Here is a 113,728-nt window from a genome sequence, read left to right as displayed (position 1 = left end):
TCCACACCTGGCTGACCCGCCACGGAGTGTCTTCACTCGATATCCGCATCAGCGAACTCGGCCACCGCGCACCAGTAGCCGGCGCGGTCCGGCTCGCACTCGCGGCCGCCAAAACCGGACTGCCCAGCCCTACCGAGACCGTCTCCGCACTGCACGGCCCTGCTCAGAAAGGACACACACCGTGAGCACCACAACTCTAGCGAAACCAAATTTCCTCACCCACGTCAAGGAGATGAACTGGAGCAACTACGTCGTCTACATCGGATTCGCGCTCGTGTTCCTGTTCTTTGCAGTGACACAGACGGCGTACTTCCTCAACGCGACTAACCTGCTCAACATCGTGATCCAGGCAGCACCGATCACGATCATGGCGATCGGCATGGTCTTCGTGCTGAGTACAGGCGAAATCGACCTCTCCATCGGCTCGACCGTAGCACTGTCTGCGTTGACAACCGGCGTCGTCCTTCAAGGAACCGGGCAGTTTTGGATCGGCGCTCTGGCCGGGCTGGGGGTCGGCATCATTGTCGGGCTCGTCAACGGCTTCTTCATCACGATGGTCCGTCTTCCCTCATTCCTGGTGACTCTGGCCACGATGGGCCTGATCGCCGGCCTCGCCCGACAGCTAACAGACCTCCAATCGGTACCTGTGACAGACCGCGCCTTCGTCTGGCTCTTCGGCGGCGGTGATCTTCTCGGGTTGCCGATCATGCTGTGGTGGACGGTCTTGGCGGTCCTCGTCGGCTGGCACCTGCTACGGCAGCGCCGGTATGGCGCCCACGTTCTGGCCGTGGGCAACAGCGCGTCGGCAGCCCGGGTGAGCGGCATCAAGGTCAACCGCATCCGGCTGATGGTCTTCGTCGGTAGCGCCATGGCCGCGGCCCTCGCCGGTCTCCTGTACGCCGGCCGCCTGCACGGCGCCCGCTACACCCTGGGTGAAACCGACCTGATGACAGTCATCGCGGCTGCCATCGTCGGCGGCACCAGCCTGTTTGGCGGCAAGGGGACGGTCATCGGTGCCCTGATCGGCAGCCTCCTCATGAGCATGATCAACAACGGACTCATTCTCGCCGGCCTCAACGTCTCCCAGCAGATGATCGTCCGCGGCCTGATCATCCTCGTTGCGGTCTCCTTCTCCCTCCGCGGCAAGAAAAGCTAGAGAAAGGATCCCCATGTTCCTCGACCTGCTTCGACGACGAAACCCCCGTTTCCTCTCGGCAATTTCCCAGCTGCACACAACCGGCGACCTGCCCGTCAACTGCTACGCAATTGACCTCGACGCCGTCGAACGCAATGCTGTCGCATTCGCCGCGGAAGCGGCGCGTCTCGGACTGACGCCGTTCGCCATGACCAAGCAGATAGGCCGCAACCCCGACGTCTCCAAGACACTCGTGCGCTCAGGCATCACCCACGCCGTCGGCGTCGACCTGCAGTGCGCCGTGGCAGCGGCTTCGGGAGGCCTCCGCGTGGGGCACCTTGGCCATCTCGTCCAGATACCCAGGCACGAGGCCAACCTGGCCGCGTCGCTGGAACCTCTGTACTGGACGGTCTTCAGCGAGACCAAGGCCCGGGAGGCAGGTGCCGCCGCACTAAGGCGCGGACGCGTCCAGGATGTCCTCCTCCGCGTTTTCGCCCCCGATGACCGCTTCTACACCGGGCACGAGGGCGGCTTTGCCTTGGACGGAATCGTGCAGGCGGCCGACACCGTCGACGCTCTCCCCGGCGTGCGCTTCGCCGGCATCACCACGTTCCCCGCCACCCTCTTCAATCCGGCAACAGGGACGGCAGAGGCAACCCCGAACCGACGCACCCTCGCCCGTGCAGCGGCGCTCCTCGAAGCCAGCGGACGGACCGGATTCGCCGTGAACGCGCCCGGAACCACGTCAATTTCGGTGCTGGAGGGGCTTGCCCGCGACGGAGCCACCCAAGTGGAGCCAGGCCACGGGCTAACGGGAACCACCCCCCTGCATGCCGTGGCCGATCTGGCCGAAGAGCCTGCCATCGCGTACGTCACCGAAGTCTCCCACCTGTGGAATGACAAGGCCCACGTCTTCGGCGGAGGGTTCTACGTCGACCCGGTCCTTGGTGAAGGCACCACGCGCGCGATCGTCGTTCCCGGCGCCTCGGACGTCTCCGCCGCGCCGGCGCTTCCGGTCGAAATGCCTGCGCCACATGCGATCGACTACTACGCCACCATCCCCTTGGACCACGCAAGTCCCGTCGCAGAAGGCGACACGGTGATCTTCGGGTTCCGTCCGCAGGTGTTTGTCACCCGGGCACTGACCGCGGCCATCTCCGGCATCTCCACAGGCACCCCCCGGGTCGAGGGCATCTGGGCAGCGGACGGCTCCGCACCGCTCGCCCTGGCCCAATCCTGACACCGAAGACAGATAGGACACATCATGACACTCTCACCTTCGGCAGCCGAGGCTGCCACCCCTGAATCCGCTTCCGCTCCACCCCTCCGGCTGAAGGGCATCCACAAAAACTTCGGGGGCGTGGTAGCCATCAAGCACTTTGACCTGGAAGTAAGGGCCGGCGAGATCGTGGCCCTGGTGGGCGACAATGGCGCGGGCAAATCCACCCTGGTCAAGATCATTTCCGGCCTGTACCAGCCCAGCGACGGTGAAATCTGGCTGAACGGCGAGCAGGTCAGCTTCCGCGACGCCTCCGACGCGCGGACCAAAGGCGTCGAGGTCGTCTACCAGGACCTCGCGCTCGTAGAGGACCAGCCCGTCTACATGAACATGTTCCTCGGCCGGGAATTGACCAAGGGGCCGTTGGGCATCCTGGACAGGAAGGCCATGGCCACGCAGACCCAGGAACTCGTGGACACCCTGGACGTGCGGATCCCCTCCGCCAAGGCCACCCTGAGCGATCTGTCCGGCGGGCAGCGCCAGGGCGTCGCGATCTGCCGCGCCACGCACTGGGCCAGCAGCCTCGTGCTCATGGACGAGCCCACCGCGGCGCTTGGCGTTGCCGAGACGGCGAAGGTCGAGGAAGTCATCCTCAAGCTCCGCTCCAGGGGAGCCGCCGTGCTCATCGTCAGCCACAACATGGACCAGGTGTTCCGCATCGCCGACCGCGTCTCGGTACTCCGCCGCGGGACCCAGGTCGGCACCAAGAGGCTGGCCGAAACATCCCACAACGAGGTCGTGGCCATGATTACTGGACTGAGCTCATGACCGCCGAAGGGCACCCCTTGCCGGGGGACCACATGCGGGCCGAGATCGCCGAACAGCCGGCACGCTGGCAGGATCTCATCACGCAACAACAGCCCCGCCTCCTGGAAGCTGCGGAACTGTTCCGCACCATCAACCCGGAGCTGCTGGTCTTCGCCGCCCGCGGGTCCAGCGATCATGCCGCCATGTACGGCCAGTATCTGGCCCACAACCTCCTCGGCATACCCGCCTCGCTATCGACGCCGAGCACGGTCACGGCGTTCGGCACGGAACTGCGGTATCCGAGGTCGATCATGCTGGCCGTGTCGCAGTCCGGCGAGTCACCGGACCTCCTCGACACGGTTGGCGCCGCAAAGCGGGCCGGAGTCCCCGTTATTGCCCTGACCAACAACGAATCGAGCACGCTTGCAGCTTTGGGTGATGTGCATGTCAACCTCACGGCAGGACCTGAACTTTCAGTGGCAGCCACCAAAACCTACACGGCCGAACTGCTCGCCCTGTATGTCGTACTGACACTCGCCGCAGGCGGTTCCTGGAGCGAGATCAAAACACGGGCGAACGCAGCCATCGAAGCCGCGAACCGGGTAATCGACCGGGCCGCGTCGTGGGGGAAACGGCTTGCAGAGACCCTCCAGGACGCTGACAGGGTCCTGGTGGTCGGCCGTGGCTACTCAATGTCGACGGCAAAGGAAGGAGCGCTCAAGCTGATGGAGACCAACTCCATGGCAGCCTCGGGCTGGAGCGCCGCCGACGCGACCCACGGGCCTCTCGGACAAGTGGAGCCGGGCACGCCCGTCATTGCTCTCACAGCCAGCCCCGGAGGGCGCGAATCCGTTCACGCCTTTGCCCAGGCGGCCCGCGCCCTTGGCGGCCGAACCATCATCATCGGGCCACACGGAAGTGATGATGAGGACGACCTTCAAATTCCGGCTGCCGGTGCCTCCGGCCTCGATCCCGCGCTCCTGCCCCTGATGGAAATCATCCCCCTGCAGCAACTGGCGCTGTGCCTGGCCCTGCGCCGGGGACTGGACCCAGACCGCCCCCCGGGACTCAAGAAGGTGACAAAAACTATTTGACGACTCCCGGGGAACGGCCGCCGCGCCGCCGTCAGTAGACGTAGCGGTGGAGATGGCCACTTACAGCGCGGCGGCCACACCGGCCGTGGTTACCAACCACATACGCCCGTCCGGATTCTTGAACGTCAAGGGACCGGCCGGAGCTTGAACTCCCCCAAACGACCTCCATGAGCTCGCTGCCGGACGACCAGGACCTGTACCTGGTGCATAGTGTCCTTCGCTGATGGGTTGGTCGTGGCGGAGGGGTGGTTCTTTGTTTCATGCGTTTTTCCTCTTCGGGGCGAGATGTGGGCGAAGGGGACGATGCAGGAGCCGCCCCTAGGATCAGAGTCCTTCGCGCAGACTTTTCTCGCCGTTATTGACGTGAAGTAAATTCAAATTAAGGAGAACGTATGGCGCCGCATGTCCGCATGCCACTTCCGATCCCTGTGCTAGCGGTGCTGACTTGGTTCGATGACGAATGTCAGCTTCTAGTTCATTGTCAGGGAGACATCCCGTGTTCCGGGTCCTTCATCGTGGGGCTTGAGGTGAAAGGCGATGGCGGGGGGATCCGACACTGCTGCATCGAGTATTCAGACGCTTCGCCGGCCGGAATCTTCACTTTCGACCTTACAGAGAACCTTCAGTTTGCCCATGACGTTGCCACCGTGAACTCGAACGGATCCGTTCTCGAAGGACGGTTTCCGGCCTGGGCGGTCGGCACTCCGGGTGCCGAATGGTCTTTTTCGGCGTTTTGCATCCAAAACGGAGTGACCACCGCCCGCGGCATCGAAGTCGAGCAGTCTCGGGGCCGGGCAGGGCCGGAAGCAGTGAGTGACCTCCACCCACCTGCTACCCAGTCGAGTCGCCGGGCGACCACTGATATTCTGTCAGACCGTTTCCACTTCGAGCCCAGCTGACGGCAGAGCTTCGAGTATCTCAGGCTCTATGCCCAGCAGTTCTGTGGCAGCTGTCCGGGCGGATTCCTCGCCACGAGCGAGCTTGGTTTGGCCTTGGGAAATTAGGTGCGCGGCGGCCTTCGGTGGGTAATTTCAGACCGTTTCCACTTCCACGCCAGCTGAGCGTAGGGACTCGAGCATCTGTGGCTCTATGCCATCATCCGTTAAGACAAGGTCGATGTCGGCCAACCCGGCGTGTTTCCAATTGCTGACCCGTCCAAATTTACTGTGGTCTGCCAAGAGGATCCGGCGGCGGGCGCTGGCACACATCAGCCGCTTCACTGCGGCTTCGGCGGCGTCGGGCGTGGTGAGTCCTCGGTCGAGTGAAACGGCGCTGGCTCCCAGGAAGGCGACGTCCACGTTGATGTCGGACAGGGCGCGGGCGGCCCAGTCATCCACTTCCGCTGAAGTAACCGGGCGGACCCGGCCCCCGAGCGTGTATACCGTGAGGAGAGGCGAGTCCATCAGCGTCATGGCGATCGAGAGCGTGTTGGTGTAAACCCTCATCGACCTGTCCCGGGGAAACAAGTCAGCGAACCGTGCGGTAGTTGACCCTGCATCGATGAGCACCGACCCGTCGGCAGGGAGGTGACGGAGTGCTGCGGCGGCTATTCGGGTCTTTTCCTCTGTGAAGGCAGTCCTGGAGGCAACGGGGGGCTCGTAGGTGAGCCGTCCGACGGGTATCGCTCCGCCGTGGACCCGCTTAATGAGCCCTAGCTGCTCAAGGGCCACCAGATCCTTGCGGACGGTTTCGTTCGTGACTCCCAGCTCCAGGGCAATAGCTGTGGCATCGGCACGCCCTTCCGTCCGAAGCGTCGTCAGGATGAGTTCCCGCCTTTGGTCGGGAAAAGGGACACGGGTCTCGAGACGTGTGGTGGCCGGGTCTGCGGCTGGTGTCATGCGGCCTCCTTCAAGTGTGGCATCAGTGATGTACCCAACCGTGTCACGAAGAGTGCCCTAATGAGAAGCCAGGTTAAGACAACCTTAACTGGTTCACCGTCGGGCCTCTGATGGACGTGACACTTTAGCGACCGCAAAGGGTGCCGGGGCCATGTTTCGGCAGGAACGCCGCGCCATGATCCCCGCCCGCGCGGCCTTCCCTTGGGTATCCAGTTGGCCCCCGTTCAGTCGTCACCCGCCGTTAGATGGCGAAAATGGTCCAGTTTGCGATGTGCGTCGCCCCGGGCAGGAGGTGAACGACGTCTTTGCCGGAGTTGAATGCATCGGGCGGGCAGCTCATCGGTTCGACGGCAAGTCCGAGCCGGTGGCGCTCAGCGACCATGTGGTCGGCGGTGTGAACCTGGACCCAGTCGCAAGACCGGTCCCAGCGGATTCCGACACCGGATCCGCCGGGATCCGTGAGACGAACCGTTGCATTCCCCTGCGGATCCCGGACGAGGTCGGTGAATGGATGATCGATTTCGATGTCACCCAATGTCCGTGCCTCGCGGAAGTCAAAAGGCCCGTCAGCAGCCGGGCGCCTGCCCAGGGGCAGAAGCCGGTCGGGGGTGACCTCCAGGAATGTATCGGCCGGGAGCTCAAGGCTCCAGGAATTGAATGCTGATTTCCCGGCCACCAGGTAGGGGTGCGGACAGACCCCGTAAGGTGCGGTGTGATCGCCCGTATTGGTAGCTGACACTTTTGTGTGGAAGCCGCCATTATCCAGCCGATAGGTGACGTCCAGCAACACCGAAAACGGGTAGCCTGCGCTTGGCCTGATTTGGTGCCGCAACCGGACGCCGGATGGCTCCGATGAAACCAGAGTCCACGGCCGTTCACAGACCAGGCCATGTAGGGCGGCGTCACGTTCTGGTTCGTTTACGGGCACCCGAAGCTCCCGGCCTTTATATATATAGCGTCCATCCGCGATGCGGTTTGGCCAGGGGGCCACCAACGCGCCACGGAAGTCGGGAACCGGCTCGTCTGCCATGAACCCCACAATGAGGTCGCGGGCACGGAAGCGGAGCTGTCTGACGGTAGCTCCTTGTTCGGTTACGACGGCGGTGTAGTTGGCCGCCGATATTTCGTACTGCGCCCCGGTGGCGCCGATGCTCACATTTTGGGCTGTCTTCACGGGATCTTCCTGGCTGGTCTTCTCCACTGCAATTCCTAAGCCTTGTCGGTATATTGGCTTTCTAGCCCCACGATTGTTCGGACATATGCCGGAAGGCAACCTCAAGTATCCGCATGTGCCGCGGGCGGGAGAGAGCAAAGAGCACAACCTCGGCGACATCGGCAGGAGTCATCATGTCTTCCAGTTCCGGCATGCCCGGCCGGCGCAGGCCGCGTCCCATCCCGAAATTGCTAGCGACACCTCCGGGACAGATATTCGTGCAGCGGATGCTGCTGCCCCTAAGCTCATGATCCAGCGATCGCGTGAATCCGACTTGGGCGAACTTGGTGGCAACGTACGCGGCTTCATCGGGCAGCCCCCGGCGGCCAGCTTCGGACGCCACAGTGATGATGTCCCCTGCGCCTCTTTCCTTCAGATAGGGAAGAGTGGCTTCCACGGTGTGGAAGAGGCCCGTCACATTCACCTCGGTCATCTCCTGAATGTCACTGTCGGGGGTGTCGATGAAAGGTCCCCAGGAGCCAACCCCGGCGTTGGCGACGACGATGTCGATACCTCCAAAATGCTCGGCCGCACGCGCGGCGGCGCCCTTCATCGCCTCCCTATCCCTGACATCGGCCGCAACCGTCAAACTGTTGGGAAGCCGGGAACCCGAGCCGGATCTGGACACGATACATACGGCCGCTCCTGATTGGGACAGGGCGTCCGCGACGGCGGCACCGATGCCGCCGCTGCCTCCCGTAATGAAAGCGGTTTTGCCCAACAGCGGCCGGTTGACTGTCTCGTTCATGATTGTCCTGTCCTAGGTGAAGAAATAGCTTTCAACGCTTCACGTACGACCCGGGCGGTCCGGGTCCGCGCTGGTGCCAGGTACTTGCGGGGATCCACCAGGTCCTGGGCGCGGAGAGCCTCCCGGACGGCCTCCGTAAAGGCGATGTTCAGCATGGTCCCGATGTTGATCTTGGTCATGCCGGCCTCAATGGCAAACGCTAGTTCTGTGCTCGGAACGCCCGAAGATCCGTGCAATACGAGGGGCACGTCGACGACGGCGCGGATCCGTCTGATCAGGTCATGGTCAAGAAGCGCTGTCTGGGCGGTCATCGCATGTGAGCTCCCCACGGCAACAGCAAGAGAGTCGACGCCGGTGGACTCGATGAAGGCCGCCGCTTCCGCCGGATCGGTTCGGACGCCAGGGGCGTGCGCACCGTCTTTCCCCCCCACCTCGCCAAGCTCGGCTTCAAGATGCCAGCCCTGGGTTCGGGCAAAGGAAACCGCTCTCCGGGTAGCGGCAATGTTTTCCGCGATGGCGAGCTTCGATGCATCAAACATGGCGGAGGAGACCCCCGTCCCCATTGCTTGCTCCAGAAACTGAAACTCTTCGATATGGTCCAGGTGCAAGGAAACGCGGGCATCCGACGCTTCCGCCATGGCGGCTAGACCGGCCAGCAGCGGCCTGACCTGGCCCCGGTGGAACTTGACGCAGTTTTCGCTCACCTGCAGCACGGCAGGAAGCCCGAGTTCTTCGGCGGCTTCAACGATCGCCTCGCCATGTTCAAGATTGATGACGTTGAAGGCAGCCAGCCCGACCCCGCCGGCCATCGCCTCCCGCAACAACTCTCCGGTGTGGACCACAGGCATGCAATTCTCCTCAGTTAATTCCCCGAAACCCGGGACGAAAGCTTTGTAGGCGGCTGCGATCACAGGACTTTCAGATGTGACCTTGACAACACTCCAAGCAAACACAATAATATCCAATAGAACGCAATAAGCAATGGGAGCCAAGGAGGTGACAAAGCGATGGTGCTAACAGTCGGTCTGGATGTCGGAACTACATCAAGCAAGGCAGTAGTTGTCTGTGAAAACGGGAAGGTCCTGGCTCAGGGCCGTGCCCGAACGCCGTGGGACACCTCGCCGTCCGGCGTGCAGGTCGCCGCTTGCGATTTGTTGGAATCAGCAAAGGCGGCTCTGTCACTAGCCCTGAAGGATGCGCCCTCCGGCCGGATTGTCGCGCTCGGCATTACCAGCATGGGCGAGTCGGGTGTCCTCGTTGATGCCCAAAGCCGACCACTCACTCCCATAATCGCGTGGCATGACACCCGGGACGGCCAGGAGCTGGCGGACCTGAGGAACCATGTCACGGAGGACGATTTCGCAAGGCGGACGGGTCTGCCCTTGCGGGCCCAATGGTCCCTGACGAAACACCGGTGGTTGCTGGACCATGTCCCCGCCGCCGGCCGCGCCGTGCGCCGGTTGAATATCGCCGAATGGATAGCTTTTTCGCTTGGCGGCGAAGCGGTCACAGAACAATCTTTGGCATCCCGCACGGGCTGGCTTGACTTGGCGACCCGAGACTGGTGGAGCGACGCCCTGGAGTGGTCGGGCCTCAACGTATCCCTCCTGCCGGAGCTGGTCACGGCCGGCACCAATATTGGCACCGTTGCGGCCGAGGCGGGCTTGAGCCGTCTAACAGGAGCCGCGCTCACGGTCGCAGGTCATGACCATCAGGCCGCGGTCGTCGGCGCAGGTGCCGGCGGAACAAGAGACGTACTGGACTCCTGCGGCACCGCAGAAGCCCTCGTTCGAACGATTGATCCCGGTCTGGAGCCGGGCGCTGTCCTGAAACTGACCCGGGCGGGCATCACCGTTGGCTGGTCGGCTATTGCGAACAAGTGGACGATGTTGGGCGGCACGCAAGCCGGCGTGATCCTGCAGACCACCCTGTCCATGCTCGGGCAGTCCACCCGTGACATCCGCCGTCTGGACGGGGAAGCAGCAGGCGCCCACACTGGCGCCCTTCGACTCAGAGGCAAAGATCCCGCGGCGCTAACTCTCGAAGGGATATCGGGCCACGTGACCCCGGCCCGGGTATGGATGGCCGCCGTGGACGCGGTCACAGCCCAGGCGGACGAAGTCCACTCCGCGATGAACGCCGTGGTCGGTCAGCATGCCTCCATGGTGGTGACTGGTGGATGGTCCCGCAGTACGGCACTCCTCGAGGCCAAGGAGCGCGCCTTCGGTAAGGTGCGGCTCTCCTCGGTCCAGGAGACCGGAGCGCGCGGAGCGGCCCTGTTTGGCGGAATGGCTGCGGGCCTCTTTGGAGACATTCATGACTTTCCGGTGCCGGCCCAAGCTCCCGTTGCGGCTTTCCCGCAGCAGGGCTCCCCCGCCGAGCCGGACAACGCCTCAAGAGACAGGGTGCCCTCATGACCGAAATCGAAGACATTTCCCGTCAAGACCAGCGGCTGCTCTATCCGGAACAACGCCGCGAATTCATCCTAACCATGCTCCGTACAGAGGGACGGGTCGACGCAACAGGAATCGCCGAGGACCTCGCTGTAACCAATGAAACGGTCCGAAAAGATCTGGTGTTCCTGGAACAGTCTGGCCTGTTGCGGCGCGTACATGGGGGTGCGGTGCCCGTCGGTCGCCTGACCTATGAACCCGCGGTTGCCAGACGCACTGGCTTTGCCGAAGAAAAGACCCGGATCGCCAAGGCGGCCCTGGAACACCTTCCCCCGGGCGGGTCAGTGCTGATCGACGCAGGTTCGACCACTGCGCGTCTGGCGGATCTATTCCCCCGCGACCGGGAGATGACGGTTTATACGAATACGCTCACCATCGCGGCCTCCCTACTTGACCGGCCTCTGCTGACCGTCTACACCTTTGGTGGCCGGATAAGACCACTGACGGCGGCCCAAGTGGACCACTGGGCCGCCAGATCACTCGATGAGATCAACGTTGACGTGGCTTTCCTAGGAGCAAACGCAGTGTCCGTGGATCGCGGGTTGACCACTCCGGACCCTGCAGAGGCAGCCGTCAAGAGGATCATGCTTTCCAGCGCGCGCAAGCGAATCCTGCTGACTGACCACAGCAAGTTTGGCTGCGTAAGTAACTGCAAGCACGCTGATCTGGCCGATATCGACCTCATGATTACCGACAAAGGCGCGGACAGCCGTGAACTGAAGGCCCTGAGAGCGGCGGGAGTCGAGGTGCAGCTGGCATGATTGTGACCGTTTCACCGAACCCCAGTTTGGACCGGACCATGCGCGTTGAAGCGCTGCCCCGTGGAGAGGTTGTACGCAGCCTGCGGGCCTACAGCGAGCCGAGCGGCAAAGGCGTGAATGTGGCGGTTGCATTGCACGCCCACGAGATCGACGTCCTGGCGGTTCTACCCGCAGGCGGCTTCGCCGGGACGCAGATCACTTCGATGCTGGCCGCCATGGGTGTACCCTTCCTTGCCGTACCGATCGCGGACGAGATCCGCAGCAACGTCAGCCTCGTGGAGCCCGACGCGACCGTGACGAAGATCAATGAGCTCGGCCCCACGCTCGACCGGGCGGAAGCGGCATCTCTGGTCAGCGCGGCACTGAACGGCGTCGGCGAAGGCGACTGGATGGTCGCCTGCGGGACACTGCCCGTCGGCGAAGTCGAGTCCATATACACAGACCTGGTAGTCGGCACACAGGTGCGGAACGCACGCGTCGCTGTCGATACCTCGGGCGAGGCCCTGCGGAAAGTGCTGCAGTACGGGCCGGACCTCATCAAACCCAACGCCAGCGAGCTCGCTGAGCTCACCGGCAGGGCGCTGGAGAATCTCGGTGACGTCGTCGACGCCGCTGCAGAACTCCGGCAACGAGGTGCACGGGCAGTCCTGGCCAGCTTGGGATCCGACGGAGCAATCCTCCTCGACGATTCCGGCTGCTACTACGGTCGTGCTCGGGTTGATAGCGTCGTCAGCGCCGTCGGCGCCGGCGACGCGTTGCTTGCCGGCTTCCTGGCCGGCGGCGGAAGCGGAAGCCAAGCCCTGCGGCAGGGCATGGCGTGGGCGGCTGCCGCCGTTCAGCACGAGGGCACTCTTTATCAGGGCCAGGGCGTCTCGATAAATGTGGAAATCAGCGACGATCCCGACCGTACCCGAGCCCTCAAGGAACCTTGCACTGACTGGTATCAGCCGGAAGAATGCCCCCGCTAGTCCCTGCCGGCCAACAATCTCTACGCCACGGCGGTGGTCTTACGTCGGTCATCGGGCTTGCACCCCACCAATTTGTGGCTACACCCTACCCATTTTAGGAGCATCATGCTTACAAAACGCGCTACGCGCTTCGCTCTCATCTCCTCCCTGGCCGCCGCAACAATGATTGTCGCGACGGGATGCAGCGGGTCGGCCCCAGCCGCCACCCCGTCCTCCAACGAAAAAGGCCTGATCGGCATCTCGATGCGCTTCATCGCCGGAAACTCCTGGCTAAGTACCATGTCCGACGGCGCCGTGAAGTCAGGCAAAGCCAAGGGCTACACCATGGAGGCGGTCGATGCGCAAGGAAGCGCGCAGACCCAGATCCAGCAGATGCGCACCTTCATCAACAAGGGAGCCAAGGCGATCATCATCGAACCCGTTGGTGACCGAAACGTAGCCAGCGGCATTGAAGCTGCAAAGACTGCCGGCATCCCCGTCGTTGTCGTCAACGACAGGGTCTCAGAAGAGCTCGCCAAGCAGGTCGCCTGCAACGTTCACGACGACGGCGAGGCTACCGCAGCGCTCGTGGGCGAGAAGGCAGCCGCCGCAGCCGTGGCGAAGAAGGGCGAAAACTCCACCATCAACCTGTACATCCAGGCGTTGTTCCCTCAGGAACTCGTAACGGAGAGCCGGGAGAAGGGCTTCATGGCCGGCTGGGAGAAGTACATGGCCCAGCACCCGGGTGTGAAGACCAAGCGGATCCCTAACAACTACGGCGAAGCGCTGCCGGACAAGACGCTGGCCGCCATGCGGAACGTCCTCGCCGGCAACCCGGATATCGACGTCGTGTTCAACCAGACGGACGTCGTCATGCCCGCCGTTACCGAAGCGCTCAAGGGCTCCGGGCTGATGGACCAGCAAGGCAACACCAAGGTCGTCATCGCCGGATTTGACGGCGGAATGGACGTGATCAAGAGCATGTCCACTAACCCGTCTTCACCTGTCGTGGCCGACGGCTTGAACCAGCCGGCTCTGCAGGCGGGTTACGCCGTGGATGAGGCGATCGCCGCCGTGGCCGGCAAACCGACCGGCAAGTGCAGCGGCTCACCTGCCACGCGTGTGCTCCCCGCTCTCGCTGTCACACCACAGGACGCGTCCAAGTACGTCACCGACAGCCTCGCCTTCGCCGGCGAAGAATAAGCAGGAGAAATCATGACTGCGCCCGCTGAGATTGCCTCACGGTCACTGATCGCAGTGGCCGGGGTTTCCAAGGCCTACCCCGGCACCCAGGCCCTGAGTAATATCGATCTGCACATCATGCCTGGAGAAATCCACGGAATTGCCGGGCAGAACGGTGCCGGGAAGTCCACGCTGGTAAGGATTCTATCCGGAGTGGAAAAGCCTGACTCCGGAACAGTCCTCCTTGACGGGCTCCCGGTCAGTTTCGACAATCCACATGCGGCCCAGCGGGCGCGGATCATGACGGTGCATCAGGAGTTGAGCCTGATGCCACACCTGTCCGTAGCCGAGAACATCTACGTCGGCGAGCTGCCCCGGACAGTGCTTGGAACTGTCGACTGGCGGGCGGTCCGGTCGCAGGCACGCGAACAGTTGCTCCGCCTCGGGTTCGATCTCGACGTCCGGGCCCCCGTCGGTTCCCTGCCGATCGCGCACCGGCAGGCAGTGGAAATCGCCAAGGCTGTCAGCGGCGACGCCCGGGTGCTGATTCTGGACGAACCGACCGCTACATTGCCCCGGCACGACGTCCGCCAGCTGTTTGACCTCCTCAACCAGCTGAAGAAACTTGGCATCGCCATCATCTACATCTCGCATCATTTCGACGAAATGTATGAGATCTGCGACAAAATCTCCGTGTTTCGTGATGGCAGGCGGGTGGCGGTCCATGAGGCCGACGCGAGCCGCCATGACCTGATCCTGCAAGCAATGCTGGGCGGAGTAAGCACGGAGCAGTCGGCGAAACTGCAACTGGGTTCCAGCGAGACGCCCCGGCTGGGGGTGGGCCGAACCACCGGAGAGGTAGCCCTGGCCGTCCGGGGGCTCCGGGATGGCCATGACCTCCATGGCATCGACTTGACGCTCCATCGCGGGGAGGTGCTGGGCGTCGCCGGCCTGTCCGGGAACGGTCAAAGCCAGCTGGCGGCGGCCCTGTTCGGGGCCGAGAAATCGACCCAGCAGAGTTTCGAGATCAACGGCCGGAAGCGGCACACAGCGGATCCCGCAGAATCGATCAGGCTCGGCCTCGGGCTGTTGCCGGAGGAACGCAAGACCCAAGGCCTGGCGCTGACGATGTCCGTGACCGAGAACATCACCATGGCCTCACTTGCGAAGTTTTCGCCCGGGTTCTTCCTAAACCGGGGCAGCGAACACAGGGCCGCCCTCCGCATGCGGGACGCGCTGGCCATAAAAGTGGCGTCCGTAGGGCAACCCGTCGGCAACCTCAGCGGCGGCAATCAGCAAAAGGTTGCCCTCGCCAAGTGGCTGGTCAGCGGCGTCAAGACGCTGATCATCGTGGAACCCACAAGAGGCGTGGACGTGGGTGCAAAGCTCGAAATCTATGAGCTTATCCGTCAGTTCGTGGAAGACGGCGGCAGCGTCATCGTGATCACCTCAGAAATCGATGAAGCGCTCATGTGCGACCGCGTGCTGATCCTCAGCCGTGGCCGGATCTCCGGGTCCGTGGACCGTGCCGAGATCGACGAACACGGCGAAGCCGCCGTCCTCAATCGATTCAACTGATCACCCAAGAACCAGTTCTAACAATGGAGTTGTAACTCGTGGCCCTCAATACCAGTCCAGTCACCCCGCCTCAGCCCCAGACCTCCGGTCTGTCCGCCGCCGTCAATGCCCTCCGGACATTCACCAACTCGCTTGGCTCCAAGGGATATCTCTTCGTGGTCGGAGCCCTTGTGCTGGCGGTGGGGAGCGTTCTCTCTCCCTATTTCATGACGTCCCGGAACCTGATAGCCGTGCTCATTACGGCATCGGTTGTCTCCGTGCTTGCCGTCGGCCAGTATCTGGTCATCGTCACCGGCGGCATTGATCTTTCCGTCGGGGCCGTAGCCGCACTATCCTCCGTCACTGTGGGGCTTGCCCTGCAGGCAGGCGTCTCTTGGCCATTGGCGCTGCTGCTGGCGCTGCTGGTCGCTGGCTTCGTGGGCGTCTTCAACGGTCTGATGATCATTTATGGAGGAATTACCCCGTTCATCGTGACACTCGCGATGATGAGCATTGCCCGTGGAGTGGCGTACATCCTGCAGACCGGGCGCCAGGTGGCCATCGATGATCAGGGTTTCCTGTCCGCCTTTACCGCAGATTTAGGGCCGCTGCCTGCCCCTGTCGTCATCGCCATGATCGTCATGATCGTCTTGGCCGTGACCATGTCACAGACGCGCTACGGACGTCGCCTTTTCGCGATCGGCGGGAACCCCGACGCTGCACGGCTTTCGGGTCTTCCGATCAAGCGGGACATCGTGGGTGCCTACTTCTGTTCGTCTCTGCTGGCAGGGCTCGGCGGCGTCATGATCGCCGCCCAGTTGACGGAAGGCAGCGCAATTATCGGCGAAGGATACGAGCTCAACGCTATCGCGGCCGTAGTGGTAGGCGGCGCGTCACTGTTCGGTGGTACGGGAGACCCCATCAGCGCGGTGCTCGGCGGCCTGATCATCGCCGTGATCCTCAACATCATGGATCTGCTTGGAATCCAGGCCCAGCCGCAGCTGATCGTCAAAGGTGCAGTCATCCTCCTCGCAGTGCTGTTCACCAGCGGGGTGGGAAACAAGCTCCCTGGTGCGATACGAAAGCTCGTGTTCCAGAAGCGCTACACCGGGAAGGGTTCCGACCTCCCGTCCGAAGGAAAGGAAAAGGAGAAGATCGATGCCGCCAAGTAGCGATACAACCGTGACCCAGTGGCAGTTCCTCACGCAGGCAGAGGCCGAGACAATCGAGGCCGTCTGCGAACGTATCTTCCCGAACGACGACGGCAGGGCGGGTGCCCGCGATGCGCGCGTGATTGTCTTCATCGATCGGGCCGCTGCGGACGAGGACGAAGCCTTGCGCCTGTGCTACCGAGAAGGCGTCCAAGCACTCAATGCCTTCAGTAACGACGTGTACGGGTCCCCGTTCGCCAAATTGTCCGGCGACGCCGCGGACAGCCTCCTGGAGCGGATTGAGAATGCTGAGTCCTCTACCCACCCGGATGTGCCCCACCCGCTGGCAACCTTCTTCGCGCTTGTCTGGGAACACACCATCCAAGGCATGTTCTGTGACCCGAAGTACGGCGGAAACCACGACACACTCGGCTGGCAGCTGGTCGGCTTCCCCGGAGCGCAATGGGGCTACAACGCCGAACAGATGAAGCCCGGGTTCGACTCAACCATCATCCCCATCAAATCCCTGGAAGATCTACGCAACGAATTGAGGGGCGCGAATGCCTGAAAAAGCAGAGGCCATCGTCGTCGGCCTGGGCGCATCGGGCGGCATCATCGCCGAACAGCTGACCAAGGCCGGCATGCGTGTCCTTGCCCTGGACAAGGGCCCGATGCACAGCAACGAGGAGTTCACCTTCAAGCATGACGAGGTCAAGTACTACTCCCGGGGCTCCCTCGTTCCCCAGCTGTCCACCGATCCGGTGACGTGGCGGCCGAATGAAGCGACCGAGGCCCAACTTCTGCCGTGGGCAGCCGGCGTCCGCGGCAACAGCGAACCGCTGCACCTGCCGCCGTCGATCGGCCCCGGCGGCGGAACGCTTCATTGGGGCGGTGCCTCCTGGCGCCACCGCGACTCCGACTTCCATATGAAGTCACTCATCGAGGAACGCTTCGGGCCCGAGGCGCTGGACGGCGACTCCACCATGGTGGACTGGCCGGTGAGCTACGGCGATCTGGAGCCCTACTACGACAAGGTCGAATGGGAACTCGGCGTCTCCGGCCAGGCCGGGAACGTCAAGGGTATACACAATCCGGCAGGCAGCCCATTCGAATCCGACCGCCAGCGCGAGTACCCAATGCCGCCCTTGCGCCGGGCACCGGCCGACGACCGTTTCAAGGCCGCCTGTGAAAGACTCGGCTATCGCCCATTCCAGCAGCCCGCGGCCGTGGCCTCCACGGACTACAAATCACTGAAGGGCTGCGAATACTGCGGCTTCTGCCATGGGTTCCTGTGTCACGTCAACGCCAAGCAGTCCAGCCGCATCACCTCGGTGGAGATGGCGCTCCAGACGGGCAACCTCGAAATCCGCTCCTCCTCCCGCGTCTTCCGGTTGAACCGCGACGCGACAGGACGCAGCATCACCGGCGTCTCCTACTTCGACGCTGATGGCGTGGTGCACGACGTTGAATCGGACCTGGTGGTTGTCGCCTGCTACGCCCTCGAAAACAGCCGGCTACTGCTCGCTTCCGGCATCAACGCCAACGGACAGGTGGGACAGAACTTTATGACCCACAGCTTCGGCTGGTGCACGCTGGTGTTGCCGGAGTTCAGCAACCCGTTCATGGCGCCCCTGGTGGCCGCCAGTGTGGTGGATGATCTCAACTGCGACGGCGTGCCGGACAACGACGAAGGTGTTCTCTGGGGATCCGTCCTCACGAGCATCCCCGGCGACCTGCAGCCCATCGAGGCCGCACACAACCTGCCACCGGGCATGCGCCGCTGGGGCGGGGAATTCAAGGACTGGTTTTCCGAGAATTACCGCAAACTCATGGGCATCCACAACCAAATCCCGAGTTTCCCGACGAAACGGTACTACTGCGACCTTGACCCGGTGGTAAAAGACAAGTTCGGCCAGCCCGCGCTTCGAATCACCCACGACTGGTCCCAGCACGACGTTGCGGCGCTGAACTACTTCGAAAAAATAAAGCGCAACATCGCCGACGAAATGGGCGCCACCCAGTTCTGGTCCGAAGCCAACCCGCCAGCTTACCACCTTTCCACCCATGAAGTGGGCACCCACCGCATGGGCGAAAATCCCGCGGATTCCGTCGTGGACATCTACGGCGAGTCCCATGAATGCAAGGGTCTTTACGTGGTCGGAGGCGGACAGTTTCCCACGCTGTCCGGCTACAACCCCACCCAGACCCTGCAGGCCCTCGCGTACCTGAGTGCCGACCGAATTCTGGAGAAGGTCTAGCACCTCCGGGTGATGCTTCTCCAGAGCAGCAAGAGCATCTGTAAACCGAACAGTCGGCCTGAATCCGGGCCGACGGTAGTGAAGAAAAAGAAAGAGAAGAAACCAATGGTTGACCCGTATTCCATCGTGGCCCTGTCCAACGTCGTCCACACGATCAAGAAGCGCGAAGACGCGATCGAAAACACGAAGCGCATCTGCGATTTCATGGACCCGGCCGTCATGGTCGCCGCCACCGACGGCGCACCCGTAAAGCTGGTAGTCCTGCCCGAGATGGCGATCCAGGGCATGTTGCCGGACTTCAAAGCCGGCAACAAGGAAGCCCACGAAGCATTCGCCATGACGATCCCCGGACCCGAAACTGACATCCTGGGCCAGAAAGCCCGCCAGCTGAACACCTACATCGCCGGTGAGCTGTACTTGGTCAAGGACGAGGACTTCCCGGGCCACCTGTTCAACGTGGCGTTCATCATCGATCCCAACGGTGAAGTCATTTACAAGCGCTACAAGTCCACATCCGACGCCTACGAAGGGGGCGCGCTGGGCACCACCAACCCGCACGACATCTGGGACGAGTTCGTCGAAAAGCGCGGCAACGGCAGCGTGCTGGACGCGTTCTTCCCGGTGGCCAGGACCGAGATCGGCAATATCGGCTACATCATCTGCCACGAAGGCGCCTACCCCGAGACCTCTCGTGGCCTGGCCATGAACGGTGCCGAGATCATCATTCGGGGCACGCTGATCGAACCGCAGGTGGGCGCCGGCATGTGGGACCTGCAGAACCGCGCGCACGCCATGTTCAACCAGGTCGTCGTCGTCGCTCCGAACCTCGGCCCGCAGCGCAACGACGACGGCAGCCTGTTCGACCTGTTCGGCGGCCAGTCAATGATCGTGGACCACAAGGGCAACGTGCTGGTAAAGCAGGCTGGCGTCAGCGGCGGCGACTCGTTCGTGAGCTCTGTCATCGACCTCGAGGCCCTGCGCCGCTCACGCAGCGCCAACGGCGTCACCAACTGGTTCAAGGACCTGCGCACCGAAATGTACGCCGGCATCTACGAGCAGCCGATCTACGAAAAAAACCAGTACCTGACGTCACCACCCACTGAAGGCTGGCTGGCCCGCGAGGAGAAGCGCCGCGCAGGCAACATCGACAAGCTCATCGAACGCGGCCTGCTGGTTCCGCCGTCGGGCACCTCCCGCTAAGAGAGCATCCACCTGATCGAGTGACCAGGTAATGCGGGCGCCCGGGCCGCCGGGCCCGGGCGCCCGCACACCCTTTAACCATCGTCGTCCTCCGAATTATCCGGAGCACCTGAAAGCGAGCCGCATGTACGCCGCCATCCTCCGCACCCCCGGTCCCATCGAAAGCAACCCGCTGGACTACGTCGAAGTCCCCGAACCGACACCTGGCCCCGGCGAAGTATCGATCGACATACTGGCTTGCGGGGTATGCCGTTCCAATCTCCATATGATCGAAGGTGACTGGCTGCCGGGCACGCCCGCCAGCGTGCCCGTCATCCCGGGTCATGAGGTGGTGGGCAGGGTCAAGGAGCTCGGCCCCGGCGTCACCAACCTGGCCGTGGGCGACCGGATCGGTGTGCAGCCCATTTGGTCCACGTGCGGTCTGTGCATTCATTGCCTGACAGGGAACGAGCAGCGCTGCCGTGCACGCCAGATCACCGGTGAAACGCGGGACGGCGGCTATGCCGAAGTCATGCTGGCGAACGCGGCCTACGCTTACAAGATCCCCGACGGGCTCTCCGACGCCGAAGCGGCCCCGTTGCTGTGCCCTGGCATAACCGCACACGGTTCAGTAAAAAAAGCGCAACTGTCCCCGGGCCAGAAAGTGGGCATCTTCGGCGTCGGCGGCGTCGGTCACATGGTCCTACAAATGGCGGCCCTCACCGGGGCCGACGTTTACGCCGTCTCCAGGAGCGCCGCACACCGTGGCCTGGCTGAAGAGCTGGGTGCGACAGTGTCGTATGTCCCGGCCGGGCATGAAGGCGGCCCGGTGCTGCCGGACGCCTCGCTGGACGCTGCCATTGTCTTCGCTCCATCGGATCATGCCGTTGCCGATGCCATCCGCGTGGTCAGGCCAGGCGGACGCGTGGTTCTCGGGGTGGCACAGTCGGTGGGGCCCCTGGACATTGGGGACGAAAAGACAGTGGTCGGCTCCGTCCTAGGCAGCCGCTGGGAGATGTCCGAGGTGCTGGGCCTGGCCTCCGACGGAAAACTACGCTCCGTGCACGAGGACTTTCCTCTCAGTGAAGCCAACCTCGCGCTGTCGCGGTTGAAGTCCGGAGACCTTCTGGCGCGGGCCGTTCTGATTCCGGGCGCATGAACACCGACGCCAAAGTGCAACCGCACCGGTTTCTCGTCGTCGGACGCGGCTGGCGCGCCGACTTCTACTTCCGCATCGCCCGGCAACTGCCGGAGCTGTTCACCTGCGTGGGCGCGGTCACGCGGACCGCCGAGGGCGGAGCGGAGATCGAGCTGCAGTGGCGGTTGCCGACTTTCCGCACCATCGATGAGGCTGTCGAGCTTTTGCGGCCGGACGTTGCAGTGACCTGTGTTCCGCGGGAAGCCAATCTGGACGTGCTGCGGACCCTGGTCGCGCTGGGCATCCCCGTCCTGACCGAGACCCCGCCCGCGGTTGACGTTTTCTCGATGACTGAGTTGTGGAACGACGTCGGCCACACAGGACTCGTTCAGGTAGCTGAACAGCACCCGTACCTGCCTACATTTGCCGGTGTCCGATGCCTCATCGAAGACGGAGCCTTCGGCGAGGTTAGCTCCGCGTCCGTCTCCTGGACCCATGACTATCATGCCGTTGCCATCCTCCGGGCACTCATGGACACGGGCAGCGATCCCGTACGTGTCCTTGCAACCGCCCAGGATGTTCCCATCATGGCCGGGCCGGACCGAACCGGATGGCCCGAAAACCAGAATCTTGGGACCGAACGCCAGACCCTCGCCATTCTCCGTTTCGGCAGCAAGACGGGCTTCTACGATTTCACCGATACACAGTGGTTCAATCCACTGCGTAGGCGGCAGATCCAGGTTCGCGGCAGCCACGCCGAACTGGTGGGCGACCAGCTCACGTGGCTGGCGGACGACGGCGCACCTGTCAGCGCCCCGATCGTGCGCCGTCAACTCGGCATCGACGGCAACCTGGAAGGGGCCGAGCTGGACACCCTGAGCGTCGGAGGCCGGGTCATATACCGCAACCCGTTCCCGGGCGCGCGGCTCTCGGACGAAGAGATCGCCATTGCAGTTTGCCTGCTGAACACGCTTCCAGAAAATCGTTCCGAGGGATACTCCCTTGCTGACGGCTGCCAGGACCACTATCTCTCCCTTCTGATACATGAAGCTGCTGGATCCGAAGGGGGCACCAACTCCAGGCTTCAACCTTGGTCAAACGCCCAGCACTGCGCGCAGGCTCTGTCCTGACCGTAAAACTACGACTCTTGATACAACCCATGGTCGTACACAACAGATAAGCAAAGGAAAAAGCATGGAAAACCGAGCTCTTGGCCGTACCGGGCTGTCAGTCTCACCCGTTTGCGTGGGAACGAGCGCCCTGGGCAGCCATCCCACTCAGTACGGTTACGAAGTCAGCACTGACACCGCCGTTGCGACCATCCGCAAAGTCATGGAAGGTCCATTCAATTTCGTCGACACGTCCAACGAATACGGCCACGGGGGCGACAGCGAACGCCGGATCGGCCAGGCCCTCGCGGAAGCGGGCGGCGTGCCGGAGGGCTTCGTCGTGGCCACCAAGGTAGACCCGATCGTCGGGACCAGGGACTTCTCGGGAGACCGTGTCCGCCGGTCCGTGGAGGAAAGCCTTCAACGGCTCGGCCTGGACCGTCTTCAGCTCGTCTACTTCCACGATCCCGAAAAGATCACCTTCGAAGAAGGCACCGCGGCCGGCGGTCCCCTCGAGGCCCTCATTGAACTGAGAGACCAGGGCGTGATCGAACACCTCGGCGTCGCCGGCGGCCCCATCGACCTTGAGCTGAAGTATCTGGCAACAGACGCCTTCGACGTCGTCATCAGCCACAACAGATACACCCTTGTGGATCAAACAGCCGAACCGCTCATTCAGGACGCAGCCTCCCGGGGCGTGGCGTTCGTCAACGCCGCACCGTTTGGTGGCGGAATGCTCGTCAAAGGCCCCGACACCGTTCCCAACTACTGCTACGGACCGGCCAGCCAGGCCATCATCGAGCGCGTGCGAAAGATGCAGAAACTATGTGAGATGTACTCGGTGCCGCTGGCCGCCGCCGCCCTTCAGTTCTCCACCCGCGATCACCGCGTAGCATCCACCATCGTCGGCATGTCCGAACCCGGCCGCGTCGACCAAACAGCACGTCTGGCCGAATGGGACATTCCGGCTGAACTCTGGTCCCAGCTCCTTCCCCTGGCCGCTGCCGGTACGGGAGAACTGGGCTAGCCACAGGTCGTGAGTTCGACGTTTCCGCCCACTTTGACCGGTTTCTTGCCGAAGCCATCGCTGCCGACCGGGAGGCAGGACCAGGACTCGGGCCCGATGCACTGTACGGCCTGTACACCATCTGGTGCCTGATCACCCACTCCCCAAGGGCCCCTCCCTTGGTGGAATTTAAGGCGCTGAAGGACGTGCATGGCATCAGTCCCACGAGCAATGCCCTGGCCATGACCGGTCCTGCCGCGACCGATTACATCCTGGCCAGCGTGCCGAACGTCATCTGAGTTTCGTGGGTGCAGGAGCTTTGTTGGGAGCCAAGGGAAGGGCTTCTTGGATGAGTTGGCGGGCGGCAGCGTGTGCCAGGCGCGGGTAGCCGGTATGCAAAGGGGGCATGCCGAGCGCCTGCGCCCCTTCCAGGAGAAGTGCCAGCTTTCTGGCCAGCCCGTCGGGATCGGCGGCGCCGCCCTGGCGGGACATGCGAAGGGGCGCGCCGCGACGAGCTCAGCCAGGTTTTTCGGCCCCGTGAAAGAACCACGGGCCTGCATGGTCCGGAGCTCGCGGCGGTCTATTAGTGCCCGATGCTGACGGTTAGATCAATGGGATGCCGTCATTGGCGGCGAAACGAGTCCGAAGCCACGGCGCAGGGACGAGGCTCTCCGCTCGCGGCGCGGAGGTGCTACAACCCACCGCCGATAGCCGTGATTCCGTAAAGCTAATGCCAGCTCGTTTCGCCGGACCAGCCGCCCCAAGCACACTGGGCCGGCACCAGGGCGCGTATGTTCCTGCAAAGGACCGCCCGACTGATACGAATGCCACCAACCACAGCGCACCGGACGAGGGGTATGACCCGCTCATCCAGACCTTGGAGAAGCGCGACCCGCCGGACGAATGGGACCCCAATCAGGCCAAATAGTCGAGAGGCTCTCGCCGGGTTACTCCACTTGAACAACCGAGTAGCCGTAGCAGAACAGGGCTGCGGCAGCTTTGTCTTTGGTTGTGCCCTCGGCCTGCATTTTCGTCAGTCTATCCGCGAGCTGTTCGGTGGCCTGTCGGAACGCATACGCGTCGTTATAGGCCATTCCGACCGTGGCATCGACCAGGGAGCTCTGGAACTGCTCCGAGTTCTTAATCTCTCCTGCTGCCCAGGCGCAGGCGATGTCGACCCCCGCGGAGACGGCCTTGTTCTTCTTTGCGGCCTTGGCTATTTCCGCCATCCGGTCTGCACTCGCTTGAGGGATCGACCAGCCGCTGTAGTTGTCGGCTTGCCCTGCCACGGCGGTGACCTCCTCAGCAGAGGTGTGATACCGGCTGGCAAGTTTGGACGCATCAGAGGCGGCGACTTTGATTTCTCCGGCGTCGTGGCCCACTGCGCTGGAAACCTTGGACGTTGCGCTTTTCGCGAGCTGAACGGCAGCTTCCCGTTCTCCTCCGGTGCAGGCTGTCAGGCCCAAGGCGACGACCGCCACGGCCGTGAGCACAGTGAACCTTGCTCCTGGTTGTTTTCTCATCAGAGGTCCTCTCGTCGCGCAGGACCCCCCAGACCCCTCGTAATAGTGCAGTGTGGCACCCAAGCTGTTGGGTTTCAAGGGCCTCGTGGGCTGGAAGGGAAGCGCCGCCGGAGCTAAGCCCTGCGCATATGTACAGCGGGCAGATACTTCTGATACCGAAAGGCTTCAAACGTGGCTTCCTGCACCGAGCGCACTAGGGTCAAACTGAAGTATTCGAAGTGGACTCCCTCGAGAACGGCGTTGCGGTTACCGTCGCCAGGTCGCCATCACCGAGGTCAGCCACAACAATCAGTAAAACCGCCTGACGGCGAGAAGGAGACCATCTATAGCATCGGCGTCAACCACATGCCGCCGGGTCGTGGCCGACAGGACTCTCATCAGCAGGTGAAGCGGATCCATATGCAGGTCCCTCCCCGACCATTTTAGAACGTCGATAACGGATATTCCGTCAGGCTACGGCGACTCCGGATATACGCAATGCCGGCCCGGCGGCGAAACTCATTCCAGCTTTGCGAGCCGGAGGTACTGGTAGACGGTCTCCCGGCTGATCCCGTAGTCACGGGCAAGGAGGGCTTTTGGAACACCGGTGACGGCGCGCTGAACGAGTTCGGCGGCCCGTTCTGGCGTGAGGGTCTTTTTCCGTCCTTTGTATGCGCCACGTTGCTTGGCAAGGGCGATGCCTTCCCGCTGGCGTTCCCTGATGAGGGAGCGTTCGAATTCGGCGAAGGCGCCCATGACGGAGAGCATGAGATTGGCCATAGGGGAGTCCTCGCCGGTGAAGACCAGGCTCTCTTTGATGAACTCCACTCGAACTCCTTTTCGGGTTAGGCCTTGGACAAGGGCACGCAGGTCATCGAGGTTGCGGGCGAGCCGGTCCATGCTGTGCACCACCACGGTGTCCCCGTCACGGGCGAACCGCAGCAACTCCGTAAGCTCTGGCCTCGCGGTATCCCTGCCGGAGGCCTTGTCCGTGAAGACCCGGTCCAGAACGTGGCCGTCAAGCTGGCGTTTCTCGTTCTGGTCCAGCGTGCTTACGCGCACGTACCCGATCCGCTGGCCAGCCATCGGCACCTCCAACCATCGTCCTGTCAGGTTGAGTTCTAGGCTCCTTCCAGAAGAAAGTCAAGACCAGGTGTGGACATCAACAGTTTTGGGTGCAGCTAAGAATGCCCCAAAGACCTGCCTGCGCCAGATCGCGTGGCAGCTGTAGGTACAGAGGCATATCCAGGGAATTATGGTCCATCATTTTCGTCTCAGGCGGCAAACCCCTAGGGTTCGATGCCAGTGCCCGCGTTGATCAGGTAGATCCTGGAGACATGCCGGTCCTGACAGCCCGCATCCAGACGATTTCTGAGGCTTCCCGCTCTTCCAGGGTTCGGCACGATCGGGATGGGCAATTAGTTCTCCCGGAAGACCAGAGAGGTCCTAAGCTTGTACGACTGGATTGGCGCCCGGCTCTGAGGATGGACATATGAGAAGCAGTTTTTCCTCCTTTCCTTCCCCTTCATCTCGAAAGGGAAGGAGGGCCCCGGGCTGGCACAACCGGCGGCGTCTACTTTCCCAGACCGTTCGCCAAACACCTTTGGGGCGGGGGGCCCATCGAGGCCGCCTCGGAGGCGGCCTTCACATCCCCCTGCTTGCTTTTGGTGCTTCCATTTTGACCTTTATGGTGGTAACACCGAGCTCCCGCTTTCAGTCAGAGAACACGGCGGGAGCGGACCTGGGATTTTGGTTAGTGACATTGGCTACGGCAGCCGTAGTGGCGCTAGTTATTCAAGCGAGCAAGGGTCCAAATGCGTGGTGGACCACTATGGCCGTGCTTATAGGGATAGTGAACACGCTTGTCGTTCCTTGGGTTCTTTGCATTACTCTGGAAATCCCCGCTGTGGTCGGCATGCCTCCGCTGATGTTTTCCTTCTGGATATCACTGGCAGCTATGGGGGTTCTGCTCGCCGTCAAGGTCCATCGCATGGATCCAGGATCTGTCACAAGGGTGGCTATCGGGGGTAGCGTTGGCCTCGCCGGTTTCGCGCTCGTGATAACCCAATTCGGGACCTCTGCGTTTGGCTACGAAGCAGTCGTGCCGCTTTCCCCAAACCCAGGGGCAGCCGGCTTGGATGTAAGGGACATATCAGCCGGAGATACCAAGCTCACCTTGAGGTATGACAGCGGACTGGTACAGCAGGCGTACTTTGACAAAGGGCTCCTACGAGTAACGAGGCCAGCCTACTTCCGTTATGTGGACTACACATTCACTAATGGACCCCGCCGGGCCCGAAGACTCCGGGCGGAGAGAGATGCGGATAGGTGCAACTTACACTGAGGCCATGCAGTTCTTGGCGACAATGGGTTTCGTTAAGCAAGTTGAAGCGGGAATTTCGGCACGAAGATGAAAACGACAAATTCGGATATACAAAGCTTGCTTAACCGTGCCGCAATAGTCCGCACGCAAAGTGCTTTTCGTTAGGGGAGCCCTTTTAGCCCCTAGCCTTACGTAACGACGCTTATCGGCGCTCCAAAATACGTGGGGGAGCGGCTTCAAGAGAGGCTGTTTCCTGCCCGCATTTGGTGGCGTTTTCTCCCAACGGGACTGTCTGAACGGTGCGTGGGTCCGGACGGTTTCATTAGTAAATGACCGGTTCGGTCCGCGGGGTGCCGGATGCGTACCTTCGCTGTGGCTCCGGCCAGTGCCGTCCGAGCACCACTTGATATTGGCACCCTTGTAATGAGCTGGCGATTCTCCCCGGCCTCTGCACATTGCCCCGATTCGCATTGCAACAGTCAGGTAAGGAGGGCATCGCTTTTGACGACGTTGATCATTGGGGACAGTAGTTCTAGAAGGTTGAGCGCCTGGACATGCGCAGCGTCGCTCTGACCAGCACACCCGTCCTCGACCACCGTCACATATCGACCTGCGTCCGCGGCACCCAGGGCGGTGGCAAGGATGCAGCAGTCAGTTGCCACACCGGTGAGGATGATCTCTTCCCCGACCGGAATCAGTTCGGCCAGCTCTTGCCCCCATTTGGAGAACGTTGGAAGGTCGATGGAGCCTCGGGTCTCAATGTCTGGAAGCTCGGTGTGCCAGATGGGATCGGCGGGATCCAGGCGCATGCTTTGCCAGCGGTCGTAGTACGACGACCACGCGCCATTCTCCGCAGGGTCGGGGATAAAGCGTGTGCTGATGGGTTCCAGTCCGGATGCCGCCAGACGTGCGATGGTTCGGGCCGCTTCGTCGTAGCGAGGGATGTGCCACTCCCCTTCTTGGCGGAAGGCACGTTGCATGTCAATCACGACCAGATGACGCTTTGCCCGCCCGGCGGGACCACGTTCGGGCTGCCCGTCATGATTTCTGGCCTTCCCGGCCGGTGTAGGGGTCGGCAATGCCGATGTATTGGGTGGTGGTGTATTCGGCGATGCCCTCCGTGCCGCCTTCGCGGCCGAGCCCTGATTGTTTGACGCCGCCGAAGGGTGCTGCGGCGTTGGAGATGACGCCGGCGTTGAAGCCGACCATGCCGAACTCGATCTGTTCGGCCACGCGTAGAAGCCGGTTGAAGTCGCGGCTGTAGAGGTAGGAGGCAAGCCCGTATTCGCTGGCGTTGGCGAGCCGGATGGCGTCCTCTTCGGTGGCGAAGGTGGTCACCGGGGCGACGGGGCCGAAGATTTCCTGGCGGAGGATCTCGGCGTCGTTCGGGACATTAGCCAGGACGGTGGGCGGGTAGAAGTAGCCGGGACTGTCCACGGGTGTGCCGCCGGTGACGGCGGTGGCGCCGGCGGCGACGGCGGCCCTCACGAGTGCGTGGACGTCGTCGCGGGCCCTGGCGTCGATGAGCGGGCCGACTTGGGTGTCCGGTTCGGTGCCGCGGCCGGTGGTCAGGGCGCCCATGGCTGCGGCGAACTTGGCGGTGAATTCCTGTGCCACGGATTCCTGGACGAGGAAGCGGTTGGCGGCGGTGCAGGCCTCGCCCATGTTGCGCATTTTGGCGGCCATGGCGCCTTCGACGGCTTTGTCCAGGTCGGCGTCTTCGAACACGATGAACGGGGCGTTGCCGCCCAGTTCCATGGAGGTGCGGAGCACGTTCTGTGCGGCGTCGGCGATGAGTCGTTTGCCTACCGGGGTGGAGCCGGTGAAGGAGACCTTGCGTAGGCGCGGGTCCGCGAGCAGCGGACCGGAGATCCCGGCGGCACTGGAGGAGGACACCACGTTCAGCACGCCGGGGGGCAGGCCGGCGTCGAGCATGGTCCGGGCGAACAGCTGGGAGGTCAGCGGCGTGAGTTTGGCGGGCTTGAGGACCATGGTGCAGCCTGCGGCGATCGCGGGGGCGACCTTGCGGGTGGCCATGGCGAGCGGGAAGTTCCAGGGGGTGATGAGCAGGCAGGGTCCTACCGGTTTGTGCTGGACGAGGATCTTGTTTTTGCCCTCGGGGGTAGTGAGGTAGCGGCCGTAGTCGCGGACCGTCTCTTCGGAGAACCAGCGAAGGAACTCGGCGCCGTAGATGACCTCGCCGCGGGCTTCGGCCAGGGGCTTGCCCATTTCCAGGGTCATCAGCAGCGCGAAGTCCTCGGCGCGATCGGTGACCAGGTCGAAGGCGCGGCGCAGGATCTCGGCCCGTTCCCGTGGTGCGGTGTGCGCCCAGGAGGCCTGGGCGGCGTCGGCCGCGTCGAGCGCCGCGACGGCGTCCTGGCTGGTGGCCGAGGCGAGGGTGGCTATGGCCTCGCCGGTGGAGGGGTCGTGCACGTCGAACGTGCCGCCGTCGGACGCGTCCCGCCACTGTCCATTAATGAGGAGGCCGGTGGGCACGGAGGCGAGGAGCCTCGCTTCAGGCCCGGTGATTACGGTCTCGGTGGTCGTGGTGTTTCCTTCAGCCACTTAGGGCTCCTTCCAAAGTCCTTGTGAGTTGGTCATTGTGCAGCAGCCAACGTCCGGGGCAGCGGCCAAATCGCGGCGCCGTTCTCGTGCGATCCTGGCGAAACGAGCCAACGATAGTGCTGTTGTGCCCAGTTCCGGGTTGCTGTGACGTCGTGGTGCAGTTGCTCGGTGAGGGCGTTGATGGTCGAGAAGGTTTGTTGATCCCGCAGCTTGGCAGTCAGGGTGACGGTCAGCTGCCGCCCGTAGAGGTCGTCGTTGAAGTCAAGGAGGTGGGCTTCGAGCAATTTGTTCCCGGTCTGGGCATAAAACGTCTGCCGTCGTCCGATGGAAACTGCCGCGAGCCAGGGCTTTCCGGAGTCGGTCCGGATCACCGCAGCCCATACCCCGTCCTCGGCCTGGTTATCGAAGAGCTGGATGTTGGCGGTGGGGAATCCGAGTGTCCTGCCTCGTTCGTCCCCGTGTTCAACGATGCCTTGAATGACTGTCATGATCCTGTTCCGTGCTGGTCCGGTGGTACCGGGGCGGCCTCGAGGACCTGATCCAGCCACGTCACACGGTTGCTGAATCGCCTTATCTTCGAAGGCGCCGTCCAGCGGAAAGTGTCGTGTTCGTCATTGATGGTCAGCCTGCGGCGCCGGGTGACGGCTGTGAAGGTGTGCACCAACCACGGGTTGCCCTGCTTGTCTGGCAACAGAAGCGGCGTCCCCTGCCGGAAATCAGTCAGGTCGTTCTCGGTAAGCCCTGTTTCCTCGCGAAGTTCTGTGAGGGCTTGCCCTTCAGGCGTGGTGCCAGGTTCGAGATATCCGGTGATGCAATGCCAGAGTCCGCGGTCATGTCCGACGGACTGGCTTCGTTTGAACAGGGCGATCCGTCCTCGCCACTGAATGATCACGGCCACCACGGTGCGGGGCTGCATTCTGCGAGTGCATGTGCCACTCCGCCTACCCGTAGGAGCGGTGCGATACTCATGTCGATCCTTGTCCGGCTCGGTTGTTGGGCGGATGCGGTTCTACCGTGTGGCGGTGGCGTCCATGGCTGTTGTGGATGGGACAGGTGGCTCCCCGCCTGTCGGTCGGGGAGCCACCTGGTCTTAGAGGGTTTGCCCGGCGATGCTGCGGTCGAGCATTTTGTGTCCCGAGAGGCGCTGGCGCCGGTGGGTGGCGAAGTAGACGCCGGTCGCGACGGCGGCTCCGACGTAGTAGGAGAGGTCGCCGATTTGGGGGAACGCGGCCGCGATGGGGCCGGTGTAGATCGAGGACATCCAGAATGGGGAGGAGATGACGACGCCTGCAGCCCAGGCCACGAAGCCCCATTCGAATTTCCTGCTCTTGTCGAAGAGTTCGCGGAGGCCTCGTTCGGTGCGGCGACCTCCGAAGAGGTAGTCGCACACGAGGACAGCCACGTATGGGGCGATGCAGTACGCCGTCAGATTGAGGAACGCGGTGAAACCTGCGTTGAACCCTTCCTGGCCCAACAAGGCTACGACGTATGAGGCGACGCAGATGACCACGACGGCGGTGTGGCGTTTGACGGGCACGCCCATGGTCTGGATGGATATGGCGCCGCCGTAGACGTTCAGGAAGTTTTGGGTGAAGGATGACAACGCGACGACGCCGAGTCCGATGGCGGCCCAGGGTCCCAGGACTTCTTTGAGGGCGCCGATGCTGTCGGAGGCACTGGTAGTGGATCCGAGGACGGTTCCCAGGATTCCCATCCAGACCAGGGTGATGAAGTTGCCGAGCATGGTCGCCCAGCTGGCACCGCGCCTGTTGCCCGGTGTGTTGGGGAGGTAGCGGGAGTAGTCGGAGGCGAATGGCATCCAGGCGACGATGAAGGAGAAGAACCATCCGAAGAAGACAATCCATCCGCCGATCCCGTTGAAGCCGGGGGCGGTTGTGTCGGCGACGTTGATGACTCGTCCGTTGGCGGCGGCCACGATGGTGATGAAGGCGAAGCCGATCACCAGGACGAAGGAGAGGATGCGCTGGAGGAAGTGGATCAGGTTGTATCCGATGACGGCCACTCCGAGCTGGATGCCCATGAGAATAAGGGACGAGAGCCAGAACGGAATGCCGGTCAGCAGTGAGATGGCCTGTCCGCCGAGGATGACGGTGACGGCGGCCCATCCGATGCCGGCGAAGACATTCACGTATGCCACCGGGAACAGGTTACCGATGAATCCGAGAGGTCCCCGGCCCTGCATCTGCTGTGGGACGCCGAGCCGGACGCCCATGGCGGACAGGTATCCCATTCCTGCCGAGGAGGTTATGCCGGCGAGGACGATCGCTAGGACGGCGGCCCAGAAGGGCAGCCCGAAATAGGCGGCACTGAAGCCGAGGACGACGATGGGGAAGTTCATGCCGGCCGCGAACCAGAGGAAAAACTGCGATCGGGGCTTGCCGTGGCGTTCCACGTCAGGGATGTGTTCGATGCCGTAGGGCTCGATTTTGGTGAGGCTGTCGCGGTACCCGCGGTCTTCGGCGACACTGTTTTCGGCAGCGCGCATGGTGTCTGGGCTCATGATTGTCCTAAAGTTGGATGCGCACTGCGGTGCGCTGCTTACGAGCAGATTGGGTCGGCGCGGCTGGTTTCCTGTCCGAGGGCGGTCAGCCGCGCCGGAACTTACAGTTCGGCGAGCTGTGCGCCGTCATAGAAATGCCCGGCCTTGTAGACCATGGGTGCCGTGTTGTCGATCTCGGCATGCCGTACCCGGCAGATAAAGACGGTGTGGGTCTTTGCTTGGAAGCGTTCCTGAATTTCGGCTTCGAGGGATGCGGCCGAGCCGTCCAGGAGCGGGCTTCCGTTCGGGCCCTCGTGCCAGTCGAGTTCCGCAAACTTGTCCGGGGCCTTGGAAGCGAACACACGGACTGTGTCCTTCTGCCCTGTTCCCAGGATGTTGATGCCGAGGTGGCTCGAGGAGAAGAGCGCAGGGTAGGTGCTTGAGGTCTTCTGGACGCAGACGAGCACTAGTGGCGGCTCGATGGAGACTGAGCAGTAGGAGTTTGCTGCCAGTCCTTTGGGGGTTTCGCCTTCCTTGGTGGTGACCACGGTGACGCCCGTGATGAATTGGCGGTTGAACGCCTTCATCAGGTCTGCGTCAAGTTCGGGAAAGTCGCCGCCGTCTCCAACCTCCGGCGCGGCGATCCCGCGCAAGGGGCGAATCCCAAGACCAGCGAGCAGTTCGCTCCCGTCCCACGTGACCGTTTCCTTCGTGATCTTCCCGTCTTGGAGGATCAGGATGTTCGAGCCCCTGGTCTGAACGGTAAGTCCTGTTGCCGGGACGCCGAGGTATTCCTGGGTGTGGGTGCCAGTGGAGGTCCAGAAGACGGCCACTGTTTCCGAGCCTTCGACGATGTCATCGATGGTCGTGCGCAGGTCCGGGAAGGCTTCCCGTACTGCGGCGATCTCTTCTTTGAGACCAGTGATGTCGACGGTTGCGCCTGTCGCCTTACTGGTGCGCTTGTAGCCAGCTGCCACGAGGCCGTCGAGGGCATTGAGGTCACCCTTGTCCCAAGCAGCGAGCCAGGCTGATGTGATCAGCGGTTCAAGTGTCTGTTGCATACCAATGACGGTAAGGCAGATCACACGATCGAGTCAACAAAAATCTACAAAAACCCGCAATGGCGCGGAATTTGTGAACTTAGGCAAAAGGACGCACCTCTCCCTTGACTCCCTTCTTGCATGCAACATAAGCTGTGATGCATGCAAGAAGAAACGATGCTGAGTGTTGAGGCGGCTGAGCGGGAGAACCTCTTGGACAAGATCCGGATGCTGGTCCTGGGGGGTGACTTCCCGCCGGGTGCCGTTGTTCCGGAGGCTTTCCTTGCCCAGGAGTTCGACGTCAGCCGCACCCCTGTCCGGGAAGCCCTCAAGCAGCTTCAGCATGAGGGACTGGTGGAGATACGTCCCAAGGTGGGCACGTTCGTCCGCGAGCCCACCCGCAGGGAGATCATCGAGCTGTTCCAGATCAAGGAGTCCCTCGAAGGACTCGCAGCGTCGCTGCTCGCGCGCCGCGGTGGGACAACGGAATTGTCCGCGCTCCGCTTGAACCTCGAGGACTCCGAGGCCGCAGTCCTCACGAACGACACAGAGGCCTACGCCCGACTGGTACACGAGTTTCACTGGACCATCGTCCGGGGCTCGGACAACCTCAAGCTTGTCGAGCACTATGGACGGCTGATGAACCAGCTCGCATACCAGCGGCTGGTCCTGCGCACCGTTGAACACCCGGGCCGGCTCGCAGCCTCCACCCGGGAACACCGCGCAGTACTGGAAATGATCGAACACAAAGACCCCTTCGGCGCAGAAGCCGCCATGAGGAACCACGTCCATGCCTCGTCCCGAGAGGCCCTCACCGAACCGGTGCAGTCGCTCCGGAACTGAACCAACCACGAAAGGAAGCCATGCGCTTCTCCACATTCCCGGCCCTCGGCGCCCCCGTGGACCTCGCAGCCGAGGACTACGGTTCCCCTAAGCAGTCCGCCCTAGGCGGGACCAAATGTTGAACGACCAGGGCCTGGGCATCCGCAAGATCGTCTATTACAGCGAGGAGATCCTGCTCGAAAACGGCCTCTCCCCCGCCGTCCCGGCAGTGCGCGCAACTGCCGCGGCAGTCGTAGCCAACCCCTGGTTGGGTGGAAAGGCCACCAATGACCTGAACGAGGAAGTCATCCGGCTCGCCCCGGTGCTGGCACGCAAACTCACCCACGTGCTAACTAAGGAACTCGGGGGCGTGGACGCAATCGAAGCCTTCGGCAAGGCAGCGATTGTGGGCACCGACGGCGAGATTGAACACGGCGCCGCCCTCATCCACACGCCGTTCTTCGGCAACCTTGTTCGGGAATATTTCGACGGCGAATCGATCATCTGCTTCGCCGACGACCGGGCCGACGCCGGCGCCTCACTCGTCGTACCCCTTTGGCACAAGAACGCCGCCGCCACACGCACGCACTACCAAACCATCACCACCCGGATCAGCGACGCACCCCGGCCCGGAGAGATCGTCGTCGTCCTCGGCGCATCAACCGGACCCCGCCCGCACGCGCGTATCGGGGACCGGCTCACCGACCCCATCGTTAAAGCAGAAAACCTAGGAGAACTAGTTTCATGAGCATTCGAAAAATCGTCACCCTGACCGAAGACGTCCTCATCGAAGGTGGCCGGGAGGTCGCGCCGACTGCGCGGGTCGCCGTCGTCGCCGCCATCGTCAAGAACCCCTGGGCCGGGCAGGGCTTCGTTGAAGACCTCTCCGCCGGGATCGACGCCAACGCCTCCGACATCGGCGCCCTGCTCGCACCCCGCGTACTCGAAGCCCTCGGCGCCCCCGCCGAAGCCTACGGCAAAGCCGCCATCGTGGGCCTCAACGGTGAAATCGAGCACGGTTCAGGCCTCATCCACACCCTTGCCTTCGGAAACCACTTCCGTGACGCTGCCAACGCCACCACGCTACTGCCTGCCGTGGAAAAGCGCGGACCTGCCGGCGTCGTGTTCGACATTCCGCTCAAACACATCACCGATGCGACCATCCGCTCCCACCACCAGAGCATCGAGGTCCGGATCAACGACGCACCCCATGCTGACGAAATCGTGATCGCCCTCGCCGCGGCTGCCCAGGGACGCCCGCAGCAGCGCCTCGCGGCGTTCGCCACAGAAACGAAGTAGGTGACCTCCGTCGTGAGCCGCGTCCGCGTAGCCCTGATCCACGGCGTCGGCCTCGACGGTTCGATGTGGGGACCCCTGCGAGAATTCCTCGAACCGGAATACGATGTTCAGGTTCTCGAACTACTGGGCCACGGACACCGCGGAAAAGCTGCCCCCGAAGGCGTGACACTGGCAGAGCTCGCGGCGGACGTCGCGGAGCGCCTCGAACCGGGCACCCATGTCGTGGGGTTTTCACTGGGCGCCCTCGTCGCGCAGCATCTGGCCCGGTTCCGGCCCGATCTGGTTGCCTCCCTGGTATCCGTCGGATCGGTATGCGCCCGTACGGCCGAGGAACACGCCGCAGTGATGACGCGGCTGGCCTCAGCGGAATCAGACTTTCCGGCAACGGTGGAAGCATCAATCCGGCGGTGGTACCCGGAAGGGTCCCCCGTCCCGGCCGAAATCATCGAGGCGACGAGGGAAGTCCTGCTTCGCAATGACCCCGAGTCCTTCCTGGCCTGCTACCGCGTCTTCGCAACGGCAGACGCGGAAATCGCACCCGAACTCCCCCGGATCACCGTTCCGTCCCACGCCGTGACCGGTGAGCTGGACCCGGGGTCGACGCCGGAGATGAGCGCCCGGCTCGCAGCGGCCATCCCGGGCTGCACATATTCCGTCATCAGCGGGGCTCGTCACATGATGCCAGTGGAACGGCCCCAAGAGCTCGCCAACACCCTGACCGCTTTGTTCAAGGAGCATTCACATGTCCACTGATCGCCGCTACGAACACTTCATCAACGGCGTCTGGGTTCCGCCGTCATCCGGGGAATACTTCGACAGCACCAACCCGGCCACCCTCGATGTGCTGTACCAGGCCGCGCGCGGTAACGACGCCGACGTCGACCGGGCCGTGGCAGCCGCAGCGGCAGCCTTCGAAAATCCCGCATGGAGGGACCTCAGCCAGACGAAGCGTGGGCATCTTCTCCGCCGCCTGGGTGACTTGGTGGGCGAGCACGCGGACGAACTCGCCCGCATGGAATCCGAAGACAACGGCAAGCTCCTGAGGGAAATGCGCGCTCAGCTCGCCGCGATGCCCGAGTATTACTACTATTACGCCGGCCTGGCTGACAAGATCCAGGGCGATACCATCCCTGGCTCCAGCAGAGCGGTATTGAACTACACCCTTCGCGAGCCCCTCGGGGTCGTGGGTGCCATCACGCCATGGAACTCGCCGCTGACGCTGACGACCAGCAAGCTCGCCCCCGCCCTCGCGACGGGCAACACCATCGTGATCAAACCGTCCGAATACACCTCCGCCACCGTTCTGCGCCTGGCCGCGTTGGCCGACGAAGCCGGATTCCCGCCCGGTGTCATCAATGTCGTCACCGGCTTCGGCGCGGAAGCCGGTGCCGCGCTGGTCGAAGACCGCCGGCTGGCGAAAATCTCGTTCACCGGCAGCACAGCCACAGGTGCCCGCATCGCTTCCTCAACCGCGTCCCGCTTTATCGGCTCGACGCTTGAGCTGGGCGGCAAATCCCCCAACATCGTCTTCGCCGACGCGGACATAGCCAATGCGTCCATGGGAGTGGTGGCCGGCATCTTCGCCGCGGCCGGCCAGACGTGCATCGCCGGCAGCCGCGTCTTCGCGCACAAGTCCGTCTACGACGAACTGCTCGAACGGGTCGCCAACCGCGCCCGGAGCATCGTCATCGGCGACCCGCTCCTGGACGCCACCGAACTCGGGCCGCTGGCCTTCCAGGACCAGCGTGACAAGGTCGCCAGCTATGTCGATCTCGGCGTCTCCGAAGGTGCCACGGTCCTGACCGGCGGCGGCCGGCCCAACACCGGCCTCAATGGCTACTTCTTCGAACCCACGGTTCTGACCGATGTGGACAATTCCATGCGTGTGGTCAGGGAAGAGATTTTCGGCCCCGTCGCGGCGATCATGTCGTTTGAAACAGAGGAAGAGGTCCTGGCTCTGGCGAACGACACCAGCTACGGGCTGGCCGCCGGAATCTGGACCACCAACCTTTCCAGGGCGCACCGGATGGCGAGCCGCCTGGAGGCCGGCACCATCTGGGTCAACACCTACCGCGCCATGTCGCCCCAATCACCCCGGGAAGGCTTCAAGACCAGCGGCGTCGGCGTCGAACACGGCATCGAGAGCATCCGCGAATACACCAGGGTCAAGAGCGTCTGGATCAACACCGACGAATCGCCGCTCGCCGACCCCTTCATCATGAGGAGCTGAACACCTTGCCACTTATCGAAGTCTCGATCGCCCGGGGTCGGACCCCCGACCAGCTCCGCTCGCTCATCGACGAGCTGCATCGTGCCGCCGAACGCTCGGTGGGCGCGGCACCGGAAAACACCACCGTCATTGTCCGCGAAATCGAGCATGAACACTGGTCCCGCGGTAACCAAACCATCGCCGAACGCAACGCCGCATCCCAGGAAGCGGCACCCGCCCGGGCAGTACCGGCGAACATCGCCGCAGATCCAAGGAGTAACTAATGCGCTTTTCCCTCTTCGCCCACATGGAGCGCTGGGACGAGACCGTCTCGCACCGTGAATGCTTCGAAAACTTAACGGAACTTACCCTCATCGCGGAAGCCGGAGGGTTCAGCACCGTCTGGATTGGTGAACACCACTCGATGGAGTACACCATCTCTCCCAGCCCCATGCCCCAGCTTGCATACCTGGCAGCGCGCACTTCCCGCATCCGACTCGGCGCCGGAACGATCATTGCGCCCTTCTGGAACCCGCTCCGCGTCGCCGGCGAGACCGCGCTCCTGGATGTCATCAGCAACGGCCGAATGGAAGTGGGACTGGCACGCGGCGCCTACCAGTTCGAGTTCGACCGCCTCATGGGCGGCATGTCTGCAGTCGATGGCGGCAAGCACCTGCGCGAGCTCGTCCCGGCCGTGCGCGCGCTCTGGGAAGGTGACTACGCCCACGACGGCGAGGTCTGGCAGTTCCCGACCTCCACCAGCGTCCCCAAGCCTCTGCAGAAGCCGACCCCGCCCATGTGGATCGCCGCCCGCGACATCTCCTCGCACGAATTCGCCGTCGCCAACGGCTGCAACGTGATGGTGACACCGCTTATGAAGGGCGACGAGGAAGTAGAAGACCTTGCCCGCAAGTTCGACACCGCTGTGGAGAACAGCCCCGGCGTCCCCCGCCCGGACCTCATGGTGCTTCGCCACACGCATGTCCACGCCGCTGACGAGCCCGAGGGATGGCGGCGTCCGGCCGAGGGTATCCAGAAGTTCTACCGGACATTTGATGCCTGGTTCGGAAACAAGACCACTCCCAAGAACGGTTTCCTCGAGCCCAGCCCGGCAGAGAAGTTCGCCGACCGTCCGGAGTTCACGCCCGAGTCCCTCCACCAGACCGCGATGATCGGAACGCCTGAGGAGGTTATCGAGCGGCTTCGCCACTACGAGGCACTCGGCGTAAACGAGTTCAGCATCTGGGCTGACAACAGCCTGACCCATGAGGAGAAGAAACGCTCGCTCGAACTCTTCATCAAGCACGTCGTACCGGCCTTCCAGGAGCAGACGGCTACCGCGGCACGCTGATGCCAACCAATGGCTAAGCCACGACGATGGCTCCCCGGCACTGCAGGCCGGCGTCGGTTCCAGGTGACTGGACCCGGCTCCAGCCTGCAGTGCGCAGCTAGTTAAGAGTCCACATTTCCACGAGCTGAGGCGCCTCCGCGCCATCCCCTTCATCATCCGGAGCTAGGAATATGCTCCTCGCCGACAGCGCCCGTATGCCTCGGACCCGGCAAGAGCGGACCTCCTGCTTGCCCCGAAAACTATGCGAGCGGGAGATGCTCCAAGAGGGTACTCCGGCGACTCTATCTTGCCGAAATAGCCAGGAAGCGGATGGGCAGATCCAGGAGTTCCAGCGGGCCGTGAGGGCCTTCGCCGTCGAGAAGCAGGGAGTCCCCGGCCTCCATGGTGTATTCGTAGGCCCCGTGGCCGTAAATCATCCTGCCGGAGAGCATATAGATGAATTCCGTTCCGGGATGCTGGAACAGCGGGAACACATCCGAGGCATCAGTCAGCGTGACGAGGGTTGGCTCGAGGGCGTCAGTGCGGCCTTTGAGGGTACCGAGCACACGGTATTCATGCCCGTGCTGAGTGCCGCTGCGTACGGTCAGGCTTCCCTGGCCGTTCTTGGTGAACGTCGCGTCCCGGTCGGTGTCCGCGCCGCGGAACAGGGCCGTGACCGGTATTTTCAGCCCGTCAGCGAGCCGCTGCAATGTGGTGAGCGAACACGAGGTGCTGGCGGACTCAATTTTGGAAATCATCGCCTTCGACAGCCCGGTCCGCGCTGCAAGTTCGGCCGCCGACAGCCCCTGGGCGGTCCGGTAGCGGCGCAGCTGCCCGGCTATGACACGTTCGAGCTTGCCTGCCACTCCGTCTTCTGCAGCCTCTACTGACATGCCCGTCTCCCCGTCAGTCTGGTTGGTCACCCAGCCATCATAGGCAGGGCGATGGCTCTATCCGATTATGCGGGCCTCGCCCAGCAGGCCGGCGAGAACGTCGGCCAGGGCCCGGGCCCCAGTTTCGGCGTCTGCGTCGTCGACGAGTTCCTCCGGGGAATGCGAGATCCCTGTCGGGTTCCTGACGAACAGCATGGCAGTGGGGATGTGACCGGCAAGCACTCCGGCATCGTGGCCGGCCCCGGTGGCCAGGACCGGGGCAGCCGGGAGCAGGGTCCGGAGCTGGTCACGCAGGCCGGCGTCAAAGTGGACGGTGGGGCTGAGGGATTCGACGCCGAAGGACACCGTGCAGTCTTCCTCGGCGGCGATGACCTGAGCGTTGAGGTGGACGGATTCGACGAGGGCTGCGGTGACTTCATCCCGGGGGTGCCGGACATCGATCCACATCTCAACCCGGGAGGCGATGACGTTGGTCCCTCCGGGGACGGGCTGCAGCCGGCCCACTGTCGCGCGGGCATCCTTGTAGTTCCTGGCTATATCCCGGATGCCGATCATGATCTTGGCTGCGGCGATCATCGGATCCTTGCGGTCCATCATCAGCGTCGTTCCGGCGTGGTTGCCCTGGCCCTTCACTGACAGCTTCCACCGGCCGTGGCCCAGGATGGAGGAGCCGATGGCCACCGGCTGGCGCAGGTCGATGAGGCCCCTGCCCTGTTCTACGTGGAGTTCAACGAACAGGCCCAGCTGCTGGAGGGTTTTGTGGTCGGCGCCGATGAACCGGGGGTCCTGTCCGTTGGCCGCGGCCACGTCGGCATAGGTGTTTCCGTCCGCGTCCCTGAGATTGCGTGCCTTGTTCGGATCCAGGGCGCCGGTGAGCAGGCGCGACCCCAGGCAGGCGACACCGAATCGGGAGCCCTCCTCTTCCGGAAAGATGGCGATGACCAGCGGCCTGCGGGGCCGGAAGCCCCTGTTCTTGAGAATGTCGACGGCGACCAGCGCGGAGGCCACGCCCAGTGGGCCGTCGTATTCACCGCCGCCGGGAACGGAGTCGAGGTGGCTGCCCGTAACGACGGCATCCTTCCGTGTACCGGTGGCAGTGTCCCACCACGCCCAGATGATCCCGTTGTGGTCGGTGGCGACGTCCAGTCCGCGCCGGCCGGCCTGCTCGATGAACCAGCTCCGCAGCTCGGTTTCGGCATTCGAGAAAACCGGCCGGGAATATCCGCCGCGGCGAGCGTCTGTCCCGACGCCGGAGATGTCCCGCATAAGGCCCGTTACGGTGCCGGTCGCCGGTTTGGTGGCGGAAGAAGTCACGGGCTGTTCCGTTTCTGTAGGTGTGCTTTGGAGTGCCCCGGCCTGCTGGTGCTGGCCGGTTGTTGATACTGGCCGATCAGCGGGTGCTGATGCGGGTGGTTGCCTGACGGAACCGGGCCGGGACATCGCCGCTGCCGGTGGCCAAGCCGGCCGCCCACCGCCCGATCAGCGGCGCGAACTTCGCACCGTGCCCCGAGCACGGGGATAGGATGGTGATCCCGTCCGCCCTGTCGATGAGGAAGTCCTCATTCGGGGTGTTGGTGAACAGGCACGTGGTCTCGGCGTACGGCTCGGGGTCAACGCCGGGCAGATATTTTCGCACGTAGTCCACTACGCGGCGGCGGTTGTCGGGGTCCACGAGGCCGGTTTGGGCGGCGGCCGACGGGATGAACTTTCCGCCGTTGTACTCAGCGACTTTCTGCCCGGCGAAGCCGGCATCCCGTCCCCCGGGCAGGCCGTAGGTTTGGATGGCCGCGCTTTTGTGGATGAAGGTGGGCCATGCCGGAGCGCTGCCGGGATCGCGGTAGTGGAAGTGGTAGGCCTGCTCCTGCCGGACGGTGATCTCGGGCAGGCCGGCAAGGAACCCGGCGGGGAGATCCAGCTGTCCCAGCAGTGACGGCAGCCAGCCGCCTGCGCTGACGATCACGTTTCCGGCGTCGATGGCCTCCCCCGCTGCCGAGTGGACGCGGTAGCCGGCACCCCGCCGCTCCAGGCTCGCGACGTTCCAACCGGTCAGCAGCCTGGCGCCGTGCTTCAGTGCTTGGTCGATCATCGCGTTCACGGAACGTTCGGCGTCGATCACCCCTGCTCCCGGGTGCCAGAGCACGGGCGTGTCGAAGGCAATCTGCGGCCACCGTGATCGTGCGTCGGCAGCGCTGAGGAGTTCATGCTCCACGCCAGTGTCTGCCAGGATCCCGGCCAGGTGTTCCGGCTGCCGTTCGGGCCCGTAGTCCACGGCCCCGGCAGGGGTGATCAGGTCCAGTGCGCCGGCCCGGCCGAGTTCATCCCAAAGGGTTTTGGCTTCGATGACTGCCCGGGTGTAGAACTCGTCCGGGTAGGCATAACGGAAGATCCGGGCGGACCCGTGGGAGCTGCCGTCATGGGCCGCCGGAACTGAGCGCTCCAGGATGGTCACGTCATGGCCTTGGGAGGAGAGTTGCCAGGCGGTGGCGGCGCCGGCCAGTCCGGCGCCGACCACAACATATTCGGCGGATTCCGGCATTACGTGGCTCCGGGGATCCAGGACGTGCCAGCCAGGGGAACCCGCGCCATGGCGGATGCTTCGATGGTCAGGGCCACGAGGTCTTCGGGTTCAAGGTTGTGCAGGTGCGATTTTCCGCATGCCCGGGCGATGGTCTGGGCCTCCATGGTCAGGACGCGGACGTAGTTGGCCAGGCGCCGTCCGCCGGCGATAGGGTCCAGCCGGGAGGAGAGTTCCGGGTCCTGGGTGGTGATGCCGGCGGGGTCGCGGCCGTCCTGGAAGTCGTCGTAGTAGCCTGCGGCAGAGCCGAGGGCGGCGTATTCGGCGGCGTAGCGGGGATCGTTGTCGCCCAGTGCGATCAGCGCGGCGGTACCGATGGCCACGGCGTCCGCACCCAGGGCCATGGCTTTGGCGACGTCGGCGCCGGTGCGGATGCCGCCGGAGACGATGAGCTGGACCTTGCGGTGCAGGCCCAGCTCCTGCAGGGCCTGAACGGCCTGCGGGATCGCAGCCAGAGTGGGGATCCCCACGTTCTCGATGAAGACCTGTTGGGTCGCGGCGGTGCCGCCCTGCATTCCGTCGACGACGACGACGTCGGCTCCGGCCTTCACGGCCAGGGCGGTGTCGTAGTACGGGCGGGCGGCGCCGATCTTGACGTAGATGGGGGTCTTCCAGTCGGTGATCTCACGCAGTTCGCCAATCTTGATTTCCAGGTCGTCCGGGCCGGTCCAGTCCGGGTGGCGGCTGGCGGAGCGCTGATCGATGCCGACGGGCAGGGTGCGCATGCCGGCGACGCGCTCGGTGATCTTCTGTCCCAGCAGCATGCCGCCGCCGCCGGGCTTGGCACCCTGGCCGAGCACGATCTCGATGGCGTCCGCCTTGCGCAGGTCATCCGGATTCATCCCGTAGCGGGAGGGCAGGTACTGGTAGACAAGGTGCTTGGACTGGCCGCGCTCCTCAGGCGTCATGCCGCCGTCGCCCGTAGTGGTGGAGGTGCCCACCTCGGACGCGCCACGCCCCAGCGCTTCCTTGGCGTTGGCGGACAGCGCGCCGAAGCTCATCCCAGCGATGGTCACCGGGGTCTGCAGGTGCAGCGGACGGGAAGCATGCCGGTCACCGAGGACGACGTCGGTGTCGCACTTTTCGCGGTAGCCCTCCAGCGGGTAGCGGGACATCGAGGCGCCCAGGAACAGCAGGTCATCGAAGTGCGGGACCTTCCGTTTGGCGCCCCAGCCGCGGATGTCATATACGCCGGTCGCGGCAGCGCGCTGGATGTCCGCGATGGTGGCCCGGTCGAAGGTAGCGGACTCGCGCAGGCCCAGCTCAGCAATGTTTCGGGGACGCTCCTGGGCGGGGAGAACCGTATCCTGGGGCAGTGAGGTGATGGTCATGAGGGGTTGTCCTTTAGTACGACGTCGAGTTGTGGACGCTGAAGTGGTAGAGGCTCCGTGCCGAGCCGTAGCGTGTGAAGTCCGCCGGATTATCGGCGCGTCCGGCGGCAGTGAGCAGGCCGGCGACTTCCTCGAGGTGTTCGGATTCCATCGGCTTTTCGATGCAGTCAGCACCCAGAGACGCCACGGTCCCCTTGACGTAGATCCGGGCTTCGTAGATGGAGTCGCCCAGCGCGTCACCGGCGTCGCCGCAGACCACGAGCCGGCCGGCCTGGGCCATGAACGCAGACATGTGCCCGATATTGCCGCCCACCACGATGTCCACGCCCTTCATGGAGATCCCGCACCGGGCCCCGGCATTGCCGTCGATGACCACGAGTCCGCCGTGCCCGGTGGCCGCAGCCGATTGGGAGGCGTCGCCGTGCACGTGCACCTTGCCGGACATGATGTTCTCTGCGAGTCCGACGCCGGCATTGCCGGTGACGGTCACCTCGCCCTTTTGGTGCATTCCGGCCGCGTAGTATCCGGCGTGGCCGTTGATGGTGACGCTGACGTCGGCGTTGATGCCCACCGCGAGGCTGTGCTTGCCTTCCGGGTTGGTGACGGTCCAGGCCTGCCCGTCGGCGGCGTCATGAAGGGCATGGTTCAGTTCCCGGACCGTGCCGCCGGCCAGGTCAACGCTGAAGGAATCAAGGGTGGTTTCCAAGTTTTCGGGGGCTGTCAGAGTGACCATGTGTAGACCTTTCCGGGTTCCGGTTCCAAGATGCGGGCGTTTTCGATGCCGGGCAGGGCAGCCAGGGCCCGGTATTCGGAGGCCATGGCGACGTAGTCGGCGGTTTCGGCGATGATGGCCGGCTTGCAGGCGATCGGGTCCCGGACCACGGCCATGCTGTCGGCGGTGGTGACCACCAGGGTGTAGAAGCCGTCAAAGACCTTGCCCAGGTTGGTCAGCGCGGTTTCCAGATCATCGCCCTGCTGCAGGCGGGAGGCGATGTAACGGGCCCCCACCTCGGTGTCGTTGTCGGAGTCGAACACCACACCGTCGCGCACGAGGCCCCGCCGGATGGTGGCGTGGTTGGAGAAGGAGCCGTTATGCACCAGGCACAGGTCGTCCGCGACGGAAAAGGGGTGGGAGCCTCCGGCGGTGACGGCGGACTCGGTGGCCATGCGGGTGTGGGACAAGCCCTGGCTTCCGGCCAGGGCTTCCAGCCCGTGCTCCGCCGCGATGTCCATCGGGTGGCCCACGCTCTTCATCACGGCTACGTGCTCGCCGCGGCCGATGATCGTGGAGCCCCGGAGGGTTTCGCTGACGGCCTTCACCAGCAGACCGGTGTCGACGGCGGCGCTCACCAGGGTGGTGTCCCCCACAACCCTGACGGCGGTGGATGCGGAGACGGGCAGCAGGGTTTCCAACGCTGCGGTGATGTCACCGACCGGCATGCCCTGGTCCTTGCCCAAGAGGCTCAGGGTGGCGGTGCCCTTGGACACCAGTCCCGGGGTGTCGTAGACGGCGAGTCCGGCGGAGTCCGGTCCGCGGTCCACGATCTGGCACATCATGGAGGACAGGAGGCTGCCCATCTGGGGGTGCAGCCGGGGATTGCGCAGCTGCAGCGCGGCGATTCCGCACATATTGTGTGTCCTTTTCTAGTGGTTGTCAGATCGAGGTCAGGTAGGTTCTGATTTCCCAGTCGCTGACCTGGTTGTGCCAGCTCAGGAACTCTTCTTCCTTGGCGTCCGCGTAGTACTTTCCGATCTCGGCGTCGCCGCTGAGGCTGGCGAGGATGACCGGGTCACGACGAAGGGCCTCGACGGCGTGCAGGAGCGTCGCGGGAAGGGAGTGGGCATCCGGGCGGGCTTCACCCGGGCCCGATGGCGCACCCGGGTCGGTTCCTTTCGCGACTCCGTCCAAGCCGGCTTCGATCGCCGTGGCGATGGCGAGGTACGGGTTGGCGGAACCGTCCCCGGAGCGGAGTTCGATGCGTTTTTCGTCCGGGACGCGGATCATGTGTGTGCGGTCGTTGCCCCCGAACGAAGCCTTCCTTGGAGACCACGTGGCACCGGAGGAGCTGGTGGTCGCCCCTGAGCGCTTGTACGAATTGACCGTCGGTGCCAGGAAGGCCTGGAGTGCCGGGGCGTGCTCCAGCACTCCGCCGATAAAGGAGTAGGCGAGCTCCGACAGCCCCAGTCCGCGTTCGCCGTCGTCCCCCGGAAACAGCGCTTCCGCGCCGGACCACAGGGACAGATGGAAATGCAGGCCCGTGCCGGTCCTGTCCGTAAACGGTTTAGGCATGAACGTGGCGGTCATCCCGCGTTGTTCCGCGAGGATGTTCAGGATGTAGCGCAGGGTGACCACGCGGTCCGCCGTGGTGAGGGCGTCGGCGTAGTTGAAGTTCTGTTCGAACTGTCCGGCCGCGTCCTCGTGGTCGTTGGCGTAATTGCCCCAGCCCAGGCCATTCATCGCTTCGGAAATGGACGTCAGGTGCTCATACATGCGGGTGACGCCGCGGGCGTCGTAGCAGGGGCGGGGCGAGTCATCACGGGAATCGGCCGTGCTCAGGGAGCCATCAGGGTCCTTGTTGACCAGGAAGTACTCAACTTCCGCGCCGATCTTGGCCTGCATTCCTTTTCCTGCCAGACGGCCGAGCGTGTTCTTCAGGATCACCCTGGGGGCGAAGGGCCACGGCTTGCCGTCCACGTGCGGGTCGCAGTGGATGATCGCCAGGCCCTCCTTGATGAACGGCACAGGGGTAAATGAGGTGAGGTCGGGAACTGCGATGAGGTCCGAATCCTGGGGCTTCTGCCCGATGAGCCCTGCGGCGTAGCCGGCGAAACCCATGGCGCCGGCTTCGAGCTCATCCGCGGCTTCGACGGGAACGAGCTTGGCGCAGGGCTTGCCGGTCATGTCCACGAACGTGGCCAGGAGGAACCGCACGTCGTGGGCCTTGGCGATGTCCGCGAGGGAAATCTGTCCGGCTTCGGCCGGCACCGATTGCTCGGTGAGTACTTCAGGGGTTGCGACACTGGTCATCGGAACTGTCCTGTTCAAATTGGTGTTACCTGCGGTGAAACCTTGTTGAACCACAGTAGTCAAAGCGATGTTACGGCCGTACTCCCCGAGTGTTAAATCCGTGTGTCGCGGTATGGCGGCGAACGCAACCGGAATTTTACGTGCGCGAAACCCGCAATCGTTCACTGTCATGAATCATGGTTTCATCCCGCGGTTGCGTTGAGTTCCTCCGCTTCCGCCGGATATTGACTTCCACCCCTTTTGATTGGAGTTCCATGAATTCTGGAGACGTCGCCTGGATCCTGGCCGCAGGCGCACTGCTGTGCATCATGATTCCCGGCCTTGCCCTGTTCTACGGCGGCATGGTCGGGTCCCGCAGAATCCTGAACATGATGATGATGTGCTTCGGCGGAATGAGCATCGTCGCCGTCCTGTGGGCCGTGTTCGGCTACTCCATGGTCTTCGGCAATTCCATCGGCGGTGCCGGACTGCTTGGTGATGTCACCGAGTACTTCGGGATGGAGAAACTGCTGGCCGAGGACCCTAACGCACCCATCCCCGCGGCGCTGTTCGCGGCCTTCCAGCTGTTCTTTGCCGGTATCACCACGGCCATCATCGCCGGGGCTGCGGCGGGCCGAATGAAGTTCGGCGCGTGGGTGACGTTCGCCGCGCTTTGGGCAACCCTGGTCTACTTTCCCGTCGCCCACTGGGTATTCGCGTTCAGCTCGACGGACGGCTCGGTGACCGGCGGCTGGATCGTCAACAGCCTCAAAGCCATCGACTTCGCCGGCGGAACCGCCGTCCACATGAACGCCGGCATCGCGGCCCTCGCCCTCGCCCTGGTCCTCGGACGCAGCGCCGGCTGGCCCAAGAGCGAACACACCAAGCCCCACAGCCGGCCGCTGGTACTGGTCGGTGCCGGGCTCCTGTGGGCCGGCTGGTTCGGCTTCAACGCCGGCTCCGCGCTCACCGCCGGGCAGGCCGCCTCCGTAGTGTTCCTCAACACCGCCGTCGCCGCGTGCGCCGGCCTTCTATCGTGGGCCTTGGTGGAACGCATCAGGCTTGGCAGCGCCAGCAGCATGGGCGCCGCCTCCGGCCTCATCTCTGCCCTCGTTGCCATCACCCCGGCCTGCGGCGCCGTCAGCCCACTCGGCGCCCTCGCCATCGGACTCATCGCCGGCGCCGTCTGCTCCCTGGCAATCGAACTGAAATTCCGGCTCGGCTTCGACGATTCACTCGACGTCGTCGGCGTCCACCTGGTGGGCGGCATCCTCGGAACGCTCCTGATCGGCTTTTTCGCCACGGAGGCCGCGCCCAACAAGGTCAACGGGCTCTTCTACGGCGGTGGATTTGGACTGCTCGGCGTCCAGGCACTGGCAACCCTGGCCGTGCTTGCCTATTCCTTCGTCGTGACATGGGTCATCGCAAAGGTCCTCAACGTCACAATGGGCCTGCGCGTGCATGAGGCCGATGAACTTCGCGGCATAGACATCGCCGCACACTCGGAGGCCGCATACCTCAGCGACGAGGAACCCGTAGAACTCGGCTCCCCGAGCCGTGCCTAAGGCGGCAGAAGACAGTCCGCTGCTTCTGATGCCTCCAGGCCCCACCGGCCGCCTGCCGCGCATCCCGTGGAGGAACGCGGCAGGCATCACCCGGGAAGTTGCCGTAGATACGGCTCCGGCAGGGTCGCCATGCTTCCGATGGAGGCTCAATGTGGGCGGCATTGACCACGACGGCGCTGGTTCTGCGTGTCTAGTCCACCCGCCCCACGAAGTGCTCGTAGGGTCAAAACATGCCGAGAGGACGAGCGGAGAACGGGCCGGGAGCTCATCCCCTCTTGGTGGGCCAAACCTCGATCGATGACGTTCTGAAGGAGCAGTACGACCTGACTCCCCAACTGCCTCTGCATTGGGGCGCTTTTCAGACCACTCCACCAGGCCAACGCCGCGATCCCGCCGACTCGGAACCCGTGGCTCCAAGGGTCCGGTGAGAACCGCCAAGAACGAATCAACATCAGCACTCGTCCGAAAGACTGCGGGGACAAACGGGATTGCGGGCAGCCTCCAACCTGAGCAAGCCCAAAGCGAGGCGGCATACAGCGCGCCGGCCAGCTGCTTCGATTAGGGCGCTGTCGTCTCCCTATGGGCCAGCCACCGATAGGCGTCGTTACGTCACCTTGCGCCAGCAATCCGCCAAACACTGATTCCCGCGGCCTGAGGGTGCCATTTGCAACTACCCGGTCCTGACATATGGTGATACGCACCACACGATTTCCGTGTGGGACTAAAGGAGACTCTCATGCTGCTTTGGATAGCGATCATTATCGCAGTTCTCTGGCTTCTCGGCCTGCTCGGCAACATCGGCGGCGGGTTAATTCACATACTTTTGGTCATCGCCGTGGTCGTCTTGATCATCCACTTCATCCGCGGCAGGTCACGCGTTTAGATACGAAACTCTGGTCCGCCGCTGCGGGACGGCGAGATGTGAGCTGTTGCCGCATTCTCGGGCAAGGCTCTGAAGTTGACCACATTCTTCAATCGTCTCTGCGATCCGGTCGCCTCCGCCGTCTGTCCGCCAGATTGTCTGGGAGCTGGTGCGCAGCGTGAAGCAGCGCCCGAGCTTTAGGGAAGCCCCCAAGTAGAACCGCAGCTAGACGGATCGAGCATCCACGAAACCGCGCTGACGAATCCTCAGCTTCGGTGGAGAAATTGTGATTGGGGAATCGGCTTCGAATGCGCCAACCACGTCGACAAGGCAGCTGAGTCCTCTTCGGCTGTTTCGCCAATAGCCACCGCCTCGTGGGCGACGGCAGGACCTGAGCGAGGTTGGGAATGGCTCTAGTCGTTCTCCCATACCAGTCCGAGGAAGTGGAAGGCAGTGGTGAGTTCGTGGCTGTCGTGTTGCAGCTCTTCGGCCAGCGATTCCTGGATTCTCGGCGTGGTGGGAGAATCGCCAGGGCGCTCGAAGATCGCCCAGAGCTGGAGATCATCACCGTGGCGGGACGCGAAGGTGACGCCATCGAAGTCTGTCATCTCGTAGAGCCAAGAGGCGACAGCCTGGGTAAGGCGACGCGGGCGGGCGTCTTTCAGGGCAGCGGCGTCAAAGTCAGCCAGACCCAGACTGAGAGCCAGGCCAATGAAGTGCGGGTACAGGGCCGCGACGCTGCCTGAGGCGGTCACGGCACAGTACCGCCCGGACAGCCCTGCGGACACGGCAGCGCGCACATCAAGCCACTCCCTGGGGACCTGCCCCGGGACGATGGTGGGGTGCAGGACCTTATCCTCATCGTCCTCAACGATCTCGTCCAGCTCCATACTCAGCCGTGCATCCTTGCGGAAATGTGCCAGAACCTCCAACAGGCACGCCAGCAGGGACGAGCCGGCGTAGATGGTGCGGAAGTTGCCGTGGAGGTCATCCCACCGGCCCGGGAACCGGCCGTCTGTGGCCCATTCCCAGCCGCTCCAGGCCCACGGTTCCGGGCGGAAGCCGACACGCCAGACCCTGCCGGCGGCCTCGGCCGCCGTCAGTTCTGCAGACGCCACCCGGTCAGCCCGCGGCCGCGAATGCGCGTGCAGCGGCCAGCACCTGCGGGCCGGCGTCGTCCAGCTGGCCTTCGCGGAGCAGGCGCGCCGGCGGGACGTCCTCCAGCTGCGGGTTCATGCCCTGGAACCAGGCCTGCACTACGGCCCGGGAATCACGCTCCGCGAGCAGGGCGGCCACGTGGTAGGCGGTCCTTAACCGGTGCATCACGTCGGCGGAGGGCTTCCGTTCCCCGTCGGCCCATTGCCGGACGGCGCGGGTTTCCTTCACGGAACCGATGTAGGCGACCAGCTTTGCGCCGAGCAGGTCTCTCAGATCACGGACCAGCACGTCATCGGCCAGCCGGATGGAATCCTGGTGCGCCTTCAGCCCGCCGCGGGCGCCTGTCACTGCTGTCATGCTTCATGATCCCACGAAAACCCGTGCCGGATCAAGGTCTGAATCCCATGCAGAATCACAAGCGGTTTACGCCGATAAGCGTGATTATGTAAGCCTACGGCCGAGAAGGGGCTTCCGGCCGGGCTTTTTGCCACACCCGACGGGCCCCCCGCGTCCCGGTTCGCGGCAATAAATCCAGCTCCGGCCGGTGTGTTGCATGGATCACATCTGGTCTTGGTTGTCCGGGGTGCCACAGCGTTGTGGCACCCAACTTAGAGCAGAGAAGATTTCGTGACGACAGACAAGCTTCGAGTGCTGGTCCAGGAATTGGACTGGTGCCCGCGAAACCTTGAAGAGTTCTGCGGCGGCCACCTTCGGTCCGGGGGCTGGCGAAGAAACGGCACCGGGCGTGTAAGCCTCGCCGTCCGTGGCACCGGTTGTGCACTCTCCCGTCAAGCAACCCTGTACTGCCTGCCCGTTTAGGAAGACTCCACCGATCAGCCCTGGCGGAACTGCCCGGCCTCCGTACACGCGCAAAGCATGGATGCTGCGGTCCTCGTTGCTGCTGGTTCGGTAATGTCAGATCATGATCCCCACCGTTGCCGTGCCGGCGCTGTCCTCTTATCACTGGCTGGGCATCCCGATCGCCATGGCCGGGGCGGTCCTGCTGGCCCTGGGTACCCTGTTCCAGCACAGGGCCGTCGAAGATCAGCCCGCAGCACGGGGCCGGGCGGCCGGGAGCATGGGTGGTGGGCGCCTGCAGGCCCTCCTGGGCAAACCGGTATGGCTGGGCGGAACGGCCATGATCGGGGCGGCGATCCTTTTGCAGCTCACGAGCCTGCGGTTCTCTCCCCTGATCGTCGTCCAGCCCATCGGTGCGGTGGCCCTGGTCGTGACCACCGTGGCCACCGCCCTCACGACACGCAGGTCTCCTGGCCGCCGCGCCCTCACATCTGTGGCCCTGTGCGTGGCCGGTGTGGGTGCCTTCGTTGCTGTCGCCGCAGTGTCCGCCGAAGACGTTGAAATCAGTGACCGGCACCTGATCACGATCCTGGTCGTGCTCGGCGTCGTCCTCGCCGCACTGGCAGTGGCCTACGGGCGTTGGCGCCGCCGGTGGGGCGCCATCGTGTACACCGCCGCGGCCGGGATCCTGTTCGGCTTCGTCGCGGCCCTGGCCAAGACCGTCATCGCCCGGCTTTTCCAGGGCGACTTTGAATGGTTGTCCCTGACCTGCCTGGCCGGGCTGGTCATTGCGGCTTTGTCCGGAACGTTCCTGGTCCAGACAGGACACACGCGCGGCTCATCCGAGCTCGTCGTCGCCGGACTCACAGTCATCGACCCGCTCGTCGCGGTAACCATTGGCATCACCATTCTCGGAGAAGCCGACTCCGCCCCGCCTCTGGCGTTCATCGCCTTCCTCCTCGCCGGCGCCACAGCCATCGCCGGCGTCATCCTGCTCGCGACGGTCAAAAAGGTACCGACCACCCGAGCCGCATGACAGGGCCGGGTCAACCCCTGGCCGGCCAACGGGAGGGTGCCGGGCCATCATGCCTCGCTAGCCTGCGCCGCTTCCGGACGAGCGGATGGGATGCACTACTAGATGGCTGCTTCCCTGAATCTACCCACGCTTGCTTCGGCGGGCGTTCGTGGCCCCGACGGCTCACCCAGCCCGAGCCTCACGGGCAGTACCAAGCGGGCACACCGGAAGTCCTGATCTGCAAATGCAGCTGTCAAGGACGGCGTGTTTGGTGGCGGTTAGGGGCTTTGGCCGGGCCGCGGATGTCGAGTTGGGGGTCTTCGAGATGGGCTTCGGTGGCTACCCGGTTTGTGGGCCGCTTCGGCGGAATCTGGCCCTCGGCCGCAAGTCCTGCTGCAGGTCTCACCGCTCGGCGCCCACCGAGATGATCTGCCGGGCGTTCTGCGCACTGTGCAGCAGGTTACCGACATAGCCGTCGTCGTGAAAAATGCCCTGCGTATTCGGCTTTGAACCCTCGCGGAAGGGCTCTGCTGCCGCAACCCGCTCCGTTGGCTCTTTCGACAGTGCACTGTCCAGGGCCGACAGCCCCTCCAAGTACAGGCTTTGTTTATCGCTGTATCCATCTGGTGTGAAACCCAGCACCGTCCCAAGATCATGTCCCGGGGGGCCTAGGGGCTTCACTTCAGCGTAGGACGGAAACCGGCGGTGGAAAGCATCAACATCGTCGGGTGTGATGCCATCCTTGTAGGTGAACTCTCCCAGCTCGCCCCAGTCAAAGGGCATCTTGAAGTGCGGCTTGTACCTCTCGGTCTCCCGTGTCACCGCATAGAACTCCAGTTTGTTTCCGTCGAAGACTGCCCGGACGGTGTAGTCCTCATGCCGATAAATGTTCAGCACGGGTTCATGCGACTCCGTCGGTTTACACCCGATCTCCGAGCACAGGTCCATGGACTGGCGGGGTTCGCCCAGTCGGCTGCTTACCGACGAGATTGCATCCCCCAGCGCCAGGGAAGCCACGGCATCCTGCTCGCGCTGGTTGTGGGTGATCACGGCCCAGGCGTCGGTGCCGAGTTGGCGCACATCGTTGAAGGCCGCAATCACGGCTAGAAGAAACACGATGAGGACCGCCCAGCTGCTCTTCTTGTGTTTTTGAATTATGTGCACAAGGCGTGCGGGCACACCCTTCTCGTCTTGAGCTTCATCTGCCATGACGCCCCCTGTCTTCGGGACCCGCTCATGCCGGTAATTCTATGGTGCACCCGCACCTCCCCGCGAGGTCATGAAAATCCCCCAGATGCTTCAAGTAGGGGCGGTATTAGGTAGCTAGTCCCCCTGATGGGCGTCGGAACTGGACTTAGTGGGGTGGGCGTTCATCAATGCCCGCGGCACATTCATGATCGCCATTCGGCGTCGTCGGGCAGAACCCGGCCCCGGGGATGTGGAGCTCCCCCGCGCCGGTTCTGTCCATCTGGAACCCGAGGGACCCGGCGCTGGCCGGGATAACTTCCGCTTCGGTGACGGCCAAGCCCTTGGCCATGGCACTGAGCGTGTCCCGGTCAGGGAAGTTCTTCACCGGCCGGTTGCCGTCGGCCATCTGCTGCAGCCACCACCCGGCAGGCATGCCGCCGCAGTCTTCAGCCCGGCCAAGGCAGGTTGACGGAATATCCGTTATCAGCGTTTGAAAATAGGCGGGGAAGTTACCTAAGGGAGAGCTTGCCGTGCACCTTTTGGGGCTGGAATGGGTCACCTATAGTGGCAAGGAACTGTTAAGTAGGACGCGCAGAGTTCGCCGTCCCTAGCGGTGTGGTGTTTCCGTGAGGTGGTGTGTGGGGATCCTGTCCCTGTCGTAGGTGATTTCCTTGTAGCCGTGCGGCTCGGGCTTGCCCTGGCTGTTCAGGTTCACGAACACGATCTCCTCGATGGTGAGGATGCTTCGTCGGGTGATCATGTTCCGGACTTCCGCTCGCATGGTCAGGGAGGTCCGGCCAAATTTAGTTGCCGTTAGACCCATTTCTATAAGGTCTCCTTGGACTGCTGAGCTGACGAAGTTGATTTCCGAAATATACTTCGTCACCGCCCGGCCATTGCCCAGTTGGAGGATGGCATAGATTGCTGCTTCCTCATCAATCCATTTCAGGAGGCTTCCACCGAACAGGGTGCCGTTGGCGTTTAGGTCTTCTGGGCGCACCCATTTTCGCGTGCGGAAGGTTATATCGGAGGATTCCATGGTGTGACCTTGCTTCTGCAGTGAAGATGGTTTACTTTTCATGTCTTTGAGACGAGTTCCGGCGGACGTAGCAGCGTCCCCCATTGGTGGGCTATGGCTCGACACCGGCGAGGCTGTCGGGACGACCGGCCCAAACCTGGTCCGCAAGCGTGAGGACCGGTGGCAGGGCCGGGTTGTCCGAATCCCCGCGCCAAGCCATCCTCAGGTAGACCGGCAGTGTCTCGTCGAGCACCCGCAAGAACCGTACATGCGGGTCGGTCACGTTTTCCGCGACAGAGGAAACCGTCAGGGAGCAGCCTACTTCGGCTCCAACCAAGGCCATTGCGGTCCACGAATCAGGTGCACTTTGCACGATGTCGGGATCGAACCCGGCTCCCAGGCTCAACCGGCGCAGGCGGTCGGTCAGGACGGAACCTTCATGCGGGGGCAGTGCGACGAACGGCTCGCCAGCTAGTTCTGCGAAACGAACTTCGCCTTGCGAGGCTAGCCGGTGTGATGCAGGGACGGCCATCACGAGGTGTTCCTCCACGATGATGCGGGACTTGACGCCCGCGGGCACAAAATCCCAGCGGCCAAGACTGATATCAACTTCACCGCGGAGGACCCGGGCGAGGGCCGGGAGTGCGAAGTCCTGGCTGTTGAGGCGAACTTCTATGCCCGGGTGGACCTTTCGGACTTCCCGTGCCAGTACGCCCACAAGAACATGGGTTGACGCGCCGGCGTAGGCAAGCTTGACCATTCCCGCCTCTCCGCGGCCAGCGGCAAGTGCGCCAGCCCTTGCACGCTCCGCTGCAGCCAGGATCTCCCGGGCTGATGCCATCAGGGCCACTCCCGCCGCCGTCAGCTGGACGCTGCGTGTGCTCCGTATAAAGAGGTCGATCCCTAGATCCCGCTCAAGCTGTCGCACGATGCGGCTGACGGGCGGTTGGGCCATATGGAGCCGCGTCGCAGCGCGGCCGAAATGCAACTCCTCCGCCACGGCGAGGAACACCCGTATTTGTTGAATCTCCATCCCGCCATTATTGCAGAAGCATCAATAATCAGGCCTTCAATAAGTATTGGACGCACTGTAATCCCCGGTGGGATAGTGAAAAAGAACCCGCTATGGAAGAGGACCCATGACACTGCAGAGCAACGCCGCTCCCCTGGCTCCAGGGGCTGCTGCTCACGACCGCCAACCCGATCACGCACGCCGGGACGCCTTCGGTCGCAACGTCAGCGGTCCTTTGGCCGGAATCGTCATTGCCGACTTCAGTCGGGTCCTCGCCGGACCGTACTGCACCATGCTCCTGGCGGACATGGGTGCCACGGTCATCAAAGTCGAAAGCCCCGCCGGCGATGAAACACGGGCCTGGAAGCCCCCGGTCTTCGATGGCCAATCCACGTACTACCTCTCAATCAACAGGAACAAGAGATCCATCGCATTGGACTTCGGCGATCCCGATGACATCGACACGGCACGGAACATTGCTGCGGGCGCCGACGTCGTCATCGAGAACTTCAAACCTGGCGGGCTGGACCGCTTCGGCCTGGACTACGCGTCCATCGCCGAACGCAACCCCGCTGTGGTCTATGCGTCCATCACCGGGTTCGGCTCGGCCGGCGGAGCGGCCCTGCCGGGTTATGACCTGCTCGTCCAGGCCATGTCCGGGCTCATGAGCCTCACCGGGGACCCGGAGTTTCCCGCGTACCGTTCCGGTGTTGCGGTCTTTGATGTCATCACAGGACTCCATGCCGCCATCGGCGTCCTGTCAGCGCTGCACGAACGCAGCCAAAGCGGCCGCGGACAACGCATCGAGGTGAACCTTATGTCCTCGGCCCTGTCCGGCATGGTTAACCAGACCGGCGGATACCTGCTCAGCGGAAACGTGCCCACCCGCATGGGTAACGAGCACCCCAGCATCTACCCCTATGAACCGCTCCCCACCGCGGACGGGGAAATCATTCTGGCCATCGGCAACGACCGGCAGTTCCGGACGCTCTGCAACGTCATCGGTGAGCCCGAACTTGCAGACGATCCCCGGTTCTCCACACCCCCGGACCGCAGCCTCAACCGATCGGCGCTGCGCCCCATCCTGCAGGAACTGCTGGCCGTCAGGACCGCATCGGAGTGGTTCGACATCTTCACCGAGGCAAGGCTGCCGTGTGCTCCGATCAACGACGTCCGCAGTGGGATTGATTTTGCCCAGCGCCTGGGACTGGAACCGGTCGTGGACGTGGGCACCGGTGAGGATTCCATCCCCGGCGTCCGTAACCCGATCACCTTCTCAGCGACACCCGCCAGCTATGACCTCGTGCCGCCAGGCATCGACGCAGACCGGGGGGACATCCTCCAGTGGCTGCAGTCAGCGACGCACGGCTAGCCCTCTCCCACAAGCAGCCACCCCACAAGCACCCAGTACCCGTCCGCGGAACCATAAAGGACCTGTCATGACAACCACTACAACTGCCCGCACCGCCGTGAACTCCGACTACTTCAACCTCGACGATGAGCTGGCGCCCGAAGAGCTGGCCATCCGCGACAAAGTCCGCCAGTTCGCCGAAGAACGCGTCCTTCCCATCATCAACGACTACTGGGAACGGGCGGAGTTCCCGGACGAACTGCTGCCCGGCCTCGCGGAACTCGGCATCATCGGGACCTACATCCAGGGATACGGATGCCCGGGAATGAGCCGCAAGGGCGCGGGAATGGTCGCGCGCGAAATGGCCCGCGCTGACGGAAGCATCAACACCTTCCTGGGCGTCCACTCCAACCTCTGCATGGGCGCCCTGTACATGCTGGGCAACGAGGAGCAGCGGCAGCACTGGTTGCCTGCCATGGCCCGGCTGGAGAAAACGGGTGCCTTCGCCCTCACCGAGCCTAACCATGGGTCCGACACGGTAGCGCTGGAAACGAGCGCCCGCCGCGAGGGAGACACCTGGATCATCGACGGCCACAAACGCTGGATCGGCAACGGCCACGCGGCCGACGTCGTGGTCCTGTTCGCCCGCAACACCGAGGACGGCAAGGTCAACGCCTTCGTCGTCGAAAAGGACGCGGACGGAAACCACCCGGCCGGCTACAACCCCACCGTCATCACCGGCAAGATCGGCAAACGCGCCATCCTGCAGGCCGACATCGTCGTCGAGGGCATGCGGATCCCGGAGACCAACCGGCTTCAGAACTGCAGGTCCTTCGCTGACGTCTCCCGCGTCCTGCAGGCGACCCGTGGCGGTGCCGCATGGGAAGCAGTCGGCCACGCAATGGCCTGCTTCGAGATTGCAGCCGACTATGCCGCAAAGCGGGTCCAGTTCGGCAACCCGATCGCCAGCTACCAGCTGGTCCAGCACCGGCTCGCCAACATGCTCAGCGAGCTGACCGCGATGCAACTGATGGTCAACCGCATGGCTGAACTGGCCGAGAAAGGCACCCTGACTAACGCCATGGCGTCCATGGTCAAGATGGCCACCGCGCAAAAGGGCAAGTGGATCTGCAACGAGGCACGGGAATTGCTCGCCGGCAACGGTCTCCTGCTCGAAAACCATGTCGCCCGCCACCTGACCGATATGGAGGTCGTTTCCACCTACGAGGGCACTGACTCCATCCAGGCACTGCTCGTAGGCCGCGACATCACGGGAATCTCAGCCTTCCGCTGACCCGCGGATAACCTCCCCCGCCTGGCCCCGTCCTCCCCCCCAAACCACGATTCACAAGGAGCTTTTCCATGACCGAAGCATTCCTCATCGGCGGGGCACGCACCCCTGTCGGCCGCTACGGCGGCGCCCTGAGCTCCGTCCGCCCCGACGATCTGGCTGCCATCGCTGTTCGTGCCGCCGTCGAACGGGCAGGCCTTGACCCGGCCGTCGTCGACGAGGTGATCCTCGGCAACGCCAACGGCGCCGGCGAGGAAAACCGCAACGTTGCCCGCATGGCCTGGCTGCTCGCCGGCTTCCCCGACACGGTCCCCGGAGTTACAGTCAACCGGCTCTGCGCCTCCGGGCTGAGCGCCATCATCATGGCCTCGCACATGATCAAAGCCGGTGCCGCGGACATCGTTGTTGCAGGCGGTGTCGAGTCCATGTCCCGCGCTCCGTGGGTCATGGAAAAGCCGGACAAACCCTTCGCCAAACCCGGCGCCGTCGTTGACACCTCCATCGGCTGGCGCTTCCCCAACCCCGCCTTCCTCTCCGGCGAGCTCTCGCGCGACGGCAAGGCCACCTACTCCATGCCGGAAACGGCCGAGGAAGTGGCCCGCGTCTACGGCATCTCCCGCGATGACTGCGACGAGTTCGCCGTCCGCTCCCACGAACGCGCCCTCGCAGCCATCGCTGCCGGGAATTTCGCGGATGAAATCGTCCCCGTCACTGTCAAGGGCCGCAAGGGCGTGGAAACCATCGTGGACACCGATGAGGGGCCCCGCCCGGGAACCACCCGGGATGTCCTGGCCGGCCTGCGCCCCGTGGTGAAGGGCGGCAGCGTAGTCACCGCCGGCAACGCCTCCACCCTCAACGACGGCGCGTCCGCGATCATCGTCGCATCCCAAGCCGCCGTGGAGAAGTACGGGCTCACGCCCCGGGCGCGCATCCTCGACGGCGCGTCCGCCGGCGTCGCGCAGGAAATCATGGGCATCGGCCCGGTCCCGGCCACCCGCAAGGTCCTGGACCGCACCGGCCTCGCGGTGAGCGACCTGGCCGCCGTCGAACTTAACGAAGCGTTCGCGTCCCAGGCGCTGGCCTGCATGCGCGAACTGAAGCTCGAGCCCGACATCGTGAACAACGACGGCGGCGCCATCGCCCTGGGCCATCCCCTCGGTTCGTCCGGTTCCCGGCTTGTCATCACCCTGCTCGGGCGCCTCGAGAGGGAAGCCACCGAACGCCGGAAGCTGGGACTCGCCACCATGTGTGTGGGCGTCGGGCAGGGCACGGCGCTGCTCCTGGAAGGGCTCTCATGACGGACGTGATGTACGACGCGGGCACGCAGCTGGGTGCCGGGGGTTTCCAAACGCTGCAGGTTGAGGAGCGGGTGGACCGCCTGGCGGTCCGGCTGCACCGGCCGGAGGCACGCAACGCCATCGACCAGGCAATGGTGGATGAACTGCATGTGGTCTGCGCGTACCTGGAGCGGACCCCGAAAGTCCTGATCCTGTCTGGCACGCCCGCTAACCCGGACACCGGAGCCAGAGCCGTCTTCGCGTCCGGGGCGGACATCGCGCAATTGCGGGAGCGGCGGCGCGACGACGCGCTGGCCGGGATCAACTCCGGGGTCTTCGACCGGATCGCCAAACTGCCTATGCCCGTCATCGCCGCCTTGGACGGCTACGCCCTCGGTGGCGGCGCGGAATTGGCCTACGCGGCGGACCTCCGCATCGGCACCGCTGACTTGCGGATGGGCAACCCGGAAACCAACCTTGGCATCCTTGCCGCGGCGGGTGCGACCTGGCGGCTGAAGGAGCTCGTAGGGGAACCGGTGGCCAAACAGATCCTGCTGGCAGGCAAAGTCCTCACCGGCGAGGACTGCCTGGCTGTCGGCTTGATCACCGAACTCGTGGACCCGGAAACGCTGCTGGATGCGGCGCACGCGCTGGCAGACTCCATCGCGGGGCAGGACCCGCTGGCCGTTCGGATCACTAAAGCCGTGTTCCATGCCCCAAGGGAAGTCCATCCCTTGATCGACACCCTGGCCCAGGGCATGCTTTTCGAATCCCCGGCCAAGTTCGACCGCATGCAAGCGTTTCTCGACAGGAAGAAGAAGTAGACATGAGCAACACTGCAATTCCCGCCGGGCTCCCCGCAAAGGTGGGCGTCCTCGGTGGCGGCCGCATGGGCGCCGGGATCGCCCACGCCTTCCTGGTCAAAGGCTCCGACGTCGTGGTGGTGGAACGTGACCATGCGGCGGCGGACGCCGCCCGCGGACGCGTCGAGGACGCCGTCGGCAAGTCCCTGGCCCGCGGCCTCGCCGGCGAGGCGGCCGACTATGCCTCCCGCCTGTCGGTGACCACCGATTACGCCTCCTTCCGTGACCGGGAGCTGGTTGTGGAGGCCGTGCCCGAACTGTGGGACCTGAAGGTCTCCTCGCTGCGGGCCGTCGAGGCTGAACTCGGCAACCATGCAGTGCTGGCCTCCAACACCTCTTCGCTCTCCGTGGACGGCTTGGCTAACGAGCTCGACCGTCCGCAGGACTTTCTGGGGCTGCACTTCTTCAACCCGGTCCCCGCCTCCACGCTCATCGAGGTGGTCGTGGGGAAGAAGACCCCGGAGCCGCTGGCGGCTGCGGCCCGCGGGTGGGTTGAGGCGCTCGGCAAGACCGCCGTCGTCGTCAATGACGCCCCCGGTTTCGCCTCCTCACGCCTGGGCGTGGCGATCGCCCTCGAGGCCATGCGGATGGTGGAGGAAGGCGTCGCCTCAGCCGAAGACATTGATAACGCCATGGTCCTGGGATACAAGCACCCCACCGGGCCGCTGAAGACCACGGACATCGTGGGCCTGGACGTGCGCCTCGGCATCGCCGAGTACCTGCAGTCCACCCTGGGTGACCGGTTCGCCCCGCCGCAGATCCTCCGCGACAAAGTGGCACGCGGCGAACTCGGCCGCAAAACCGGCAAAGGCTTCTTCGACTGGAGCTGAAGCCGCCGCACGGTTTGAAGCCCCAGGCCATCTAGTTGGCCTGGGGCTTCTTTCCCATGGAGTCGAACAACAGGGTGGAGGACAGGGCGTTGAAGGGCATGGCCACGTTGTGCTCGAGGCCCTTGAGGTGCGCGGCCTTCAGGTCCTTGAGCAGCACGGCCAGCGCGGTGTCCGCGGTCCACTCCGACACGGAGTCCCAGTTGCGGGCCACCCAACTGTCGCCGGTGCTGACCCTAAACAGGTTCAGCAGTTCGGCTTCGGGCAGGTTGTATTCCGCGCCGAACTTGAGGCCTTCAGCGACGGCATTCATGGTGATGCCGAGGACCAGGTTGTTGACCAGCTTCGCGGCCTGGCTGTTGCCGGGCTTGCTGCCGTAGTAGAAGGTGTTGGATCCGACGGCGTCGAAATACGGGCGGGCGGCGGTGACCACGTCTTCCGCGCCCGAGGCCATGATTGACAGCGTGCCGGCCTGGGCGCCCGTGGCGCCGCCGCTGACGGCGGCGGCAATCAGCTTCGCGTAGCCGTTTTCCTCCACCWGCCGGCCCAGTTCGTTCATGGTGTCCGGGTCCAGCGTGCTCATGACAATGATGGTGATGTTCTTGGGGCCGACGGACAGCAGCCCGCCCTTGCCGAGGATGACGTCCACGTTCTGGGCGTAGTCGCGGACCATGGAGACGATTGCGTCGTCAGCCTTTTCAGCTACTTCCTTCAGGGATTCGGCCACCATGATTCCTGCGGCCTTCGCCTTCTCCCGGGATCCGGCGAAGGCGTCGTAGCCGATCACTTCAAAGCCGGCCTTGTTCAGGTTGACTGCCATGGGAAGTCCCATGGTTCCGAGTCCTACGAAACCGATTCTCTTGCTCATGCTGCGGGTCCTCTAGTTCGTGGCTTCAAGGGTCATGCCGCGCTCCGCCATGACCTGTTTGACGAGGGTCAGGCCGTTGAGGACGCGGGGGAATCCGATGTAGGGGATGCACTGGATCAGGGCGCCGACAATCTTCTCCTTGGTGAGGCCCACGTTGAAGCCGACGTTGATATGGAGCTTCAGCTGGACCTCGGTGCCCAGTGCGGCGAGCGTGGAAATAGTCACCATCGTCTGTTCCTGCTGGGTCAGGCTGTCCCGCGAGTAGATGTCCCCGAAAGCAAAGGAGACGATGTAGTCCGACAGTTCGGCGTCGAGGGCCGCATAGGACTCCACCAGCTTGGCGTGGTCGAACGTATTGGCGTGTTCGCTGGAGACAAGTTCCATCATCCGGTCGAGTCCGCGCTGGTACCGGTCAGTGCTCATGGTGCTGCCCTTCTAGGCTTCTATGGAAACGAGTTAGCGAGTAGCATTTATAAAACGCTACGTTGCGTTTCAATATTAGCACTCGGGGTATGAGGACTGGAAGGTTTTTTATGCAGAAAGCAGACGCGGCCGACGGCGGTCCAGCCGGGGCCACAGCCTCAGGTCACCAAAAGCGCCGCGCGCGCACGGAACGGGTGGTCCTGGACACCACGCGGGAACTGCTGGCCGGTTCCGGCTTTGCAAGCCTGACGATCGAACGCGTTGCCGAGCGGTCCGGCGTCGCCAAATCCACCATTTACCGCCGGTACCGGTCCCGGAATGATTTGGCACTGGCCGTCCTGCTGGACATGCTGGGCGACGTCAGCACGCTGCCCTATGCCAAGGACACGCAGACTGAGCTGACCCGCCTGGTGAACCGGACGGTGGACCTGATGTCCAACTCCCTGCTGGGGCGCATCATGCAGGGCCTGGTCTCGGAGGTAGCTGCCGACGTCGAACTTGCCAGGACCTACCGGGAAACGGTGGTGGCTAAGCGCGTCCGGGAGGTCACAGCCCTGGTGGAACGCGGCACTGCCAGGGGTGAGCTGCGGGAAGGACTGGATCCGGAGCTGGTCACCGACCTTCTGCTCGGCCCCATCTACTACCGCTTGTTCCTCAGCGGCGAGCCGCTGGACGAAGCGTTCGGCCAAAGCCTCGTGGCCGCCCTGTACCCCGCCTTCGCGAAAGACCCCCAAGGTTAAACGGCCGCACCAGGTTGCGGGCACACTGCCGGCAACCTGGCGCGGTGACTCAGCAATCCGCCTACCTGGCGCCGGGGTTCCGGACCAGCTTCTTATTGGCGAATTCGTTGAAGCCGTAGCGGGCCAGTTCCCGCCCGAAGCCCGAGCCCTTGACGCCGCCGAACGGCAGGTCGGGCGAGCTCTTGCTAGTGCTGTTGATCCACACCATGCCGACCTCAAGTTCCTCGGCCAGCCGGTCCGCATTCTTGGCATCGGATGTGAACACGCTGGAGGACAGGCCGAACGGTGAGTTGTTGGCCAAATCGATCGCTTCCTGCAGGGAGCCGACGCGGTAGACGACGGCGACGGGGCCGAACAGTTCCTCGGTGAAGGCACGCATTTCGGGTGTGACGCCTGCCAGGACCGTGGCCGGGTAATAGGCGCCGGGGCCGTCGGGGCGTTCGCCACCGAGCAGGAGTTCCGCGCCGTGGGAGACTGCGTCCTGCACGAGCTCGTCCAGTTCCTCGACTCCTGCAGTTGATGCCAGCGGTCCGAGCTTGGTCCCGGCGTCGGTGGGATCGCCGGACTGCCAGGGGGCCATCGCGTCCAGGAACTTCTGAAGGAATTCCTCGTACACACTCTCCGCCACGATGAACCGCTTCGATGCCGTGCAGGCCTGGCCGCCGTTGGAGAGCCGGCCGATGACTGCCGCAGCTGCTGCGGCGTCGATGTCGGCATCGTCGAGGACGATGAACGGGTCTGATCCGCCGAGTTCCAGGACGCACTTTTTCAGGTTCCGGCCGGCGACCTCGCCGACGGCTGCACCGGCCTTCTCGGACCCGGTCAGGGACACGCCCTGCACGCGCCGGTCGGCAACGGCGGCTGCCACCTGCGCGGAGGAGATGAACGCGTTAAGGTACACGCCGGCCGGCAATCCGGCCTCTATAAGCACCCGTTCGATGGCCAGGGCGGACTGGGGGCAGTTGCGGGCGTGCTTGAGGATAATGGTATTGCCCAAGGCGATGTTCGGCGCCGCGAACCGGGCCACCTGGTAGTAAGGGTAGTTCCATGGCATGACCCCGACGAGGGGTCCTATCGGTTCGGTGCGGACGACAGCCGTGCCGGAGCCCTTGAAGGTGAGGGATTCATCCGCCAGGTACTCCTCCAGGTTGTCGGCGTAGTGCTGGTAAATCGACGCGACCAGTTCCACCTCTCCCCTGGCCTGCGCGATCGGTTTGCCCATTTCCAGGGTAAGGAGCTTGGCCAGTTCTTCGGCCTGCTCGCGGTGGATCTCGGCGGTGCGGGTCAGGACGGCACGGCGCTGCTCCAGGGTTGTGGTGCGCCAGGAACGGTAGGCTGCGGCGCTGTTTCCGATGAGAGTGTCCAGCTCGGTGTCGGAGATCTCCGGGTATTGTGCGGTTGCGTCCCCGGTGGCCGGGTCGATCGTGGTGTACACACCCATGGGTGGTTCTCCTCTGTAGTGAAAGACGATGGAATCAAGGCCGGTGGCCGGCACCATCAGTTCGATGGCACCGGCTTGGCAGCCGCGAGGCGCCGCGTCAGGCAGCGACGGCGGCTTCGGACTTCAGCTCAAAGCCGCGGTATCCGTTGGCACTGACGTCGTCCAGGACGCCGCGGTAGTTGCCCAGGCCGCCCAGGTAGAACAGCACGCTGGGCTTCTTGCCCGGGACGTTTGCGCCGAAGATCCATGAATCGACCTTGGTGAACACGGTCATGTTGGCAATCGTGGTGCATGTCTCGGTCCACTCGGCTTCGGCCTCCGGAGTCGGTTCGATCGCCCGGATTCCGTTGGCCTCCGCGTAAGCCACCGTGTCGCTGATCCATTCAACCTGCGTCTCGATGCTCGGCGGCAGGTTTGTGAACGGGCCGTTGGGTCCCAGCACCATGAACCAGTTGGGGAACTTTGCCGTGGAAACGCCCAGGTAGCTGGTGGGCTGCCCGTCCCAGTGGTCGTTGATGTTCAGGCCGTCACGGCCGGTGATCTCCATGCGGCGGTAATTGCCGTCCACCGCGTCGAAACCGGTCGCAAAGACGATGACGTCCAGCTCGTGCAGCACGCCGTCCTCGGTCACCACACCCTTGGCGGTGACTTCCCGGATGGGGTTCTCCTTGATGGCCACGGCCTCGACGTTGGGCCGGTTGAAGACTTGGAAGTAGCCGTCGTCGCAGAGCGGGCGGCGGGCGAAAAGGCCGGTGGGCGTCAGCTTCCGTGCCGTCTCCGGATCCTTGATGGTCTCGACGATCTTGTTTCGGATGAAGGATGCCGCAGTCTCGTTGGCCTCCTCATCGGTGGCGATGTCGCTGAAGGTTTCGAACATGAAGCGGAAGCCGCCGCCGTATTCCCAGGCCTTCTCGTAGACCTGGCGGCGTTCTTCTTCCGAAACGCTCATGGCCGGCACGGTGCTTTCCTCGAAGCCGAAGGCCACACCGGAACGCTTGACCTGTGCCCAGATGTTGTCGTAGTCGGCCTTGATCTCGGCGATCTGCTGGGTAGTCACGGGGCGCTTGCCCACCGGGACGGAGTACTGCGGGGTGCGGACGAAGACGGTCAGATGTTCCACTTCCGGGGCCAGGGCCGTGATGACCTGCTGGCCCGTGGACCCGGTGCCGATCACGCCGACGCGGCGGCCGGCGAGCGACTTGCCTTGGGGCCAGGCGGCGGTGTGGATCGTCTCGCCCTCGAACGCGTCGATGCCGGGCAGGTTCGGGAAGTTGATGGCCGACAGCAGCCCCACGGCGTTGACGACGTACTTGGCCCGGTAGACGGCGCCACCGCTTGTGGTGACCTCCCACAGGCACTCGTCTTCGAGGTAGACGGCGGACTTGACCTCGGTGCCGAAGCGGAAGTGGCGGCGCAGGTCAAAGCGGTCAACGACATCCTCAAGGTACTCGAGGATCTCCGGCTGGGTGATGTAGGTGTGCTTCCAGGTACCGTCCTGCAGGAGGTCCTTATCGAAGGAGAAGCGGTAGACGTGGCTCTCCGTGTCAGAGAGTGCCCCGGGGTAGCGGTTCCAGTACCAGGTGCCGCCGGGGCCGTCGGCCTTGTCGAAGCCGACAACGGTCAGGCCCTGCTCGTTATGAAGCTTGTGGACGGCGTAGATGCCGCCGAAGCCGGCGCCGATGACGACGGCGTCAACGGTGTGGAAAGTGTTCTGTGCAGTCATGGCGAACTCCTTTGTCGTTCTGATGCAGGGGACGGAATAGTGGATGGTTTGGCTTCGCAGGTGGCCGGGTTAGTTCCGGTACCAGGCAGCGAGCTTCTCGAACTCCTGGGCGACGAGGGCGGAGCGCCCTGCCAGGAACGGGTAGACGTGCTGCTGGCCCTCGCCGATGGACAAGGTGACGTCCACACCGGCGGCTTTGGCGCGTTCCTCCAGACGGGTGGCGTTGTCCAGGAGTGACTCGACGCTGCCGGCGGTGATGTACAGGCGGGGGAAACCAGTGAAGTCCGCGTGCAGCGGGTTCGCCAGCGGGGTGGTGGGGTCAACCGTGCCGCCGAGGACGCCGGCGATCATGCCTTCGAGCAGTTCGGGGGTGATCAGGGCGTCGGTGTCGTTGTTGGTGACAAGGGTTTCGCCCTTGTTCTCCATATCCAGCCACGGGGAGAAGGCGATGACCTGGCCGGGACCGGGCTTGCCCTGTTCCTTAAGCGCCAGGGCAATGGCGATGGCGAGGTTGCCGCCGGCGGAATCGCCGATGGTGGTGATGTCCTGCGGGGCGATGCCGGAGGCGACGAGGGCATCGAAGGCGGCCACGCCGTCCTCGATCTGGGCAGGGTGCTGGAATTCGGGGGCGCGGCGGTAATCCAGCACGAAGCTGACGGATCCGAGGGCCTTGGCGACGTGGGCGGCGAGCTTGCGGTGGCTCGAGGCGGAGCCGACGGCGAAGCCGCCGCCGTGGGTGTACAGGAGGACCTTGGTCCTGTCCGCACCCTTTGGCAGGCACCAGATGCCCGGAACGCCCCCAACGGTGTCCTCACGGTACATGACGCCCTCGGGCTCGACCGTCGGCTGGTGCCACTCGTCAAAAATGGAACGGAACAGGCGCATGGTCAGGTCCGGCGTGGTCGCCATGATCTGAGCCCAGTCAGCGTAGAGATTCCGCAGTACGTCCTGGCTCCCGGCTTCGGCCGAAGCGGTGCCGGACTGTTCAACAAGGTTGGTGGTCATTGTGGGTCTCCTTTGACGCGATCTGTTGGTGCCTGCGGCCTCTCCCCTGTTGTGATGCGTGCCGCGGCGTCTGCATCAAAGGTAGGACTGTGCTCCATGCCACACGTGTTCCAATGTGAAACACTGCAGCGGATGCATTGATACCGGAACGCGCCCTAAAAGGGTCATGGATTGGTATTGGAAGCTGCAGCAATTGTTGGTCATGATGGATGGATACCTATTGCCACAATGAAGAGGTGTTCCGCAATGCACGCATTCGCCGTCCTCCCGGACGATGCCACCATCCATGACCTGGAGCTGTCGACGCCAAGCCCCGAGGGGCGGCAGGTACTGCTCAAAGTCATGCGGGCCGGCGTCTGCCACACCGACACCCACCTCCGCGAAGGCGGCTACGACCTGGGCAGCCGCGGACACATGAGCATGAAAGACCGCGGCATCCAGTACCCGATGGTCCTGGGCCACGAAGTAGTGGGCGTTGTCGAGCAGGTAGGTGCTGACGTTGCATCCGTCAGCGCCGGTGACGTGCGACTGATTTACCCGTGGATCGGCTGCGGCACATGCCGCCAGTGCCGGGAAGGCCACGATAACCGCTGCGCTGCCGGACAGAACCTTGGAGTGGCACGCCACGGCGGCTACGCCGAGTACATCATGGTGCCCGACGAGAAGTACTTGGTGGACATTGAGGGCCTTGACCCGAGTTGGGCGGCGACCCTGGCGTGTTCCGGTCTCACCGCTCACAGTGCCGTGGACAAGGTTCTTCCGCTCGGGCCGGACGAGCCCGTGGTCATCTTCGGGGCAGGAGGGCTGGGCCTGACCGCCATAGCGATCCTCCGGGCCCAAGGCCACCGGAACATCTGCGCGGTCGATGTCGCGGAACGGAACCTGGCCCTTGCCCGGGAGATGGGCGCAACCAGCACGGTTATTTCCGGAGGAGGCAACGGGGCAGCGGACATTCAACGCGCGGCAGGCGGGCCGGCCAGTGCCGTCGTGGACTTCGTCAATAACGGTGCCACTGCTACGTCCGCGTTCGATGTCCTCGCCAAGGCAGGGACGATGATCCAGGTAGGACTCTTCGGTGGTGAAGTCACCCTACCCACTGCCATGCTGGCGCTGCGCATGATTCGCATCGAAGGCAGCTTTGTCGGGACACTTTCTCAACTGCAGGATCTGGTCCGGATTGCCAAAGCAGGGGAACTGCCCACCATCCCGGTGTCCGAAAGGACCCTTTCCGCGGCTGAAGTCTCCCGGGCCCTGGACGACCTGACTGCCGGCGGGATCGCTGGACGCATCGTTTTGACTGCTTGAGAATGAGAAAGTGATGGACAAATCACGGCGTGAAGACGCGCTCCGGAGCGCCCGGGAGCAGCTGATCACGGAGGGCCTCGTCAGGGCTTCCATCCCCGCGTCGCTGGTGGCTGAAGAAATCGAACAGAGCTGGCGGCGCTCGGTATCGAACCACGTCAACCCTGCAACCGGTCCCCACATCCTTGGCGAGGTTGATCCGGACAGTGCAATCCTGCGCGCTGCCGGAAGGATTTTGGACCAGTGGCAAAGCAATCTCACCGACACCCGGATGGCCCTTTTCCTCGCCGATGAGGAGGGCAAGATCGTCTCGCGGCGCATTGTCGATGCCCAGGACGCCCGGACATTGGACAACGCCAATGCCGCGGAAGGTTTTGTCTTTTCCGAACTGGCTCTGGGCACCAACGGGCTCGGCACCCCTATTGAGGGGCGCGGAGTGGTTTTCGTCCGCGGTCATGAACACTTTAATGACGCGCTGGCCCGACTGGCCTGCGCGGGAGCCCCCATCAAGCACCCCATCACGGGCCGGATCGTGGGATCGCTGTCCATCGCCTCCCACGTTGATGCCTCAAGCCCCCTGATGGTTTCCATGGCCCGGCAGGCCGGTCATCAAATAGCTGAAGCGCTCGAACTCATGGCCGATTCCCGGAACCTCGAATTGGCCAGAACATACCGCCAGTTCCGGTCCTCCAAGCATCCGGTCCTGGTCATGAACTCGGAAACCGTGATGACCGACCTGCCCGCACTCGCCCATTTTGACGCCGAGTCCCACGCCTACTTGTGGGAGATGCTGCGCATGCACCATTGGGACCAGGACAAGCTGCAACTCGAACTTCCCGTGCTCGGAACCGAAGCCATGGTGCGCCGTCTCGGCCGAGCAGGCCAGGACGCGATCTTCGCGCTCGAATTTACCGAGCCAGCCAGCGCGGCAGCCGAGGGCGGGATTTCCGTCGTCAACCACCCAGAGCAAAAGTCTGCGCCCGCGCTCCGCGAAGTGCTGGACGGCCTATCATCCCGCCAAGCCCGGACGACAACTTCTTACAGCGTGCTCCAACGCGAACTCACCGTTGCCGCCACCGCCGATGGCCTAATCCGCGTCACCGGGGGCCCTGGTACCGGGAAGCATTACCAGTCCTCAAAGTGGCTGCGCCAGCACACCGGGCGCGAGCCCAAGACATTCACCGCAGAAATGCTCACCGAGGACCCAACGGCCTGGGCAGGCATGGAAGCGGCACTGAAAGAAGGCTGCGGAATCCTCGTTACCGCCGGACCAGGCATCGGCCACGAACTGGTAGAGCAGCTCACCGAATTCGCGTCGGCCCACCGCCCCGGCGTCCACCCAGGGGCACGTGTCATCCTTACCGAACGGACCAGCGGCCCATTCAACCCCAACCACGAAGCTGAGGGCCTTCAAGCTCCGGTACACCTGCCGTCCCTTGTGGAACTGCGCGGTGAGTTGCTGGACATCGTGCGCGAGGTTTCGGCCGAACTCTTCCCCGGGGCACCCTCGCCACGGTTCTCCCCCGCAGCCCTCCAATGCCTGCTGACCTGGCGCTGGCCCGGCAACATCGCCGAGCTGGCACGGCTCCTTGCCAACTTGCGACGTTCGGCCGGCACCGGCCTGATCCAAACCAAAGACCTGCCAGCCCCCATGCGCCAGACAACCCTCTCCTCGCTCAGCCGCTACGAGCAATCCGAGCGCGACACCATCGTCGCCGCCCTGGCCGAAGCCGACGGCAACAAGTCCCGCGCCGCAGAAATTCTGGGCATCGGCCGCACCACCATGTACCGCAAAATGCGCGCCCTCAAAATTGATGACGACGAACGAATGATCCTTCCGGGACCGTAGCCCGGGAACGAGTAACACAGTCCAAAATAACGGGCCCCCGACGAAACGTCGGGGGCCCGTTATTTTAGGGATCTACTGGGTCTACTAGTCCGTGACCGCCTCAACGGTCCGCTTGGGCCCAGCAGGCTCGTCCAGGGAACGTTCGGGATTTGTGGCTTGAGCCCGCGGCCCACCGAGCAGCTCTGTGGGGGTTTTGGAAGTCTCGCGCATTCCGAGGACTGCGACGGCCGCGATGCCGGCGGCTACCGCACCAAAGACTGCGACGGGCAGCCAGCCTGACGGGCCCGGCACGAGGAGCATCGCCGCGACCATTGGTGCGAAGCCGGCCAGGAGATTGCCCAGCTGGTTGCTGACGGCCATGCCCGTGAAGCGCACAGGAGCCGGGAACTGCTCGGCGAAGAACGACGTCCAAACGCCGTTGTAGCAGCCGAAGAACAAAGTCATGTTGATGAACGCGAAGACCCCGATCAGCAGGATGTCCGTCGTCGAGATCGCCCAAAGGTAACCGAAGATCGTGGCCGCACACCCTACAGAGGAAATCAGCATTGTCCGCTTCCTGCCGATGACATCAGAGAGGTAGCCCGCTGCCGGAAGAGTAAAGACGGAGAGCGCTATGGCGCCGGAGATAATGGCGAGCATCGCACTCCGGTCCACGCCGACCGAGGTTCCGTAGGACAAGCTGAAAACAGCGAACAAAGTCTGCATCGCTGCCATCAGGGATGCACCGGCCACACAGATCACACTGCGCCAGTGGTACTTGAAGACGTCGCTCAGCGGCAGCTTTCGTACCGCGCGTTCTTCCTTCGCTTCGGTGAATACGGGCGTTTCATCCAGATGGCTCCGCACGTAGTAAGTAATCACGACGACGACGGCGCTGAGCCAGAAGGGGACCCTCCAGCCCCAACCATAGAGATGTTCGGCGGGCAGGAGCGCCACCGGCAGGAAGACGATAGTCGCCAATGAGCAGCCGACGGCGTAGCCAACCATAACGAAGCTGGTGAAGAAACCCCTGCGTCCTGCCGGGGAATGCTCAACCGTCAACGTCGAGGCGCCTGCGGATTCAGCTCCCGCAGAGAAACCTTGAACCACTCGCAAGACCACCAGCAGTGCCGGGGCCAGCAGCCCTACCTGGTCAAAGGTCGGAAGACACCCGATGGCGAATGAGGCGACACCCATCATGACCACAGTGGCAAGCATGACCTTCTTGCGGCCCAGACGGTCGCCGAAGTGACCCATCACGACAGCGCCAACGGGCCGGGCCACGTAACCTACCGCAAAAGTTGCGAATGACCCGATCAAAGCAACAGTGGGATCCCCGGAAGGAAAGAACAGCACGTTAAAGACGAGGGCGGCCGCTGCACCGTAAACAAAAAAGTCGTAGTACTCCAAGGCGCTCCCCAGGAGCGCGGCTGTCGCCGCACGGCGGGGTGTCATCGCCGGCGGCGATGTTGTAGTGCTTGTCATGTGTTTCTCCCTTGAAACAGGCTCATTGGGCCAACGGAACAGATAGGTGGGAATGACCTTGTAACCCGCACTGAGAAGCAACGGGCAGCATTGCCGCGGCGCCCCCAAATGTGACAACCGCCACGGCATCTGTATCCACGGTAAAGAGTGTGTCGCAAAGCACAGTGTTCCAATGTGAAACAACCTCTGTCGCCCTCAACCACCAGCTCTGCGCTCCTGCTCCCCCAGCTCGTGACCCCGTTCAGGACCTCAGCTTGCACGACGCCGCCGTCTTAGATGCCTGATTTTGAGGGGTGGCAAAACTCTCCTCAATCTTGGTTGGCGTCCGAATTCCAGGGCGCCGGGCAGGGGAGATGGGTCAGGACGAAGACACGAGAAGCTGTGCCGGCTGCGCTACTGGCAGACTTTCCTGCCTCCCCAGAACGAGCCAAGCAGCGCGGCGGAAAGGCTCTGCCGGCGGGAGCCCATCCAACCGCACATGCCCGCGCCGTCGCACAATGGGTTCTGTCGGGTACCGCACACAGATCTAGTTAGGGCACACCCCAAGCTGACAGCTGTGGTGCACGCGGGCTAACGGTTGCCTGGTCACTCCTCCCGGCGGGTGATGAATGCCGCCCATGCCGGGGACGGTGAATTGCCCGTGTCCGTGCTCGGGCGAGAAGATGATGCCTTTTCGATCAGGCGGGCGCGCTGGCTTGTGAGGGAGCTGTGGTCCTAACCAAGTCGCCCGCTGAGGTCTGCGGTGGTTGAGGGGCCTTCACCGTCCTGGATCATGGCACGTAGGTAGTTCCTTTCGGCAGGTGTTGCCCGTTGCCACCGTGCAACGAAGAAGCCGTGGTCCAGGTCTGCTGTTCCGAGCTCGACCGCGAGGCGGGCGTCTCCGACAGTGATCTCTTTCTCGGACGCGGCTTCCCAGAGTGTGCGTCCGTAGGCCTGCAGGAAGTAGGCGCAGCCGCCCGCGGCGTCGAGGACGGTATCGAGGGCCTGTCCTCGGAGGACTGCCCCTTTTGCTGCCGCGTCGGGAGCGAGTTTGCCGACCATGCAGTAGTGGAAAAGTCGTTCGGCGTAGGAGCGGCTTTCGCTGAGCTGGCCCGGCAGGGACGGCAGGCCTCCGCCGAGGATGTACATGGGCCAGCCGCGTTGACCAGCGGCGTACTGAACGCTCAGAAGCGCACCCAGCAGCTCCGTGTCGAGGTCCTGCATCTCATCGATCACAAGGACGAACCCGGCCCTACTAGTTTTGGCTAAAGCTGGTCCACGGTTCAATTGCGGGGACCTTTGGAGTGCTGCCAAGAATGACAGGCGTCACGGGGAAGGAAACCGTCTTGGAGGGGTCTCCTGGGGAACAGGAATAGCCTGCCCAAGGCCGCGTGTTCGTTCCTACGCTGCCCGTTAACGGAGCTTGCCCAGTGGCCATGTCGTAAAGGCCGCCAACTAGCGCGTCATCGATGGCCAGGCCGGCGAAGCTTGTGAGATCGGCTTCAACGCCTGGAAATCCCGTCGAGCCGAACCATGTATTGCTTACGGTCACCATTGAGTCGTAGGGGGGTGCGCAGGGAAGCAATGGGTAGTACACACTCAGGGCAGGGTCAAAGTGCGCGGCACCGTCAACTTGGAACGCTGCCTTCGTGTCTACAAACTTACTGTTGTCTACGGACAAGCCGATAAATTCGCCAACAGATACGGCCGTCGTGGAGTGCATGAACAGCGAGTACCTGAGCGACGAGGCCTTAGATCCGGTTTCGAGCCGGACGCTGATGTACTGGTCAGTGATCGGCGTGATTCCATCGCCGTTGGAATCCCCTCCAGCGCTATCATCGGACTCGGAGGTGAAGATTACGGGTGCGAGGGCGGTTCCTTCCGCTTTGATCATGCCGAAGACCGTCAGCCTCGCTTTGATGACCACGCCGGCTGTCAGGGTCAGGCCTCCCTCGACATATGTGCTTCCACTAAATGCTGAAACGTTGGCGTCCTGGTTCCAAATCTCAGTAACCCCAACGGGGATGGTGGACTCGAGGAAGCGGACAGTTCTTTCTGCGGCTGTGCCTGACAGAATGTTGGTGTTTGGGCCGCTGAGTGCAATGCCGCTGACATCGACGCGATAAGCGGTCAGCCCTGCCTCGCCTCGCCCTCCGTTATGAATGTGGTTGCGTTCCAAGACTGGCCGGTTCCAGGACTGTATATTGACCGCTGTGTTGAGTTCACTGTCTGTGATCTGCGTCGTTACTCCCTGGCCGGGGTTGCTCCAATTGAAGAGTTGCTGGCTGTGGTTCATCCGGACGTGGGACAGAATTATGGTGGCAGGGCCAGCCGTTACGATATGCCACCCCTGGTCGAAGGGTGCTGTTGCCCCGTCGCCGTTGGAGTCTCCGCCAGCGCTGTCATCGGAGTCCGAGGTGAAGATCACGGGAGCCGTTGGTGTTCCCTCTGCCGTGAGGGTGCCCCAGACTGTCACTACACCTTTGAACACCACGCCGGGGGTCAGTGTCAGGTTCCCTCCAACCTGCGGGTCCCCGACGAATGCGGAGGCATTCGAGTCCTGATTCCAAGTCTCCGTGAAGCCCTCGGGGATGGTGGACTCGTGGAAGCGAACGGTCCGCTCTACGTCTGTGCCGGACAGGATGTTGGTGTTCGACCCGCTGAGTGAGATGCCGCTGACATCGACTCGCGAAGTGGTGAGGCCTGCCTGGCCACGGTCCCGGTTATGAATATGGTTGCGTTCCAAGACGGGTCGTTTTGAAGACTCGATGTTGACTGCTGTGTTGAGCTCGCTGTCGGTGATCTGCAGCGAGGCCTGCCTGCCAGACACATCAAAGATCCAGTCAAAGAGCATGTAACTGTTGTCCGCTCGAACATGTGACAGCACGACTCCGGCACTGCTTTCTACCCGGAGAGGTGAGACCTGGTCGGTGACGGGTGTGGCGCCGTCGCCGTTGGAGTCTCCGCCAGCGCTGTCATCGGAGTCCGAGGTAAGAATTACCGGGGCGGCCGCTGTTCCCTCTGCCTTGACCGTGCCGGAAACTGTCAAGCGTGCTTTGACCACAACGCCTGATGTCAGGGTTAAACTTCCCTCGACATATGCGTTTCCACTGAATGCTGAGGCGTTTGAATCCTGGTTCCATATCATCGCTGCACCGACGGGGATGGACGAATCACCAAAGGAAACGGCGCGTTCCTGTGCGGTCCCAGAAAGAATGTTGGTGTCTGGCCCGCTGAGCGCAATACCGCTGACATCAGCCCGGTAGGCCGATAGCCCGGCCTGACCGCGGCTGTGGATGCGGTTCCGTTCCACTACCGGTCGGTTCGCATCGCCTGCGTTGAGCGTGGCGTTGAGTTCGCTGTCGGTGACCTGCAGCATCGGCTTCTTGCCGTTTGGGTCAAAAACATATTCGGCGAGCTGATCACTGTGGTCCACCTTGATGTGGGATAGCACAATGGTGGCGATGCCAGCCACACGGAGCGGTGTGCCCTGCTCGGTGGTTGGTGTGGGTCCGTCGCCGTTGGAGTCTCCGCCGGCGCTGTCGTCGGAGGCCGAGGTGAAGATCACTGGGGAAACGGCAGTTCCCTCCGCCTTGAGCGTGCCGGAAACCGTCAGCGTTCCCTTGACCACCACGCCGGGCTTCACGAGCAGGGTTGCCCCCGGAGAAATAGTGACCGAGTCGAGAAGGAAGACCGAGGCTTCATCCGTTGACCAGGTCGTGTCTTGGTCGATGGATCCGGAAAACCGAATCACTCCTGCTGGCGCCGCTACGACCGTGGCCGTGGGGGCGGAGGTTTTGTCCGCAGACGTGTAGCCGGCCTTCGTTCCCGTGACCGTGACCGTGATGGTTTTCCCGGCGTCGCCGGTGACCAAAGCGTAGGTGGGTGTATTGGCGCCCGCAATGGCCAGTCCGTCGGCGTTCCATTGGTATTTCAGGGTTACCGGATCGGGCCCCCAAGCTCCTGTGACGGCTGTCAGGGTAGTTCCGACCTTGGGGGTACCGGTCACAGTTGGGACCGGGGCTGTCAGGGCAGCCGCTGCGACGGCGGGAGTGGACGCGGAGGTTCTGGTCAATGAGATGTAACCGGTTTTTGATCCAGTGACGGTTACTGAGATTTTGCCACCAAAGTCGGCGGCAACAGGCAGGTAGGTCGCCCCTGTTGCTCCTGAAAGGAGGACACCGTCGTTTCGCCACTGGTACGTGTAGGTCGTTCCGGCCGTCCATGTCCCAACGACCGCGGCGAGGGGCGAACCGACCGTGGGCGTCCCGGCGATGGTCGGTGTGGCGGCGGTGAGGGTTCCCGTTCCGACGGCAATTGTGGTTGTCGAGGTTCTGGCCAGCGTGGTGTATCCGCTTTTGGAACCGGTAATGGTCACCGATACGCGGGCCCCTAGGTCCGCAGGGTTCGGACTGTAGGAGGGGGCGGTCGCACCGGACACAGCGGTTCCATTACGACCCCATTGATACTTCAATGTGACCGGCGCCGGCCCCCAGGCTCCGGGGAGTGCGGTCARTTTCGACCCGACCCGGGCGGTGCCTGAGACCACCGGCACGGGCGCCCCCAGCACACCGGCACCGACGGCTGCAGTTGGTTTGCTCGTCCTGGTGGTTGTCGCATACGCCGTCTTGGAGCCGGTGACCCTCACGGCGACGGTTCTTCCCAAATCCGCTGGCGTTTCTACGTATGTGGAAGCGGTGGCGCCGGCTATGGCGAGTCCGGAACGCAGCCACTGGTACCTCAGAGAAACCGGCGCCGGCCCCCAGGCTCCGGGGAGTGCGGTCAATTTCGACCCGACCCGGGCGGTGCCTGAGACCACCGGCACGGGCGCCCCCAGCACACCGGCTGCTGTAGCAGGAGGCACAGAGACAATCCCCATGAGCACAATTACGGCAACAAATAAACCCAAGATTCGACCCGGAAGGCCATCCCCCACGATTCCCCCAAATAAAGTAACAAAAGCACGCTGGCCGAAATCTACTTGCTATCCGTCCCCGCTGTCTACCGGGGTCCACGAAGAAAGTAGCGAAATGCGCGTTGGTATTTGAGTTCCTGGTTGACACCAAAACGCTGGGGATGAGAAGTTCTAGCCGATCTTGCCGATAAGACTGAGAAGGCCGTCGAGGACAAGGCACGCAGCAGATCCGGCGTAAGACCCTCGGCACGGCACTCGAGCTCGACTCAGAGTCCAAGAACACGAGTATTCGTGAGTCACTTTCCTCGTCCCCATTCGCCGGGCCACGCTGGCCATTCGCGTGCTCGGCGTCGCCCACGGCCACCGTATGGACGGGCGCTTGTCACTCCCTCCGGATACCGACATGTTGAATACATCAACACCCAAACCCGCACCTCGGCGCCATGGTGCCGACGTGCACCATTTTCGGAACTATCACCGCACACCTGAGCCGGGTCAAGCGATGAGGAGCGGCTGGGGCGAGGACTAATTCCTCGGTTCCATCTCGCAAGCTTCGCCCTGCGAGCGATTCAAACTTCTAGACACCCCGGAACAGCGGAATGCGAAGGACACTCACATCCAGTTAAACCACACCCCACCCTGACGTCAGGCACCACCCGGAGCGGCTGTCAGAATAGGATCTGAAGTTCCTTTTCTAGACATACCTTTTGGAAAGTCATAGGTTTCATCCTGACAGCTTCGGTAGGGGTGACTTCGGTGGCGGGTCAACGAATCGGGTATACGAGGGTCAGCACGCTGGACCAGAATGAATCGCGGCAGCTCGACGGCCAAGCTCCGGATCGGATTTTCAGCAACAAGGCCTCGGGCCGGGACACACTCCGGCCCCAATTGGCTGTACTGCTGCGCTTCGCCCGTGACGGAGACACTGTCGTGGTCCATAGCATGGACCGGCTTCCCCGCAACCTGGATGACCTCTGCGTGCACTGGTCCAGGTTTCCGCCCCCAACCCGCAAGGGGTCTCCCGTCCCTTGGGGATCAAAAACCCACACGTCACCTGCCGCTGACCGGATCGCGCGTGTGACGTCCATGATGTCGCGCTTGTTCGACGAGGCGATCACCGCACCGGGGCGCGCGAGCGGTGCGAAACCCCGGAACTGGAATGTCGGAACCGCCAGATACTGTGGAGCAATGGCTACAAAGACTTCCCGGGCCGCCAAGGCCCCGGGCTATAAATGCGCGGAATGCGGCTGGACCACGGTCAAGTGGGTGGGACGCTGCGGCGAGTGCCAGGCGTGGGGAACCGTGGAGGAAACCGGCACCGCGGTTGCGCGTACGACGGCGGCCACAACAGTTTTGGAGCCGGCCCGCCCTATCGCTGAGGTGGACGCCACGACGGCGGCCTTCCTGCCGACAGGCGTGGACGAGCTTGACCGCGTGCTGGGCGGCGGCGTGGTTCCCGGTGCCGTCATCCTGCTGGCCGGGGAACCCGGCGTCGGGAAATCCACGTTGCTGCTGGACGTCGCAGCCAAGTTCGCCCGGACCGGCCAGAGCGTCCTGTACGTCACGGGCGAGGAATCCGCCGCCCAGGTGAAACTGCGGGCCGAACGCATCGATGCCATAGCGGACACCCTCTACCTGTCGGCAGAAACCGACCTTGGCCAGGCCCTGGGCCAGGTGGAAAAGGTGGAACCCAAGCTCCTCGTGGTGGACTCGGTGCAGACGCTCAGCAGCGCCGACGTGGAAGGCAGCTCCGGCGGCGTCTCACAAGTGCGCGAGGTGGCGGCCTCCATCATCGCGGCCGCCAAGCGCCGCAACATGACCACCCTGCTGGTGGGACACGTGACCAAGGACGGCTCCATCGCCGGGCCGCGGCTGCTCGAGCACCTGGTGGACGTGGTGTGCCAGTTCGAAGGCGAACGCCACTCACGGCTCCGGCTGCTTCGCGCGGTCAAGAACCGGTACGGGCCCACGGACGACGTCGGCTGCTTCGACCTCAACGAGGATGGCATCGTCGGTCTCGCCGATCCGAGCGGACTGTTCGTCACGCGCACCAAGGATCCAGTTTCCGGCACCTGCATCACCGTCACGATGGAGGGCAGGCGCCCGTTGCTGGCCGAAGTCCAGTCGCTGCTGGCGGAAAGCCCCAATTCACAGCCGCGGCGGGCGACGAGCGGCCTGGACAGCTCCCGCGTGGCCATGCTGCTGGCCGTGCTCCAGCAACGGGCGGGCTGCCTGCTGCACAAGGACGATTCCTATGTGGCCACGGTGGGCGGCGTGAAGCTCAGCGAACCTGCCACCGACCTGGCCGTTGCCCTGGCTGTTGCGTCTGCGAAGGCCAAAAAGCCGCTGCCGCAGCGGCTGATCGCTTTTGGCGAGGTGGGGCTGGCAGGCGAGGTGCGGCCGGTTCCGGGCATCAACCAGCGCATTCAGGAGGCGCACCGGCTGGGTTTCACGCACGCCGTGGTTCCGTCCAGCCACAACGGCCCGGGCCCCATTCCATCGGGCTTCTCGGTGCGGGAGGTCAGCCACCTGGCCGAGGCGCTGAGCCTGCTAATCAGCTAGACAGGGCCAGAGCTTGCGCCGGCCTTTTCGGCCGCAGCCCTCCGCGTGAGCTTGGGCGGCCGGCCTGTCGTGTTGCGGATCGCCGGAGCGAGGACGGTGAGAGCCGCGGAGACGGCAAAGATCCCCTGATATCCGGCTGTCGACAAATGCCATCGCGGCATAGTAGGCGATTCCGGCAAGGCAGCCCGAGGCTATGAGCGCCCGGCTGGAGAAGCGGCGGCCCAGCCGGCCGATGACGAGCAGGGCGGGGATCTCAAGGGCGGCGGAGACGCCGAGCGCGACGCTTGCCGAGCACACCTAGGACCCGGTGACCACCAGCGCCACGCTGTGGCCGCCGAAGCCGAACGCATTGACGAGTCCCGCCGTCGCGGTGCTGCCGCGCACGGTTCCGGTGATGATGTTCAAATCGACCTCGGGATCAAGGCTGCCGATGTTGTATGTCCCGGGCAGCTCGCCGGTCCTGAGGGCCTGGAGCGTGGCAATCGCGCCAAGCGCGCCCGCCCCGCCCAGCAGGTGTCCGGTGAGCGACTTGGTCGAGGTCACCGGCACTCCGTCTCCCACCACCGCTTTGATGGCCTGCGCCTCGAGGCGGTCGCCCACAGGGGTGGACGTGGCGTGGGCGTGAACAAACCCGATATCCGCCCCGTTGAGCCCGGCCGAAGCGAGCGCCTTCTGCATGACCCTTCGCTGCATCTCCGGATCAGCGGCCACGATGTCGCTGGCGTCCGAGGTCACTGCGCCTCCCGCGACAGCGCCCAGGATTTCCGCGCCGCGACCCCGGGCATGGTCCTCGCTCTCCAGCACCAGGATTCCGGCGCCTTCCGCGATGACGAAGCCGTCGCGGTCCCGGTCAAATGGACGGGAAGCGCCCTGCGGATCGCCGTTGCGGGTGGAAAGGGCCCGGATCTGCGCGAAGCCGCTGATGATCAGGTCGTTGATGCACGCATCCACGCCTCCGGCGATGACGACGTCGGCCGTTCCGGACCGGATCATTTCGGCGCCTTGGGCGATCGCCTCGGCCCCGGACGCGCAGGCGCTGACCGGTGTGCGTGCCCCGCCGCGGGCACCGAGGTCGATGGAGACCCAGGCCGACGGGCCGTTGACCATGATCCGGGTCAGCGTGTGCGGTGAGACCTTTCGCGGGCCACCGCCGTCCAGCTCCCGGGTCTGCGCGAGCGTGGTGTCCAGTCCCCCGTAGCCCGAGCCGATCACCACGGCGAGCCTTTCGGGGTCGACGTCGGGGGTCCCGGCCTGCACCCAGGCCTCACGGGCAGCGACAAGCGCAAGCTGCCCGCAGCGGTCCATCCGCTTGAACTCGCGGGTGGTCAGCAACGACGCCACGTCAGCCGTGACCCGCCCCGCGATCCGCACCGGCAGGGCCTGCGCCCAGTCCTCGTCAAGGGCGGCAATGCCTGATCGCCCGGCCAGCATGGAGGTCCAGGTTTCGGGGACCGTGGACCCGAGCGGATTCATCGTGCCCGTTCCGGTGACGACGGCCCGGGGCGGAACTGCAGACATGACACACCTTGCTTCCTGGAACTGGAGCGAAACTCCCGTTGAGTATTCGGAACCGGCCGGCAGCCGGATGGCCGCGGCTACTTGGCCGGGTTGTGCGTCCCGATCGGCACCAGCGTGAGGTCAGGGTGGTTTTTCTCTATGCGGCGCAGCGCCCACACGTCGTTGAACAGGGCGAGGTACTCGCCGTCGGACCGCAGAAGAACCTCAGCCCCGACCACGTTGGCCAGCGCGGGCATGGCATCCGCCGTCGAAATCCTCGCCATGGAGTACGGGAGGCGCTCCAGCCGCATCGGTGCGCTGAAGTCGTGCGCCATGCGGTCCTCCACCACTTCGAACTGCATGGGGCCGACGGCGGCAAGCACCGGTGCCTGGTCACCGCGGACGTCGGAGCGCAGCACCTGGATGACGCCCTCGTGTTCGAGCTGCTCGATGCCGCGGCGGAACTGCTTGAAGCGGCTGGGGTCCTTGGAACGCGCAACCTGGAAGTGCTCGGGCGCGAACAGTGGGATGGCCGGAAACTCCACCGGCTCCTCGAGGAAAAGGCTGTCCCCCACCCGAAGCGACGAGGCGTTGACCAGCCCCACGACGTCGCCCGGGAAGGCCTCGTCGATGACCTCGCGTTCGCGGCCGAAAACCTGCTGGGCGTACTTGGTGGCGAAGGACTTGCCGGTGCGCGTCTGGGTAACCACCATGCCGCGCTCGAACACGCCCGAGCAGACGCGGATGAAGGCCACGTGGTCACGGTGGGCCTTGTTCATGCCGGCCTGGACCTTGAAGACGAACCCTGCGAACGGTGACTCAACAGCACGGGGCTGGCCTTCGACGTCCGGACGCGGCGCGGCGGGCGGCGCGAAGTCAACCAGAGCGTCCAGGATCTCCTTGACGCCGAAGTTCAACGCGGCGGAGCTGAACAGGATAGGGGTGGCCTTGCCCGCGTGGAAGCTCTCCACGTTGAATTCAAGGTTGGATTCGATGACCAGTCCGGCCTCGTCCACGGCGTCGGTCCAGTTGTTGCCCTGGCTCTCCGCTGCCTCCTCCGGGGTGAAGTACTCGGTGAGGGCGATGTTGGCCCCGGCGTTGTTCCGTTGGAACCGCGCGAACCTGTCATTGCGCAGGTCCCACACGCCGCGGAAGTCGCCGGAGATGCCCACGGCCCAGGTCAGCGGCATGGGCTGCAGGCCGGTGCGCTCCGTGATCTCGTCCATGAGCGCCAGGGCGTCCAGGCCCGGGCGGTCCCACTTGTTGATGACGGTGATGATGGGCAGGTTGCGCTGCTTGCAGACCTCGAAGAGCTTCATGGTCTGCGTTTCCAGGCCCTTGGCGGCGTCCACGAGCATCACTGCGCAGTCGACGGCGGCCAGCACCCGGTACGTGTCCTCGGAGAAGTCGGCGTGGCCCGGGGTGTCCAGCAGGTTGATGACGGTGTCGCGGTAGGAGAACTGGAGCGCAGCGGAGCTGATGGAGATGCCGCGGTCCTTTTCCATCTGCATCCAGTCCGAGACCGTTTCCTTGCGGTTGGACTTGCCGCTGGACGCGCCGGCCGTGCCGATCACCTTGGCGTGCAGCGCCAGGGCCTCTGTCAGCGTGGACTTGCCGGCGTCCGGGTGGGAGATGACAGCGAACGTCCGGCGCCGGGCCGCCTGCTTGTGAATCTCGTGGACCCGGGCGGGGCTGAGGACTTCTTGGGACACGGTGCTACTTTCGCTGGGATCCGCGGAGGACCCTGGATGTGGGAATGGAGACTTGACACCGGATTCCTGGAAACCGGGTTCCCGGAATCTGGAGGCGGGCGGCGGCAGGGCGCACCAGCCAAGGGTTCAAGTTTATCGCAGGGCCGGAAGCAACGCCGAAACAGGGCCAAAATGGAGTCTCGCCGGCCGCCGTCGGGTGCACTCCGAACGCCCTCCCCGCAGGTCTCAAATGGGGCACTTTAAGGCTTGTCTGTGCGGTTGTTGCTGTAATCTACGTCTAGGATGGTGCAAGCGGGAAACCGAGTACTTTTGATCCTGCCGGCAGACTTCCGAAAACCGGCATACCTGCAGGCCCGGCCTGCACCTGTGAAGGGAATGTTTATGGCTCGGAGCCCTGAAGAATCGCTGAAGGCGACTTTGGGGAGGGTAGCCCCGGGAACCCCCCTGCGGGATGGCCTGGAACGCATTCTCCGCGGACGCACCGGCGCACTGATCGTATTGGGCTCGGACCGGACCATCGAATCGATCTGTTCGGGCGGCTTCGACATTGGCATCGACTTTTCCCCCACACGGCTTCGCGAACTGGCCAAAATGGACGGTGCCATCATCTGCGACAAGGACGCCGGCAACATCCTCCGCGCCGCCGTGCAGCTGGTGCCCGACTCGAGCATCGAGACGCAGGAATCCGGCACCCGGCACAGGACCGCCGAGCGGGTGGCCATCCAGACCGGCGTTCCGGTGATCTCGGTGAGCCAGTCCATGCAGATCATCGCGCTGTACGTGAACGGGCTGCGGCACGTGCTGGAGGGTTCGGAAAAGGTACTGGCCCGCGCCAACCAGGCCCTCGCAACGCTCGAACGTTACCGGTCCCGGCTGGACCAGGTCACGAGCTCACTGTCCGCCCTGGAGATCGAGGCCATGGTCACCGTCCGGGACGTGGCCGTCACACTGCAGCGCCAGGAAATGGTGCGCCGGATTTCCGAGGAAATCTCGCAGTATGTGCTGGAACTGGGTGAGGACGGCAGGCTGCTGTCCCTCCAGCTGGACGAGCTCACCGTTGGCCGCGGGCCGGGCAGCGACATCATCATCCGCGACTACGCCGGGCCGAAGGCCTCCCCTGAGGACATCGACGGCGCCGTCAACGCGCTGCTCAGCCTCGGCCCCACCGAACTGATCGACCTAGGAAAAATCGCCGGGATCATCGGCTTCGCGGGCGGAGTGGACACCCTCGACGCCGTGGTGCAGCCGCGGGGCTACCGGCTCCTTTCCGGGCTCAAGGCCGTCCCCAAGGCCGTGGCGGACCGGCTTGTGGACCACTTCGGCGGGCTGCAGCACCTGATGGCCGCCACCATCGACGATCTCATGACGGTGGACGGAATCGGGGACCAGCGCGCCCGCACAGTTCGTGAAGGCCTCAGCCGCATGGCCGAAGCCAGCCTGCTGGACCGCTTCCTCTAGATCCTGGTCAGAGTGTCAGTTCAGCTGGAAGACGGTGGGCGGGCTTACCTTGGCGCCGAGCTTGGCAATGAACACGTAGTATCCGGCGCCGGCCGCGTCCGAGATCTTCTCGCAGCCCTGCACGGAGCGGTTGCGGGGCCAGGGGAAGTTCGCGGTTTCGCTCTTGCCCGGGGCGATCGTCTTTACCAGGTCGTTGCTGGAAGCCTGGCAGTCCTTTGACGAGAAAATCCGGTCAGAACCGCTGGTGACGAGGTACTCCATCTGGGATGTGCCGATGTTCACCTTGCACGGCAGCTTTCCGCCGTTGGCTACCTTCAGCGTGAGTACCGGCTTCTCGTCCGGACCATACGACGTCTTGTTTGTGGCCGCCGAGACCGTCACGAGTTTTTGGTCGCAGGTGGGCGACGCCGTCGGCGTGGCGGACGGAGCGGCGGAGGCCGCCGGCGCAGTCTGGCCGCCGCTCGGCTCGGATGCGCCCCCTCCTTCAGTCGAGGAAGCCTGCTCCGTCTTGGCGTTCAGGGCGCCGGACACGGTGGCAACGCCGCCCGCCGTGAGTCCCAGGACCAGCAGGAGCGCTCCCCCGGCGAACAGCCGACGTCGGCGGTAGACGGCGGCGCTCGGCTTGCGGGCGGCACGGGGCGCCGTAACGCCGGCGCCTTTTCCTGTGCTTTTGCCCGCCGGCGCCTTGCTTGCCGATGTTTTTCCTGCCGGTGTTTTCACTGCTTCTTCGTCCCCGTTGTGTCTGCTGATTTTCGCGGCCGCCCATGGCGCCGGGGACCGGCACAACCCGAATGCCGGTTTGCCGCCTGCCCGTCTTTCTAGGCTAGAGAACGCCGGGGTTTCCGGTGCCCCACCACGCCGTGCCGCGGCACAAACCATGCCCAATTCGTTGCACAATTTCCCGTGACAACTGTCAGCACGCTTACTAAAATTGAATCCCGGTTACCACTTATCGGGCCAAGTAGGAAAGGACCACTGATGGTAGATCATGTGTCTGGCGGTCAACTCGAACGCGTCCTGCTGCCGCTGACTTTCGGAAAACACCAGAGCCACGGGACGGAGTTCACAGTTCTCGCCGTTGAGATCTGGGACACCGGCATCGTGGTGAACCTGCACCTGGCTTCAACCAACGGAACCGAACCCCACACCCCAGAAATCGTCATCCACGATCATTTCGGTACCGAGTACGGGCTCGACCAGGTTGCTACGATCGGTTCCCGGCAGCTGCAGTTCTTTGCGCCTTCGATTCCACCCGGAACCCGGAGCTTGACCATCCGGTCAGTGGACGCCGAAGGTGCAAGCTTCGTGGTTGCACTGGCCGTGCCGGCTGCGAATGGCCGGGGCGGTGAAACCATCCACGGCCACGTGAAGCGCCTCTATCACCGGCCGGAACCCAGCCCGGACGTACACCAGGAGGCCAGCTGACAGTTCCGCTCCGATTCGCCCGACCGGATTTCAACCGAGCGGATTTCAACTAGAGTGTTGGCATCAAAACCACAACCGATTACCCCGCCACGTCCGCGACCGCCCGTCCGGAGCTGACCGAGATCCACGATTCCCTGGGCAGCTGGTTCGCGGCTGAGGCGCGGGACTTGCCGTGGCGGTCAGCCGCCTGCCCGCCCTGGGGCGTCCTTGTCAGCGAGATCATGCTCCAGCAGACGCCCGTGGTGCGCGTCCTGCCTGTCTGGGAGGAATGGCTCCGCCGCTGGCCCGAGCCGGCGGACCTCGCCCGAGAACCCGCAGGAGAAGCCGTCCGTTCCTGGGGCCGGCTGGGCTACCCGCGGCGCGCCCTCCGGCTCCACGCCGCAGCCGTTGCCATCGGGCAGGACCACGGCGGGCAGGTGCCCGCGGACTACGCCCAGCTGCTCAGCCTGCCGGGCGTCGGCAGTTACACCGCTGCCGCCGTCGCCGCCTTTGCCTATGGCCGGCGCGAGACCGTGGTGGACACCAATATCAGGCGCGTCCATGCGCGCCTCTTTTCGGGGACGGCGCTGCCGTCGCCCGCGCTGACGGCAGCAGAAATGCGGCTGGCGGCAGGGCTGCTGCCGGACGACGCCGGCACTTCAGTCCGGTGGAACGCTTCGGTCATGGAGCTGGGCGCCCTGGTCTGCACGGCGCGCGCGCCGAAGTGTTCCGCGTGCCCGGTACGCGAAAGGTGCGCCTGGCGGGCCGCCGGTGAGCCGCCGCCGTCGTACACGCCGAAAGGACAGGCATGGCACGGCACGGACCGGCAGGTCCGCGGTGCCGTGATGGCCGTGCTTCGGCTGGCTGATGCACCCATACCTGCGGAAATGTTCCAGCAGGCACCTGCAGATCTCGGCTTCGAGGCGTCCGGGATCGGCGTTCCGCTCGCCGCCCTGCACCGGCTGAACTCGGCCCCGGAACAGCTCGAGCGGGCACTCGCCGGGCTTCTGGAGGACGGCCTTACCGAGCTCCATCAGGGCGGCTACCGGCTGCCCGGCTGATGAGTGCAGGCCCGGCCGGACCCGGCCGGAAACCTGGAGCCGGGGGCGCGTTTTGGTCACAGTTTGGGAGTCGATGCGCCCAGGGCCATAACGATGTCTGCACCAGTTTCCGTGCGGCGGACCGGGCTGCCCGGCAGCGGCTCTACGCTGAAGTATGGGCAAGGCAGGGGTACTTTTGGCCACAATCACAACAACAGTCCTCGTCTCCGGCTGTCAGTCGTTCGAGGTCGCGTGTCCGTCGATTGCCCAGGCCCCCGGGGTGGCGGTGACAGTGGCAAATGACTACGCTGCCGCGGTCAAGGCGCTCCACGTCAAGGCCTGCCAGGACGGCACCTGCAAGGCGGCGGACGTTCAACTGGTACCGGGCACTGCATCGGCAGACCAGGGCTGCTCCCCCGATGCCGAGCCGCCGGGCGGCTACGGCCCCGGCAGCGTCTGCTCCGCCACGTCCTCACCCGACGGGACTAAGAGGGGCATCCTCCAGCTGGCCACGCTGAGCGAGTCGCCCCTGGACGTCACGGTTACGGGGGCCCTCAGGGACGGCAAACCGCTTCCGTCCCGGACCCTGCACTTCACGCCCAAGGGGAATTACCCCTTCGGCGAGCAGTGCGGACGGTTCGTTTCGGCGTCGGTGGTGCTGAACGCAGCCGGTCTCCGTCAGGACGGCACGGCAGGCTAGCCATCAGGGTTCGCCGAAACCTGCCCTGACGAGGCTGCCGACATATTCGACCGCGCGCTCCGCATCCGGACCGGACGCCTCCACATGCAGCACCGACCCCTTGCCTGCTCCCAGCGTCATGAGCCCGGTCATCGATGCCCCGTCCACGCCGTTCACGGTGACCTCGGCGTCCATCCCGGAGATGCCGCCGGCGATCTTCGCCGCAGGCCTGGCGTGCATGCCCGCCAGGTTCACCAGCTCAAAGTCTCCGCTCGCATCCGGCGGCGTCTGGCCGTCCTCAGCAAAGGCGCCCGCGGACGCAGTTCCGTGCCTGGCAGGGGCATGCCCACCCGCAGGAACGTGTTGCTCGTCCTTGGGGCGTGAGGCGGGGTAACCGTGGGTGGCCTCGGCAGCGCGCCTGACAGCATGGACGCTGGCGCCGCCCTGCGCAGCCACGGCCGCCGCCACCAGGCCCTCAACAATCGGCGCGTCGGCGAGCAGAACAGTAGCCGTTCCCTCGGCAAACTCCAGGGCCGATTCTGCGGTCATCACGGCTGATCCGAGGTCGGTAAGCACCACCACGCCGTCGCCGCCTGATGCCTGCTCGAGGGCGGCCATCACCTTGTCCAGGCTGGTGCCGATTCCGCCGTCCGAGGTTCCGCCGGCCGGCACCATCATCACGTCCGGCGCCATCTGGGCTGCCAGTTCCACGGCGCCGTCGGCGATCTTGTCGCTATGGGAAACCACCACGATCCGCACGGTCATGCGGCGGCTCCGGCTGCTGCCCGGAGGATCAGGGCGCTGGAGGCCGCCCCCGGATCGCGGTGCCCGGCGCTTCTCTCGCCGAGGTAGCTTGCGCGTCCCTTGCGGGCCACGAGGGGATCGGTGGCCACAGCGCCGGCTTCGGCCGCCTCGGCCGCCGCGATCAGCACCGCGAGTGTGTCGCCGTCACCTGCCGCCGCCATGGCCGCTTCGACGGCCGGAGTCCACGCATCCACCATGGTCTTGTCGCCGGACTCGGCTTTGCCCCGGGCGACGATGCCGTCCCGCGCGGCTCCGAGCGCTGCGGCGAGAGCCGGAGCATCGACATATGCCGCGTCGCCCAGAGCCGTTGCCGCCCGCAGGAACGCCGTGCCATAGAGCGGGCCCGCCGCGCCACCCACCTTGGACATCAGAGCCATGGCTGTCAGCTTGAGCGCAGCCCCGGGAGTCTCGGGCGGGGTTTCAGCCAGCTTGTCCAGGACGGCCTGAAAGCCGCGGTCCATGTTTTCACCGTGGTCCGAGTCGCCGATCGCCCTGTCCAACTCGATGAGCTCCACCCGGTGCTCGGCCATGGCCTGCGCGGACAGCGTCAGCCACTTGACAGCCCAGGTGACGTCCAGGGTCACGGTCACACGCCCCGGCGCAGGGCGGCGGTGTGGACGGGGGCATCCCACAGCGCCGTCATGTCGTCGTCGAGCCGCAGCACCGAAATGGAGCAGCCCTGCATTTCGAGCGATGTGATGTAGTTGCCCACGAGCGAACGCTCCACGGTGGCGCCCCTGTCCGCCAGGACCTGGGCCGCGCGGCGGTACACGATGTAGAGCTCGCCCAGCGGCGTGCCGCCCATGCCGTTGACGAAGAGGAGTACCTTGTCTCCGGAAGCCACGCCGAGGTCGCTCAGTATCGGCTCCATCAGGCGGTCCGTAATGCCGTCCGCGGGTTCCATGGCGATCCGGTGCCGCCCCGGCTCGCCGTGGATTCCGATGCCGATCTCGATTTCGTTGTCCTCAAGGTCGAAGCTGGGCTTGCCCGCGTGCGGGACCGTGCATGCGGAGAGGGCCACGCCCATGGTCCGGACATTCTGGTTCACCCGGTCCCCGATGGCGGCCACCGCGTCAAGGTCGTCACCGCGCTCGGCTGCGGCACCGGCGATCTTCTCGACCAGCACTGTGCCGCCCACACCCCGGCGGCCGGCCGTGTACAGGGAATCCTCCACGGCGACGTCGTCGTTGACCAGCACCGTGCGGACCTCCACCCCCTCTGCCTGCGCCATTTCCGCGGCCGTCTCGAAGTTCAGGACGTCACCGGTGTAGTTCTTGACGATGTGCACCACTCCTGCCCCCGAATTGACGGCGAGGGTGGCCGGGAGGATCTGGTCGGGGGTGGGTGAAGTGAAGACGGCGCCCGGCACGGCGGCGTCGAGCATTCCCAGACCCACGAAACCGGCGTGGAGCGGTTCATGCCCGCTGCCGCCGCCGGACACAAGGCCAACTTTGCCCGCAACGGGGGCATCCCGGCGGGTGACATACTTCGGTTCTGCGCTGACGGTCACGAGGTCGGCATGGGCAAGCCCGAAGCCTTCCACTGATTCGTCCACCACAGCGCGGGGGTCATTAATGAGCTTTTTCACGGCCGGGCTCCTGGGCTCTCGGTGCTTCGTCATTGACATCGGTCAGGATGTGCTTTGACCCTACTACCGGCACCGCCCCTTCGGTAGCTCTGGCTGCTGCCATGTGCCCAAACCGCGGCCCCAGCTGCGGAAACGCCGGAAGGGACAGCCCCCAATGACTGTCCCTTCCGGCGTCCGAAAAGTTTATCCAGCAAATGTACAAAAGGAAAGATATGACTTTGGGGAAGTTGAGCGGATCTTGGTCTGTTCCAGCGTAAATTCGGCGCGGGCAACGCTCGGAGAGCGGCAGCATCAACCCGGGCGGGCAGCCGCCCGCCCGGCGACGCAACGCCCCCGGCAAGGAACCTAAAGGGTCCTGATCATCCGGGTGTTGCCGAGCGTGTTCGGCTTAACCCGGGCGAGGTCCAGGAATTCTGCCACGCCTTCGTCGTGCGAGCGCAGCAGTTCCGAGTAGACCTGGGGGTCCAGCGCCGACTGATCGGCCATCACCTCGAAGCCATGCCGCTTGAAGAAGTCCACCTCGAATGTCAGGCAGAACACGCGCGAGACGCCGAGCGCCGCTGCTTCCTCCAGGAGGCTTTCCACCAGGACATGGCCAACGCCCTGGCCGCGCCAGGCGTCCGAAGCAGCCAGCGTGCGGACCTCCGCGAGATCCTCCCACATCACGTGCAGGGCTCCGCAGCCGATCACCTCGCCGTCGGTCGACTCCGCAATCCGGAACTCCTGCAGGCTTTCGTAGTAGGCCACTGTCTCCTTGGCCATCAGGATCCGCTGCTCCGCCAGGGGCGCCACCAGTCGCTTGATGGCAGTCACGTCGCTGGTGCGGGCGGGGCGGATGGTGAAGGAGTCAGTCACAGCCCCCATCTTACGGCGGCCAGCTCACAGGCCCAGTTCGGCAGGCAGCGGGATGTTCTTGTCCAGCAGGTTTTTGGCGAGGAAGTGTTCAACCACGCCGTACCAGACCTTGGCGTGCTGCGGCTGCAGGATCCAGTGGTTCTCGTCCGGATAGAACAGGAAGCGGTGGCTGGTCTGCCCGTTCTCGTCGGCGGCGAGCCCGGACTTGGAGAGCAGTTCGTACCAAAGCCGCAGGCCTTCGCCGATGGGCACCCGGTAGTCCTTGTCCCCATGAATCACGAGCATGGGCGTCCTGATCTTCTCCACATGGAGGTGCGGCGAATTCTCCAGCGCCATCTCCGCCGTCATTTCCTTGAGCCAGTACTGCGAGGCGTCAGTCGTGGGCCCGAACTGGTCCAGTGCCCACAGGCTGGCGTGGGTCACAATCGCCTTGAACCGGCTGGTCTGCCCGGCCACCCAGTTCGCCATGTAGCCGCCGAAGGATCCACCCATCGCGGCTGTCCGCGTTTCGTCGATGTCCGGCCGCTGCACCACAGCGTCTGTGATCGCCATCAGGTCGGTGAAGGGCGCCTTGCCCCAGCCGCCCCAGCCGCGCTGGATGTACGCCTGGCCGTAGCCCGTGGACAGGGCCGGGTCCGGCAGCAGGACCGCGTAGCCTTTGGCCGTGAGCAGCCAGGGGTTCCAGCGCCACGTCCACGCATTCCAGGATCCCAACGGGCCGCCGTGGATCCAGAGGAGCAGGGGTGCCGGGCTTTCCGCTGACGCCCCCGCCGGCAGGGCAAGGTAAGCGGGAATCCGGGAGCCGTCCGCCGCGGTCGTCTCCACGCGCTCCAGCGTCCCCTCAAAGTGCGGCCGCCCGGCCGGTGCCGGGAGCCTGGTGACCGCCTCGGCGGCGAGATCGATGCGCACCGGTTCCGACGGAAACTCGTAGGAGCTGCGCAGCGCGTACGCGCTCCGGCCGTCAGGTGAGACCACGACGTCGGTGTAGGCGGCTGCGTCCGGCGTCACCCGGGCGACGCTCCCCCGGGCGGCTCCTGCCGCAACCGTGACACTGAAAACCGGGGACGCGCCGTCGTCGTCAGCCGTGACCAGCAGTGCGGAACCGTCCGGGAGCCACGCTTCAGGGTGGGCCCAGCGGTCCCAGTCGTGGGCCAGTGGCGTGAGGCCTTCCGCGTCCGCCTCCCCGGACACGTCGAGCAGGTGAAGCTTGACCTGCGGGGCCTCCTGGGGAGTCGTGTCGCTTTCACTGACAACGGCGAGCGTCCGCCCGTCGGGGCTGACCGGGCCCGGGAAGTAGCTCATGCCTTCCTTGTCGAGAAGGACTTTCTGCGTGCCGGTGGCGACGTCCACGGCCACGAGGACCGAGCGGAGGTCCGCCTTGGGCAGGGGCTTGGCGAAGCTCGTGTAGATGGTTGTGCCGTCCGGGCTGACAACGGACTCGGCCTCGCGGAGCCTGGATCCCGCGTTCGGGGTGAGATTCCGCAGCTTCAGGGGCGCGGCGCTGTCCACCGTGTCTGGCTTTGACGGCTCCTTGTCGGGCCCGGGTTCCACTGCGAAGAGGCGCGGCTGCGCGGGGCCGAGGTCGGCGTCCCAATACCGCACGGGGTATTCGCTGTGGAGGATGGCCGCCACTTTGTTGTCCTTGCGCGCTTTCCGGCGTTCGGCGTCGTTGTCCTCGTCCGTGGAACCGGCAAGCACCGATGCCGCGACGAAAGCCGCGTCCGCGTTCCTCGCCGCCATGACCTTCTCCACGCCGCCGGCCCGGGCCAGCACCACCCGGGCCTCGCCGCCGCTGGCTGGCAGGAGCCAGAGGGCGTTCACGGGGTCACTGTCGGTGTCCGTCTTCTCCGGATCGGGGCGGGCCGAGGTGAAGTAAACGTCCCCGTTGGCCGCGAACACGGCACCGGCCTCGCCCTTGGCGCTGCGCGTGATCCGGCGGGCCTGTTTCTCGCCCGCAGGGTCGATTTCCCACAGGGCCGTGCCGTACTCGGTGCCCGTGCTGTTCAGCGTGGCAACGGTGGTGACCAGCCGGCGCCCGTCCGGGCTCAGGGCAAGGCCGCTGACGCGCGGGATCGCCAGATAGTGGCCAACGTCGTGGAAGGGGGTCGCAGGTTGGTCGCGCAGGATCGCTGCGTCATCAGAAGCCATGTGCCGATTCAACACTGCCTGTGCCGTGGATCACAGATGCGTTCACTGACAGTGAAACAGTACTTTCAGACTACGCAGGCGGTACGTGTGGTCGGCCTGTGCGCTGCGGCAGCGGCACGCAGGAGACCCCGCCTGCTCCCTTGCGGGTGCGGGCGGGGCCTCGATGGAGCAGAGTGCGGCTGGAGCCTAGGCGCTCGGAGCGATCTCCGGGATGCGCGGCTTGGCGTTGCCGGCGAAGGTGAACTTGGCTTCGTCTCCCTCGCCGTCCACATCCACCACAACGATGTCGCCCGCGTGGATCTCTCCGAAGAGGATCTTCTCGGACAGCTGGTCCTCAATCTCGCGCTGTATGGTGCGGCGCAGCGGCCGCGCACCCATTGCGGGATCGTAACCGCGCGTGGCCAAGAGCACCTTGGCTGCCGTGGTGAGCTCGATTCCCATGTCCTTATCCTTGAGGCGCTTCTCGAGGCGGCCCACGAACATGTCCACGATCTCGATGATCTCGTCCTGGGTCAGCTGCGGGAACACCACGACGTCGTCAACACGGTTCAGGAACTCAGGCCGGAAGTGCTGCTTGAGCTCTTCCGTGACCCGCGCCCGCATCCGGTTGTAACCGGTCTGCGTGTCCGTGCCGGACTGGAAGCCGGTGGCGACGCTCTTGGAGATGTCCCGGGTGCCGAGGTTGGTGGTCATGATGATCACGGTGTTCTTGAAGTCCACCACACGGCCCTGGGAGTCGGTCAGGCGGCCGTCCTCCAGGATCTGCAGCAGGGAGTTGAAGAGGTCCGCGTGGGCCTTTTCAACTTCGTCGAACAGGACCACGGAGAACGGACGGCGGCGGACCTTCTCGGTCAGCTGACCGCCCTCTTCGTAGCCGACGTAGCCCGGAGGGGCACCGAAGAGCCGCGATACCGTGTGCTTCTCCGAGTACTCGGACATGTCCAGGGTGATCAGGGCGTCCTCTTCGCCGAACAGGAACTCGGCAAGGGCCTTGGCCAGCTCGGTCTTGCCGACGCCGGTGGGGCCGGCAAAGATGAACGAGCCGCCGGGGCGCTTCGGATCCTTCAGCCCTGCACGGGTGCGGCGTATGGCCTGGGACAGGGCCCGGATGGCCTCGTTCTGGCCGACTACGCGCTTGTGCAGCTCGTCTTCCATCTTGAGCAGTCGCGAGGACTCTTCCTCGGTCAGTTTGAAGACCGGAATGCCCGTTGAGTTGGCCAGGACTTCAGCGATCAGGTCCTCGTCAACCTCGGAGATGTCGTCCATCCCGCCGGTCTTCCAGTGGCGTTCCTTCTCCGAGCGCTCGGTGATGAGCTTCTGCTCCTTGTCGCGGAGCGCTGCGGCGCCTTCGAAGTCCTGCGCGTCAATCGCGGACTCCTTCTCCATCTTCAGCTCGGAGATGCGTTCGTCCATCTCCTTGAGCTCCGGCGGAGCGGTCATGCGGCGGATGCGGAGCCGGGCACCGGCTTCGTCGATGAGGTCGATCGCCTTGTCCGGCAGGAAGCGGTCCGAGATGTAGCGTTCGGAGAGGTTCGCTGCCGAGGCGAGGGCGCCGTCGGTAATCGTGACGCGGTGGTGCGCCTCGTAGCGGTCACGCAGGCCCTTGAGGATCTCGATCGCGTGCGCAACCGAAGGCTCCTTGACCTGGATGGGCTGGAAGCGGCGCTCGAGGGCGGCGTCCTTCTCGATGTGCTTGCGGTACTCATCCAGCGTGGTGGCGCCGATGGTCTGCAGCTCGCCGCGGGCCAGCATGGGCTTCAGGATCGAGGCCGCATCGATCGCGCCTTCAGCGGCACCGGCACCCACCAGGGTGTGGATCTCATCGATGAACAGGATGATGTCACCGCGGGTGCGGATCTCCTTGAGGACCTTCTTCAGCCGCTCTTCGAAGTCACCGCGGTAGCGGGAGCCGGCCACGAGGGACCCGAGGTCCAGCGTGTACAGCTGCTTGTCCTTGATGGTCTCCGGCACGTCGCCGCGGACAATCGCCTGGGCAAGGCCCTCGACGACGGCGGTCTTGCCGACGCCGGGCTCGCCGATCAGCACCGGATTGTTCTTGGTGCGGCGGGAAAGGACCTGCATGACGCGTTCCATTTCCTGCTCGCGTCCGATGACGGGGTCCAGCTTGTTCTCGCGGGCAGCCTGCGTCAGGTTCCGGCCGAACTGGTCCAGGACAACTGAACCCGCAGGGGTGCCTTCGGCCTGGCCCTGGCCGACGCCGGCCCCGGTGGTCTCTTTGCCCTGGTAGCCGGACAGCAGCTGGATGACCTGCTGGCGGACACGGTTGAGGTCCGCCCCGAGCTTCACCAGCACCTGGGCCGCAACGCCCTCACCCTCACGGATAAGGCCCAGCAGGATGTGCTCCGTGCCGATGTAGTTGTGGCCGAGCTGCAGGGCTTCGCGCAGCGAGAGCTCCAGCACCTTCTTTGCACGGGGGGTGAAGGGGATGTGGCCGGAGGGGGCCTGCTGGCCCTGCCCGATGATCTCCTGCACCTGCTCGCGGACGCCGTCGAGCGAAATGCTCAAGGACTCAAGAGCTTTGGCGGCAACGCCCTCACCTTCATGGATCAGACCCAAGAGGATGTGTTCGGTACCAATGTAATTGTGGTTCAGCATGCGTGCCTCTTCTTGGGCAAGCACAACTACGCGACGGGCACGGTCCGTAAATCGCTCAAACATTTCGCCACACTCCTAGCTACGACGTACTTTGATGCTACGTGGGCAAGGCATGACTTGGGGAGCTTGTTCGCCACAGGGGAAACCGCAACTGTTGCGCACCTCCTTCCGCGGGCCGCCGGAACCATCTCTCCGGTGTCGGGAAAGGGCCGCAGCGCATGTTCACGTCCAGTTGCGCGCTGCCCGGGCGCTAATTAGCAGCCGGACCGCAAATGGGGATTTTAATGACCGACCCGGAACATTCGGAATTTCGTCCCGGCCGAACTACGGGAAGGGCCAATCCGGACTGTGGGGCCAGGAAGTTTCGCTCGCCCGCGAAGATTCGCGGGGATGAGGAGGATTCCTTCGGTAAACCGAATACAGTTGCCCGCAGATTCCTCCGAACAAAGAGGGAAGCCTGCTGATTAATGCCGCGTGCAGTACTCGGTGCTTAAAGAGCGGCGCCCCCGGGTCAGGCCGGGGGCGCCGCTCTTAATGCTCAGGACTTCAGCAATCTAGGAATTAGCCTTTTGGTACGCTTCCTGGATTTCAGCCTGGATGCGGCCGCGGCTATTAACCGTGTAGCCGTGGTCCCTGGCCCACTGGCGTATCTGCGCAGAGTCTTGGTTGCGTCCGCCTGCTGCCTTGGTGCGGGCAGGGCGTCCGCCGGAAGTTTTGCGGCCAGCTGCAACAAAGCGTTCCAGGGCTGACCGCAGTTCTGAAGCATTGGCAGATGACAGGTCAATTTCGTAACCGACGCCATCCAGCCCAAAACGGACAGTTTCGTCCGCCGATCCCCCATCCAGATCGTCAACGAGGACGATATTAACTTTCTGTGCCATCAAAGTTCTCTCTTTGGGAAAGGGACGTGTAATCAGAAAAGCAGGATGTTTCCCTATGAAGTATGTCCCTCAATAAGGCAACGCGTCAAAACACGCTTTGGTTCCATGGGGAAAACCCGGGGAAGAAATGTTGCCTGTTATTTGTCGGATTCCGTCGAGGGAGCCGAAGGGCCTGCGGGCGGAAATGCCTCCCGGGCATTCGGCTGCAAATCCGGGCGGGTACCCGGCTGCCTCTTTTCCTGCCCCGCGGCCTGCGCGGCCGCTTCCACCTGCGCGTCGGCTTCGGCCTGCGCCCTGGCCTCGGCCTGGCGCTCGGACTTGTCCGCGTTGAAGATCGACTTCATGGCGAACCAGAAGATCAGGCCCACCACGAGGGAGGGCAGCAGTACGGCTACATACTCCATGGTCAGTGCCCCTCGGGCTTCAGGAGCGGGAACAGGATGGTCTCCCGAATCCCGGCGCCGGTGAAGAGCATCACGAGGCGGTCGATGCCCAAGCCGATGCCGCCCATGGGCGGCGCTCCGTACTCGAGGGCACGGAGGAAGTCCTCGTCCAGCTGCATGGCCTCGACATCACCGGCGGCGGCGTGGCGCGACTGCTCGGTGAGTCGTTCGCGCTGGATCACGGGGTCGATGAGCTCGGAGAAGGCGGTGCCGCGCTCCATGCCGCCGATGATGAGGTCCCAGGCCTCGATCAGGCGGCCGTCCTCGCGGTGGGGGCGGGCCAGCGGCTGCGCGGACGGCGGGTAGTCGTAGACGAAGGTCGGGTTCAGCAGCGTGGGCTCCACGATCTCGCCGAACAGTTCCACGGCGAGCTTCTCGGCGTCCCACTTGGGATCCACCTTGACCTCGTGCTTCGCCGCCACGGCGCGCAATTCTTCCAGCGGCGTTTCCGGGGTGATCTCCTGGCCCACGGCGTCGGAGAGCCCGGGGTACACGGCCAGCCAGGCCCAGTCGCCGTCGAGGTTGATCTCTCCGGCTTCGCTCTGCAGGGTGCGCCCGGCGCCCACGGCGTCCGCCGCGTCCAGGATCATCTCTTTGATCCGGTCCGCCATGACGAACTGGTCAGCCCAGGCCTCGTAGCATTCCAGCGTGGTGAATTCCGGGCTGTGGGTGGAGTCCACGCCCTCGTTGCGGAACACGCGGCCCATGTCGTAGACGCGGTCGATGCCGCCCACCACGGCGCGCTTGAGGTACAGCTCGGTGGCGATGCGGAGGGTCATCTTCTGGTCGAAGGCGTTCATGTGCGTCTCGAACGGGCGCGCCAGCGCGCCGCCGTGGACCAGCTGGAGGATGGGTGTTTCCACTTCCACGTAGCTGTGGCGGTGCAGGCTTTCGCGAATGGAGCGGGTGATCGCCGCGCGGGTGTAGACCATCTCGCGGGCTTCGTCACGCACCATGAGGTCCACGTAGCGCTGGCGGACGCGGGTTTCCTCGCTCAGCTCGGCGTGCAGCACCGGCAGCGGACGCAATGCCTTGGACGCCATGGACCAGGAGTCGGCCATGACGGACAGCTCGCCGCGGCGGGAGGAAATGACCTCGCCCTTGATGAAGACGTGGTCGCCAAGGTCCACCAGGGCCTTCCAGTCCGCGAGCGCCTCTTCGCCCACGTTGGCCAGGCTGAGCATGGCCTGCAGCCGGGTGCCCTTGCCGTCCACGCCGCCTTCCTGCAGCGTGGCGAAGCACAGCTTGCCGGTGTTCCGGACAAACACGATCCTGCCGGTCACGCCGACGACGTCCCCGGTGGTCTCGTCGGCTTCCAGGTGCGCGTACTTTTCACGGATTTCGGTGAGCGAATGCGTCCGCTCAACACCCACCGGATACGCCTCGGTACCGCGTTCGATCAGCTTGGCGCGCTTTTCCATGCGGATGCGCATCTGCTCGCTGGCGTCGAGCGGCTCTGGGGCATTCTTGGGGGCGGGGGTGTTTTGGGAAGTCACAAGCATCAAGTTTACCGGGACTTCGCCTGCGCGGCTTTCGGGCTCCACGGGCGCCCGCCCCACCCCTTCAAGAGCCCGCCAGGGGTGGGGCATAGACTCGGGCTGTGGAGACCTGGACTGTTCAGACGGACGACGACGGCGGCCAGCTTGAGGTGCATTCCTTCCGGCCCGCATTGCCCGCCACCGCCGGCGGGACCCCCGCCCCGGTGACCACCGCGGGTGGCGCCCGACCTGTGGCGGAGGCGCCCGGCGTCGTCGTTATCCACGGCACGCTGGTGACGGACGCACTGTACCGGCCGTTCGCCCGCAAACTCAGCCTCCTGCTCAGCCGGCCGGTGCACTGCTACAACCGCCGTGGGCGCGCGGGGTCCGCACCGCAGCCGGACGGGTATTCTGCGGCCACCGAGATCAGTGACCTGGCCGCCGTGATGCGCGCCACCGGATCCGAGGATGTGGTGGCCCACAGTTACGGCGGCTTCGTGGCCTTGCAGGCGGCCCGCAGCATTCCGGTCAGGCGGCTCATAACCTATGACGCAGCAGTCTCGCTCTCCGGCAATCTGAACCACCGCTGGCGTCCGGAGCTGGAAGTGGCCGTGACGGAAGGGCAGCTCAACCACGCATGGGCACATCTGGTCCAGGGGCTGGCGACGGCGGGGCCGGTGTCCTACCTGCCGCTGGGGGCGCTCCGGATGCTGAGCATCATGTCCGCCCGGACCCACGTCGGCGCCGAAATGAGGCAGCTCCTGCCCACCGCCGTCAAGGAAATGCGGGCCGTGCTCGACGCCGACGCCGAATTGGGCGATTTCACCGGTCTCACCACCCCCACGCTCATGCTCAGCGGCGGCTGGAGCCCGGGGTATTTCGCGGACACCGGCCGCCAGCTGGCCGCGGCCGTTCCGGCGATCGAGTTTGCGCTGGTCCCTGGTCAGCTCCACGAAGGCCCGATCCGCCCCGGAAAGCGCCTGGCCGTCCGTATGGCGCGCTTTCTCAACGGCACCGACGGCGGCGTCCACTCGCTGAGCCGGCGGCGACGGCGCGGGTCGCTGCCGCCCGGACTGGTGACCGACATCTCGGACTCCTTCCGAGCGTGACCCGGCTGTCAGCCGGGCCCCGCCTCCGATAGGCTCGGAGCATGACGAGCGAGATCATCAGCACACCTGACGGCGGCAAACTTGAGCTGTTCAGCACCGGCGCGGAGCTCGCGTCGGCCGGCTCCGGCGTCGTGGTCGTAACGGCCTCCATGGTGACTGCCGCCGACTACACCCGCTTCGCCCAAAAGCTGAGTGCGGCCCTCGGCCGTCCGGTCCACACCTTTAACCGCCGCGGCCGGGGGGGGTCGTCGGAGCAGCCGGGCGACTACACCCTGGACGTCGACATCCACGACCTCGATGCCGTCATGAAGCACACGTCCAGCACGGACGTTTTCGGCCACAGCTTCGGTGGCGCTGTGGCTCTCCACGCGGCCAGGCACCTCCCGGTGGAACGGCTCGCGGTCTACGACCCCGCAGTCTCGGTAAACCACAGCGTTAAGGCCGACTGGACCACCGAGTATGAGCGCGCGACTGCGGCGGGGGATGACGACCGCGCCCTCGCGGTCCTGCTGCGCGGGCTGGAGACCGGCGGCGCTTTCTCATCCCGGATGCCGCTGTCCATGCTGACCCTGGCCAACAAGTTCACGGCGGCCACCACCGTGGGCAAGCAGCAGCGCGAGATGATGCGCACCGGCGTCCGCGAGATCAAGGCGATCATCGCGGCCGACATGCCGGCCGAACCGTTCCTTGAACTGCCGCTGGAGACGCTCATCATCGTGGGCGAGAAGAGCCCGGCCTACTTCGGCGTGGCCTGCGGCCAGATCCACGACGTCCTGTCCGGCTCCAGCTACACCATCCTGCCGGGCTTCGGGCACGACGGCGTCAACCGCGCCCCGGACAAGCTCATCACGGAACTGAGTGACTTCTTCGCAGGCTGAGCCCGCTCGCCAGGTCCCCCTGAGGGGCTGAAGTGTCTGTCCGCGCTTAGTGAGGGGCGGCTGGTGCGCCTTCGGGTCCGGCCGTCTTGCGCATCATGGCGGAGAGGACGACGGCGGCTACGGCTATCACCGTGGCCGTCAGGAAGGCGGCGCTCATTCCGGCGACAAGGCCCGAGCCCGCCGAGACGACGGCGAAGATCGACACGAGCAGCGCGGTACCGGCGGCGCCGGCCACCTGCTGCAGGGTGCTCATGATGGCCGAACCATGCGAGTACAGGTGCGGCGGCAGAGGGTTAAGCCCGGTGGTGAAAGCCGGGGTGAACAGCAGCGCGAGACCAAGACTCAACCCGACGTGAAGGGTGACGATCCACAACACGGGAGTGCCGGCGTCGAGCATGGAAAACTGCCACAGCGCCAGCACCATGAGGGACGACCCTGTCACTGTCAGCGGCAGGGGGCCCACTTTGTCGAACAGGCGTCCGATGACCGGGCCGAGCAGGCCCATCGCCAGCCCGCCGGGCAGCAGCGCCAGGCCCGTCTCGAGGGACTTCAGGCCCCGGATCTCCTGCAGGTACAGCGGCAGCAGGATCACTGCACCGAACAGTGCCACCATGGCCACCACCATCAGCAGCACGGATACCGTGAACATGCGGAAGTTGAAGGCCCTCAGGTCAAGCAGGGGCGCCTTGGACTTCTGCAGCCGCAGCTGGCGCAGCACGAAGGCCACCAGCCCTGTGACGCCGACAACCAGTGCCGCCACGGCAAGCGTGCCCGGACCGCCGTCGCCGCCGTGGCCGCCGCCGATCTGGCTGAGACCGTAGACCAGCCCGCCGAAAGCCGGGATGGTCAGCACTACCGACAGGAAGTCGAGCCGGGATTTCTCCGTTTCGCCGACATTGGTCAGGTACTTGGCGCCGATCGCCAGCGCCGCCAGGGCAATGGGCAGCACGAAGACGAACATGAAGCGCCAGGAGAAGTGTTGCAGGATCAGGCCGGACACCGTGGGGCCCATGGCCGGGGCCACGGAGATGGCGATGCTGACATTGCCCATGACGGCACCGCGCTTGGCCAGCGGAACAAGGGTGAGGATGGTGGTCATGAGAAGGGGCAGCATGATGGCAGTGCCGCCGGCCTGGACGATCCTTGCCAGCAGCAGGACCCCGAAACCGGGTGCCAGAGCCGCCAGCGCGGTTCCGCCGGAGAAGAGTCCCATGGCCAGCAAAAAGACGGCCCGGGTGGACAGCCGCTGCAGGATGAACCCGGTAGTTGGAATGACGACGGCCATGGTCAGCATGAAGCCCGTTGACAGCCACTGCACCGTGGGCGCATCCACCTGAAGGTCCACCATGAGCCGCTGCAGGGCAACGTTCATGATGGTCTCGTTGAGGATCACCACGAAGGTGGCCACGAGCAGCGTGGCGATGACCGTCACCGACTCGCGGGACATCTTGTCGGCGGCTGGCTGCTGCTGCGGGGACCGGAGCCCGGCGGACTTCACGTTTCCGGACTTCTCCGGCCCCGGTTCACCGTGGGAATTTGACGTTACTTCAGTAGACATGGCGAGGCCTCAGTGAGTTCGGAAGGATGGCTGGCGATCGGCGCCGCTGCAGACTGCAACAGTCTAGTTACCCGAGGCATTCCCGTACATGGGCAGCGGTCCGACGGGGACGGCTGCGGGGCAGCCCGGGCAGCCGTCGGCGCCAGCCCGGGGCGCCGGCCTACGAATTCAGCGGAAGGTTGTCGATCAGCCGGATGGCACCGACTTTCGCTGCAACGATGGCCAGGCCCTCGCCGCGGAACGGGGTCTCGCGGCAGTTCTCGGCGAGTGGCTCCAGCGTCCGGGGGTCCACCACTTCGAGGTAGTCCAGTTCCACCAACGGCTGGGACTCGATGAGGGCCTGGGCCGACTCCACTTCCAGGGGCTTGCGGGCGTCGGACCGTTCCTCGATGAGCCGCAGCGCCCGCGACAAAACCAGGGCGGCATCGCGTTCTTCCGCTGAGAGGAACCGGTTGCGGCTGGACAGCGCCAGCCCGTCCGCGGAACGGATGGTGGGCACGGGAACGATCTCCACCGGGAAGTTCAGGTCCGCGACCATCTGCTTGACCAGGGCGAGCTGCTGGGCGTCCTTTTGCCCGAAGTAGGCGCGGTAGGCGGGGAGCCCTCCCCCGGCGCCGGTGACGAACGCACCTTCCCCGGGCAGCCCTGTGGCGGGGATTCCAAGGTGGAGGAGTTTGGCTACCACGGTGAGGGCGCCGTCGAAATGCCCCGGACGTGACGCCCCCTCCCATTTCTCGCCGAGCGGGCCGGACGTGATCCGGATCATGGGCTGCCCGTCCGGGTACATCTCCTCCACCGAGGGGGCGAACACCAGGTCCACCCCCTGCGCCTCGAGCAGCGCCAGGTCCGCCTCGAGGGTCCGCGGATACCTTTCCAGGTCCACGGCCTCGCCGAACTGCAGCGGATTCACGAAAATGGAGGCCACCACCACGTCGTTCTGTTCGACGGCGGTGCGCGCCAGCCGGGCGTGGCCCTCGTGCAGGGCACCCATTGTGGGCACCAGCCCTTGGGAGGAGCCCTGTTTTTGGGTCAGGAGGTGGCGGCTCTGGGCGCGGAGGGAGGCCGCCGTGGTCACGAGTCGGATTGCCATGTCAGTGTCCTCCCTTGGCCCCGGGGCCGTCTTCCTCTGTATTTGCCAGGGCGTCGCGGATGCCCTGGAGCTGGTCCTGCTTTAAGAGCCCCCTGCTTTCGGCCCGCCGCGCCGTTGCCCGCGCCATCGCGAGATACGCCGCGAGGATGTCGCCGCCGGCACCGCCGTCGTGCTCCCGGAGCGCCCGTGCGTGCGCCGCGACGGTCCCCGCGTCACCGCGGGCTACCGGCCCCGTCAACGCGGACTCGCCGGAGGCGAGGGCATTCTCAAGCGTAGCCCTCAGCAGCGGCCCGAGCATCCGTTCGGGAGCATCAACGCCCACTTCGCTGAGCAACTGGGACGCCTGCGCCACGAGGGTGACCAGGTGGTTCGAGCCGTGCGCCAGGGCAGCGTGGTAGATGACGCGGTCAGCCTCGGCGATCACCACCGGTTCCGCCCCCATTTCCACCACGAGGGCCTGGGCGATGGGCAGCATCACGGCGTCCGCCGTGACGCCGAACGTGCAGTCCAGAAGCCGGGTCAGGTCGAGGCTCATGCCGGTGAAGGTCATGGCAGGGTGCAGGGCCAGCGGCACGGCCCCGGCGGCGCGGACGGGGTGCAGGATCCCGACGCCGAAGCGGCCGGAGGTGTGGGCCACGAGCTGGCCGGGCTGCCAGGCGCCAAGCTTCGCCAGCCCCTCGACCAAGCCGCCGAGGGCGTCGTCCGGCACTGCGAGGAGCACCAGCTCAGAGCGTTCCACGATGTCCTGCACGTCCAGGACAGGAACGCCGGGAAGCAGCGTTTCCGCCCGTTCCCGGCTTGCGTCCGACACAGCGGAAACCCCGACGACGGCGTGCTCGGCCGCGCGCAGCGCCGCCCCGAGGACCGCGCCTACCTTGCCGGCGCCGATGATTCCAACGCCGAGGCGTCCGGGCTTAGCCACGTTGCGGGCCTTCCTGTTGCGGTGAGTGGGGGCGGGGCTGATCGAGCGGACTCCGCTGATCGAGATCCTGGGTTCCGTCGGGCGCAGCCAGCGTTGCAATGGGAGCCACCTGCGCGAGCCAGTGTTCGCTGGTCTGGCGCTTCCGCGCAGCCCGGGCGCGGGCGGCCTGGTGGTCGAAGAGTGCCTGGGCCTCGTCCACGCCCGCCTGGATCACGCGCGGGGTAACGGGACCGGCGGTGGTGTGCAGCACGAGGTCCGCCAGGCCGTAACGGCGGGCCAGCGGGCCCTGGTGCAGCGCCATCGACTGCGTGCGCTGGTGCGGCACCAGCACAAGCGTGCGCCACCAGCGCCCCGATCGCATCAGCAGTGCGGTGTCGGTGGCGGCGAAGCCGTTCCGTCGCCAGCCCAGCGGGGCGAGGAAGCGGCCGCGGCGCGGCGTGGTGACAAAACCGCCGTCGGAATCCAGGCCGTCCAGCCCGGCCCGGAAAACGCGGAGGGGGTCGTCAGTTCCGGGGTCCGGCAGGACCAGGGCAAGCATGTTGAAGACGTCGCCGATCTTTCCCACGGGCAGCAGCGTGGTGCGGGACGCCGCCTCGCCATTGTTCCCGGCGGCCCCGTAGCCGGCAACGTTGACCTGCATCCGGTACCAGCCAAAGATGCGCCACAGCGGCGGCTGCGACACCTTCAGCGCCTGGATCCGCCCCGGCGGAAGAGTCTGCGCCTGCGTGTCCAGCAGTCCGTAGCGGAGCCGGATGCCGTCCGGGGAGATGGCAGCGGTGAAGTTGTAGCCTTTGTGGAACGCGCCCCAGTACGCGGCAAACAGGCCCAGGGCCGCGGGGATCAGATACAGGAAGAAAGCCCGGTTTTCCGTCAACGCGGACAGCAGCACGGATGCCGCGCCGCCCAGCACGATAACGACGCTCTGCTCGCTGAGGAGCAGGGATCCGATGAGGCGCGACGGCGGGACCTGCAGCACCCGGCGCTCCGGCGCCTCCGGCGCGGGCGCTTCGGGATGGTCGGGGTCCAGCCCCGCCCCCGAGGCACGGGCCAGGATGGTGGCGCGCAGCTGCCGGGCATCGTCAATGCGGAGGTAGGCAAGCCGCACCGCGGACTCACCGGCGTCAGCCACTTCGAACTTCAGCTCCGCGAGCCCGAAAATCCTCGCGAGCAGCGGCTGGACGATGTCGATCGCCTGGACCCGGTCCAGGCGCGCCTGCCGCTGCTGCCGGAACAGGAAGCCCGTGTTGACGCGGACGTAGCCTTCCGCCACCTGGTACCGGGTGAAGTACCAGGACATGATGAACCCCAGGACCGCCAGCAGCAGCACCAAAGCGCCGCCGCCGACGAGCCACGGGGCACGTCCGGCAATCTGGTCATCCACGAGGGGCTCGCCCCGGAGCATTCTCTCGAATGTGTCACGCCCGAAGAAGTAGCCGATGGCCGCCAGTGCAACCCAGCCCCGCACAAAGGGCGACGCCGGATGCACCCTCAGCCAGTCGCCGTCGGGCGTTCCGGAAGAAAGCCCGTCCCCGCTCACAGTCCCGCCAGCCTGGCTTCACCGCGCGCCGAGAGCTGTTCGCGCAGGCGGGCCCCTTCCTCGGCGGGCAGCCCCGGAATCGAGGCGTTGGTTCCGGCGGACGCCGTGTGAAGCTTGAGCGTGCACAGCCCCAGTCCGCGCTCCACCGGCCCCACGCTGATGTCCACGTACTGCATCCGCCCGTACGGCACCACCATGACTCGCTGGAAGAAGATGCCACTGCGGATCAGAAGATCGTCGTCGCGCTCGGCGTAGCCGATGGCGCGGACCTGCCGCGGAATCAGGGTCAGACGCCACAGTGCCAGCACCAGCAGGAACGCCGGGACCGTAACGGCCAGCCACAACGGCGGCCACTTCCACCAGCCGAGCAGCACAAAGACCAGGGGCAAGCTCAGCAGCCCGACGGCAATCAGGTTGCCCACGGCCCACTCCACCAGGCGGACAGTGACGTATTTGGGGGAAACCCGAAGCCAGGTGATCCCGGGCGGATCAATCGCCGCGGTAGGCATATTCGCCTTCCCCTTTGGCCTTGCCGGGACGTGGGTGGCCCGGCAGCCCTTTCGCAGCATCTTCGCCGTCTTCGGGCGGGATCCTGCAGAAACGCTCGACGACGAGCCCCACCACGATCATGACCAGTCCGCCGCCCCCCATGCCCAAGGCGAGCCCGGTGAGTTCCTGGCTGCTGCGCAGACTCCAGATCCGCAGCTGCTCCACGAAGATCCCCGCGTGCCAGCCGAGCAGCACCGTGCCCGTGTAGGCGCAGGCCTGGGCCAGGACGAGCGTCCAGGCGGCCAGGATCGGGTTGAGCATTTTCTTCTTCTTGCCGTTCCGCCAGCGGAGCACGCGGATGCCCAGCACCAGCGTGAGGACCACGATCACGCCCATGGTCACCAGCCCCGTGGGCGGCAGCACCGGTGTGGCCATGCCGTACCGGCCGCTCAGGACGGCAGCGGACCAGCCGGCAATGGCCACGGCCAGGCCGACCACCGCGAGCAGCAGCGGATTCATGGGCTTCACTGTTATTCCACCGCCCCCGCCGTGGGCACTCCGTTGAAGTCGCCGAAACCGTCGAACGGTGTGAGGTCCGGGAAGTCGGCGGCCCTGGCTGCGAGCTCACCGATCCGCGTCCCGTTCAGGGTTGCCGCAGGGTCGATCAGGGACCATGGGTAGAGCACGAAGGCCCGCTCCGCCGCCCGGGGATGCGGCAGGGTCAGCTGCGGATCGGAGCTTTCCAGGTCGCCGTAAGCGATGATGTCGACGTCGAGCGTCCGCGGCCCCCAGCGCACCTCGCGGATCCGGTGGTGCTTGTTCTCGACCGACTGGCAGTGCCTGAGGAGCTCAAGGGGTTCGAGGGTGGTCTCCACGGTCATCACCATGTTGAGGAAATCCGGCTGGCCTTCAGGGCCGCCTACGGCTTTGGTCTGAACCACCGGCGAGACGGCGAGGAGCCGCACTTCCGGCCCGTCGACGAGGTCAGCGACGGCTTCAGACAACGTGTCGTTGCGTTCGCCCAGGTTGCTGCCCAAGGCAAGCACCACCCTCGTGTACCGGGCGTTCATGTGCGCTCCCGGTAGACGGTTACGGCCACATCCCCGAACGGGACCTCGATGGGCGCCTTCGGCTTATGCACTGTGATCTCCACGGCCTCGATTTTGAATTCCTTCAGCAGGCCTTCTGCCATCCTGACGGCCAGGGCCTCGATGAGGTTCAGGGGTTCACCTGTGATCCAGTCCGTGATCCGCCCGGCCACTTCGCCATAATGGGCGGTGTCCCTGACGTCGTCTGATGCCGCAGCCCGGCTGAAGTCCAGGTGCAGCACGGCATCAACCACAAACGGCTGGCCCTCTCGGCGCTCAAAATCGAACACTCCGTGGTAGCCGGTGGCAGTGACGCCGCTCAGTGAGATCCTGTCCATCGTGGTCCTGCTCAGCCCTTCCTGGTCAGCGGCCGGGACTGGGTGTGGCCAGGCGGGACGCAACCTTGACAGCGTCCAGGCATGGGCCGACGTCGTGCACCCGCACAGCCCAGGCTCCGCGGGCAGCGGTGACGGCCGTGATGGCGGCGGTAGCGGCGTCGCGCTCCTCCGGGAGCGCCGCCTTGCCGGCAACGGTCAGGAGGGTGCCCAGGAATCGCTTGCGCGAGACTCCCACTAGGATCTTGTGGCCCAGGGCTTCAAGCCGGTCGAGGTTCCTGAGCAGCTCCCAGTTCTGCTCGTCCGTCTTGGAGAAGCCGATGCCCGGGTCAATGATGATCTGCTCCGGAAGCACGCCGGCGGCATACAGCTTGTCCCGGACGCCGCTCAGCTCTGCGACGACGTCGTCCGCCACGTTTCCGTACTCCGTCAGGGAGGTCATGGTCTTGGCGTCGCCGCGGCGGTGGGTCAGGACGTACGGCGCCTTGCTCTTGGCCACCAGTTCGGCCATTCCCGGCTCGATCGTGAGGCCCGAGACATCATTGATGACCGCGGCTCCGGCCGCCAGGGCAGCTTCAGCCGTGGAGGTATGGGTGGTGTCGATGCTGACGAGCGCGCCGGCCTTGACCAGCGCCTCAATGACGGGCAGGACCCGCCGCTGCTCCTCTTCGGGGCTGACGTCCTCCGCGCCCGGACGCGTGGACTCGCCTCCGACGTCGATGATGTCGGCTCCCGCGTAAAACATCCGGAGGCCGGCGGCGATGGCGGTGTCCGCCGTCAGGTGCTTGCCGCCGTCGCTGAACGAATCCGGCGTGACATTGAGGATGCCCATCACGAGGGCGCGTCCGGTGGGCAGGTCTTCAAATTTAGCAGCCGGCCGCGGTTTGCGCAGGATGGGCAGCGGGGATGTTGCGGGTCCGGTTCCAGGTGCTGCAGCTAGGGAATCCATAGTCTGTTTATTACCTTCCGAGTATGAGGCTCATGGCTTCGGCACGGGTGGCCGGGTCATGAAGCTGCCCGCGGACCGCGCTTGTGACGGTTTTGGCCCCGGGCTTGCGGATGCCGCGCATGGACATGCACATGTGTTCGCATTCCACCACCACGATGGCTCCGCGCGGCTTGAGATATGTGACGAGCGCCTCGACGATCTGCGTGGTGAGCCGTTCCTGGACCTGCGGACGGCGGGCGAAAATGTCTACCAGCCGCGCCAGCTTGCTCAGGCCCGTCACCTTGCCGTCGTGCGACGGGATGTAGCCCACATGGGCCACACCGTGGAACGGCACGAGGTGGTGCTCGCAGGTTGAGTAGAACGGAATGTCCTTCACCAGCACCAGTTCCTCGTGGTCGAGGTCGAAGGTAGTGGACAGTACGGTTGCCGGATCCTGGTGCAGGCCTGCAAAGACCTCGGCGTAGGCCTTGGCAACCCGCTTGGGCGTATCCTGCAGCCCGCCGCGGTCCGGATCCTCGCCGATGGCCAGGAGAATTTCGCGCACCGCCGCTTCAATCCGGGGCCGGTCCACCCTGTAGTGGTGGCCGGATCCCCCCACCGCCGAGTGATCGGCGGAGGCGGCAAGGTCGTCGTCGTCGAAGTGAGTCACAGCAAGAGCTTAGCCGCGGTAGCCGTCCGAGCCGGCTTCCGTTACCCCGCCCTGGAAGGAGGCGTCTTCAGAAACACCCTGGGGATGAGGCGGCAGCGCGTCCAGCGGTTCTTCCAGCCGGGCTTCCTTGGCTTCTTCCTGGGCCTCGCGTTCAGCCTTCTCCAGCCGGGACTCCACCGGGCCGGCAGCCTGCACGGGCCGGGTTTCCTTGGACAGCCACACTTCGCGGAAATCGCGCTTGCGGATGTCGCGGAAGACGTGGGCGATCTCGGCCTGGTTCAGGGTTTCGCGTTCCAGCAGTTCCAGGGCCAGCCGGTCCAGGACGTCGCGGTTTTCGGTGAGGATGGCGTAGGCCTCGTCGTGGGCCTGGTCGATCAGGCGGCGGACTTCCTCATCCACGATGTAGGCGATCTGGTCCGAGTAGTTGCGCTCATGGCTGGCGTCGCGGCCCAGGAACGGCTCGCCGCCGCCCTGGCCCAGGCGGACAGCACCGACGCGTTCGCTCATGCCGTACTGCGTGACCATCTGGCGGGCCGTGCCGGTGGCCTTTTCGATGTCGTTCGAGGCGCCGGTGGAGGGATCGTGGAAGACGATCTCCTCGGCTACCCGGCCGCCCATGGCGTAGGCCATCTGGTCCAGCAGCTCGTTGCGGGTGATGGAATACTTGTCGTTCTCCGGGACCACCATGGTGTAGCCCAGTGCGCGGCCGCGGGGCAGGATGGTGATCTTGGTGACCGGTGCCGAGTTGCGCAATGCGGCGGCCACCAGGGCGTGGCCGCCTTCGTGGTAGGCCGTGATCTTGCGCTCGTGTTCCTTCATGACGCGGCTGCGCTTCTGCGGGCCGGCCATGACACGGTCGATCGCTTCGTCCAGGGCGCGGTCATCGATCAGGTTGGCGTTGGAGCGGGCGGTCAGCAGGGCCGCCTCGTTCAGCACGTTGGCGAGGTCCGCGCCGGTGTAGCCCGGGGTCTTCTTGGCCACGGCCTTGAGGTCAACGCCCTGTGCGATCGGCTTGCCCTTGGCGTGCACCTGGAGGATCTGGTCGCGGCCCACGAGGTCCGGGGCTTCAACTGAGATCTGCCGGTCGAAGCGGCCCGGGCGGAGCAGCGCCGGGTCCAGGACGTCCGGCCTGTTGGTGGCAGCGATTAGGATGACATTCGTCTTGACGTCGAAGCCGTCCATTTCAACCAGCAGCTGGTTGAGGGTCTGCTCGCGTTCGTCGTTGCCGCCGCCGATGCCGGCACCGCGGTGGCGCCCGACGGCGTCGATCTCGTCGACGAAGATGATGGCCGGCGAGTTGGCCTTGGCCTGCTCGAAGAGGTCACGGACGCGGGAAGCACCAACACCGACGAACATTTCAACGAAGTCCGAACCGGAGATGGAGAAGAACGGCACGCCGGCCTCACCCGCGACGGCGCGGGCCAGGAGGGTCTTGCCGGTGCCCGGAGGACCGTACAGCAGCACGCCCTTGGGGATCTTGGCGCCCACGGCCTGGAACTTGGCGGGTTCGGCAAGGAATTCTTTGATTTCCTGGAGCTCTTCAACGGCTTCATCGGCACCCGCGACGTCCGCGAAGGTCACCTGCGGCATGTCCTTGTTGACCATCTTGGCCTTGGACTTGCCGAACTGCATGACCTTGGAGCCGCCGCCCTGCATCCGGGACAGGAGGAACCAGAAAAGGACGCCGAGCAGCAGGACCGGGATCAGCAGCGAGAACAGTCCGGACAGCCAGTTGCTCTCTACCGGCTGGTCTGTGTAGCCCTTGGAGGGGTTGGAGTCGGTGACGGCCTTGACCACATCCGGGCCGCGGTCGTTGACAAAGAAGAACTGGACGTTCTTGCCCTTGTCCTGCCCGTCGATGACCAGGTTGTCCTTCAGGACCAGGTCCACGCGGTTTTCGCCGTCGAAGATCTTTGCCTGTTCGACCTTGCCGCTCTGCGCAAGCAGCTCGAGGCCGGGCTGGGTGTCGATCCGTGTGGCACCGCCCGGAGCCAACGTTGCAAAGGCCAGCAGGAGCATGCCGACCACAACGATGATCCAGATGCCCGGGCCCTTGAAGAAACTCTTAGCTTTCATCTGTTCGGGGGCAGGCCCCGTCCCTCCTGGTAGTGCTGCACGGCGCGTGGTCTGCGCGCGTGTGGTGCTGCGTCAGCTTCTAGCTATACACCGCCGGAGTAATTCACGCACGGTGTAGGACAAAAGTTCCCTGTGGGCGTAGCGGAAACGCGCAATGCGGAGGCCGCGTGGCAGCGTCCGTGCAGGTCAGGGGCGCAATCGGTGCTCTCGCATTTCTGCACCACTTTCCCACCGCGGCGGACCCGTGGCCGCGAATTGTCGCCGCCCGGAAGGGCGGCGTCACCAGGCTGGCGCACCTCAAAAGCGCAGGCTTCTCAAAAGGGCAGGCTTCACCCGGAGCCAGCCGCAGCATTTTCTGCACCTCTTTAACCGGGTCACGCCGCCGCCGGACCTGTGATTCCAAGGTCCGGCGGCGGCGTGGTGGCCCAAGAGGCGCTTACTCGTAAACGTGCGGCGCCAGGGTGCCCACGAAGTCCAGGTTGCGGTACTTTTCGGCGTAGTCCAGGCCATAGCCCACCACGAACTCGTTGGGGATGTCGTAGCCGACGTACTTGACGTCGATCTGAACCTTGGCCGCAGTGGGCTTGCGGAAGGCCGTGCAGATTTCCACCGAAGCGGTGCCGCGGGACTCCAGGTTGGTCTTCAGCCAGGAGAGGGTGAGGCCGGAGTCGATGATGTCCTCAACGATCAGCACGTCCTTGCCCATCAGGTCCGTGTCGAGGTCCTTCAGGATGCGCACCACACCGGAGGACTGCGTGCCAGAGCCGTAGGAGGAGACGGCCATCCAGTCCATCGAGATGTGGCTGTGCAGCGCACGCGCAAGGTCCGCCATGACCATGACCGCGCCCTTGAGCACCCCCACGATCAGGATTTCGCGCCCTTCATAGTCCTTGTCGATCTGCGCCGCCAGCTCGGTGATGCGCTGCTGGATCTGTTCCTTGGTGTAGAGAACGTGCTTGAGGTCTGCCTGGACGTCGGATGAATCCACCAATTGCTCCTGTGTAGATGCGGGTGCGACTATTTTCGGGCCGGAGTGTGAAGCCGGAATACAAGCTTCCCACAGCGGGCGCCCTCCCGGGGAACCCCTGCAGTCCCGCCCTTCTCCCGGCCGCGCTCCTCCGCCAGCAGCTGTGCCAGCGAAAGCCGGTACACGCTCACTCCCCCCGGCAGCTCCACGGGCCCCGCCGATCCCTTCCGCCGCAACAGCGCTTCCGCGGCCAGTAGCCGCTGGTAGCTGGGCTGTTGACCCCCGACGTCGGCCGCCGCCTTGGCGATCACCCGGAACCTTATGGCCGGCGCCAGTTCGTTGAGGGCCGCCTCGGAAAGGCTGATGTCCGGCCCGTCCCGCTCGGCGAGGGCCGTGAAGGTGTTGTTGGCCACCTCTTCCAGATAGTCCGCGTCGAGCTGGAGAATGGCGGCGGTGCGGGCCAGGGATTCCGCGACTCCGGGGCCGAGCTTTTCCTCCAGCAGCGGCAAGACCTCCACGCGGGTCCGCGAACGGGCAAAGGCGGGATCGGCGTTGCTGGGATCGTGCCACGGATCGAGTTCCTCGGCACGGCAGATTTCGAGGGTGTCCGCGCGCCGCAGTCCGAGGAAAGGCCGCAGCAGCTTCCCTCGGACGGGGCGCATTCCGGCCAGTGACCTGGTGCCCGAGCCGCGGGCGAGCCCCAGCAGTACCTGCTCGGCCTGGTCGTCGAGGGTGTGCCCCAGGAGTATGGCGGCCGCATCGCACTCCGTTGCAGCGGCTTCAAGGGCGGCATGCCGGGCGTCCCTCGCCGCAGCCTCGGGACCCATGCCGCTGGAGGCCACCTCAACGGCACGGACCACTACTGGGCTGAGGCCGAGTTCCGCCAGGGTCTCGGCGGTGCGGGCAGCCACATCCGCGGATCCGGGCTGCAGTTGATGGTCCACCACCACGGCGCCCACGGCCACCGGCTGCCCGTCGACGTGGCCGCGGCGGGCAAAATAGGCGGCCACGGCGGCGAGCGCCAGCGAATCGGGTCCGCCGCTGCACGCCACCAGGACCCGGTCCGGATAACCGGCCCGGGCCAGGGCGTCCTGCACCATTTTCCGCGCGGTGCCGACGACCGGCACCAGCCGGCCCGGCCGCCGTCGGCCGCCGGAAAGCGGGCGTCCGCTGGAAACTGGTGGTCCGCCTGAAAGCGGTGGTCCGCTGGAAACGCCCTGCACGGAGACTAGAGTCCCATCCTGTCGAGCCAGATCCTGGCGTCATGGATTTCCGGCTCGGTGGGCAGGTTCCCGGCAGATTCCCAGACCCGGTTGAAGCCCTCCATGCCGGCGACATCCACCACGGCTCTCACGAACTTGGCACCGTCGCTGTACTGGCGCATCTTGGCATCCAGTCCCAGGAGACTGCGGATGAACTTCTCGATGGCCCCACGGTCCTTGCCGCGGGCGTTGAACCGCTGCCGGATGGTCTTCACGGACGGGACGATGCTCGCATCGACGGCGTCCATCACCACGTTGGCGTGGCCTTCGAGCAGGCTCATCACGGCCGTGAGGTGGGACAGTGCCGCTTTTTCCTCAGGGTTCTGCAGGAGGTCAAGGATGGCGCCGCGGCCCGGTGTGGCGCCCGATGCCGTGCGGTCCTTCAGGGAGCGGGCGGCTGCGGAGGCCCGTTCCATAAGGGAGTCGACGTTGCCGAGGAGGTGGCCGCTGAGGTTGTCGATCTCGTTCAGCATGTGGTGCCGCAGCCACGGCGCCGCCGCGAACTGCACCCGGTGCGTCTGTTCGTGCAGGCAGACCCAGAGCCGGAAGTCCTCAGGCGCCACGTTGAGCTCGCGCTCCACGGAGATGATGTTCGGCGCCACGAGGAGCAGGCGGCCGCCCGATGGCGCCGTGGACCCTTCGGCGAGCGCGGCGAAGGGATCGTACTGACCCAGGACCTTGCTGGAAAGAAACGCCAGCACCGCACCGAGCTGGCTGCCCGTGATGGCACCGCTGACGCTGGCCGCCCCGGGGCTGATGGTTCCCTTGCGGTTCTCCATCATCCGCTCGATGGCGGGCTTCAGCATGACGGCGAAGCTCTGGGTGTTGGCCTTGGCCCAGGACGCCCGGTCTACTACGAGCACATTGGAATCCCGGAGATCGCGGGCGGCCTCCAGGCCGGTGATGTGGTGTACGTGCGGCACGGACGCATCGGCCAGCTCGCGCAGCTGGTGAACGGCCTCGCCGATCTCGGCGGCCTTCAGGGGCGGGCCGGCGGGAGCCAGTCGGGCGGCCGCGGACGCGGCGAGCTCCCAGTTGATCAGGGCCGGGCCCGGGGCTGATGTCTGGCCTGCTGTTGACTCCATACGCTCCATCAGACCACACGCTCCCGGCTACGCGCCTTAAGTTCGCTGACCGGCGAACAGCCGTGCGCGTCAGGCCTGCCGCGGCCGGTTGCTGCCCTCAGCGCTTAGCGGCAGCCGCAGGCGGCTAGCACCGTGGCGGAGGCATCCAGCGCCGGCTTATTTCCGTCGGCGCCGGGTGTCAGGCCATTGCCGATGAACGAGAACACCAGGAGCCGCCCGTCGGCGTCCACTACGTACCCGCTCAGCGCAATGACCGTGTTCAGGGTTCCCGTTTTGGCCCGGACCAGCCCGGCGCCTTCAGCACTGGACTCGTCTATATACCTGTCGCCCAGCGTCCCCGTGAGGCCTGCCACCGGGAAGCCCGCCAGCGCTGCCCTGAGCCGGGTGTCCCGGCCCGACGTGATGGCGCGGACTACCTCAGCGAACTGCCGGGCGGAGACCTGG

At 64.6% G+C, this 113,728-nt stretch carries 103 protein-coding genes and 2 pseudogenes (2 of these 105 cut by a window edge); 45 read left to right on the top strand and 60 right to left on the bottom strand.

Translation table 11 applies throughout. The annotated features are described in order from the left end of the window. The 5 genes in view from AC1D14_RS08455 to AC1D14_RS08435 are tightly spaced (at most 24 nt apart) and all read left to right on the top strand, a layout consistent with a single transcriptional unit that may run on beyond the window. Positions 1-185 carry the 3' portion of an ROK family protein gene (locus AC1D14_RS08455; RefSeq protein ID WP_230117773.1) on the top strand. 814 nt of this gene lie to the left of the window's left edge, so 185 of the gene's 999 nt are visible here — the last part of the coding sequence; its start codon lies off the left edge, out of view; the stop codon is at positions 183-185. After that, on the top strand, positions 182-1,156 hold the full coding sequence (locus AC1D14_RS08450; protein WP_230117774.1) for an ABC transporter permease: 975 nt from the start codon (positions 182-184) through the stop codon (positions 1,154-1,156). Before AC1D14_RS08455 ends, AC1D14_RS08450 begins: the two co-directional genes overlap by 4 nt. A gap of 13 nt (positions 1,157-1,169) precedes the next feature. Beyond that, positions 1,170-2,375 carry an alanine racemase gene (locus tag AC1D14_RS08445; RefSeq protein ID WP_230117775.1) on the top strand — a complete coding sequence of 402 codons (1,206 nt, stop codon included), beginning with the start codon at positions 1,170-1,172 and terminating at the stop codon, positions 2,373-2,375. A gap of 24 nt (positions 2,376-2,399) precedes the next feature. After that, on the top strand, positions 2,400-3,182 hold the full coding sequence (locus AC1D14_RS08440) for an ATP-binding cassette domain-containing protein (RefSeq protein WP_230117776.1): 783 nt from the start codon (positions 2,400-2,402) through the stop codon (positions 3,180-3,182). Beyond that, positions 3,179-4,255, top strand: a complete 1,077-nt coding sequence (locus AC1D14_RS08435) for an SIS domain-containing protein (RefSeq protein ID WP_230117777.1) — start codon at positions 3,179-3,181, stop codon at positions 4,253-4,255. Before AC1D14_RS08440 ends, AC1D14_RS08435 begins: the two co-directional genes overlap by 4 nt. A 1,031-nt stretch (positions 4,256-5,286) precedes the next feature. Here AC1D14_RS08435 and AC1D14_RS08430 read toward each other — a convergent pair. The 4 genes from AC1D14_RS08430 to AC1D14_RS08415 form a co-directional block, all read right to left on the bottom strand. Further along, positions 5,287-6,093, bottom strand: coding sequence for a DeoR/GlpR family DNA-binding transcription regulator (locus AC1D14_RS08430; protein WP_230117778.1), 807 nt, complete (start codon positions 6,091-6,093; stop codon positions 5,287-5,289). A gap of 241 nt (positions 6,094-6,334) precedes the next feature. Next, a complete protein-coding gene (locus AC1D14_RS08425) occupies positions 6,335-7,294 on the bottom strand; it encodes an aldose 1-epimerase family protein (protein WP_354962130.1) in 960 nt (319 codons plus the stop codon). Positions 7,295-7,328: 34 nt separating this feature from the next. Then, complete coding sequence (locus AC1D14_RS08420; RefSeq protein WP_476968290.1) at positions 7,329-8,054, bottom strand: SDR family oxidoreductase; 726 nt, start codon at positions 8,052-8,054, stop codon at positions 7,329-7,331. After that, on the bottom strand, positions 8,051-8,965 hold the full coding sequence (locus tag AC1D14_RS08415) for a class II fructose-bisphosphate aldolase (protein ID WP_476968289.1): 915 nt from the start codon (positions 8,963-8,965) through the stop codon (positions 8,051-8,053). Before AC1D14_RS08415 ends, AC1D14_RS08420 begins: the two co-directional genes overlap by 4 nt. Before the next feature lie 96 nt (positions 8,966-9,061). Between AC1D14_RS08415 and AC1D14_RS08410 the strand changes: the two genes are divergently transcribed. The 12 genes from AC1D14_RS08410 (at position 9,062) to AC1D14_RS08355 (ending at position 22,816) form a co-directional block, all read left to right on the top strand. Next, positions 9,062-10,471: an FGGY-family carbohydrate kinase gene (locus AC1D14_RS08410; protein WP_476968288.1), complete on the top strand. Its 1,410-nt coding sequence runs from the start codon at positions 9,062-9,064 to the stop codon at positions 10,469-10,471. Beyond that, positions 10,468-11,268, top strand: a complete 801-nt coding sequence (locus AC1D14_RS08405) for a DeoR/GlpR family DNA-binding transcription regulator (RefSeq protein WP_230117782.1) — start codon at positions 10,468-10,470, stop codon at positions 11,266-11,268. Before AC1D14_RS08410 ends, AC1D14_RS08405 begins: the two co-directional genes overlap by 4 nt. After that, positions 11,265-12,236, top strand: coding sequence for a 1-phosphofructokinase family hexose kinase (locus AC1D14_RS08400; protein ID WP_230117783.1), 972 nt, complete (start codon positions 11,265-11,267; stop codon positions 12,234-12,236). Before AC1D14_RS08405 ends, AC1D14_RS08400 begins: the two co-directional genes overlap by 4 nt. A 105-nt stretch (positions 12,237-12,341) precedes the next feature. Further along, positions 12,342-13,418 (top strand): sugar ABC transporter substrate-binding protein, encoded by a 1,077-nt coding sequence (locus tag AC1D14_RS08395; protein ID WP_476968287.1) that lies wholly within the window; start codon positions 12,342-12,344, stop codon positions 13,416-13,418. 12 nt (positions 13,419-13,430) lie between these two features. Further along, the gene (locus AC1D14_RS08390; RefSeq protein WP_476968286.1) at positions 13,431-14,975 is read left to right on the top strand and encodes a sugar ABC transporter ATP-binding protein; all 1,545 of its coding nucleotides are present in this window, start codon (positions 13,431-13,433) and stop codon (positions 14,973-14,975) included. 38 nt (positions 14,976-15,013) lie between these two features. Continuing rightward, positions 15,014-16,126: an ABC transporter permease gene (locus AC1D14_RS08385; RefSeq protein ID WP_230117786.1), complete on the top strand. Its 1,113-nt coding sequence runs from the start codon at positions 15,014-15,016 to the stop codon at positions 16,124-16,126. Then, a complete protein-coding gene (locus AC1D14_RS08380; RefSeq protein ID WP_476968285.1) occupies positions 16,113-16,673 on the top strand; it encodes a gluconate 2-dehydrogenase subunit 3 family protein in 561 nt (186 codons plus the stop codon). The genes AC1D14_RS08385 and AC1D14_RS08380 overlap by 14 nt, the downstream gene beginning before the upstream one ends. Beyond that, positions 16,666-18,363, top strand: a complete 1,698-nt coding sequence (locus AC1D14_RS08375) for a GMC family oxidoreductase (protein ID WP_230117788.1) — start codon at positions 16,666-16,668, stop codon at positions 18,361-18,363. The genes AC1D14_RS08380 and AC1D14_RS08375 overlap by 8 nt, the downstream gene beginning before the upstream one ends. Before the next feature lie 105 nt (positions 18,364-18,468). Beyond that, complete coding sequence (locus tag AC1D14_RS08370; RefSeq protein ID WP_230117789.1) at positions 18,469-19,563, top strand: nitrilase-related carbon-nitrogen hydrolase; 1,095 nt, start codon at positions 18,469-18,471, stop codon at positions 19,561-19,563. 124 nt (positions 19,564-19,687) lie between these two features. Continuing rightward, positions 19,688-20,701, top strand: coding sequence for an alcohol dehydrogenase catalytic domain-containing protein (locus AC1D14_RS08365; protein WP_230117790.1), 1,014 nt, complete (start codon positions 19,688-19,690; stop codon positions 20,699-20,701). After that, on the top strand, positions 20,698-21,810 hold the full coding sequence (locus AC1D14_RS08360) for a Gfo/Idh/MocA family protein (protein ID WP_230117791.1): 1,113 nt from the start codon (positions 20,698-20,700) through the stop codon (positions 21,808-21,810). The genes AC1D14_RS08365 and AC1D14_RS08360 overlap by 4 nt, the downstream gene beginning before the upstream one ends. 64 nt (positions 21,811-21,874) lie before the next feature. Further along, positions 21,875-22,816, top strand: a complete 942-nt coding sequence (locus AC1D14_RS08355; protein WP_230117792.1) for an aldo/keto reductase — start codon at positions 21,875-21,877, stop codon at positions 22,814-22,816. A 926-nt stretch (positions 22,817-23,742) separates the two neighbouring features. Here the strand turns inward: AC1D14_RS08355 and AC1D14_RS08350 are convergent. The 8 genes from AC1D14_RS08350 to AC1D14_RS08315 all read right to left on the bottom strand — a co-directional run bounded on the left by AC1D14_RS08350 (position 23,743) and on the right by AC1D14_RS08315 (position 32,746). Continuing rightward, positions 23,743-24,318 carry a hypothetical protein gene (locus tag AC1D14_RS08350; protein WP_230117794.1) on the bottom strand — a complete coding sequence of 192 codons (576 nt, stop codon included), beginning with the start codon at positions 24,316-24,318 and terminating at the stop codon, positions 23,743-23,745. 498 nt (positions 24,319-24,816) lie between these two features. After that, on the bottom strand, positions 24,817-25,383 hold the full coding sequence (locus tag AC1D14_RS08345) for a recombinase family protein (protein ID WP_230117795.1): 567 nt from the start codon (positions 25,381-25,383) through the stop codon (positions 24,817-24,819). Positions 25,384-27,099: 1,716 nt separating this feature from the next. Continuing rightward, positions 27,100-27,609 carry a cysteine hydrolase family protein gene (locus AC1D14_RS08340; RefSeq protein ID WP_476968284.1) on the bottom strand — a complete coding sequence of 170 codons (510 nt, stop codon included), beginning with the start codon at positions 27,607-27,609 and terminating at the stop codon, positions 27,100-27,102. Positions 27,610-27,658: 49 nt separating this feature from the next. Continuing rightward, a complete protein-coding gene (locus AC1D14_RS08335) occupies positions 27,659-29,185 on the bottom strand; it encodes an NAD-dependent succinate-semialdehyde dehydrogenase (protein WP_230117797.1) in 1,527 nt (508 codons plus the stop codon). A 32-nt stretch (positions 29,186-29,217) separates the two neighbouring features. Beyond that, entirely contained in the window at positions 29,218-29,673 is a 456-nt protein-coding gene (locus AC1D14_RS08330; protein ID WP_230117798.1) for a riboflavin kinase, read from the bottom strand. After that, positions 29,670-30,101, bottom strand: a complete 432-nt coding sequence (locus AC1D14_RS08325; protein WP_476968283.1) for an NUDIX domain-containing protein — start codon at positions 30,099-30,101, stop codon at positions 29,670-29,672. The genes AC1D14_RS08330 and AC1D14_RS08325 overlap by 4 nt, the downstream gene beginning before the upstream one ends. Positions 30,102-30,275: 174 nt before the next feature. Beyond that, positions 30,276-31,706, bottom strand: coding sequence for a purine-cytosine permease family protein (locus AC1D14_RS08320; RefSeq protein ID WP_230117800.1), 1,431 nt, complete (start codon positions 31,704-31,706; stop codon positions 30,276-30,278). A 101-nt stretch (positions 31,707-31,807) separates the two neighbouring features. Then, complete coding sequence (locus tag AC1D14_RS08315) at positions 31,808-32,746, bottom strand: flavin reductase (RefSeq protein WP_230117801.1); 939 nt, start codon at positions 32,744-32,746, stop codon at positions 31,808-31,810. Between the two features lie 141 nt (positions 32,747-32,887). Between AC1D14_RS08315 and AC1D14_RS08310 the strand changes: the two genes are divergently transcribed. From AC1D14_RS08310 to AC1D14_RS08280, 7 genes are all read left to right on the top strand, one after another. Further along, positions 32,888-33,568, top strand: a complete 681-nt coding sequence (locus AC1D14_RS08310) for a GntR family transcriptional regulator (protein ID WP_476881559.1) — start codon at positions 32,888-32,890, stop codon at positions 33,566-33,568. Positions 33,569-33,683: 115 nt separating this feature from the next. After that, the gene (locus AC1D14_RS08305; protein WP_230117803.1) at positions 33,684-34,295 is read left to right on the top strand and encodes an amino acid synthesis family protein; all 612 of its coding nucleotides are present in this window, start codon (positions 33,684-33,686) and stop codon (positions 34,293-34,295) included. After that, positions 34,292-34,846 carry an amino acid synthesis family protein gene (locus AC1D14_RS08300; RefSeq protein WP_230117804.1) on the top strand — a complete coding sequence of 185 codons (555 nt, stop codon included), beginning with the start codon at positions 34,292-34,294 and terminating at the stop codon, positions 34,844-34,846. Before AC1D14_RS08305 ends, AC1D14_RS08300 begins: the two co-directional genes overlap by 4 nt. Beyond that, complete coding sequence (locus AC1D14_RS08295; protein WP_230117805.1) at positions 34,847-35,599, top strand: alpha/beta fold hydrolase; 753 nt, start codon at positions 34,847-34,849, stop codon at positions 35,597-35,599. It begins immediately after the preceding gene. After that, positions 35,589-37,076 carry an aldehyde dehydrogenase gene (locus AC1D14_RS08290; RefSeq protein ID WP_230117806.1) on the top strand — a complete coding sequence of 496 codons (1,488 nt, stop codon included), beginning with the start codon at positions 35,589-35,591 and terminating at the stop codon, positions 37,074-37,076. Before AC1D14_RS08295 ends, AC1D14_RS08290 begins: the two co-directional genes overlap by 11 nt. A 5-nt stretch (positions 37,077-37,081) precedes the next feature. Beyond that, positions 37,082-37,339, top strand: a complete 258-nt coding sequence (locus tag AC1D14_RS08285) for a tautomerase family protein (protein WP_354962131.1) — start codon at positions 37,082-37,084, stop codon at positions 37,337-37,339. Then, complete coding sequence (locus AC1D14_RS08280) at positions 37,339-38,406, top strand: LLM class flavin-dependent oxidoreductase (RefSeq protein ID WP_230117807.1); 1,068 nt, start codon at positions 37,339-37,341, stop codon at positions 38,404-38,406. The genes AC1D14_RS08285 and AC1D14_RS08280 overlap by 1 nt, the downstream gene beginning before the upstream one ends. Before the next feature lie 281 nt (positions 38,407-38,687). On the opposite strand, the gene AC1D14_RS08275 is transcribed toward AC1D14_RS08280, so the two are convergent. From AC1D14_RS08275 to glnT, 7 genes are all read right to left on the bottom strand, one after another. Then, a complete protein-coding gene (locus AC1D14_RS08275; RefSeq protein ID WP_230117808.1) occupies positions 38,688-39,308 on the bottom strand; it encodes a helix-turn-helix domain-containing protein in 621 nt (206 codons plus the stop codon). 27 nt (positions 39,309-39,335) lie between these two features. Next, positions 39,336-40,592, bottom strand: coding sequence for an allantoate amidohydrolase (locus AC1D14_RS08270; protein WP_476881558.1), 1,257 nt, complete (start codon positions 40,590-40,592; stop codon positions 39,336-39,338). Between the two features lie 76 nt (positions 40,593-40,668). After that, positions 40,669-41,814, bottom strand: coding sequence for an FAD-dependent oxidoreductase (locus AC1D14_RS08265; protein WP_476881557.1), 1,146 nt, complete (start codon positions 41,812-41,814; stop codon positions 40,669-40,671). Continuing rightward, on the bottom strand, positions 41,814-43,184 hold the full coding sequence (locus AC1D14_RS08260; protein ID WP_230117810.1) for an FMN-binding glutamate synthase family protein: 1,371 nt from the start codon (positions 43,182-43,184) through the stop codon (positions 41,814-41,816). Before AC1D14_RS08260 ends, AC1D14_RS08265 begins: the two co-directional genes overlap by 1 nt. 13 nt (positions 43,185-43,197) lie before the next feature. Then, positions 43,198-43,917: a GltB/FmdC/FwdC-like GXGXG domain-containing protein gene (locus AC1D14_RS08255; protein ID WP_230117811.1), complete on the bottom strand. Its 720-nt coding sequence runs from the start codon at positions 43,915-43,917 to the stop codon at positions 43,198-43,200. After that, positions 43,905-44,813, bottom strand: a complete 909-nt coding sequence (locus AC1D14_RS08250; protein ID WP_476881556.1) for a class II glutamine amidotransferase domain-containing protein — start codon at positions 44,811-44,813, stop codon at positions 43,905-43,907. The genes AC1D14_RS08255 and AC1D14_RS08250 overlap by 13 nt, the downstream gene beginning before the upstream one ends. A gap of 25 nt (positions 44,814-44,838) precedes the next feature. After that, positions 44,839-46,212 (bottom strand): type III glutamate--ammonia ligase, encoded by a 1,374-nt coding sequence (gene glnT / locus AC1D14_RS08245; RefSeq protein ID WP_230117813.1) that lies wholly within the window; start codon positions 46,210-46,212, stop codon positions 44,839-44,841. A gap of 254 nt (positions 46,213-46,466) precedes the next feature. Between glnT and AC1D14_RS08240 the strand changes: the two genes are divergently transcribed. The 3 genes from AC1D14_RS08240 to AC1D14_RS08230 all read left to right on the top strand — a co-directional run bounded on the left by AC1D14_RS08240 (position 46,467) and on the right by AC1D14_RS08230 (position 48,639). Further along, positions 46,467-47,756, top strand: coding sequence for an ammonium transporter (locus tag AC1D14_RS08240; RefSeq protein ID WP_230117814.1), 1,290 nt, complete (start codon positions 46,467-46,469; stop codon positions 47,754-47,756). 28 nt (positions 47,757-47,784) lie between these two features. Next, positions 47,785-48,057, top strand: a complete 273-nt coding sequence (locus AC1D14_RS08235) for a HutD family protein (RefSeq protein ID WP_354962132.1) — start codon at positions 47,785-47,787, stop codon at positions 48,055-48,057. Positions 48,058-48,492: 435 nt separating this feature from the next. Further along, positions 48,493-48,639: a lmo0937 family membrane protein gene (locus AC1D14_RS08230; RefSeq protein WP_230117815.1), complete on the top strand. Its 147-nt coding sequence runs from the start codon at positions 48,493-48,495 to the stop codon at positions 48,637-48,639. Positions 48,640-49,031: 392 nt separating this feature from the next. Here the strand turns inward: AC1D14_RS08230 and AC1D14_RS08225 are convergent, their stop codons facing one another. Both AC1D14_RS08225 and AC1D14_RS08220 read right to left on the bottom strand, forming a co-directional pair. Next, the gene (locus tag AC1D14_RS08225) at positions 49,032-49,736 is read right to left on the bottom strand and encodes an RES domain-containing protein (protein WP_230117816.1); all 705 of its coding nucleotides are present in this window, start codon (positions 49,734-49,736) and stop codon (positions 49,032-49,034) included. Positions 49,737-49,740: 4 nt separating this feature from the next. After that, positions 49,741-50,133, bottom strand: coding sequence for a hypothetical protein (locus AC1D14_RS08220; protein WP_230117817.1), 393 nt, complete (start codon positions 50,131-50,133; stop codon positions 49,741-49,743). Between the two features lie 565 nt (positions 50,134-50,698). Here AC1D14_RS08220 and AC1D14_RS08215 point away from each other — a divergent pair. After that, positions 50,699-51,610 carry a DMT family protein gene (locus tag AC1D14_RS08215; protein WP_230117818.1) on the top strand — a complete coding sequence of 304 codons (912 nt, stop codon included), beginning with the start codon at positions 50,699-50,701 and terminating at the stop codon, positions 51,608-51,610. Between the two features lie 381 nt (positions 51,611-51,991). Here AC1D14_RS08215 and AC1D14_RS08210 read toward each other — a convergent pair whose 3' ends face one another. The 4 genes from AC1D14_RS08210 to AC1D14_RS08195 all read right to left on the bottom strand — a co-directional run bounded on the left by AC1D14_RS08210 (position 51,992) and on the right by AC1D14_RS08195 (position 54,828). Continuing rightward, positions 51,992-52,798 (bottom strand): ETEC_3214 domain-containing protein, encoded by an 807-nt coding sequence (locus AC1D14_RS08210; RefSeq protein ID WP_230117819.1) that lies wholly within the window; start codon positions 52,796-52,798, stop codon positions 51,992-51,994. A gap of 145 nt (positions 52,799-52,943) precedes the next feature. Then, the gene (locus AC1D14_RS08205) at positions 52,944-53,210 is read right to left on the bottom strand and encodes a hypothetical protein (protein ID WP_230117820.1); all 267 of its coding nucleotides are present in this window, start codon (positions 53,208-53,210) and stop codon (positions 52,944-52,946) included. Positions 53,211-53,384: 174 nt separating this feature from the next. Further along, entirely contained in the window at positions 53,385-53,816 is a 432-nt protein-coding gene (locus AC1D14_RS08200; RefSeq protein WP_230117821.1) for an acyl-CoA thioesterase, read from the bottom strand. Positions 53,817-53,907: 91 nt separating this feature from the next. Beyond that, positions 53,908-54,828, bottom strand: a complete 921-nt coding sequence (locus AC1D14_RS08195) for a LysR substrate-binding domain-containing protein (RefSeq protein ID WP_230117822.1) — start codon at positions 54,826-54,828, stop codon at positions 53,908-53,910. Positions 54,829-54,934: 106 nt separating this feature from the next. Between AC1D14_RS08195 and AC1D14_RS08190 the strand changes: the two genes are divergently transcribed. From AC1D14_RS08190 to AC1D14_RS08170, 5 genes are all read left to right on the top strand, one after another. Beyond that, on the top strand, positions 54,935-56,179 hold the full coding sequence (locus AC1D14_RS08190) for a CaiB/BaiF CoA transferase family protein (protein ID WP_230117823.1): 1,245 nt from the start codon (positions 54,935-54,937) through the stop codon (positions 56,177-56,179). Between the two features lie 67 nt (positions 56,180-56,246). Beyond that, positions 56,247-57,452: an acyl-CoA dehydrogenase family protein gene (locus tag AC1D14_RS08185; protein WP_230117824.1), complete on the top strand. Its 1,206-nt coding sequence runs from the start codon at positions 56,247-56,249 to the stop codon at positions 57,450-57,452. 68 nt (positions 57,453-57,520) lie between these two features. Continuing rightward, on the top strand, positions 57,521-58,747 hold the full coding sequence (locus AC1D14_RS08180) for a thiolase family protein (RefSeq protein ID WP_230117905.1): 1,227 nt from the start codon (positions 57,521-57,523) through the stop codon (positions 58,745-58,747). Continuing rightward, positions 58,744-59,550, top strand: a complete 807-nt coding sequence (locus tag AC1D14_RS08175) for an enoyl-CoA hydratase/isomerase family protein (RefSeq protein ID WP_230117904.1) — start codon at positions 58,744-58,746, stop codon at positions 59,548-59,550. Before AC1D14_RS08180 ends, AC1D14_RS08175 begins: the two co-directional genes overlap by 4 nt. Positions 59,551-59,552: 2 nt before the next feature. Beyond that, positions 59,553-60,419 carry a 3-hydroxyacyl-CoA dehydrogenase family protein gene (locus AC1D14_RS08170; RefSeq protein WP_230117903.1) on the top strand — a complete coding sequence of 289 codons (867 nt, stop codon included), beginning with the start codon at positions 59,553-59,555 and terminating at the stop codon, positions 60,417-60,419. A gap of 31 nt (positions 60,420-60,450) precedes the next feature. Here AC1D14_RS08170 and AC1D14_RS08165 read toward each other — a convergent pair whose 3' ends face one another. Together AC1D14_RS08165 and AC1D14_RS08160 are read right to left on the bottom strand one after the other, a co-directional pair. Then, positions 60,451-61,284: an NAD(P)-dependent oxidoreductase gene (locus tag AC1D14_RS08165; RefSeq protein WP_476968282.1), complete on the bottom strand. Its 834-nt coding sequence runs from the start codon at positions 61,282-61,284 to the stop codon at positions 60,451-60,453. A 12-nt stretch (positions 61,285-61,296) separates the two neighbouring features. After that, positions 61,297-61,707: a carboxymuconolactone decarboxylase family protein gene (locus AC1D14_RS08160; protein ID WP_230117901.1), complete on the bottom strand. Its 411-nt coding sequence runs from the start codon at positions 61,705-61,707 to the stop codon at positions 61,297-61,299. Between the two features lie 110 nt (positions 61,708-61,817). On the opposite strand from AC1D14_RS08160, the gene AC1D14_RS08155 reads away from it, so the two are divergent. Then, positions 61,818-62,447 carry a TetR/AcrR family transcriptional regulator gene (locus AC1D14_RS08155; protein ID WP_230117900.1) on the top strand — a complete coding sequence of 210 codons (630 nt, stop codon included), beginning with the start codon at positions 61,818-61,820 and terminating at the stop codon, positions 62,445-62,447. Positions 62,448-62,508: 61 nt separating this feature from the next. Here the strand turns inward: AC1D14_RS08155 and AC1D14_RS08150 are convergent, their stop codons facing one another. The 3 genes from AC1D14_RS08150 to AC1D14_RS08140 form a co-directional block, all read right to left on the bottom strand. After that, positions 62,509-63,888 (bottom strand): NAD-dependent succinate-semialdehyde dehydrogenase, encoded by a 1,380-nt coding sequence (locus tag AC1D14_RS08150; protein ID WP_230117899.1) that lies wholly within the window; start codon positions 63,886-63,888, stop codon positions 62,509-62,511. Between the two features lie 97 nt (positions 63,889-63,985). Next, a complete protein-coding gene (locus tag AC1D14_RS08145; RefSeq protein ID WP_230117898.1) occupies positions 63,986-65,611 on the bottom strand; it encodes a flavin-containing monooxygenase in 1,626 nt (541 codons plus the stop codon). 69 nt (positions 65,612-65,680) lie between these two features. Next, the gene (locus AC1D14_RS08140) at positions 65,681-66,616 is read right to left on the bottom strand and encodes an alpha/beta hydrolase (protein WP_476968281.1); all 936 of its coding nucleotides are present in this window, start codon (positions 66,614-66,616) and stop codon (positions 65,681-65,683) included. 246 nt (positions 66,617-66,862) lie between these two features. On the opposite strand from AC1D14_RS08140, the gene AC1D14_RS08135 reads away from it, so the two are divergent. From AC1D14_RS08135 to AC1D14_RS08125, 3 genes and pseudogenes are all read left to right on the top strand, one after another. Then, entirely contained in the window at positions 66,863-67,921 is a 1,059-nt protein-coding gene (locus AC1D14_RS08135; RefSeq protein ID WP_230117896.1) for an alcohol dehydrogenase, read from the top strand. 13 nt (positions 67,922-67,934) lie between these two features. Next, positions 67,935-68,534: pseudogene (locus tag AC1D14_RS08130) on the top strand (GAF domain-containing protein); the annotation flags it as partial. A 573-nt stretch (positions 68,535-69,107) separates the two neighbouring features. Next, positions 69,108-69,767 carry a helix-turn-helix domain-containing protein gene (locus AC1D14_RS08125; RefSeq protein ID WP_476968293.1) on the top strand — a complete coding sequence of 220 codons (660 nt, stop codon included), beginning with the start codon at positions 69,108-69,110 and terminating at the stop codon, positions 69,765-69,767. A gap of 84 nt (positions 69,768-69,851) precedes the next feature. Here AC1D14_RS08125 and AC1D14_RS08120 read toward each other — a convergent pair whose 3' ends face one another. The 3 genes from AC1D14_RS08120 to AC1D14_RS08110 form a co-directional block, all read right to left on the bottom strand. After that, the gene (locus AC1D14_RS08120; protein ID WP_230117894.1) at positions 69,852-71,231 is read right to left on the bottom strand and encodes an MFS transporter; all 1,380 of its coding nucleotides are present in this window, start codon (positions 71,229-71,231) and stop codon (positions 69,852-69,854) included. Positions 71,232-71,945: 714 nt separating this feature from the next. Further along, positions 71,946-72,446, bottom strand: a complete 501-nt coding sequence (locus tag AC1D14_RS08115; protein ID WP_230117893.1) for a hypothetical protein — start codon at positions 72,444-72,446, stop codon at positions 71,946-71,948. Between the two features lie 19 nt (positions 72,447-72,465). After that, on the bottom strand, positions 72,466-75,588 hold the full coding sequence (locus AC1D14_RS08110) for a hypothetical protein (protein ID WP_476968280.1): 3,123 nt from the start codon (positions 75,586-75,588) through the stop codon (positions 72,466-72,468). 1,284 nt (positions 75,589-76,872) lie between these two features. Here AC1D14_RS08110 and AC1D14_RS08105 point away from each other — a divergent pair. Both AC1D14_RS08105 and radA read left to right on the top strand, forming a co-directional pair. Then, positions 76,873-77,091: pseudogene (locus AC1D14_RS08105) on the top strand (recombinase family protein); the annotation flags it as partial. A gap of 222 nt (positions 77,092-77,313) precedes the next feature. Continuing rightward, positions 77,314-78,687, top strand: coding sequence for a DNA repair protein RadA (gene radA / locus AC1D14_RS08100; RefSeq protein WP_230117891.1), 1,374 nt, complete (start codon positions 77,314-77,316; stop codon positions 78,685-78,687). A gap of 297 nt (positions 78,688-78,984) precedes the next feature. Here the strand turns inward: radA and AC1D14_RS08095 are convergent, their stop codons facing one another. Together AC1D14_RS08095 and AC1D14_RS08090 are read right to left on the bottom strand one after the other, a co-directional pair. Beyond that, the gene (locus tag AC1D14_RS08095; protein WP_230117890.1) at positions 78,985-80,205 is read right to left on the bottom strand and encodes a beta-ketoacyl-[acyl-carrier-protein] synthase family protein; all 1,221 of its coding nucleotides are present in this window, start codon (positions 80,203-80,205) and stop codon (positions 78,985-78,987) included. A 77-nt stretch (positions 80,206-80,282) separates the two neighbouring features. Next, the gene (locus tag AC1D14_RS08090) at positions 80,283-81,896 is read right to left on the bottom strand and encodes a peptide chain release factor 3 (protein WP_230117889.1); all 1,614 of its coding nucleotides are present in this window, start codon (positions 81,894-81,896) and stop codon (positions 80,283-80,285) included. A 381-nt stretch (positions 81,897-82,277) separates the two neighbouring features. On the opposite strand from AC1D14_RS08090, the gene disA reads away from it, so the two are divergent. Then, positions 82,278-83,354, top strand: coding sequence for a DNA integrity scanning diadenylate cyclase DisA (disA, locus tag AC1D14_RS08085; protein ID WP_230117888.1), 1,077 nt, complete (start codon positions 82,278-82,280; stop codon positions 83,352-83,354). A 15-nt stretch (positions 83,355-83,369) separates the two neighbouring features. Here disA and AC1D14_RS08080 read toward each other — a convergent pair whose 3' ends face one another. Next, on the bottom strand, positions 83,370-84,074 hold the full coding sequence (locus AC1D14_RS08080) for a hypothetical protein (protein WP_230117887.1): 705 nt from the start codon (positions 84,072-84,074) through the stop codon (positions 83,370-83,372). Positions 84,075-84,332: 258 nt separating this feature from the next. Between AC1D14_RS08080 and AC1D14_RS08075 the strand changes: the two genes are divergently transcribed. From AC1D14_RS08075 to AC1D14_RS08065, 3 genes are all read left to right on the top strand, one after another. Continuing rightward, positions 84,333-84,779 (top strand): hypothetical protein, encoded by a 447-nt coding sequence (locus tag AC1D14_RS08075; protein WP_230117886.1) that lies wholly within the window; start codon positions 84,333-84,335, stop codon positions 84,777-84,779. A 221-nt stretch (positions 84,780-85,000) separates the two neighbouring features. Beyond that, positions 85,001-85,819, top strand: a complete 819-nt coding sequence (locus AC1D14_RS08070; protein ID WP_230117908.1) for an HhH-GPD family protein — start codon at positions 85,001-85,003, stop codon at positions 85,817-85,819. A gap of 271 nt (positions 85,820-86,090) precedes the next feature. Further along, a complete protein-coding gene (locus AC1D14_RS08065; RefSeq protein WP_354962133.1) occupies positions 86,091-86,498 on the top strand; it encodes a hypothetical protein in 408 nt (135 codons plus the stop codon). 3 nt (positions 86,499-86,501) lie between these two features. Here the strand turns inward: AC1D14_RS08065 and dhaM are convergent, their stop codons facing one another. The 9 genes from dhaM to lysS form a co-directional block, all read right to left on the bottom strand. After that, positions 86,502-87,242: a dihydroxyacetone kinase phosphoryl donor subunit DhaM gene (gene dhaM / locus AC1D14_RS08060; RefSeq protein WP_476881529.1), complete on the bottom strand. Its 741-nt coding sequence runs from the start codon at positions 87,240-87,242 to the stop codon at positions 86,502-86,504. Continuing rightward, positions 87,239-87,865 carry a dihydroxyacetone kinase subunit DhaL gene (dhaL, locus tag AC1D14_RS08055; RefSeq protein ID WP_230117883.1) on the bottom strand — a complete coding sequence of 209 codons (627 nt, stop codon included), beginning with the start codon at positions 87,863-87,865 and terminating at the stop codon, positions 87,239-87,241. Before dhaL ends, dhaM begins: the two co-directional genes overlap by 4 nt. Before the next feature lie 2 nt (positions 87,866-87,867). Next, positions 87,868-88,869 (bottom strand): dihydroxyacetone kinase subunit DhaK, encoded by a 1,002-nt coding sequence (gene dhaK / locus AC1D14_RS08050; RefSeq protein ID WP_230117882.1) that lies wholly within the window; start codon positions 88,867-88,869, stop codon positions 87,868-87,870. A 345-nt stretch (positions 88,870-89,214) separates the two neighbouring features. Continuing rightward, positions 89,215-89,733, bottom strand: a complete 519-nt coding sequence (locus AC1D14_RS08045) for an amino-acid N-acetyltransferase (RefSeq protein WP_476881528.1) — start codon at positions 89,731-89,733, stop codon at positions 89,215-89,217. Between the two features lie 15 nt (positions 89,734-89,748). Further along, positions 89,749-91,872 carry a S9 family peptidase gene (locus tag AC1D14_RS08040; protein WP_476968279.1) on the bottom strand — a complete coding sequence of 708 codons (2,124 nt, stop codon included), beginning with the start codon at positions 91,870-91,872 and terminating at the stop codon, positions 89,749-89,751. 186 nt (positions 91,873-92,058) lie between these two features. Further along, positions 92,059-94,551, bottom strand: a complete 2,493-nt coding sequence (locus tag AC1D14_RS08035; RefSeq protein WP_230117879.1) for an ATP-dependent Clp protease ATP-binding subunit — start codon at positions 94,549-94,551, stop codon at positions 92,059-92,061. Positions 94,552-95,042: 491 nt separating this feature from the next. Further along, on the bottom strand, positions 95,043-95,369 hold the full coding sequence (locus AC1D14_RS08030; RefSeq protein WP_230117878.1) for a histone-like nucleoid-structuring protein Lsr2: 327 nt from the start codon (positions 95,367-95,369) through the stop codon (positions 95,043-95,045). A gap of 137 nt (positions 95,370-95,506) precedes the next feature. Further along, positions 95,507-95,773 (bottom strand): hypothetical protein, encoded by a 267-nt coding sequence (locus AC1D14_RS08025; RefSeq protein WP_230117909.1) that lies wholly within the window; start codon positions 95,771-95,773, stop codon positions 95,507-95,509. 2 nt (positions 95,774-95,775) lie between these two features. Continuing rightward, positions 95,776-97,314 (bottom strand): lysine--tRNA ligase, encoded by a 1,539-nt coding sequence (gene lysS, locus AC1D14_RS08020; protein WP_230117877.1) that lies wholly within the window; start codon positions 97,312-97,314, stop codon positions 95,776-95,778. A 98-nt stretch (positions 97,315-97,412) separates the two neighbouring features. Between lysS and AC1D14_RS08015 the strand changes: the two genes are divergently transcribed. Together AC1D14_RS08015 and AC1D14_RS08010 are read left to right on the top strand one after the other, a co-directional pair. After that, positions 97,413-98,399, top strand: a complete 987-nt coding sequence (locus AC1D14_RS08015; protein WP_230117876.1) for an alpha/beta fold hydrolase — start codon at positions 97,413-97,415, stop codon at positions 98,397-98,399. A gap of 41 nt (positions 98,400-98,440) precedes the next feature. Then, a complete protein-coding gene (locus AC1D14_RS08010) occupies positions 98,441-99,277 on the top strand; it encodes an alpha/beta fold hydrolase (RefSeq protein ID WP_230117875.1) in 837 nt (278 codons plus the stop codon). A 46-nt stretch (positions 99,278-99,323) separates the two neighbouring features. On the opposite strand, the gene AC1D14_RS08005 is transcribed toward AC1D14_RS08010, so the two are convergent. From AC1D14_RS08005 to dacB, 15 genes are all read right to left on the bottom strand, one after another. Next, a complete protein-coding gene (locus AC1D14_RS08005; protein WP_476881526.1) occupies positions 99,324-100,835 on the bottom strand; it encodes an MDR family MFS transporter in 1,512 nt (503 codons plus the stop codon). A 160-nt stretch (positions 100,836-100,995) separates the two neighbouring features. Next, complete coding sequence (locus AC1D14_RS08000) at positions 100,996-101,925, bottom strand: 4-phosphopantoate--beta-alanine ligase (protein ID WP_476968278.1); 930 nt, start codon at positions 101,923-101,925, stop codon at positions 100,996-100,998. A gap of 1 nt (position 101,926) precedes the next feature. Next, positions 101,927-102,847: a Rossmann-like and DUF2520 domain-containing protein gene (locus AC1D14_RS07995; protein WP_476968277.1), complete on the bottom strand. Its 921-nt coding sequence runs from the start codon at positions 102,845-102,847 to the stop codon at positions 101,927-101,929. Further along, the gene (locus AC1D14_RS07990) at positions 102,840-104,384 is read right to left on the bottom strand and encodes a PH domain-containing protein (protein WP_476968276.1); all 1,545 of its coding nucleotides are present in this window, start codon (positions 104,382-104,384) and stop codon (positions 102,840-102,842) included. Before AC1D14_RS07990 ends, AC1D14_RS07995 begins: the two co-directional genes overlap by 8 nt. Next, entirely contained in the window at positions 104,381-104,893 is a 513-nt protein-coding gene (locus tag AC1D14_RS07985) for a PH domain-containing protein (protein WP_476968275.1), read from the bottom strand. The genes AC1D14_RS07990 and AC1D14_RS07985 overlap by 4 nt, the downstream gene beginning before the upstream one ends. Beyond that, positions 104,874-105,401: a DUF3180 domain-containing protein gene (locus tag AC1D14_RS07980; protein ID WP_230117869.1), complete on the bottom strand. Its 528-nt coding sequence runs from the start codon at positions 105,399-105,401 to the stop codon at positions 104,874-104,876. The genes AC1D14_RS07985 and AC1D14_RS07980 overlap by 20 nt, the downstream gene beginning before the upstream one ends. A 2-nt stretch (positions 105,402-105,403) precedes the next feature. Then, positions 105,404-105,943, bottom strand: coding sequence for a 2-amino-4-hydroxy-6-hydroxymethyldihydropteridine diphosphokinase (gene folK, locus AC1D14_RS07975; RefSeq protein WP_230117868.1), 540 nt, complete (start codon positions 105,941-105,943; stop codon positions 105,404-105,406). Next, positions 105,940-106,299 (bottom strand): dihydroneopterin aldolase, encoded by a 360-nt coding sequence (folB, locus tag AC1D14_RS07970; RefSeq protein WP_230117867.1) that lies wholly within the window; start codon positions 106,297-106,299, stop codon positions 105,940-105,942. Before folB ends, folK begins: the two co-directional genes overlap by 4 nt. A 25-nt stretch (positions 106,300-106,324) precedes the next feature. Then, on the bottom strand, positions 106,325-107,245 hold the full coding sequence (gene folP, locus AC1D14_RS07965; protein ID WP_476968274.1) for a dihydropteroate synthase: 921 nt from the start codon (positions 107,243-107,245) through the stop codon (positions 106,325-106,327). A 10-nt stretch (positions 107,246-107,255) separates the two neighbouring features. Further along, on the bottom strand, positions 107,256-107,894 hold the full coding sequence (gene folE, locus AC1D14_RS07960) for a GTP cyclohydrolase I FolE (protein ID WP_230117865.1): 639 nt from the start codon (positions 107,892-107,894) through the stop codon (positions 107,256-107,258). A 9-nt stretch (positions 107,895-107,903) separates the two neighbouring features. Further along, positions 107,904-109,970: an ATP-dependent zinc metalloprotease FtsH gene (gene ftsH / locus AC1D14_RS07955; protein ID WP_230117864.1), complete on the bottom strand. Its 2,067-nt coding sequence runs from the start codon at positions 109,968-109,970 to the stop codon at positions 107,904-107,906. 436 nt (positions 109,971-110,406) lie between these two features. Continuing rightward, a complete protein-coding gene (hpt, locus tag AC1D14_RS07950; protein WP_078027431.1) occupies positions 110,407-110,958 on the bottom strand; it encodes a hypoxanthine phosphoribosyltransferase in 552 nt (183 codons plus the stop codon). 29 nt (positions 110,959-110,987) lie between these two features. After that, positions 110,988-112,037, bottom strand: coding sequence for a tRNA lysidine(34) synthetase TilS (gene tilS / locus AC1D14_RS07945; protein ID WP_230117863.1), 1,050 nt, complete (start codon positions 112,035-112,037; stop codon positions 110,988-110,990). A gap of 128 nt (positions 112,038-112,165) precedes the next feature. Beyond that, complete coding sequence (locus AC1D14_RS07940) at positions 112,166-113,284, bottom strand: zinc-dependent metalloprotease (RefSeq protein WP_476881520.1); 1,119 nt, start codon at positions 113,282-113,284, stop codon at positions 112,166-112,168. A 104-nt stretch (positions 113,285-113,388) separates the two neighbouring features. Next, positions 113,389-113,728, bottom strand: partial view of a D-alanyl-D-alanine carboxypeptidase/D-alanyl-D-alanine endopeptidase gene (dacB, locus tag AC1D14_RS07935; protein WP_476968273.1) — the final stretch only. The gene runs 1,202 nt beyond the window's last position; only the last 340 of its 1,542 coding nucleotides appear in the window; the start codon falls outside the window, past its right edge; its stop codon occupies positions 113,389-113,391.

The organism is Arthrobacter sp. P1_B11, from assembly GCF_056406715.1.
This window is presented reverse-complemented; position numbering and strand designations above follow the sequence as displayed.

Excerpts from the sequence above, each read along its gene's own strand:
- AC1D14_RS08445 (WP_230117775.1), top strand. The coding sequence starts at position 1,170 with ATGTTCCTCGACCTGCTTCGACGACGAAACCCCCGTTTCCTCTCGGCA.
- AC1D14_RS08440 (WP_230117776.1), top strand. The coding sequence starts at position 2,400 with ATGACACTCTCACCTTCGGCAGCCGAGGCTGCCACCCCTGAATCCGCT.
- AC1D14_RS08435 (WP_230117777.1), top strand. The coding sequence starts at position 3,179 with ATGACCGCCGAAGGGCACCCCTTGCCGGGGGACCACATGCGGGCCGAG.
- AC1D14_RS08430 (WP_230117778.1), bottom strand. The coding sequence starts at position 6,093 with ATGACACCAGCCGCAGACCCGGCCACCACACGTCTCGAGACCCGTGTC.
- AC1D14_RS08420 (WP_476968290.1), bottom strand. The coding sequence starts at position 8,054 with ATGAACGAGACAGTCAACCGGCCGCTGTTGGGCAAAACCGCTTTCATT.
- AC1D14_RS08410 (WP_476968288.1), top strand. The coding sequence starts at position 9,062 with ATGGTGCTAACAGTCGGTCTGGATGTCGGAACTACATCAAGCAAGGCA.
- AC1D14_RS08405 (WP_230117782.1), top strand. The coding sequence starts at position 10,468 with ATGACCGAAATCGAAGACATTTCCCGTCAAGACCAGCGGCTGCTCTAT.
- AC1D14_RS08400 (WP_230117783.1), top strand. The coding sequence starts at position 11,265 with ATGATTGTGACCGTTTCACCGAACCCCAGTTTGGACCGGACCATGCGC.
- AC1D14_RS08395 (WP_476968287.1), top strand. The coding sequence starts at position 12,342 with ATGCTTACAAAACGCGCTACGCGCTTCGCTCTCATCTCCTCCCTGGCC.
- AC1D14_RS08390 (WP_476968286.1), top strand. The coding sequence starts at position 13,431 with ATGACTGCGCCCGCTGAGATTGCCTCACGGTCACTGATCGCAGTGGCC.
- AC1D14_RS08380 (WP_476968285.1), top strand. The coding sequence starts at position 16,113 with ATGCCGCCAAGTAGCGATACAACCGTGACCCAGTGGCAGTTCCTCACG.
- AC1D14_RS08375 (WP_230117788.1), top strand. The coding sequence starts at position 16,666 with ATGCCTGAAAAAGCAGAGGCCATCGTCGTCGGCCTGGGCGCATCGGGC.
- AC1D14_RS08370 (WP_230117789.1), top strand. The coding sequence starts at position 18,469 with ATGGTTGACCCGTATTCCATCGTGGCCCTGTCCAACGTCGTCCACACG.
- AC1D14_RS08365 (WP_230117790.1), top strand. The coding sequence starts at position 19,688 with ATGTACGCCGCCATCCTCCGCACCCCCGGTCCCATCGAAAGCAACCCG.
- AC1D14_RS08360 (WP_230117791.1), top strand. The coding sequence starts at position 20,698 with ATGAACACCGACGCCAAAGTGCAACCGCACCGGTTTCTCGTCGTCGGA.
- AC1D14_RS08355 (WP_230117792.1), top strand. The coding sequence starts at position 21,875 with ATGGAAAACCGAGCTCTTGGCCGTACCGGGCTGTCAGTCTCACCCGTT.
- AC1D14_RS08350 (WP_230117794.1), bottom strand. The coding sequence starts at position 24,318 with ATGAGAAAACAACCAGGAGCAAGGTTCACTGTGCTCACGGCCGTGGCG.
- AC1D14_RS08345 (WP_230117795.1), bottom strand. The coding sequence starts at position 25,383 with ATGGCTGGCCAGCGGATCGGGTACGTGCGCGTAAGCACGCTGGACCAG.
- AC1D14_RS08330 (WP_230117798.1), bottom strand. The coding sequence starts at position 29,673 with ATGACAGTCATTCAAGGCATCGTTGAACACGGGGACGAACGAGGCAGG.
- AC1D14_RS08325 (WP_476968283.1), bottom strand. The coding sequence starts at position 30,101 with ATGCAGCCCCGCACCGTGGTGGCCGTGATCATTCAGTGGCGAGGACGG.
- AC1D14_RS08320 (WP_230117800.1), bottom strand. The coding sequence starts at position 31,706 with ATGAGCCCAGACACCATGCGCGCTGCCGAAAACAGTGTCGCCGAAGAC.
- AC1D14_RS08315 (WP_230117801.1), bottom strand. The coding sequence starts at position 32,746 with ATGCAACAGACACTTGAACCGCTGATCACATCAGCCTGGCTCGCTGCT.
- AC1D14_RS08310 (WP_476881559.1), top strand. The coding sequence starts at position 32,888 with ATGCAAGAAGAAACGATGCTGAGTGTTGAGGCGGCTGAGCGGGAGAAC.
- AC1D14_RS08305 (WP_230117803.1), top strand. The coding sequence starts at position 33,684 with ATGTTGAACGACCAGGGCCTGGGCATCCGCAAGATCGTCTATTACAGC.
- AC1D14_RS08300 (WP_230117804.1), top strand. The coding sequence starts at position 34,292 with ATGAGCATTCGAAAAATCGTCACCCTGACCGAAGACGTCCTCATCGAA.
- AC1D14_RS08290 (WP_230117806.1), top strand. The coding sequence starts at position 35,589 with ATGTCCACTGATCGCCGCTACGAACACTTCATCAACGGCGTCTGGGTT.
- AC1D14_RS08280 (WP_230117807.1), top strand. The coding sequence starts at position 37,339 with ATGCGCTTTTCCCTCTTCGCCCACATGGAGCGCTGGGACGAGACCGTC.
- AC1D14_RS08265 (WP_476881557.1), bottom strand. The coding sequence starts at position 41,814 with ATGCCGGAATCCGCCGAATATGTTGTGGTCGGCGCCGGACTGGCCGGC.
- AC1D14_RS08260 (WP_230117810.1), bottom strand. The coding sequence starts at position 43,184 with ATGACCATCACCTCACTGCCCCAGGATACGGTTCTCCCCGCCCAGGAG.
- AC1D14_RS08255 (WP_230117811.1), bottom strand. The coding sequence starts at position 43,917 with ATGGTCACTCTGACAGCCCCCGAAAACTTGGAAACCACCCTTGATTCC.
- AC1D14_RS08250 (WP_476881556.1), bottom strand. The coding sequence starts at position 44,813 with ATGTGCGGAATCGCCGCGCTGCAGCTGCGCAATCCCCGGCTGCACCCC.
- glnT (WP_230117813.1), bottom strand. The coding sequence starts at position 46,212 with ATGACCAGTGTCGCAACCCCTGAAGTACTCACCGAGCAATCGGTGCCG.
- AC1D14_RS08240 (WP_230117814.1), top strand. The coding sequence starts at position 46,467 with ATGAATTCTGGAGACGTCGCCTGGATCCTGGCCGCAGGCGCACTGCTG.
- AC1D14_RS08235 (WP_354962132.1), top strand. The coding sequence starts at position 47,785 with ATGCCTCCAGGCCCCACCGGCCGCCTGCCGCGCATCCCGTGGAGGAAC.
- AC1D14_RS08230 (WP_230117815.1), top strand. The coding sequence starts at position 48,493 with ATGCTGCTTTGGATAGCGATCATTATCGCAGTTCTCTGGCTTCTCGGC.
- AC1D14_RS08220 (WP_230117817.1), bottom strand. The coding sequence starts at position 50,133 with ATGACAGCAGTGACAGGCGCCCGCGGCGGGCTGAAGGCGCACCAGGAT.
- AC1D14_RS08215 (WP_230117818.1), top strand. The coding sequence starts at position 50,699 with ATGATCCCCACCGTTGCCGTGCCGGCGCTGTCCTCTTATCACTGGCTG.
- AC1D14_RS08210 (WP_230117819.1), bottom strand. The coding sequence starts at position 52,798 with ATGGCAGATGAAGCTCAAGACGAGAAGGGTGTGCCCGCACGCCTTGTG.
- AC1D14_RS08205 (WP_230117820.1), bottom strand. The coding sequence starts at position 53,210 with ATGCCTGCCGGGTGGTGGCTGCAGCAGATGGCCGACGGCAACCGGCCG.
- AC1D14_RS08200 (WP_230117821.1), bottom strand. The coding sequence starts at position 53,816 with ATGGAATCCTCCGATATAACCTTCCGCACGCGAAAATGGGTGCGCCCA.
- AC1D14_RS08195 (WP_230117822.1), bottom strand. The coding sequence starts at position 54,828 with ATGGAGATTCAACAAATACGGGTGTTCCTCGCCGTGGCGGAGGAGTTG.
- AC1D14_RS08190 (WP_230117823.1), top strand. The coding sequence starts at position 54,935 with ATGACACTGCAGAGCAACGCCGCTCCCCTGGCTCCAGGGGCTGCTGCT.
- AC1D14_RS08185 (WP_230117824.1), top strand. The coding sequence starts at position 56,247 with ATGACAACCACTACAACTGCCCGCACCGCCGTGAACTCCGACTACTTC.
- AC1D14_RS08180 (WP_230117905.1), top strand. The coding sequence starts at position 57,521 with ATGACCGAAGCATTCCTCATCGGCGGGGCACGCACCCCTGTCGGCCGC.
- AC1D14_RS08175 (WP_230117904.1), top strand. The coding sequence starts at position 58,744 with ATGACGGACGTGATGTACGACGCGGGCACGCAGCTGGGTGCCGGGGGT.
- AC1D14_RS08170 (WP_230117903.1), top strand. The coding sequence starts at position 59,553 with ATGAGCAACACTGCAATTCCCGCCGGGCTCCCCGCAAAGGTGGGCGTC.
- AC1D14_RS08160 (WP_230117901.1), bottom strand. The coding sequence starts at position 61,707 with ATGAGCACTGACCGGTACCAGCGCGGACTCGACCGGATGATGGAACTT.
- AC1D14_RS08155 (WP_230117900.1), top strand. The coding sequence starts at position 61,818 with ATGCAGAAAGCAGACGCGGCCGACGGCGGTCCAGCCGGGGCCACAGCC.
- AC1D14_RS08150 (WP_230117899.1), bottom strand. The coding sequence starts at position 63,888 with ATGGGTGTGTACACCACGATCGACCCGGCCACCGGGGACGCAACCGCA.
- AC1D14_RS08145 (WP_230117898.1), bottom strand. The coding sequence starts at position 65,611 with ATGACTGCACAGAACACTTTCCACACCGTTGACGCCGTCGTCATCGGC.
- AC1D14_RS08140 (WP_476968281.1), bottom strand. The coding sequence starts at position 66,616 with ATGACCACCAACCTTGTTGAACAGTCCGGCACCGCTTCGGCCGAAGCC.
- AC1D14_RS08135 (WP_230117896.1), top strand. The coding sequence starts at position 66,863 with ATGCACGCATTCGCCGTCCTCCCGGACGATGCCACCATCCATGACCTG.
- AC1D14_RS08125 (WP_476968293.1), top strand. The coding sequence starts at position 69,108 with ATGCTCACCGAGGACCCAACGGCCTGGGCAGGCATGGAAGCGGCACTG.
- AC1D14_RS08120 (WP_230117894.1), bottom strand. The coding sequence starts at position 71,231 with ATGACAAGCACTACAACATCGCCGCCGGCGATGACACCCCGCCGTGCG.
- radA (WP_230117891.1), top strand. The coding sequence starts at position 77,314 with ATGGCTACAAAGACTTCCCGGGCCGCCAAGGCCCCGGGCTATAAATGC.
- AC1D14_RS08095 (WP_230117890.1), bottom strand. The coding sequence starts at position 80,205 with ATGTCTGCAGTTCCGCCCCGGGCCGTCGTCACCGGAACGGGCACGATG.
- disA (WP_230117888.1), top strand. The coding sequence starts at position 82,278 with ATGGCTCGGAGCCCTGAAGAATCGCTGAAGGCGACTTTGGGGAGGGTA.
- AC1D14_RS08075 (WP_230117886.1), top strand. The coding sequence starts at position 84,333 with ATGGTAGATCATGTGTCTGGCGGTCAACTCGAACGCGTCCTGCTGCCG.
- AC1D14_RS08070 (WP_230117908.1), top strand. The coding sequence starts at position 85,001 with ATGCTCCAGCAGACGCCCGTGGTGCGCGTCCTGCCTGTCTGGGAGGAA.
- dhaM (WP_476881529.1), bottom strand. The coding sequence starts at position 87,242 with ATGACCGTGCGGATCGTGGTGGTTTCCCATAGCGACAAGATCGCCGAC.
- AC1D14_RS08045 (WP_476881528.1), bottom strand. The coding sequence starts at position 89,733 with ATGGGGGCTGTGACTGACTCCTTCACCATCCGCCCCGCCCGCACCAGC.
- AC1D14_RS08040 (WP_476968279.1), bottom strand. The coding sequence starts at position 91,872 with ATGGCTTCTGATGACGCAGCGATCCTGCGCGACCAACCTGCGACCCCC.
- AC1D14_RS08035 (WP_230117879.1), bottom strand. The coding sequence starts at position 94,551 with ATGTTTGAGCGATTTACGGACCGTGCCCGTCGCGTAGTTGTGCTTGCC.
- AC1D14_RS08030 (WP_230117878.1), bottom strand. The coding sequence starts at position 95,369 with ATGGCACAGAAAGTTAATATCGTCCTCGTTGACGATCTGGATGGGGGA.
- AC1D14_RS08025 (WP_230117909.1), bottom strand. The coding sequence starts at position 95,773 with ATGGAGTATGTAGCCGTACTGCTGCCCTCCCTCGTGGTGGGCCTGATC.
- lysS (WP_230117877.1), bottom strand. The coding sequence starts at position 97,314 with ATGCTTGTGACTTCCCAAAACACCCCCGCCCCCAAGAATGCCCCAGAG.
- AC1D14_RS08010 (WP_230117875.1), top strand. The coding sequence starts at position 98,441 with ATGACGAGCGAGATCATCAGCACACCTGACGGCGGCAAACTTGAGCTG.
- AC1D14_RS08005 (WP_476881526.1), bottom strand. The coding sequence starts at position 100,835 with ATGTCTACTGAAGTAACGTCAAATTCCCACGGTGAACCGGGGCCGGAG.
- AC1D14_RS08000 (WP_476968278.1), bottom strand. The coding sequence starts at position 101,925 with ATGGCAATCCGACTCGTGACCACGGCGGCCTCCCTCCGCGCCCAGAGC.
- AC1D14_RS07985 (WP_476968275.1), bottom strand. The coding sequence starts at position 104,893 with ATGCCTACCGCGGCGATTGATCCGCCCGGGATCACCTGGCTTCGGGTT.
- folK (WP_230117868.1), bottom strand. The coding sequence starts at position 105,943 with ATGAACGCCCGGTACACGAGGGTGGTGCTTGCCTTGGGCAGCAACCTG.
- folB (WP_230117867.1), bottom strand. The coding sequence starts at position 106,299 with ATGGACAGGATCTCACTGAGCGGCGTCACTGCCACCGGCTACCACGGA.
- folP (WP_476968274.1), bottom strand. The coding sequence starts at position 107,245 with ATGGATTCCCTAGCTGCAGCACCTGGAACCGGACCCGCAACATCCCCG.
- ftsH (WP_230117864.1), bottom strand. The coding sequence starts at position 109,970 with ATGAAAGCTAAGAGTTTCTTCAAGGGCCCGGGCATCTGGATCATCGTT.
- tilS (WP_230117863.1), bottom strand. The coding sequence starts at position 112,037 with ATGGTGCAGGACGCCCTGGCCCGGGCCGGTTATCCGGACCGGGTCCTG.
- AC1D14_RS07940 (WP_476881520.1), bottom strand. The coding sequence starts at position 113,284 with ATGGAGTCAACAGCAGGCCAGACATCAGCCCCGGGCCCGGCCCTGATC.